Source organism: Caldicellulosiruptoraceae bacterium PP1, assembly GCA_041320695.1.
Lineage (GTDB): Bacteria > Bacillota > Thermoanaerobacteria > Caldicellulosiruptorales > Caldicellulosiruptoraceae > JBGGOQ01.
Map to the genome: position 1 here is coordinate 1 of JBGGOQ010000006.1, position 115343 is coordinate 115343.

100 protein-coding genes, 2 tRNA genes and 2 pseudogenes (1 of these 104 running past the window's edge) are annotated in these 115343 nt (G+C 29.6%); 92 read left to right on the forward strand and 12 right to left on the reverse strand.

The window, feature by feature from the left end:
* Positions 1–4 precede the first annotated feature (4 nt).
* From ispG to ACAG39_08745, 12 genes are all read left to right on the forward strand, one after another.
* The gene (gene ispG, locus ACAG39_08690) at positions 5–1057 is read left to right on the forward strand and encodes a flavodoxin-dependent (E)-4-hydroxy-3-methylbut-2-enyl-diphosphate synthase (protein MEZ0537312.1); all 1053 of its coding nucleotides are present in this window, start codon (positions 5–7) and stop codon (positions 1055–1057) included.
* Positions 1058–1705, forward strand: coding sequence for a glycosyltransferase family 2 protein (locus ACAG39_08695; GenBank protein MEZ0537313.1), 648 nt, complete (start codon positions 1058–1060; stop codon positions 1703–1705).
* 8 nt (positions 1706–1713) lie between these two features.
* Complete coding sequence (locus ACAG39_08700) at positions 1714–5937, forward strand: PolC-type DNA polymerase III (protein MEZ0537314.1); 4224 nt, start codon at positions 1714–1716, stop codon at positions 5935–5937.
* A gap of 15 nt (positions 5938–5952) precedes the next feature.
* Entirely contained in the window at positions 5953–6588 is a 636-nt protein-coding gene (locus ACAG39_08705) for a thiamine diphosphokinase (GenBank protein ID MEZ0537315.1), read from the forward strand.
* A 60-nt stretch (positions 6589–6648) separates the two neighbouring features.
* A complete protein-coding gene (locus ACAG39_08710) occupies positions 6649–6918 on the forward strand; it encodes a GlsB/YeaQ/YmgE family stress response membrane protein (GenBank protein MEZ0537316.1) in 270 nt (89 codons plus the stop codon).
* Between the two features lie 202 nt (positions 6919–7120).
* On the forward strand, positions 7121–8233 hold the full coding sequence (locus ACAG39_08715) for an ABC transporter ATP-binding protein (GenBank protein MEZ0537317.1): 1113 nt from the start codon (positions 7121–7123) through the stop codon (positions 8231–8233).
* A gap of 152 nt (positions 8234–8385) precedes the next feature.
* Positions 8386–9480 (forward strand): PucR family transcriptional regulator, encoded by a 1095-nt coding sequence (locus tag ACAG39_08720; GenBank protein MEZ0537318.1) that lies wholly within the window; start codon positions 8386–8388, stop codon positions 9478–9480.
* Positions 9481–9497: 17 nt separating this feature from the next.
* A complete protein-coding gene (gene ftsE / locus ACAG39_08725) occupies positions 9498–10217 on the forward strand; it encodes a cell division ATP-binding protein FtsE (GenBank protein MEZ0537319.1) in 720 nt (239 codons plus the stop codon).
* Entirely contained in the window at positions 10174–11058 is an 885-nt protein-coding gene (gene ftsX, locus ACAG39_08730) for a permease-like cell division protein FtsX (protein MEZ0537320.1), read from the forward strand. Before ftsE ends, ftsX begins: the two co-directional genes overlap by 44 nt.
* A 12-nt stretch (positions 11059–11070) precedes the next feature.
* Positions 11071–12195 carry a murein hydrolase activator EnvC gene (locus ACAG39_08735; protein MEZ0537321.1) on the forward strand — a complete coding sequence of 375 codons (1125 nt, stop codon included), beginning with the start codon at positions 11071–11073 and terminating at the stop codon, positions 12193–12195.
* Between the two features lie 25 nt (positions 12196–12220).
* Complete coding sequence (locus tag ACAG39_08740) at positions 12221–13408, forward strand: S41 family peptidase (GenBank protein ID MEZ0537322.1); 1188 nt, start codon at positions 12221–12223, stop codon at positions 13406–13408.
* A 21-nt stretch (positions 13409–13429) separates the two neighbouring features.
* Positions 13430–14680 carry a PDZ domain-containing protein gene (locus ACAG39_08745; protein MEZ0537323.1) on the forward strand — a complete coding sequence of 417 codons (1251 nt, stop codon included), beginning with the start codon at positions 13430–13432 and terminating at the stop codon, positions 14678–14680.
* Between the two features lie 32 nt (positions 14681–14712).
* Here the strand turns inward: ACAG39_08745 and ACAG39_08750 are convergent, their stop codons facing one another.
* The gene (locus ACAG39_08750) at positions 14713–14961 is read right to left on the reverse strand and encodes a hypothetical protein (protein ID MEZ0537324.1); all 249 of its coding nucleotides are present in this window, start codon (positions 14959–14961) and stop codon (positions 14713–14715) included.
* Between the two features lie 151 nt (positions 14962–15112).
* On the opposite strand from ACAG39_08750, the gene ACAG39_08755 reads away from it, so the two are divergent.
* Entirely contained in the window at positions 15113–16024 is a 912-nt protein-coding gene (locus ACAG39_08755) for a peptidoglycan DD-metalloendopeptidase family protein (GenBank protein MEZ0537325.1), read from the forward strand.
* Between the two features lie 103 nt (positions 16025–16127).
* Here ACAG39_08755 and ACAG39_08760 read toward each other — a convergent pair whose 3' ends face one another.
* Positions 16128–17219, reverse strand: a complete 1092-nt coding sequence (locus ACAG39_08760) for a glycosyltransferase (protein ID MEZ0537326.1) — start codon at positions 17217–17219, stop codon at positions 16128–16130.
* A 97-nt stretch (positions 17220–17316) separates the two neighbouring features.
* Between ACAG39_08760 and ACAG39_08765 the strand changes: the two genes are divergently transcribed.
* The 34 genes from ACAG39_08765 to ACAG39_08930 all read left to right on the forward strand — a co-directional run bounded on the left by ACAG39_08765 (position 17317) and on the right by ACAG39_08930 (position 64742).
* Positions 17317–17874, forward strand: a complete 558-nt coding sequence (locus ACAG39_08765; GenBank protein MEZ0537327.1) for a cell wall hydrolase — start codon at positions 17317–17319, stop codon at positions 17872–17874.
* Between the two features lie 9 nt (positions 17875–17883).
* Entirely contained in the window at positions 17884–19293 is a 1410-nt protein-coding gene (gene ypeB, locus ACAG39_08770) for a germination protein YpeB (GenBank protein MEZ0537328.1), read from the forward strand.
* Positions 19294–19367: 74 nt separating this feature from the next.
* A complete protein-coding gene (locus ACAG39_08775) occupies positions 19368–19544 on the forward strand; it encodes a small, acid-soluble spore protein, alpha/beta type (protein ID MEZ0537329.1) in 177 nt (58 codons plus the stop codon).
* Between the two features lie 91 nt (positions 19545–19635).
* Complete coding sequence (gene gpr / locus ACAG39_08780) at positions 19636–20616, forward strand: GPR endopeptidase (protein ID MEZ0537330.1); 981 nt, start codon at positions 19636–19638, stop codon at positions 20614–20616.
* A gap of 61 nt (positions 20617–20677) precedes the next feature.
* Positions 20678–21820, forward strand: a complete 1143-nt coding sequence (spoIIP, locus tag ACAG39_08785; GenBank protein MEZ0537331.1) for a stage II sporulation protein P — start codon at positions 20678–20680, stop codon at positions 21818–21820.
* A gap of 1 nt (position 21821) precedes the next feature.
* Positions 21822–22127: a hypothetical protein gene (locus ACAG39_08790; GenBank protein ID MEZ0537332.1), complete on the forward strand. Its 306-nt coding sequence runs from the start codon at positions 21822–21824 to the stop codon at positions 22125–22127.
* 54 nt (positions 22128–22181) lie between these two features.
* Entirely contained in the window at positions 22182–22742 is a 561-nt protein-coding gene (locus ACAG39_08795) for a hypothetical protein (protein ID MEZ0537333.1), read from the forward strand.
* Positions 22743–22781: 39 nt separating this feature from the next.
* Positions 22782–23660, forward strand: a complete 879-nt coding sequence (xerD, locus tag ACAG39_08800; protein ID MEZ0537334.1) for a site-specific tyrosine recombinase XerD — start codon at positions 22782–22784, stop codon at positions 23658–23660.
* A gap of 94 nt (positions 23661–23754) precedes the next feature.
* Positions 23755–25098, forward strand: coding sequence for a MurT ligase domain-containing protein (locus tag ACAG39_08805; protein ID MEZ0537335.1), 1344 nt, complete (start codon positions 23755–23757; stop codon positions 25096–25098).
* Positions 25099–25111: 13 nt separating this feature from the next.
* Positions 25112–25864 carry a type 1 glutamine amidotransferase gene (locus ACAG39_08810; protein MEZ0537336.1) on the forward strand — a complete coding sequence of 251 codons (753 nt, stop codon included), beginning with the start codon at positions 25112–25114 and terminating at the stop codon, positions 25862–25864.
* 210 nt (positions 25865–26074) lie between these two features.
* Positions 26075–27139, forward strand: coding sequence for a BMP family protein (locus ACAG39_08815; GenBank protein ID MEZ0537337.1), 1065 nt, complete (start codon positions 26075–26077; stop codon positions 27137–27139).
* Positions 27140–27201: 62 nt separating this feature from the next.
* Positions 27202–27936, forward strand: coding sequence for an S-methyl-5'-thioadenosine phosphorylase (gene mtnP, locus ACAG39_08820; protein ID MEZ0537338.1), 735 nt, complete (start codon positions 27202–27204; stop codon positions 27934–27936).
* 17 nt (positions 27937–27953) lie between these two features.
* Complete coding sequence (locus tag ACAG39_08825; GenBank protein MEZ0537339.1) at positions 27954–29471, forward strand: ABC transporter ATP-binding protein; 1518 nt, start codon at positions 27954–27956, stop codon at positions 29469–29471.
* Between the two features lie 15 nt (positions 29472–29486).
* Positions 29487–30539, forward strand: coding sequence for an ABC transporter permease (locus ACAG39_08830; GenBank protein MEZ0537340.1), 1053 nt, complete (start codon positions 29487–29489; stop codon positions 30537–30539).
* A 13-nt stretch (positions 30540–30552) separates the two neighbouring features.
* On the forward strand, positions 30553–31482 hold the full coding sequence (locus ACAG39_08835) for an ABC transporter permease (GenBank protein ID MEZ0537341.1): 930 nt from the start codon (positions 30553–30555) through the stop codon (positions 31480–31482).
* An 11-nt stretch (positions 31483–31493) separates the two neighbouring features.
* Positions 31494–32228, forward strand: a complete 735-nt coding sequence (locus ACAG39_08840) for a GntR family transcriptional regulator (protein MEZ0537342.1) — start codon at positions 31494–31496, stop codon at positions 32226–32228.
* Position 32229: 1 nt separating this feature from the next.
* Entirely contained in the window at positions 32230–32637 is a 408-nt protein-coding gene (locus ACAG39_08845; protein MEZ0537343.1) for a cytidine deaminase, read from the forward strand.
* Positions 32638–32663: 26 nt separating this feature from the next.
* On the forward strand, positions 32664–32831 hold the full coding sequence (locus tag ACAG39_08850) for a XapX domain-containing protein (GenBank protein ID MEZ0537344.1): 168 nt from the start codon (positions 32664–32666) through the stop codon (positions 32829–32831).
* 17 nt (positions 32832–32848) lie between these two features.
* Entirely contained in the window at positions 32849–34174 is a 1326-nt protein-coding gene (locus ACAG39_08855; GenBank protein MEZ0537345.1) for a pyrimidine-nucleoside phosphorylase, read from the forward strand.
* A 16-nt stretch (positions 34175–34190) separates the two neighbouring features.
* Positions 34191–34862: a deoxyribose-phosphate aldolase gene (gene deoC, locus ACAG39_08860; GenBank protein MEZ0537346.1), complete on the forward strand. Its 672-nt coding sequence runs from the start codon at positions 34191–34193 to the stop codon at positions 34860–34862.
* The gene (locus tag ACAG39_08865) at positions 34862–36031 is read left to right on the forward strand and encodes a phosphopentomutase (protein ID MEZ0537347.1); all 1170 of its coding nucleotides are present in this window, start codon (positions 34862–34864) and stop codon (positions 36029–36031) included. The genes deoC and ACAG39_08865 overlap by 1 nt, the downstream gene beginning before the upstream one ends.
* 18 nt (positions 36032–36049) lie before the next feature.
* Positions 36050–36865 carry a purine-nucleoside phosphorylase gene (locus tag ACAG39_08870; protein MEZ0537348.1) on the forward strand — a complete coding sequence of 272 codons (816 nt, stop codon included), beginning with the start codon at positions 36050–36052 and terminating at the stop codon, positions 36863–36865.
* A gap of 266 nt (positions 36866–37131) precedes the next feature.
* Entirely contained in the window at positions 37132–38202 is a 1071-nt protein-coding gene (gene tnpB, locus ACAG39_08875; GenBank protein MEZ0537349.1) for an IS200/IS605 family element RNA-guided endonuclease TnpB, read from the forward strand.
* 84 nt (positions 38203–38286) lie between these two features.
* Positions 38287–39039 carry an AAA family ATPase gene (locus ACAG39_08880; protein MEZ0537350.1) on the forward strand — a complete coding sequence of 251 codons (753 nt, stop codon included), beginning with the start codon at positions 38287–38289 and terminating at the stop codon, positions 39037–39039.
* 764 nt (positions 39040–39803) lie between these two features.
* Positions 39804–40814, forward strand: a complete 1011-nt coding sequence (locus tag ACAG39_08885) for a LacI family DNA-binding transcriptional regulator (protein MEZ0537351.1) — start codon at positions 39804–39806, stop codon at positions 40812–40814.
* 119 nt (positions 40815–40933) lie between these two features.
* Complete coding sequence (locus tag ACAG39_08890) at positions 40934–43750, forward strand: beta-galactosidase (protein ID MEZ0537352.1); 2817 nt, start codon at positions 40934–40936, stop codon at positions 43748–43750.
* 51 nt (positions 43751–43801) lie between these two features.
* The gene (locus ACAG39_08895; GenBank protein ID MEZ0537353.1) at positions 43802–44776 is read left to right on the forward strand and encodes an ABC transporter permease; all 975 of its coding nucleotides are present in this window, start codon (positions 43802–43804) and stop codon (positions 44774–44776) included.
* A 15-nt stretch (positions 44777–44791) separates the two neighbouring features.
* Positions 44792–45700 carry a carbohydrate ABC transporter permease gene (locus ACAG39_08900; protein MEZ0537354.1) on the forward strand — a complete coding sequence of 303 codons (909 nt, stop codon included), beginning with the start codon at positions 44792–44794 and terminating at the stop codon, positions 45698–45700.
* An 85-nt stretch (positions 45701–45785) separates the two neighbouring features.
* The gene (locus ACAG39_08905; protein ID MEZ0537355.1) at positions 45786–47339 is read left to right on the forward strand and encodes an ABC transporter substrate-binding protein; all 1554 of its coding nucleotides are present in this window, start codon (positions 45786–45788) and stop codon (positions 47337–47339) included.
* A 226-nt stretch (positions 47340–47565) separates the two neighbouring features.
* Entirely contained in the window at positions 47566–48861 is a 1296-nt protein-coding gene (locus tag ACAG39_08910; protein MEZ0537356.1) for an ABC transporter substrate-binding protein, read from the forward strand.
* Positions 48862–48943: 82 nt separating this feature from the next.
* Positions 48944–49846, forward strand: a complete 903-nt coding sequence (locus tag ACAG39_08915) for a carbohydrate ABC transporter permease (protein ID MEZ0537357.1) — start codon at positions 48944–48946, stop codon at positions 49844–49846.
* Entirely contained in the window at positions 49843–50661 is an 819-nt protein-coding gene (locus ACAG39_08920) for a carbohydrate ABC transporter permease (GenBank protein ID MEZ0537358.1), read from the forward strand. The genes ACAG39_08915 and ACAG39_08920 overlap by 4 nt, the downstream gene beginning before the upstream one ends.
* Positions 50662–51007: 346 nt before the next feature.
* Positions 51008–57178: a family 43 glycosylhydrolase gene (locus tag ACAG39_08925; protein ID MEZ0537359.1), complete on the forward strand. Its 6171-nt coding sequence runs from the start codon at positions 51008–51010 to the stop codon at positions 57176–57178.
* Positions 57179–58172: 994 nt separating this feature from the next.
* On the forward strand, positions 58173–64742 hold the full coding sequence (locus ACAG39_08930; protein ID MEZ0537360.1) for a LamG-like jellyroll fold domain-containing protein: 6570 nt from the start codon (positions 58173–58175) through the stop codon (positions 64740–64742).
* Between the two features lie 1845 nt (positions 64743–66587).
* On the opposite strand, the gene ACAG39_08935 is transcribed toward ACAG39_08930, so the two are convergent.
* The gene (locus tag ACAG39_08935) at positions 66588–67100 is read right to left on the reverse strand and encodes a transposase (protein ID MEZ0537361.1); all 513 of its coding nucleotides are present in this window, start codon (positions 67098–67100) and stop codon (positions 66588–66590) included.
* A gap of 110 nt (positions 67101–67210) precedes the next feature.
* Between ACAG39_08935 and ACAG39_08940 the strand changes: the two genes are divergently transcribed.
* The 3 genes from ACAG39_08940 (at position 67211) to ACAG39_08950 (ending at position 71109) form a co-directional block, all read left to right on the forward strand.
* Positions 67211–68155 (forward strand): ABC transporter permease, encoded by a 945-nt coding sequence (locus ACAG39_08940; protein MEZ0537362.1) that lies wholly within the window; start codon positions 67211–67213, stop codon positions 68153–68155.
* 24 nt (positions 68156–68179) lie between these two features.
* Positions 68180–69070, forward strand: coding sequence for a carbohydrate ABC transporter permease (locus ACAG39_08945; GenBank protein ID MEZ0537363.1), 891 nt, complete (start codon positions 68180–68182; stop codon positions 69068–69070).
* A 380-nt stretch (positions 69071–69450) separates the two neighbouring features.
* Positions 69451–71109: an extracellular solute-binding protein gene (locus tag ACAG39_08950; GenBank protein ID MEZ0537364.1), complete on the forward strand. Its 1659-nt coding sequence runs from the start codon at positions 69451–69453 to the stop codon at positions 71107–71109.
* A gap of 104 nt (positions 71110–71213) precedes the next feature.
* Here ACAG39_08950 and ACAG39_08955 read toward each other — a convergent pair.
* Positions 71214–71450, reverse strand: a pseudogene (locus tag ACAG39_08955) (ISL3 family transposase).
* Positions 71451–71707: 257 nt separating this feature from the next.
* On the opposite strand from ACAG39_08955, the gene ACAG39_08960 reads away from it, so the two are divergent.
* The 3 genes from ACAG39_08960 to ACAG39_08970 are packed head-to-tail and all read left to right on the forward strand — an operon-like array spanning position 71708 to position 74916.
* Positions 71708–72097 carry a GntR family transcriptional regulator gene (locus ACAG39_08960; GenBank protein ID MEZ0537365.1) on the forward strand — a complete coding sequence of 130 codons (390 nt, stop codon included), beginning with the start codon at positions 71708–71710 and terminating at the stop codon, positions 72095–72097.
* On the forward strand, positions 72090–72989 hold the full coding sequence (locus ACAG39_08965; protein ID MEZ0537366.1) for an ABC transporter ATP-binding protein: 900 nt from the start codon (positions 72090–72092) through the stop codon (positions 72987–72989). The genes ACAG39_08960 and ACAG39_08965 overlap by 8 nt, the downstream gene beginning before the upstream one ends.
* Complete coding sequence (locus tag ACAG39_08970; protein ID MEZ0537367.1) at positions 72964–74916, forward strand: DUF6449 domain-containing protein; 1953 nt, start codon at positions 72964–72966, stop codon at positions 74914–74916. Before ACAG39_08965 ends, ACAG39_08970 begins: the two co-directional genes overlap by 26 nt.
* A gap of 58 nt (positions 74917–74974) precedes the next feature.
* Here the strand turns inward: ACAG39_08970 and ACAG39_08975 are convergent, their stop codons facing one another.
* The gene (locus ACAG39_08975) at positions 74975–75724 is read right to left on the reverse strand and encodes a fumarylacetoacetate hydrolase family protein (GenBank protein ID MEZ0537368.1); all 750 of its coding nucleotides are present in this window, start codon (positions 75722–75724) and stop codon (positions 74975–74977) included.
* Positions 75725–75867: 143 nt separating this feature from the next.
* Between ACAG39_08975 and ACAG39_08980 the strand changes: the two genes are divergently transcribed.
* The 7 genes and pseudogenes from ACAG39_08980 (at position 75868) to ACAG39_09010 (ending at position 81926) form a co-directional block, all read left to right on the forward strand.
* Positions 75868–77616: a hypothetical protein gene (locus ACAG39_08980; protein ID MEZ0537369.1), complete on the forward strand. Its 1749-nt coding sequence runs from the start codon at positions 75868–75870 to the stop codon at positions 77614–77616.
* Positions 77617–77792: 176 nt separating this feature from the next.
* Positions 77793–77954, forward strand: a pseudogene (locus ACAG39_08985) (ATP-binding protein).
* 6 nt (positions 77955–77960) lie between these two features.
* Positions 77961–78236 (forward strand): helix-turn-helix domain-containing protein, encoded by a 276-nt coding sequence (locus ACAG39_08990; protein MEZ0537370.1) that lies wholly within the window; start codon positions 77961–77963, stop codon positions 78234–78236.
* Positions 78237–78436: 200 nt separating this feature from the next.
* Positions 78437–78754 carry an HIRAN domain-containing protein gene (locus ACAG39_08995; protein MEZ0537371.1) on the forward strand — a complete coding sequence of 106 codons (318 nt, stop codon included), beginning with the start codon at positions 78437–78439 and terminating at the stop codon, positions 78752–78754.
* Positions 78755–79222: 468 nt separating this feature from the next.
* Positions 79223–79435 carry a ferrous iron transport protein A gene (locus ACAG39_09000; GenBank protein ID MEZ0537372.1) on the forward strand — a complete coding sequence of 71 codons (213 nt, stop codon included), beginning with the start codon at positions 79223–79225 and terminating at the stop codon, positions 79433–79435.
* A 20-nt stretch (positions 79436–79455) separates the two neighbouring features.
* Positions 79456–81264, forward strand: a complete 1809-nt coding sequence (gene feoB / locus ACAG39_09005; GenBank protein ID MEZ0537373.1) for a ferrous iron transport protein B — start codon at positions 79456–79458, stop codon at positions 81262–81264.
* Positions 81265–81476: 212 nt separating this feature from the next.
* Positions 81477–81926: a Fur family transcriptional regulator gene (locus ACAG39_09010; GenBank protein ID MEZ0537374.1), complete on the forward strand. Its 450-nt coding sequence runs from the start codon at positions 81477–81479 to the stop codon at positions 81924–81926.
* Between the two features lie 6 nt (positions 81927–81932).
* Here ACAG39_09010 and ACAG39_09015 read toward each other — a convergent pair whose 3' ends face one another.
* Positions 81933–82235, reverse strand: a complete 303-nt coding sequence (locus tag ACAG39_09015; GenBank protein ID MEZ0537375.1) for a hypothetical protein — start codon at positions 82233–82235, stop codon at positions 81933–81935.
* A gap of 10 nt (positions 82236–82245) precedes the next feature.
* Positions 82246–82878, reverse strand: coding sequence for a spore cortex-lytic enzyme (gene sleB, locus ACAG39_09020; protein ID MEZ0537376.1), 633 nt, complete (start codon positions 82876–82878; stop codon positions 82246–82248).
* 181 nt (positions 82879–83059) lie between these two features.
* Between sleB and ACAG39_09025 the strand changes: the two genes are divergently transcribed.
* Complete coding sequence (locus ACAG39_09025) at positions 83060–84196, forward strand: D-alanyl-D-alanine carboxypeptidase family protein (GenBank protein MEZ0537377.1); 1137 nt, start codon at positions 83060–83062, stop codon at positions 84194–84196.
* A gap of 3 nt (positions 84197–84199) precedes the next feature.
* On the opposite strand, the gene ACAG39_09030 is transcribed toward ACAG39_09025, so the two are convergent.
* A tRNA-Pro gene (locus ACAG39_09030) sits at positions 84200–84278 on the reverse strand.
* Positions 84279–84320: 42 nt separating this feature from the next.
* Entirely contained in the window at positions 84321–85445 is a 1125-nt protein-coding gene (locus ACAG39_09035) for a glycosyltransferase family 4 protein (GenBank protein ID MEZ0537378.1), read from the reverse strand.
* Positions 85446–85525: 80 nt separating this feature from the next.
* Here ACAG39_09035 and ACAG39_09040 point away from each other — a divergent pair, with 80 nt between their 5' ends.
* The 15 genes from ACAG39_09040 to ACAG39_09110 all read left to right on the forward strand — a co-directional run bounded on the left by ACAG39_09040 (position 85526) and on the right by ACAG39_09110 (position 101824).
* Positions 85526–86461, forward strand: coding sequence for an RluA family pseudouridine synthase (locus ACAG39_09040; protein MEZ0537379.1), 936 nt, complete (start codon positions 85526–85528; stop codon positions 86459–86461).
* Between the two features lies 1 nt (position 86462).
* Positions 86463–87704 (forward strand): CapA family protein, encoded by a 1242-nt coding sequence (locus tag ACAG39_09045; protein ID MEZ0537380.1) that lies wholly within the window; start codon positions 86463–86465, stop codon positions 87702–87704.
* A gap of 29 nt (positions 87705–87733) precedes the next feature.
* Positions 87734–89539, forward strand: a complete 1806-nt coding sequence (gene lepA / locus ACAG39_09050) for a translation elongation factor 4 (GenBank protein MEZ0537381.1) — start codon at positions 87734–87736, stop codon at positions 89537–89539.
* Positions 89540–89554: 15 nt separating this feature from the next.
* Positions 89555–90682 carry a radical SAM family heme chaperone HemW gene (hemW, locus tag ACAG39_09055; protein MEZ0537382.1) on the forward strand — a complete coding sequence of 376 codons (1128 nt, stop codon included), beginning with the start codon at positions 89555–89557 and terminating at the stop codon, positions 90680–90682.
* A gap of 99 nt (positions 90683–90781) precedes the next feature.
* Positions 90782–91813, forward strand: a complete 1032-nt coding sequence (hrcA, locus tag ACAG39_09060; GenBank protein MEZ0537383.1) for a heat-inducible transcriptional repressor HrcA — start codon at positions 90782–90784, stop codon at positions 91811–91813.
* 17 nt (positions 91814–91830) lie between these two features.
* Positions 91831–92451, forward strand: coding sequence for a nucleotide exchange factor GrpE (gene grpE, locus ACAG39_09065; protein MEZ0537384.1), 621 nt, complete (start codon positions 91831–91833; stop codon positions 92449–92451).
* Between the two features lie 21 nt (positions 92452–92472).
* Complete coding sequence (gene dnaK / locus ACAG39_09070; protein ID MEZ0537385.1) at positions 92473–94293, forward strand: molecular chaperone DnaK; 1821 nt, start codon at positions 92473–92475, stop codon at positions 94291–94293.
* A 93-nt stretch (positions 94294–94386) separates the two neighbouring features.
* Entirely contained in the window at positions 94387–95544 is a 1158-nt protein-coding gene (gene dnaJ / locus ACAG39_09075) for a molecular chaperone DnaJ (GenBank protein MEZ0537386.1), read from the forward strand.
* 24 nt (positions 95545–95568) lie between these two features.
* On the forward strand, positions 95569–96483 hold the full coding sequence (gene prmA, locus ACAG39_09080) for a 50S ribosomal protein L11 methyltransferase (GenBank protein ID MEZ0537387.1): 915 nt from the start codon (positions 95569–95571) through the stop codon (positions 96481–96483).
* Positions 96480–97232: a 16S rRNA (uracil(1498)-N(3))-methyltransferase gene (locus tag ACAG39_09085; protein MEZ0537388.1), complete on the forward strand. Its 753-nt coding sequence runs from the start codon at positions 96480–96482 to the stop codon at positions 97230–97232. Before prmA ends, ACAG39_09085 begins: the two co-directional genes overlap by 4 nt.
* 16 nt (positions 97233–97248) lie before the next feature.
* Positions 97249–98397, forward strand: coding sequence for a cysteine desulfurase family protein (locus tag ACAG39_09090; protein MEZ0537389.1), 1149 nt, complete (start codon positions 97249–97251; stop codon positions 98395–98397).
* A gap of 13 nt (positions 98398–98410) precedes the next feature.
* Positions 98411–99580, forward strand: coding sequence for a tRNA uracil 4-sulfurtransferase ThiI (thiI, locus tag ACAG39_09095; protein MEZ0537390.1), 1170 nt, complete (start codon positions 98411–98413; stop codon positions 99578–99580).
* A 9-nt stretch (positions 99581–99589) separates the two neighbouring features.
* The gene (locus tag ACAG39_09100) at positions 99590–100306 is read left to right on the forward strand and encodes a pseudouridine synthase (GenBank protein ID MEZ0537391.1); all 717 of its coding nucleotides are present in this window, start codon (positions 99590–99592) and stop codon (positions 100304–100306) included.
* A gap of 16 nt (positions 100307–100322) precedes the next feature.
* Positions 100323–101438 carry an aminopeptidase gene (locus ACAG39_09105; protein MEZ0537392.1) on the forward strand — a complete coding sequence of 372 codons (1116 nt, stop codon included), beginning with the start codon at positions 100323–100325 and terminating at the stop codon, positions 101436–101438.
* Between the two features lie 65 nt (positions 101439–101503).
* The gene (locus ACAG39_09110) at positions 101504–101824 is read left to right on the forward strand and encodes a hypothetical protein (GenBank protein MEZ0537393.1); all 321 of its coding nucleotides are present in this window, start codon (positions 101504–101506) and stop codon (positions 101822–101824) included.
* Between the two features lie 45 nt (positions 101825–101869).
* Here the strand turns inward: ACAG39_09110 and ACAG39_09115 are convergent, their stop codons facing one another.
* Positions 101870–102061 (reverse strand): hypothetical protein, encoded by a 192-nt coding sequence (locus ACAG39_09115; GenBank protein ID MEZ0537394.1) that lies wholly within the window; start codon positions 102059–102061, stop codon positions 101870–101872.
* Between the two features lie 142 nt (positions 102062–102203).
* On the opposite strand from ACAG39_09115, the gene ACAG39_09120 reads away from it, so the two are divergent.
* Genes ACAG39_09120 through truA form a run of 4 tightly spaced genes read left to right on the forward strand, consistent with a single transcriptional unit; the run spans position 102204 to position 105428 of the window.
* Complete coding sequence (locus ACAG39_09120; GenBank protein ID MEZ0537395.1) at positions 102204–103049, forward strand: energy-coupling factor transporter ATPase; 846 nt, start codon at positions 102204–102206, stop codon at positions 103047–103049.
* Positions 103025–103882: an energy-coupling factor transporter ATPase gene (locus ACAG39_09125; GenBank protein MEZ0537396.1), complete on the forward strand. Its 858-nt coding sequence runs from the start codon at positions 103025–103027 to the stop codon at positions 103880–103882. The genes ACAG39_09120 and ACAG39_09125 overlap by 25 nt, the downstream gene beginning before the upstream one ends.
* A 17-nt stretch (positions 103883–103899) precedes the next feature.
* A complete protein-coding gene (locus ACAG39_09130) occupies positions 103900–104688 on the forward strand; it encodes an energy-coupling factor transporter transmembrane protein EcfT (protein MEZ0537397.1) in 789 nt (262 codons plus the stop codon).
* 5 nt (positions 104689–104693) lie between these two features.
* Positions 104694–105428, forward strand: a complete 735-nt coding sequence (gene truA / locus ACAG39_09135; protein MEZ0537398.1) for a tRNA pseudouridine(38-40) synthase TruA — start codon at positions 104694–104696, stop codon at positions 105426–105428.
* A 5-nt stretch (positions 105429–105433) separates the two neighbouring features.
* Here truA and ACAG39_09140 read toward each other — a convergent pair.
* Together ACAG39_09140 and ACAG39_09145 are read right to left on the reverse strand one after the other, a co-directional pair.
* A tRNA-Val gene (locus ACAG39_09140) sits at positions 105434–105510 on the reverse strand.
* Positions 105511–105579: 69 nt separating this feature from the next.
* Complete coding sequence (locus tag ACAG39_09145; protein ID MEZ0537399.1) at positions 105580–105894, reverse strand: hypothetical protein; 315 nt, start codon at positions 105892–105894, stop codon at positions 105580–105582.
* 219 nt (positions 105895–106113) lie between these two features.
* Between ACAG39_09145 and lysA the strand changes: the two genes are divergently transcribed.
* From lysA to ACAG39_09205, 12 genes are all read left to right on the forward strand, one after another.
* Positions 106114–107412 carry a diaminopimelate decarboxylase gene (gene lysA, locus ACAG39_09150; GenBank protein MEZ0537400.1) on the forward strand — a complete coding sequence of 433 codons (1299 nt, stop codon included), beginning with the start codon at positions 106114–106116 and terminating at the stop codon, positions 107410–107412.
* Positions 107413–107426: 14 nt separating this feature from the next.
* Positions 107427–108062, forward strand: coding sequence for a site-2 protease family protein (locus ACAG39_09155; GenBank protein ID MEZ0537401.1), 636 nt, complete (start codon positions 107427–107429; stop codon positions 108060–108062).
* Between the two features lie 13 nt (positions 108063–108075).
* Entirely contained in the window at positions 108076–109056 is a 981-nt protein-coding gene (gene trpS, locus ACAG39_09160) for a tryptophan--tRNA ligase (protein ID MEZ0537402.1), read from the forward strand.
* Positions 109053–109751 (forward strand): ScpA family protein, encoded by a 699-nt coding sequence (locus ACAG39_09165; GenBank protein ID MEZ0537403.1) that lies wholly within the window; start codon positions 109053–109055, stop codon positions 109749–109751. Before trpS ends, ACAG39_09165 begins: the two co-directional genes overlap by 4 nt.
* A gap of 4 nt (positions 109752–109755) precedes the next feature.
* Positions 109756–110283, forward strand: coding sequence for an SMC-Scp complex subunit ScpB (gene scpB / locus ACAG39_09170; GenBank protein MEZ0537404.1), 528 nt, complete (start codon positions 109756–109758; stop codon positions 110281–110283).
* A 61-nt stretch (positions 110284–110344) separates the two neighbouring features.
* Positions 110345–110929 (forward strand): hypothetical protein, encoded by a 585-nt coding sequence (locus ACAG39_09175; GenBank protein ID MEZ0537405.1) that lies wholly within the window; start codon positions 110345–110347, stop codon positions 110927–110929.
* The gene (gene ytfJ / locus ACAG39_09180; protein MEZ0537406.1) at positions 110868–111254 is read left to right on the forward strand and encodes a GerW family sporulation protein; all 387 of its coding nucleotides are present in this window, start codon (positions 110868–110870) and stop codon (positions 111252–111254) included. Before ACAG39_09175 ends, ytfJ begins: the two co-directional genes overlap by 62 nt.
* Positions 111255–111315: 61 nt before the next feature.
* Complete coding sequence (locus ACAG39_09185; protein ID MEZ0537407.1) at positions 111316–111894, forward strand: hypothetical protein; 579 nt, start codon at positions 111316–111318, stop codon at positions 111892–111894.
* An 81-nt stretch (positions 111895–111975) separates the two neighbouring features.
* Positions 111976–113661, forward strand: a complete 1686-nt coding sequence (locus tag ACAG39_09190) for an HD domain-containing phosphohydrolase (protein MEZ0537408.1) — start codon at positions 111976–111978, stop codon at positions 113659–113661.
* On the forward strand, positions 113643–114488 hold the full coding sequence (locus tag ACAG39_09195) for a helix-turn-helix domain-containing protein (GenBank protein MEZ0537409.1): 846 nt from the start codon (positions 113643–113645) through the stop codon (positions 114486–114488). The genes ACAG39_09190 and ACAG39_09195 overlap by 19 nt, the downstream gene beginning before the upstream one ends.
* Positions 114489–114620: 132 nt before the next feature.
* On the forward strand, positions 114621–114770 hold the full coding sequence (locus ACAG39_09200) for a hypothetical protein (GenBank protein ID MEZ0537410.1): 150 nt from the start codon (positions 114621–114623) through the stop codon (positions 114768–114770).
* Between the two features lie 9 nt (positions 114771–114779).
* On the forward strand, positions 114780–115343 hold the start of the coding sequence (locus ACAG39_09205) for a tetratricopeptide repeat protein (GenBank protein ID MEZ0537411.1). The gene runs 822 nt beyond the window's last position; the window shows 564 of its 1386 coding nt (coding positions 1–564); the start codon lies at positions 114780–114782; the stop codon falls past the right edge of the window.

Here is a 115343-nt window from a genome sequence, read left to right on the forward strand (position 1 = left end):
AAGATTGACTAAGGAGATTAAAATAGGCAATAGGTATATTGGAGGAAACAATAAAATACTAATTCAATCTATGACAAATACAAAAACTATCGATATAGATAAAACAGTTGAACAAATAAAAATATTAGAAGAAAATGGCTGTGATATAATTAGAGTTGCAGTACCTGATAATAATAGTGCAAAAGCCATTGAGAAAATTAAGGAAAGCATAACTATACCTATAGTTGCCGATATTCATTTTGATTATAAATTAGCAATAGAATCTATCAGATACGGAGCAGATAAGATAAGGATTAATCCTGGGAACATTGGTGGAGAAGAAAAGGTTGCCGAAATTGTAAAAGAGGCAAAACGATATAATATTCCTATTAGAGTTGGAGCAAACTCTGGATCACTTCCTAAGTGGATTCTTCAAAAATATGGCTCACCAACACCTGAAGCCATAGTTGAAGCTGCTTTAGAACAGGTTGCTTTGTTAGAAAAATATGATTTTGATAATATAGTTATATCAGTAAAATCATCTGACATTAAAAAAACAATTGAAAGCTATAGAATTCTATCTACTAAAACTAAGTATCCATTACATTTGGGATTAACTGAAGCAGGAACATTTTTGACAGGAACTATAAAATCATCTATTGCTATTGGAAGTCTACTTTTAGATGGAATAGGTGATACTATAAGGGTATCTTTAACAGATGATCCTTTAAAAGAAGTAATAGTAGCTAAGGAAATATTAAAATCTATTAATCTTCGAAAAGGAGTTAATATAATATCATGTCCAACATGTGCAAGATGTAGAGTAAATTTAACACAAATTGCTTCTGAGGTTGAAAAGAGACTATCTAACATTGATGAAAATTTAAATGTAGCAATAATGGGATGTGCTGTAAATGGTCCTGGAGAAGCTAAAGAGGCAGATATTGGAATTGCATGTGGTGATAAAGAAGGATTGCTTTTTATAAAAGGTGAAATAAAAGAAAAAATTCCTGAAAACAAAATTGTAGATAAACTTATTGAAGGGATTAATAGTCTTTTATACATGAGGAGGGATTAAATGCGAAAGGTATCAGTAATAATACCTGCACACAATGAAGAAGAAAGAATAGGGAATGTATTAGATGTGGTTAAAAAAAGTCTATTGATTAATAGTATATATGTAGTTGATGATGGATCTACTGATAATACAAGTCAAGTAGCAGAAAGTTATAATGTAAATGTATTGCGGTTACCAGAGAATAAAGGCAAAGGTTTTGCTGTTTTATATGGTGTTAAGAATACTGAAAGTGATGTTATTTTAATGCTTGATGCTGACTTAATTAATCTTAAAGAAGAACACATAGAAAATTTATTAAATCCGGTCTTACAAGATAATGCTGATATGACCATAGGTATTTTTTCTAATGGAAGATTTTCAACTGATTTAGCTCAAATGATATCTCCATTTTTATCAGGTCAAAGAGCAATAAAAAGATGGATATTTGACGAGATTGATATAGAACAAGTAAATCAGGCTGGTTATGCTATTGAGATAATTCTTACAAATATAGCAAAAAAATTGGAGCTTAGGGTAATGGAAGTTGATTTACCAAATGTATCACATGTTATGAAAGAGGAAAAAATGGGCTTCATAAAAGGTTCACAAGCAAGAATGAAAATGTATAAGGATATTTTCAAAGGTTTAATAATTTCAAAACAAAAGTAGGGATATTTATGCTGACTGAAGGTATTTTAAATATTAAGCCTATTAAAATTGAATATAACACTAACAAAAATAACTTAATTCTTTATCTTGACAGATTAAATGATATTGATGAAAGAATTTTTGAAAATATGGAATTACACATAACAGAGAATTTAAAGGTTTGCAATGATGTTGAATTTAGACTTGTTCCTAAAAATAGATATGTTTTAATAGAAGTAATTGAGAATTACAAGTGGTATTTGTTTTATAAAATATATAAAAAATGTAGAGGTCTTAAAACAATTCTTAAAGATTTTGATTTTGAAGTTCAAAATAATAATAGCCTTATAATAAATGTTCCAGTAGGAATAAAGGATATTTTGCTGGATAGGAAGGTTGATCTATTATTAAATCAAGTTTTGAAAAATGAATTTAGCATAGAAACTCAAATTTTAATAAAAACAAAAGAAATGAATTTTGAGATTGAAAATGAGTTAAATATTATTGATTTTGAAAAACATAAAGATATAACAGAGCACAAAGAAGAAACACATAAAGTGGATAAAAAAACCGAAGTGAATGATGATGAAAAAAAAGTAGTATTTGGAAAAAAGATTAATATTGATCCTACTCCCATCAGTCAAATAAAAACTGGTGAAAAGGTATGTATTGAAGGAGAAGTTATAAATATCGAGTCAAAAGAAAGCAAGAACGGCACGCATTTAATATATAAGTTTTATATTACTGATTATAAAAACTCAACATTTGCAAAATGTATTATAAAAAAGGACAAGGATACTCTTTCTATAATAAAAAAGGGATCATATATAAAGATTTTTGGAAATGTAGAGTTTGATGATTATGAAAAAACTATATCAATAGTTGCTAAAGATATAAATTTTTCAAAAAAAATTGAGAGACTGGATAACAGCACTCAAAAAAGAGTGGAACTGCACTGCCATACTAAAATGTCTTCAATGGACGCAGTTTCTTCTGTAGAAGATATCATAAAAACTGCTGCTACGTGGGGACATAAGGCAATTGCAATTACCGATCATGGAGTTGTTCAAGCATATCCTGAAGCTCAAAATACACAAAAGGCATTTAAGGACAAACCAATAAAGATAATCTATGGAATGGAATGCTATTTAGTAGATGATGGTATCCCAATTGTTTACTTTGCAGATGAAAACCAAACATTAGATGATACATTTGTTGTTTTTGACGTTGAAACAACTGGCTTTGATGCTCATAAAGATAAAATTATTGAAATTGGTGCTGTTAAAGTAAAGAACAATCAAATTGTTGATAAATTTTCTACATTTATTAATCCAAATATGAAACTACCTAAGAAAATAATTGAGCTTACTTCAATAGATGACAATATGTTAGTTGATGCTCCACAAATAGAAGAGGTAATAGTAAATTTCTTTGAATTTTGCAAAGATTCAATATTAGTTGCTCATAATGCACAGTTTGATATTGGATTTATTAAACAAGCTTTTATACAGAATAATTTAAAATTTGATTTTACATTTATTGATACATTAGAACTTTCAAGAAGATTATTAAAAGAACTAAATTCACATAAACTAAATAAAGTAGCACAACATTTAAATATTGAACTTATTTCTCACCATAGAGCTGTTGATGATGCACAAGCAACAGCAAATATTTTTATTGAATTTGTAAATAGATTAAAAAGTAAAGGGTATAATAGGCTATCTGAAATAAATAACTTAGAAAAATCTAATAAAGATATTTCAAAATTAAATTCATACCATGCAACAATTTTAGTTAAGAATTATCAAGGATTATATAATCTTTATAAGTTAACTTCAATTTCACATCTTGAGTTTTTTTATAAAAGACCAAGAATACCAAAGAGTCTGCTTACTCAATACAAAGAGGGTTTAATTGTTGGTAGTGCTTGTGAAGCTGGAGAGCTATTTAGAGCATTTATTGAAGGAAAATCAGAATATGAGATAGAAAAGATATCAAGATTTTATGACTATTTTGAAATAATGCCTGTTATAAATAACTCTTTTTTAGTCAGAGAAGGGTATATAGAAAACTTTGATGCTTTAAGAGAAATAAATAAAAAGATTTATGCATTAGGTAAAAAAACTGGGAAATTGGTTGTTGCTACATCAGATGCTCATTATATCAATAAAGAGGAAAAGATATTTAGGCAAATACTAAAACATTCACAAGGATATAATGATGTTGATAATGATCCTGATCTTTATCTCAGAACAACAGATGAGATGATAGAAGAATTCTCTTATTTAGGTGAAAAAGAGTGTTTTGAAGTGGTTGTAGAAAATACTAATAAAATTGCAGATATGATTGAAAATATAAAGCCAATACCTGATGAAACTTTCCCACCTAAAATTGAGGGTGCTGAAGATACAATTATGCAGATGACAATGTCTAAAGCACATGAAATATATGGTGAAAATCTGCCTAAGGTTGTTTCTGAAAGGTTAGAAAAAGAGCTTAATTCAATTATTAAAAATGGATTTTCTGTAATGTATTTAATTGCTCAAAAACTTGTATCAAAATCATTATCAGATGGTTATTTGGTGGGTTCTAGAGGTTCTGTTGGATCATCTTTAGTTGCTACAATGTGTGGTATAACAGAGGTAAATCCATTACCTCCACATTATGTTTGTCCAAATTGTAAGTATTCTGAATTTATTCTTGATGGAAGTATTGGGTCAGGGTTTGACTTACCAGATAAAGGATGCCCAAACTGTAAAACTAAACTTAAAAAAGATGGCCATGATATACCTTTTGAAACATTTTTAGGATTTGATGGTGATAAAGAACCTGATATAGATTTAAACTTTTCAGGTGAATATCAGCCAATTGCTCATAAATATACAGAAGAATTGTTTGGCCAAGGCCATGTATTCAGAGCTGGAACAATTTCTACTGTTGCAGAAAAAACTGCAATTGGTTATGTTTTAAAATATGCAGAAGAAAAAGGAAAGAATTTTCATCCTGCTGAGATATTTAGACTGTCAAATGGTTGTTCAGGTGTAAAAAGAACAACAGGACAACATCCTGGTGGACTTATGATTGTTCCAAAGGACAAAGAAATATATGAATTTACACCTATACAAAGACCAGCTGATGCAGAAGATGCATCAGTTATTACAACACATTTTGACTATCATGCAATATCTGGAAGGTTATTAAAACTTGATATTCTTGGTCATGATGATCCTACTGTTATTAGGATGCTTCAAGATTTAACAGGAGTAAACCCAAAAGAAATTCCGCTTGATGATAAAAAAACAATGAGTTTGTTTACCTCAACAGAGGCATTAGGTATATCTCCAGAAGATATTGACTGCGAAATAGGTACATTTGGTATACCAGAATTTGGGACAAGGTTTGTTAGACAAATGTTAATTGAAACAAAACCAAAAACATTTTCAGAGCTTATAAGAATTAGTGGTTTATCACATGGTGAAGATGTTTGGCTTAATAATGCTCAAGAACTTGTAAAAAACAACATAACAACATTAAAGGATGTTATTTCTACACGTGATGACATTATGGTATATTTGATTTATAAGAATGTGCCACCTAAAGATAGTTTTAGAATAATGGAGCAGGTTAGAAAAGGTAAAGGTCTAAGTAAAGATGACGAAAACCTTCTTAAACAATATAATGTTCCAGATTGGTATATAGAAAGTTGCAAAAAAATAAAATATATGTTCCCAAAAGCCCATGCTGCTGCCTATGTAATGATGGCATTTAGAATTGCTTATTTCAAGGTTTATTATAAAGAGGCGTTTTATGCAACTTATTTTACTGTGAGAGCTGATGAATTTGATTATTCAACAATAATGCAAGGAAGGGAACTAATTAGAGAAAAAATAAGAGATCTTGAAAATAGAATTGGAAATCTGTCACAAAAAGAAAAGGGTTTATTAACAATATTAGAAATTGCAAACGAAATGCTAGCAAGAGGACTCAAATTTTATCCTGTTGATATTGATGAATCTGATGCTACAATGTTTAAAATAAAAGATGATGGACTTTTAGTTCCCTTAAATGCTTTGCCAAATGTTGGTTCAGCTGCTGCCAAAAACATACAAGAAGCAAGAAAAGAAGGAAAGTTTTTATCTATTGAAGATTTACAAAGAAGAACCAAAGTAAATAAGCAGGTTCTTGAAATATTTAAACAATATAAGATTTTAAAAGATATACCAGAAACAAGTCAATTAAGTTTTATTTAAAATGGGGTTTATGATATGAAAGGTGTTATTATTTCGAATGGCAAAAAGGAAGGAAAAGATTTTTATTTAAGCGAAATTAAAGATTCTAACTTTTTAATATGCTGTGATGGTGGACTTAATATAGCATATATGTATGAGTTAATTCCAAATCTTATTATTGGTGATTTTGATTCTGTTGATTCAATTGCTTTGGAATATTATAAGAAGAAAAATGTACCAATAATGCAATTTGATAAAGAAAAAGATAAAACTGATACTCAAATAGCTGTTGAATATCTTCTTGCTGAAAAATTTGATAATGTTGTTATGTTATCTTGTACAGGGAGCAGAATTGATCACACAATGGCTAACATTTCTTTGCTTTATAAAATAATAGATAATAACGCTTTTGGTTGCATAAAAGATAGCAATAATATAATTTATTTAGTTAAAAAAGAGATAGCCTTAAGAAATTTAAAAGGAAGGATTATTTCATTACTTCCTTTTACTCAATATGTTGAAGGAATTAATTCAAAGGGTTTATATTATCCATTAAATAATTCAGCTATGGAGTTTGGTAATCCTTATGGTATTTCAAACATTATAATGGAAAATGAAGCAAAAATAGAACTTAAGAAAGGACTATTATTGGCTATTATATCTAATGACTAAATTAATTTTTTTTAAACATAATAAATATTGAACTCCTATAAAAAAAAGGGGGTCAATAGGATGATTGGATTTATAATGACATTGATTGTTGCAGCAATAGCAGGCTATATAGGAGATGCATTGACAAAGTATAAGATGCCTGGTGGATTTATTGGTGCAATGATTGCTGGTTTGGTAGGATCTTGGATAGGGGCGTATATCCCATTTTTTAGGAGACTAGGACCGGTTGTAGCAGGAATACCCATAATACCAACAATTTTAGGTGCAGCTATTTTTATCTTTGTACTAGGTATGTTTCGAAAAACAGCAGAAGAAGCTACTACAAAATAAACCCATAATGACCAATAAAAGTCTGGCAAGGCTGAAAACCTTGCCAGTTTTAAGTTATATGATATTTTTGATTATACATGTTATCTAAAATAAATTAAAAAAGTTTGTTGAAAAATTCAGTAGTTTTTATTTGAAAATAATTGTATAGTCTATATTAGATAACATTTTGTGTTTATTACATTATTCAGGAGGTTAAATTTACATGGCAAGTCTTAAATTAAAAGGTGTTTACAAAAGATATGCTGGCGGAGTAACAGCAGTATCTGACTTTAATTTGGATATCGAAGATAAAGAGTTTATAGTTCTTGTTGGACCATCCGGTTGTGGTAAAACTACAACTCTTAGAATGATTGCAGGTTTGGAAGAAATTACTGAGGGCGAAATTTACATAGGTGACAAGCTTGTAAATGATGTTCCACCAAAAGATAGAGATATAGCAATGGTATTCCAAAACTACGCATTATATCCACATATGACTGTATTTGAAAATATGGCTTTTGGTTTAAAACTTAGAAAAGTTCCAAAGGATGAAATCAAAAGACGTGTTTCAGAAGCTGCTAAGATATTAGGTATTGAACATTTACTTGACAGAAAGCCAAAGGCATTATCAGGTGGACAAAGACAGAGGGTTGCTTTAGGACGTGCTATTGTTAGAGAACCTAAGGTATTCTTGATGGACGAACCTTTATCAAACCTTGATGCTAAGTTAAGGGTTCAAATGAGAACTGAAATATCAAAGCTTCATAATAGACTTGGAACAACATTCATTTATGTTACACATGACCAAACAGAAGCTATGACAATGGGTACAAGAATTGTTGTTATGAAGGATGGCTTCATTCAACAAGTTGATTCACCACAAGCTTTATACGAACAACCAGCTAACCTATTTGTTGCAGGATTTATCGGATCACCACAAATGAACTTTGTAGATGCTAAGATTGAACAAAAAGACAAAAATGTATACGTTGTATTTGGCAGAAATTCAATTAAATTAACAGAAGCTAAAGCTAAAAAGGTTGAAGAATTAGGCTACATTGGTAAAGAAGTTATTCTTGGTATAAGACCAGAAGATTTACATGATGAAGAAATATTCTTACAAACAGCTCAAGAATCAACAGTTGATGCAAATGTTGACGTTGTTGAAATGTTAGGTTCTGAAACATTATTATATGTTGTTGTTGATGGTGTTAACATGATAGCAAGAGTTGATCCAAGATCAAAAGCTAAAGAAGGTGACACAATTAAGCTTGCTCTTGATGTTAACAGAATTCACTTGTTTGACAAAGAAACTGAAAAAGCAATTGTTCACTAATATTCAAGAATAAAAAATAAAAGGTTGGCAATTTTAATTGTCAACCTTTTAAATTTTTTATTATGTATCAAAAATTTGCTTAAAAAGTCTTTTACTTTTGCATGCAAAAAAAGTATAATAAATTTATAAAAAACATAGAGGGTGAGGATTTAGTGATTACACAAAAAATAATTGATGTTCTTGAACAAGCAAAGGATATAATTAGTGATGAATTTGGATATATTGAAGCTGATGGGAGAGTTGTATTTAGCTCAAATCCGCTTTCAAATAATAGATTAAATACTGTTGCTATTGATATGATTAGAACAGATACAGATTTAGAGGTTTTTGAAGGAAGGACATATAAAGTATTTAGAACTCAAACAGATATCTATGTTCTTTATATAAATAACAATACAGAACATGCTGAAAGATATCTTGATTTACTCAATTTTGTAGTTTCAAAAGCTAAGGAACCTGCATCTCAATATGATAAAAAATTATTTATAAAAAATCTATTATATGATAATGTTCTTCCTGGAGAGATATATACAAAAGCAAGAGAACTTCATATTGCAACCTCAGCTTCAAGAGTGGTTTTTGCTATTTATATTCCAAATGTTAAAGAAGCAAAAGAAATTAATGTTGGTGATATTTTAACAAGTATTTTCCCAAAAAGTACACGAGACTTTATTATTCAGCTTGATAATCAAATATTAGTATTTATTAAGGAGCTAAAGCAAGGTGCTAATAATGATGAGGCATATAAAGTAGCAAGAATTATACTTGACACTTTAAATTCGGAGTTATTACTTAAAGCTTATATTGGTATTGGTTCAGTTGTAGAAGATATTAAAGAAATTTCTATGTCATATAAAGAAGCTGAAGCGGCACTCAAAATAGGATATATCTTTGAAAAAGATAAATATGTAGTTAGCTATCATAAGCTAGGAATTGGAAGGCTTATATATCAGATGCCAACCAAGCTGTGTGAAATGTTCTTAGATGAAGTATTTAAAGATGTAAAAATGTCTGATTTTGATCCTGAATTAATTCAAACTGTTCAAATGTTCTTTGAATGCAACCTAAATGTATCTGAAACAGCAAGACAGCTATATATTCATAGAAATACTTTGGTTTACAGATTAGACAAGATAGAAAAGATGATAGGGTTAGATCTTAGAAGATTTGATCATGCTATTATATTCAAAATAGCAATGCTTGTTCACCAATATTTGGAACATACAAAAGGGATAACAAAACTATAGAATTTGAAGGTGAAACAATGCTTCAATTTAAAAATGTATCAAAGATATATTCTAATGGAGTTGCAGCACTAAAAGATGTTAACTTAACTATAAACAAAGGGGAGTTTGCTTTTATTGTTGGTTCGAGCGGTGCTGGTAAATCCACACTTATTAAGCTTCTATTAAAAGAGATTGATCCAACTGATGGTGAAATTTTTGTTGGAGAATACAATTTAAACAATTTGAAACAAAAAGAAATACCTTACTATAGAAGAAAAATAGGGATAGTATTTCAGGATTTTAGATTGCTACCCAATAAAACTGTATACGAAAATGTTGCATTTGCTATGCAAATAACAGAATCACCACATAAATTAATTAGAAGACAAGTTCCATATATATTATCTCTTGTTGGGCTTTTATCAAAATCAAAATGTTATCCACATCAGCTTTCAGGTGGAGAACAGCAAAGGGTTGCGTTAGCTCGAGCTATTATTAATAGGCCAAATATATTAATTGCAGATGAGCCAACCGGAAATCTTGATCCTGATACTTCTTGGGAGATTATGAACCTATTAGAAGATATAAATAAAAGAGGGACTACTGTAATTGTAGCAACACATGCTAAAGAGATAGTTAATCAAATGAAAAAAAGGGTTATTGCAATTGATAAAGGAATTATTGTAAAAGACCAAGAAAGAGGAGTATATGAATATGAAAGTCCAGACCTTCAAGTACTTTCTTCACGATGGATTTAAAAATATATTTTTGAATAAAACTATGGCTGCTGCTTCAATTTCTATTGTAGTAGCAGCCTTAACTATAGTCGGAATTTTTTTTATGTTTGCTTTGAATTTAGACTTTATTTCAAAACAGATGGAACAAAAGATTGATATAAAAATATACATAGATAAACAAAAAGAAGACAAAATAGGGATAATAGAGGAAAAGATTAAAAATAACGCTTATGTAAAAAGCTATAAGTTTATTAGTCCAGAAATGGCTTTGGAGAATTTTAAGAAAAGCTTAGGTAATAAGGGAAATTTATTGGAAGGATTTGATAAAGATAACCCATTAAGAGCATCATTTGAAATAAAACCTACTGATATTAAGTATGCCGAAAAGCTTACAAAAATACTTGAAAATATTGATGGAATTTCAGAAATTTATTGTCCGACTCAATCAATAAATAAACTAAAGAATATAACAAATATAATAAGGATTTTTTGTTTGGTTATTGTTGCAATACTTTTTATTGTATCTATATTTATAATTTCAAATACAATAAAGATTACAATGTTCGCAAGAAGAAGAGAAATTTCAATTATGAAATATATTGGTGCAACAAACTGGTTTATTAGATGGCCTTTTGTAATTGAAGGATTTATAATTGGCATTATAGGCTCAATAATATCATATTTTATTGTTTTTATAATTAGTCATTATTCAATAGACTATATTTCAAAAATAATCACATTTATTAAGTTCATAGAAATAAAACAATACAGTAAGCTGTTTATTATAACATTTTTAATTACTGGTGGTTTAGTTGGAACATTAGGAAGTATTGTTTCGATAAGAAAATATCTAAAAGTATGAGGAGGGCTGAAATTGAAACAAAAGATAGCAGCAATTTTATTGTTTGTTTTTATTATCAATTCAGCCTTTGCAACAACTCTTAAAGAATATCAAGAAAAGCTTAATAAATATGAGCAAAATAAGAACAAAACAAAAAAGAAAATAGAAGAGATCAAAACACAAAAAGTTGAAATATCAAATCAGATTAATCAAATTGATAAAAATATCTATACACTGTCACAGAATATAAATAAAACTCAGAATGACATTTATATTTATGAAAATAAAATAAATGAAGTGAATATAAAACTTAATAAAAGTATAAATCTCAAAAATGAACACTATCAAAAGCTTAAGAATAGAATTCAGGCTATATATGAAGCAAGTAATGTTACATACCTTGAGGTATTGTTAGAATCAAACGATATAGGTGATTTTTTTTCAAGACTTGCATATATAAAAGATATAATGGAATATGATAGAAGAATACTAACAGATTATTTGAATACTATAAAAGATATAGAACAAAATAAGAAAGCACTTATATCATTAAAAAGTAACCTAGAAACTAAAAAAAATGAATTTATAAGCCAAAAACAAGTTTTAGAACAAAAGCAAAACTCAAAGAAAGAACTTTTAGATAAACTTGAAAAACAACAGGATGAACTTGAAAAGGTTTTAGATGAGCTTGAAAGAATATCAAATGAAATATCTAAAAAGATAAAAGAGATAATTTCTCAACAAAAAAAGAAAAGGAAATATATTGGCGGGAAGCTTTTATGGCCACTACTTAACGAATATCCAATAACATCTTATTTTGGTAATAGATTTCATCCTATATTAAAAAAATACAAAATGCATACCGGAATTGATATTGGTGCTCCTTATGGGGCAAATGTGTTAGCAGCATCAGATGGAGAAATAATATATGCAGGCTGGATAAGTGGATACGGTCAAGCAATTATTATTGATCATGGTAGTAATATCACTACATTGTATGCACATTTATCAAATATATCAGTAAGGGTTGGGCAGATAGTAAAAAAAGGTGAAAAGATTGGTAATGTTGGTTCAACAGGTTATTCAACTGGGCCACATCTTCATTTTGAAGTTCGTATTAATGGAGATGTTACTGACCCTTTACAATATCTTAGATGAAAATTGAGCAAAGGAGCGTTAATGTATGAAGAAAAGACTGCAATTGGTTGTCGTAATTATAATTACTGCATTAATAACATATTTATTTACAACATTCTACTATTTTGGACTACCTGTAACAGGAAACGTGACAGGAGATATTCCCAAAAACCAAAAGTTCCTGAAGATTCTTGCACTAATAAAAAGCTACTATTATCAACCAAACCAAGTTACAGATCAAAAACTTTTAGAAGGTGCTATAAGAGGACTTACACTTGCTACAGAAGATCCATATACAGAATATTATAACAAAAAAGAATTTCAAGATTTTCTAATTCAGAGCAAAGGAACATATTATGGTATTGGTGTAACAATTGAACCAGGTGAACATTTCATTGAGGTAATAACACCATTTGAAGGATCTCCAGCTGACAAAGCAGGAATAAAACCTGGAGATAAAATTATTAAAATAAATGGAAAAACTATGACATCAAAGGATATAGACAGAGCTGTTAGCATAATGAGAGGACAAAAAGGGACACCAGTTACTGTTACAATATTAAGAGATGGTGTTGATAATCCATTTGATTTAAAAATAATAAGAGATGAAATTAAAATAAAAACTGTAAGTTATAAAATAGTTGATAAAAATATAGGATATATTAGAATATCTAATTTTGATGAAAATACTCCACAAGATTTTCAATCGGCTTTGACTAATCTTAAAGGTGAAGGGATTAAGGGGCTTATAGTTGATTTAAGATTTAATCCTGGTGGATTGCTAGATTCTGTTGTTGCTGTTTCAAGTAACTTTTTGAAAAATAATCAATTAATTGTTTATTTAAAAGATAGATTCGGTAATAGACAGGATTATAAATCTAATTTTGCTGGAGATACAAATTTACCTCTTGTTGTTCTAACTAATGGTTATTCGGCATCTGCTTCTGAGATTTTCGCTGGTTGTATGAAAGATTTGAAAAGGGCTACCTTAATTGGCGAAAAAACTTTTGGCAAAGGTATTGTTCAAGAAGTATTTGATTTAAAAGATGGTTCAGCATTAAAAATGACTGTAAGCCAGTATTTTACACCAAATGGAAATTATATTCATAAAAAGGGTATACAACCAGATATAGTTGTCAAACCTTTAAATGAATACAAAGAAAAAATAAATGTTCCACTTGATAAGGATATTCAACTACAAAAAGCAATAGAGGTATTAAAAGAAAAGTTCTAATTATTTTTGAGGTGTTATTATATGAATACTTTTTATTGGCAAATGACAAAGCTTGCAGCCTTAAATATTGTTCAATCTTTGTTTTCGTTCTATTTTTGGGTTGTAATCATAATTGTAGTATTTTTATATAAAAGGGAACAGACATTTGAAAATCATGTATTAGGATATAACAGAAGAACATTATCTTATAAAGTTGTTGAATCTACTTTAGCTGGTATAGTAGGGGGCTTTATTGCTTCTCTTGTAATTTTATACACTGGAATAGTAATTGATATTGATAGTTTTATGTATCTTTGGTATATTGCTTTAATACTTGCGTTGATAAACCCAAGATATTTATGTTTTTCTTATGCAGGTGGTATTATTTCTGTTGTATACCTTATAACTGGTTATCCTAAAACTGATGTATCTGGACTTATGATTATTGTAGCTATTCTTCATCTTATTGAAAGTATTTTAATAGCAATTGATGGTTATAAAGGGAGCATTCCTGTAATAATTAACCATAAGAATGGGGTATCAGGAGCATACTTAATTGAACGATTTTGGCCTATTCCAATGATGATGATTGCATTAGCAACTGTTTTAAATGGTTCTATTACCTCAGTTGATATTTCTCAACCTAATTGGTGGCCACTTTTCAAGCAAGCTAATATTGATAGAAATGCTATGCTTCTTCTTACGCCTGTTGTGGCTGCGTTAGGTTATGGAGACATTGCTGTAAATAATACACCTGAGATTGTATCAAAAAAAACTTCAATAGAACTAGCATTATTTAGTATAACATTATTTGCATTATCAGCGTTGTCATATAAATATTATATATTTAAATGGATTGCTGCTTTATTTGCACCTATTGCACATGAAACTATTATAATAATTCAACAAAAACTTCAGAGAAACGGAAAGTCGATATTTCTACCATCTCATCAAGGGGTTAAAGTGCTTTATGTTGTAGAAAACGAGATTGGAGAGAAGTTAGGAATAAAACCTGGTGATACAATATTATCTATAAATGGAGCTACCATTTACAATGAAAATGTTCTTAAGGATTTTTTTAATGAAAAAAGAAGCTACATTTGGCTTACAATCATTGATAAGAATGGTAATAAAAAAGAATTAAACTATCAAGACTATAAAGGAATTGAAAAATTAGGAATATTAATTGTTACAAATGACTCAAATGTTAATTATATACTTGAGAGTGAAGGTTATTTTGTTTTTTTAAAAAACATAATGTTGAGTCTTAAAAGTCTATTTTCAAAAAGATAAATTTTTAGCGGGTATTATTAAATTCACCCGCTTTATTTTTTTTCAAAATAATCAAAAAGTATTGCTGCACCAAGTCCTTCTAAGAATATTACAAATGAATTTTGAATTAAACCTTGTGATAGAATATTCAAATCAATAACACTTGAAACATAATTCTTTGACAAAAGATACACCTTAATTCCAAATAAAAGCATAGCTATACTTATAATACTAAAATAAAAAAGAATTTTTTTTGCCCTTTTTGAAATGTTGGGCCATTTATTATTTTTGCTTTTTTCCATTATGGCACCCACTTTATAATTATGTAATTTTATATGTTTATGATAACAAAAATCACTCATTCAATCAAAGAAAAGAATTGGTATTCAATAAGTAATAATAAGTATATCAAATAAAAATGTGGAAACAATATTTGATAGGAGGTGCCTAATAATGGATTTTAAAAAAAAGAAGTTTTCAGAAAGGTTGATTAATTTTTTTGATAGTAAAGGATTTTATATTATTATAGTTGTATGTCTAATAATTATCGGTGCTTCAATATATACTATAGTTTCAAATGATTACAGCAGATATAACGTTGAGGAAAAAAGCACTGAAAAAATTCAATTAAATACAAAAGAAAATAATAAGCAGAGCCAAAGTATAACACAACTTCCAAAAAGCACAGAAGAAACAAGTGTTGATAAAACAAAAATTGGAGAATCTATTAAACAAACCAATAGTAACAAAAGTCAACAGGAGACTACAAATATAACTTCATCAAAGAACACCGTAGAAAATAATGCCACAACTCAAGTAACAAAAACAACATCAAAGGTAACTCAAAAAATTATCTCTGATAAAACTAACATTATAGAACAGGCTCCAAGTTCGACACAAATAGTTACAGAAAATAAGGCTGATGATACTTTAGAGGTAATAAATCCAGTTAATTTTAAGCCTATATATCCTCTATTAGGGAAGGTATCATTAGAATATTCAGATGAAACATTAACCTATTCTAAAACTTTAGATGAATGGACTGTTCACAATGGTATAGATATCCAAGCATCAAAAGGTAGTGATGTTAAAGCATGTTTTGATGGTACCGTAATAGATATTGGAAATGATCCACTGTATGGTTATTATATAATGATTGATCATGGTGATGGATATGTTTCTAAGTATTGCAATTTAGAATCAATAAAAAATATTCAATTAGGACAACTGGTAAAACAAGGACAAAAAATAGGGCAAGTAGGGCAAACTGCTGAGATAGAAAGTTTAGATCCACCTCATCTACACTTTGAAATTCTTTTTAATAATAAAAATGAAAACCCATTGAAGTATCTTCCTCCAAGATAAATATAAGTAACAAAGAGGGTGTTTATTAAAATGAGCACCCTCTCTTTGCTTAAGAAAATATGTTAATTCACAAAATACTAAAAAATTAAATTTTTACAACTATTCATACAATTTTAGCTAAAAAATCTGCAATATCATAAGCTGAATTTGGTTTTGATAAGAATTTACATGAATTTTTCATTTGAGCAAGTCTTTCATTATTATTAATAATCTGATTAAATGTAATATCAAACTGTTCTAAACTTTCAGAATAAACAGCTGCACCATTATTAACAAGATAAAAGGTATTTCTTTCTTCTTGGCCTGGAATAGGAGAAAACAAAAACATTGGAAGATTTTTGCTTAATGCTTCTGCACACGTAAGACCACCTGGTTTAGTAATTAATAGACTACTTATACTCATCAACTGATAAATGTAATCAACGAAACCTAACACAATTATTTTATCAGTATACTTTTCATATCTTTGTGAAATCATATCTTTGAGAATTTTGTTATTTCCAGTAACAACTATTATATTATATTGTGTATTATTTTTTAAAATTATGTCTACAATTTTGTCTATTTTACCAAGGCCTAAACTTCCACCCATGACAAGTATATTTTTATTATTTAAATTCTCGGTATCATTATTTTCAACAAATAGAGGAGAAATAGGTATGCCAAAAGTTAATATTTTATCCTTTTCAGCACCTCTTAATATTGCTTCATAAACGAGATTTTCATGATGAACAACATAGTAATCTACTAAAGGGTTTATCCAAAAGGGATGTATAGTAAAATCTGTTACAACACTAATTACCGGTGTTCCAATCTTTCCTCTTTTTTTTAGTTCACATACCATATCTACTGGTGACGGATGTGTTCCAATTATTATATCAGGTTCAAAATCATTTATTATATTTAATAACTTATAAAAAACAAAATAGAACTTTTCATAAATTACATTATTTAATTTCTTTGGTGGGCCTTTTTCAGTAGAATCGTACATAAGGCCGTAAATAAAAGGAACTGTTTTTATAGCTTTCAAGTAAGTTCCAATTGCTAACTTGTCTAATATAGGATTAATAAGCTTTAAAGCATCTACTATTAAAACTTTATTTTCGAAATTTCTATTTTGAATTGCTTTTTTTATTGCATTAGCAGCAGAGAGATGTCCACCACCTGCATTTATTGTCAATATAAGAGATTTCATTTTTTATTCACCTCAAAATATATTCTAACACTCTTTTGAATAAATAAAAAATCAAAACAAAAAATATATATGAAATATTTTTTTGGGGGGAATTTGTATGACAAAAACAATTAAAAAAAATTTGCTATTAATATTATTGCTATTAATTGGCTTTTGCTTAAGCATATTTACAGCAAAGTTTCTTTATGAGATGAAAAAAAATCAAGATATTTTAATTGAAAAAAAATTAGAAAAGCTTCTATTAGACGCTGACAAAGAAGTAATGAATGATAGTATCCAAACTCAAGGTTCAACATCATATCAAAATAAAGACCTCTATCTACTTGCAAGAGCAATTAATGGGGAGGCAAGAGGTGAACCATATATAGGACAAGTAGCAGTAGGTGCAGTTATCATAAATAGAACTAAACATCCAGGATTTCCAAAAACTATTAGTGGAGTTATTTATCAGCCAGGTGCATTTACTGCTGTTACCGATGGTCAGATAAATACCAATATTGAAGCATCAGCTTATAAAGCTGCAAAAGATGCTTTAAATGGCTGGGACCCCACTAATGGCTGCATATATTACTATAATCCAGCAAAGACCACAAACAAATGGATTTGGAGTAGAAAGGTAATGTTAGTTATAGGTAAACACAGATTTGCAAAATAAATTTAAGAGGTGAGTGTTTTGAGTATTCTTGGTAAATACAAAGAACTGAGAGACAGATTAAAAGATGTAAGGCTATGGAGCATAATGGCAGTTTCAGTTGCTATTATGATAATTATAGCTCTTTGGGGTGTAAATCAATATAAAGGAAAAGCTAATTTTCATAATTATCTTACAAATATGTGGCATAGATCTTTTTTTGATACTGTTTCATATGTTCAGAATATTCAGTCAATATTATCAAAGGCTGAACTGTCATCTGATAGAACCGAAAAAGCTATTCTTTTTTCAGAGGTGTGGAGAAACTCTTTTGCAGCACAAGAAAATCTTAATCAGCTTCCAATTGAAAGTAATGTAGCTCTTGAAAGAACATCAAAATATTTAACCCAACTTGGTGATCTTAGTTTTTCATTATCAAAACAACTGATGAACGGAAAAGATCTTACAGCAAGTCAACTTAAGATAATAAAAAAATTAAAACAATATGCTGATAAACTAAGCGATAATCTAAATGATTTATCAATTGAAATAAGTCAAGGTAAGTTAAAATGGGGGGAAGTTAGAAAGGTTGGCACATCAAGATTTAGAAAAATATCTCAAAATGTAACAAGTGCAAGAATGTTAGCAGCAGAAAGTGGTTTTAAGGATTACCCTACTCTTATATATGATGGACCATTTTCTGACCATGTAGCAAGGCAGAAACCAAAAGGACTTGGAACAAAAACAATTTCAAGAGATAATGCAAAAAAGATAGCATTAGATTTTGTTAATTTGAAAAAAGTAGATACTATAAATTATATGGGTGTATCAGGTGACAAAATAAAAACATATAATTTCGAAATAATTCCAAATAAAAATATTAAGACAAGAACAATCGATATAGCAGTTACTGTAATTGGTGGAAAAGTTTTATGGATGATTGATAATAGAGATGTAGCTGCAGCTAAACTTGGTATTGTTAACGCTAAAAAGTCTGGATATAACTTCTTGAAAGAAAAAGGGTTTACAAATATGCAGGACACATATTATTTGAAACAAGATAACACTGCACTTATAAACTATATTTACACTCAAAATGGAGTAAAGATCTATCCTGATATGGTAAAGGTAAGAGTTGCTCTTGATAATGGACAAATTGTAAGTTTTGATGCAACGCCATATTATATGTCGCATACAAAAAGAACAATTCCAAAACCAGCGATAAGTGAATCAAAAGCAAGATCAATGATATCACGAAACTTTGATATTCAAAGCACAAGCCTAAGTATAATTCCACTTCCTTCAGGAAGAGAAGTATTCACGTATGAATTTATGGGAAAATTTGATGGAAAGTATTTTATAGATTATATTAATGCACTTACTGGAAAAGAGGAAAATATAATTCAAATAATAAAAGATCCAAATGGAATTTTATCAATGTAAACATTATATTTTTATAATATTTGCAAACAATATATAATGCGGGATATAAAATTACCGCAAAGGGGGTTATTGATTTGTCTAGAAAAAGTATCATGTCAGAGGAACTAAAAATGGAGATAGCTAAAGAATTGGGTGTATATGATACAGTAGCCAAATATGGTTGGGGAGAAGTAAAAGCTAAAGACTGCGGGAATATTGTTAGAAAAGCTATCGAGATTGCCGAAAGGTCTCTGCATGATAAACAACAATAACCCCGTATAAACTACCCCTTCTACAACTTTGTAGAAGGGGTTTAAAATACCAATTGAGTTTATAGAAAAAAAGAAAAGAAAGGTGATTTAAGTGTTTAAAATACGAACTGATCTTGCATTAGAAACAAGAGAAATGGTTCAAAAAGGGATTGGTAGAGAAATAGAAGGGGTCATAGTAGAGGAAAGAAAAGATTTTGATGAAAAAATAAAAATTACTAAAGTGTTGATTCAATCGGTAAAAGGTGAGGCTGTACTCCAAAAACCCATGGGAAGTTATATTACAATTGAATCTGAAGGACTTAGAGAAGAAGATTTTGAAATTCATGAGCAGACATCAAAGTTACTGGCAAATGAGCTTGAAAACCTTATGCATCTTTCTGAAAAAAGTTCAATATTAGTAGTTGGACTAGGTAATTGGAATATAACACCAGATTCATTGGGGCCAAAAGTAGTTTCAAAAGTCTTAGTTACAAGACACTTATTTGAATATGTTCCTGATAAGGTTTCAAGAGGTATTAGATCTGTATGTGCAATTTCACCTGGTGTGCTTGGTACAACAGGTATTGAGACAAGTGAAATAATAAAAGGAATAGTTGAAAAAGTAAAACCTGATATTATAATTGCAATTGATGCATTAGCTTCAAGAAGGTTAGAAAGAATATCAACTGCAATACAAATTGCAGATACAGGAATAAATCCCGGTTCAGGTATTGGTAACGAAAGGAAGGCAATTAATAAGGAAACAATAGGAGTTCCTGTTGTAGCAATTGGTGTTCCAATGGTTGTTGATGCAGCTATAATTGCAAATGATGCTATTGATTTGTTAATAGAAAATATGAAAAAAGAAGCTGATAAAAATTCGCCACTTTATTCTATGTTAGAAAACCTACCTGATCAGGATAGATACAATCTAATAAAAGAGGTTATAGCTCCATACTATGGGAACCTTTTTGTAACTCCAAAAGATATTGATAGGATTATTGACAATATATCTACAGTTATAGCTGACGGAATAAATATGGCAATCCATCCAGAAGTTAAGGAAAACGATCAATATAGATATGTAAATTAAAGAATAAAACCCTCTGCTAAAGAATAAAAATTTAAAGAAAACAAAAGCAGGGGGTTTTACAATGATAAAAACAGTAACATTAAGATACCTCTTCAAAAAATTATTACTTTTTTTATTAATATTAATAATTGGAATTAGTTTGTTATTTCAAGTAAAATATTTTGGTAAAGTTGAAATTTCAAAAAATGAAAATAATATGATTGAATGGTTAATATCACTTACTACACCTATTTTTAAAGGTGATAAAAATATAAAAACAATATTAAATATGAGAAACTTAATTGCAATAAATTATCCTTTACTAGTAGTGAAAGGTGAAACTAATATTAATTTTGATCTTAGCAAAGATGATGATACAATTGTAATATTAAGTTACGACGAAACAAAAAATACTGTGTATAAAGAAATTTATGAGGATCAGAACATGCCTATTGAAATAGATTCAAAGAAAAAAAATACTGGTAATTTTGATTATAAGAAAATAGAATTTATGAATCAGACAAAAAAGAAGATAGATATAGAAAGCCTAATAAAGAATGCTAATAAACTAGATTTTACTACTAAACCATCAATTTTAATATATCATACTCATACAACAGAAAGTTATAGACCGTCAAAGACTTACAATTATACCTCAATAGATAAATATGGCCACACATTAGATAATAATTTTAATGTTGTTAGGGTAGGTGAACAACTTTCAAAACTTCTCTCAAATAAATATGGATATAAAGTGTACCATAGCAAAGATGTAAATGACTATCCAGAATATAAAGGTTCATATACAAGATCATTAGAAGTATTAGAAAAATATAAAAAAAACCATCCTGATATTAAGGTATTTTTGGATATACATAGAGATGGCTATACAACAATTGATAAGACTAATTTTCAATTTATTAAGACAATAAATGAAAAAAAGGCTGCAAAAGTGATGTTAGTTGTTGGAACAGATGAACTAGGATTATATCATCCTAGTTGGCGACAAAATCTTTTTTTTGCAATAAACCTTCAAAGGAATTTACATACAGTTTGTCCTGGTATTGAAAGGCCAATAAATATTGCTGTTGCAAGATATAATCAACATATTTCACCTGCCTCATTAATTATAGAAATAGGTAGTAATGGGAATACTTTAGATGAGGCTTTATTTTCGTGTAATTTTATAGCTGAAGCTCTTGATAAAACAATAAGGGGTAGATAGCTTGTCAAGAATGGAAAGATTATTAAAAAGAAAAAAGCAAATGAGAATAATTATTGCAATAATTTTATTACTATTATTTTTATGCTTTGTAGCATTTATAATAATTGAGCAGTACAAGATTTCAAGACTTCCTAAAGATAATTTTTTATTAAAAATAATTGAGACTAATGATAAATATTTAATTAAGCTTTTAAATGGGAAGTTTATTTTGAGTATTAATAAATCTATTTATAACTTTGTATATTCTAAGATTTCGTATATATACTTCAAAATTAAAGGAATATATATTAAATATGCATATGAATAATATTCAAATTATAAACATATTATATCTTATGAAAACATTAATAAAGTGATTGTTATGAAATATAGAATAAAATACTACTTTTTATTTTTAATTTTCTGTTATTTTGTTGGTATAATACTTTCAATAAATATATTTCTTTCTCTTTCACAAAATAGTAAGGAAACAATATTAAATAGCATTAAAAACTCATTTGATATTATAAAAAATGGAAATAATAATATAAATGATATTGTTATTTTTTCAATTTTTTCTACGATACTTTTGATTACGCCAGTTTTATTAAGCTACATGAATAAATATTTGCAAATTGCTAATATTATTGTAATAATATACAAAGGTTATATCTTCGGTTTTACAACCTTTTGTATATTTTACCTTTATAAATTAAAAGCTTTAATGTTTTTTATAACATATATTTTACTAAAAGAATTGATTATTTTAATAATTTTAGTTATACTTATTTTAAATTCATTTTCCATTTATTTTATAAAAGAAAAAATGTATAAAAAATCAGATTTTCAGAATAAACTAATTTTTTCATTATTTGTTTCTCTTATTTTTATTATAACTATTATATTTGATAAATATATTGGTTTTTATTCAAGTAATTTTTAATGTTTGGCAATGATTTGTGTAAAGGAGATTTAGTATAAAATGCAAGATGTATTAACCCAATTTGTTGATTATCTTGAGAATAAGCAAAAATTTACCCAAAATACTATTTTATCATACCAAAGAGATATAAAAAAATACATAGAGTTTCTTAACAAGCTAAATTTAAAGCTTGAAGAAACTAATCAAGCTACACTTTTGGCTTATATGTTTCATATGCAAAAAAATGGGAAAGCTAATAGCACTATAGCACGAACCATTGTATCGCTAAAGGTTTTTTATGATTTCTTAAAACTCTCAAACATTATTGATATAGGAAAAATCAATATTGAAGCACCTAAATTAGAGCGAAATCTACCACAAACATTAACAAAAGAAGAGGTTGAGCTTCTATTATCACTTCCTAAAGATGATGACTTAAAAGGTATAAGAGATAAAGCAATGTTAGAGCTATTATATGCTTCAGGCATCCGCGTAAGTGAACTTATAAGTATAAACATAGATGACGTGAGCTTAAACCATGGATATGTTATTTGTAGAACCAAGAAAAGAGACAGAATTGTCCCTATTGGTAGTTACGCAGTAAATGCCATATCAAAATACCTAACAGATTCTCGTCCATATATACTCAAAGATCTAAATGAGAAAGCTTTATTTCTGAATTTCAATGGTAAAAGAATGACAAGACAAGGTTTTTGGAAAATAATCAAGCTTTATGCAAATCAGGCTGGCATAGAAAAAGATATTACGCCACATATGCTTAGACATTCATTTGCAACACATTTAATAGAAAATGGTGCTGATGTAAGAGCAGTTCAAGAAATGTTGGGTCATGCAGATATTTCAACAACACAAGTATACTTGCAGGTTGCAAAGCTAAGAATAAAAGAGGTCTATAAAAAGACTCATCCAAGAGCATAATTAGGGAGATTTATTCTCCCTTTTCTTTTGACTTTTATTAAATTTATTTGTATTATTTTTATGTTAATCTTTTTTTAAGGAGTGCTTTTTTATTATGAGACTTAAGATGTATTTTGCAATTTTTGTAGGGAAAGTTATTAGCTTTATTTTAAGAAGGATTTTGAAGAAAAGTGCATCAAGTATTCCAGGAATGATAGCATATAGAATTTGTCCTGAACTTCTTGAGGAGCTTAATAATAGATGTAAAATAAAAATAATTATTAGTGGAACAAATGGTAAAACCACTACAAATAATCTAATAAATAATATATTAAGGGAAAAATACGATGTTATTTCTAATTTAAAAGGCTCAAATATGGCTGGTGGACTTATAAGCAGTTTCCTAAATTACACAAAAAAGAGCTATGATGTTGGTTGCTTTGAGGTTGATGAAGGATCATTACCAAGAATAAGAAAATATATTAAGCCAGATTTCTTTATTACAACAAATATTTTTAGAGACCAATTAGATAGATATGGAGAATTAGACAAAGTAAAAGATCTTATTTTAAGTTCAATTCCAAAAGATTGTAAAGCAATAATTAATGCAGATGACCCTAATTTAGCTTGTTTTAGCCAAGCGAAATATATATATTTTTATACTGTTTCTGAAAATAATCTAAGTAAAACTACAAATTTATCTTTAGATTCACGTTTCTGTCCTATTTGCAATACCCAGTTAATATATTATTTTTACAATATTGGTCACTTGGGAAAATATAGATGCTCAAATTGCGGTTTTGAAAACCCTAAACAGAGTTTTGAAATAACAAACATTAAATATCAAGATAATAGATTTGTATTTGATTTTGAAGATAAAATTAATAGAACTACTATTCAGGATTTAAGCTTTAATATGAACGGTTTATATAATCTTTATAATGTAGCAGCAGCAATTAGTGTTACAAAGCTACTTGGTATAGATGATGATATAATAAAAAATAAAATAGAATCATTTAATAATCGCCTGGGTAGAATGGAAGAGCTAAACTACAAAGGTAAAAAGGTTATTATTTCACTTGTTAAAAATCCTATAGGAATTACAGAGACATTAAAAATAATTACTTATGATAATTCATTAAAAAACATACTATTTATATTAAACGATAATGGAGCAGATGGTAAAGATGTTTCATGGATTTGGGATGCAGATTTTGATATACTTTCTGAAGCAAAGAATATAAAAAAGCTATTCTTTAGTGGAAAAAGGAAAGAAGATATGCAACTTAGAGTTTATTATAGTGATACAAAATGTAAAAACTTTAATTTAATAGATTATAGAGAACAAATTGAAAATGTATTAGAAGATGATGTTGAAACAGTTTATATTCTTCCAACTTATACTGCATTATTTGATTTGAAAAATGTTGTTGATTCATATATAAAGAAAAATTCATAAGTAGGTGTTTAATATGAATGAAAATTACAAATTGAAAATAATAAATATGTATCCTGAGGTTCTAAATCTTTATGGTGATAAAGGAAATATAATTGCTCTTAAAAGAAGATGCGAAAAATTAGGCATTAATTATGAATTAGTTGATTTTAATATGGACTCTGATGTTAAAATACTTGAGGAAGGAGATATCATTTTACTTGGTGGAGCATCTGATAGAGAGCAAAACATACTCTATGAAAAGATGCTAAGTCTTAAGGATTTGTTAAAAGATCTTATAGAAAGCGGAGTTGGCCTTTTAGCTGTATGTGGTGGATATCAATTGCTTGGAAAGGCATATATTGATGCAAAAGGCAATCAAATTAAAGGCCTTGAAATATTTGATTTTTATACAAGAGCTGAAAAAGGTAGACTAATAGGTAATGTTATAATAAAAAATACTTTAGGATTAATACCAGAAACTGTTGTTGGTTATGAAAACCATGGTGGTAGGACATATCATGATATGACTCCATTAGGAGAAGTAATAGTAGGATTTGGTAATAACGGAAAGGATAAAAAAGAAGGCCTTGTTTATAAAAATTTAATTGGAACATATTTACATGGTCCAATACTTCCTAAAAACCCTCATATTGCTGACTTTTTAATAAAAAATTCATTAAAAAGAAAATATCCTAATTATAATGATAAAATTTTATCTAGTATTGATGATTCTATAGAATTATTAGCACATAAAAAGGTTATTGAACTATATAGCTCTTCAAAATGATATTCATTAATAAAAATAAAAAAAATTAAATGAGGCAACAAATGTAATTTTGTTAGCCTCATTTTTTGTGTATAATTTTATGAGATATTTATATATTACAAAAGTATAAATATTCCTATTGAAATTTTTATATAAAAGTTATAAAATTATATTGTTTGATGTCAGAGGTTAGACATCTGACAAAAAATATTGTAGTAGGAGGCATTTTGTATGAAGAAAAGTTTACTAAAGATTATTGGTATCATTTTAATTTTTGCAACGTTATTTTCACTTGCAGCTTGCAAGAAAAAAACAACAAATCAAGAGGAAGGAAGTAAGGTTCCAAAAACCACTGAAAAACAAACTGCTCCAGAATTCAAAGTTGGTTTAGTTACTGACGTAGGCGGTGTAAATGATAAAGGTTTTAACCAACTTGCTTATGAAGGAATGAAAAGGGCAGAGAAAGAACTTGGTGTTAAAACTACATTAATTCAATCAAAACAAATGACAGACTATGTTCCAAACTTATCAAAACTTGCTGAGCAAAAATATGACCTTGTAATTGCTGTTGGGTTTTTGATGCATGATGCAGTTGTAGAAGTTGCGGGGAAATATCCTAATACAAAATTCTTAATTATTGACTCTGATATTACTGATAAATCAAATGTTACTTCAGCTATGTTTAAAACAGAACAATGTGGTTACCTTGCAGGAATTGCTTCAGCAGAACTTGAAAAAGCTAAATTTGGTAAAACAACTGGAAAGAATGTTTTTGGCGTTGTTGGAGGAATGAAAATACCACCTGTTGACACATTTATAGCTGGCTACAAAGCCGCTGTATTATCAGAAATTCCAAATGCAAAAGTAATTATTAAATATACAGGTAAATTTGATGATCCTGCAACAGGTAAACAAGTTGCATTATCTGAAATATCTGATGGTGCTGATTTTGTTTTCCAAGTTGCTGGACAAACTGGTCTTGGTGTTATTAAAGCAGCTGAAGAAAAAGGTGTTTATGCAATAGGTGTAGATGCTGATCAAAACTATGTATCACCAAAGACTGTTATAACTTCTGCGGTAAAGAAGGTTGATGTTGCAACATATACAGTTATAAAAGACACAAAGGAAGGGAACTTTAAGAGCGGTATAGTTTACTTTGATCTTTCAAATGATGGTGTTGGACTTGCACCGTTTATGGAAGGTGTTCCAAAAGAAGTAGTTGATAAAGTAAATAGTGTTGCAGAAGATATTAAAGCAGGAAAAATCACAATTCCAACAGAAGTTAAAGAGAAGTAAAAAGACAGGGCCTGCTGATAAAACAGCAGGCTTCTTTAAGATTTTGAAAGGAAGTGTTATTGTTGATAGGGATAATTGGAGGTTCTGGCTTTTATTCTTTTTTAAATGAATATAAAGAAATTGAAATTGAAACACCTTACGGGAAACCAAGTGATAAAATTGCATTATCTGAAATAGATGATGTGGAAGTAGCCTTTATTCCAAGACATGGGAAGAATCATACTTTTCCACCACATTTAGTTCCATACAAAGCAAATTTATATGCTTTTAAGATGCTAAATATTGATACTGTTTTAACAACTACTGCATGTGGAAGTCTAAGAAAAGATTATCAACCGGGTGATTTTGTTGTTGTTGACCAATTTGTTGATAGAACATGGGGACGAGATGATACATTTTTCGGGATAGGTAATGTAAAACATACTTCAATGGCAAACCCATATGATGAGCACTTGAGAGAGATAGCAATTGATGTTTTAAAATACTTGGGTTATAGATTCCATGAAAAAGGAACATGTGTAGTAATACAAGGTCCAAGATTTTCAACAAAAGCAGAGAGCAAATGGTTTTCAGAATCAGGATTTGATGTTATTGGAATGACACAATATCCTGAAGTAGCTTTAGCAAATGAATTAGGCTTAAGATACCTAAATATAACACTTGTTACTGATTATGATGCAGGGCTTGAAGATGATCCTAATATTCTTCCAGTTTCACATGAAGAGGTATTAAAGGTTTTTTCTGATAATGTTGAGAAGTTAAAGAAGGTTATTAAAGAAATAATAAAAAGACTATAAAGGAATGGGTGAGAGAAATGGCTAACATTCTTGAAGTTAAAGGTATTACTAAAAGGTTTGGAAGTGTTGTTGCTAATAACAATGTAAACCTTGAAGTAAAACAAGGTGAGGTTCATGCAATATTAGGTGAAAATGGTGCTGGTAAATCTACACTGATGAATATTATCTACGGACTTTATGCTCCAGACAGTGGAGAGGTTTATTTTGATGGTCAACCACTTAAGGTAAAAGGACCGCATGAAGCAATAGAAAAAGGAATAGGAATGGTTCATCAGCACTTTATGTTAATTCCTGTATTTACAGTTACAGAAAATATTGTATTAGGTGCTGAGCCAAAAGGTGTTAAATTTAAAGCAGAGGAAGCTGAAAAAAAGATAATTGAGATATCAAAGAAATATAATCTCGAAATTGATCCAAAGGTAAAAGTTGGAGATCTAAGTGTTGGTATGCAACAAAGGGTTGAGATACTAAAGGCATTTTATAGAGATGCAAAGTTCTTAATTCTTGATGAACCAACTGCTATGCTTACTCCACAAGAAACAAGAGAACTTTTTAAGATTATAAATAATCTAAAAGAACAAGGACTTTCAGTGTTATTTATAAGTCATAAGCTTGATGAGGTAATGGAAATTTCAGATAGGGTTACAGTAATGAGAAGAGGACAAACTGTCCAAACTCTAAATACTAAGGATACAAATGAACAAGAACTTGCTAACCTGATGGTTGGAAGAGAGGTTAAATTGGTTGTTGACAAAAAAGATGCTAAGGTTGGGGATGTTATATTAAATGTATCTAAAATAAATGTAAAACTAAAAAATGGTATAGAAAAAGTAAAAGATGTATCTTTTGAAGTAAGACGTGGAGAGATACTAGGCATTGCAGGTGTTGATGGGAATGGGCAATCAGAACTTATTGAAGCCATAATGGGTCTTATCCCATCAGAAGGCAATATTAAATTTAAAGGTGAGGATATATCAAAGCTTTCAACAAAACAAAGATATGAAAGAGGGATTGGTTATATTCCACCAGATAGGCAGTTGGATGGACTTGTATTAAGCTTTACATTATCTGAAAATATTGTTCTAAAAACATATTACAAAAAACCTTACTCAAACAATGGATTTTTAAACTACAAAAAGATAAATTCAGATTCTGATGAACTAATAAAACAATTTGATGTTCGCCCACCAGATTATAAACTTTTTGCTAAGAATTTATCGGGTGGAAATCAACAGAAGGTTATATTAGCAAGAGAGATATCTCAAAATCCTGATTTACTTATAGCAGTTCAACCAACAAGAGGTATGGATGTTGGAGCTATTGAATTTATTCATAAAAAACTAATTGAACTTCGTGATCAAGGAAAAGCTGTAATATTAGTTTCACTTGAACTAGAGGAGATAATGGCATTATCAGATAGAATTGCTGTTATGTATTCAGGAAAAATAATGGATACATTAGATGCTAAAAAAGCAACACGTGAAGATATTGGTCTTTTAATGACTGGAACTTCACTAAAATCTAAAGCAATGTAAATCGGAGGGGAAAATATGAAAAAGTTATTAGAAGGTGCTATAAGACCTATTTTAGCTATAATTATTGCAGTTTTAGTAGGTGGAATTGTAATTGTTGCAACAACAGGTCAGAATCCATTTTATGCATATTATTCACTTTTAGTTGGTGCATTTGGAAGTTCAATGAATATTGCAACAACGCTTACAAATGCTATACCATTGATAATTACAGGGCTTGGCATTGCGATAGCCTTCTCAGCAGGTTTATTCAACATAGGTGCTGAAGGGCAATACTGGATAGGTGCTATTGTAGCAACTTATATCGGTTATAGTGTAAAAGGGCTTCCTGGATACCTACATATTCCACTTATCATTGTTTTAGCAATGCTTGCAGGTGCACTTTGGGGTGGACTTGTTCCAGGTCTTGCAAAGGTCTACACAGGTGCTCATGAAGTTATTACAACAATGATGATGAGCTATGTAGCTATTTACTTAAGCCATTTTCTTTTAGAAGATGGTCCAATGATGGACAAAGGTGTGATTCCGCAGTCACCAATAATAAATGAAAGTGCAAAATTATCAAGACTTATTGAAAACTCTCAGCTTTCATCAGGTTTATTTATTGCAATAATTGCCGTCATAATTGTTTACATTCTTATGTATAAGACAACGCTTGGATTTGAAATGAGATCAGTCGGTTTTAATCAAAGAGCATCAAAATATGCAGGAATGAATGTAGCAACAAAACTTGTTACATCACTTGGTTTATCAGGTGCATTTGCTGCACTAGCAGGTGCTGTTCAAATAATGGGCGTTCAACATAGATTATATGATAGTTTTACATCAGGATATGGATATACAGCTATTGTTGTAGCATTACTTGCTAATAATAACCCAATAGGTGTTGTAATTGCTTCAATATTCTTAGCTGGACTATCAACAGGTGCACAAGAAATGCAAATGAGGACAAACATTTCTGGCCAGCTAACAGATGTTGTTGTAGGTCTTATTATATTCTTTATAGCAATAGAAGAACTTTATAAGATTGTTATAGATAGAATACAAAAAAAGAAACAGAAAATGGCTTAGGGGGTAATAAATTATGGATTTTTTAAGTATTTTTGCAAACCCATATCTCTGGGCTTCAACAATAGCAATGGCAACACCTTTGGCATTACCTGCAATTGGTGGTACTTTTTCAGAACGTTCAGGTGTTGTTAATATATCAATGGAAGGAATTATGCTCATTTCAGCATTTTCATCAGCTGCTTTTGCAGGATACTTCCATAACGCATGGTTAGGGCTTTTGATGGGTGTTTTAAGTGGAATGCTTATTTCGGCTATATTTGCATGGGCAGCAGCAAGAATGTATGCAAACCAAGTTGTTTTAGGAATGGCTTTCAATATTTTTGCATCTGGTATTACTGCATATTTGTTTAATGCAATATATGGACCTACTGGAACACCTTCAGATACTCCCAAAATTCCAGATATAAATATACCTATTATAGATTCAATACCATTTATAGGTAAAATACTAAGTGGCCAAAACGCAATAGTATATATAATGTTCATTCTAATAATCTTAGCACAATGGTTTTTATTTAAAACAACATTAGGTTTAAGAATAAGAGCTGTTGGTGAAAATCCTGAAGCTGCTGAAACAGCAGGAATAAATGTTGTAAGAATGAAATATATAGGCGTTATCTTGGGTGGTGCTTTTTCAGCGTTAGGCGGAGCATACCTTGCGATAGGTGTTTTAAACAGTTTTTCGCCAGAGATGTCATCAGGTAGAGGTTATATTGCATTAGCTGCTATGATTTTTGGTAAGTGGACTCCAGTAGGTTCATTTTTAGCAGCAATACTTTTTGGTTTTGCAACAGCATTGAGTTACAGCTTACAAAACTTTGCAATATCAAAAAATCTAATTATGATGTTACCTTATATTGTAACAATATTAGCCTTAGTGGGTATTGGTGGTAAAAGCGTTGCACCAGCGGCAGATGGAGTTCCTTATAGACCCAAAAAGTAAAGGGGGCATAAATTTTGAATTTTCCTCATTCAACATACCCTCCAAGGTATGAGATTGTATTAGAAAAGATAAAGAAATTTATTGAGAACGATATATATAAAGAGGGGGATAAGCTCCCCTCTGAAATTGAACTATCAAGACAGTTAGGTGTAAGTAGAGCAACACTAAGAGAAGCACTGAGAATTTTAGAGGATGAAGGATATATAATAAGAAGGCATGGAATAGGCACATTTATAGCTCCAAAGCCTATATTAAAAACTGGTATGGAGGAGCTAATAAGTATTACCACCATAATTGAAAAACAAGGCCTTAAAGCTGGTACAAAAGATATTGTTATTTCGAAGGGACTACCGAATGAAAAAGAAGCCTTTATGTTAAAACTTAAACCCAATGAAGAAATAATAAAAGTTGAAAGAGTTAGACTTGCTGATAATCAACCAATTGTCTACTGTCTTGATAGACTACCAGCTAAATTATTTACAAAAGGGTTTAACTTTAATATAGAATCATTATTCAAGTACTTAAATGATGTTTTAGGTATTTATATTTCATATGCTGTATCAGATATTGTTCCTATGAAGGCAGAAACTAATAACATTTATAGAAAACTTAATATAGATAAAAATGATGTACTACTTTTGTTAGACCAGTTACACTTTGATACAAACGATAATCCTATACTGTATTCTTCTAATTATTTTTCACCTAAGAAATTCAGATTTTTTATTGTAAGGAAGAGGATTTAAGATGGAGATAATAAATAGAGTAGATGAAAATCTTCAAAAATTAATTGATAAAGCTTTTGAATCAAAAAATAAAGCTTATGCTAAATATTCAAAATTTCATGTTGGTGCAAGCGTAGAAACTGATGATGGAGTTATCTTTGGTGGATGCAATATAGAAAATGCATCATATGGGCTTACAATTTGTGCAGAAAGAGTAGCACTTTTTAAGGCTTATTCAGAAGGCAAAACAAATATAAAGACATTTGTTGTAGTAGGTGATACTGAAGAACCCATATCACCTTGTGGAGCGTGTAGGCAAGTAATATCAGAACTTGCACCAAATTCTACAATATATCTTGTAAATAAAGATAAAACAAAGATTATTAAAACAAATTCAAAAGAATTGTTACCATATAATTTTGAATTATAAATTTAAAGAAAGGGGTATTTTAAGAAGTGAAGATGGTATTACTTTCATTAATAGCTGGTTTAGTAGTTGGAGCAATTTTTAAGATTTTTAAATTACCTGTCCCAGCTCCAAATGCTTTATCAGGTGTTGCTGGTATTTTAGGGATATACTTAGGAGCAACATTAATTGAACAAGTAGTTAAACTTATTAAATAAATTTTGAGGTGTTTTAAATGTTAGTTACTGAAATAATACGTAAAAAACGCGATGGTGAAACACTTACAGAAAAAGAGCTAAGTTTTTTAATAAATGGATATATTAATAATAGTATACCTGATTATCAGATATCAGCTTTTTTGATGGCAGTATTCTTTAAGGGTATGACAAAAGAAGAAACAGCAAATCTTACAATGCTTATGGCAAAATCAGGCAAGATGATAGACTTAAGTGCAATTGAAGGTATAAAAGTAGATAAACACTCATCAGGTGGAATAGCAGATACTACAAGTTTAGTTCTTATACCTTTAGCTGCCTCAGTTGGTGTTAAGGTTGCCAAAATGTCCGGAAGGGGATTAGGACATACTGGTGGAACAATTGATAAACTTGAGTCAATACCAGGCTTTAAAACAGAGCTTACTATAGAAGAATTTATACAAAATGTTAATGAGATTGGTGCAGCAATTACTGGGCAATCAAGTGAGCTTGTACCTGCTGACAAAAAGATTTATGCACTAAGAGATGTAACAGCTACAGTAGATTCTATACCATTGATTGCAAGTAGTATTATGAGCAAAAAAATTGCAGCAGGGTCTGATAAGATTATCTTGGATGTAAAATTTGGGAAAGGTGCATTTATGAAAGAATATGAAAAGGCATTAGAACTTGCAAAACTAATGGTGGAAATTGGCGAATTAGCAGGTAGAGAAACAGTAGCTTATGTTACTGATATGAACCAACCACTTGGGCTTGCTATAGGTAACTCACTTGAAATAATAGAAGCTATTGAAACACTAAAAGGAAGAGGAAGTCAAGACTTAGTTGATATATGTCTTGAGTTTGGCTCTGAAATGATGATTTTATCAAATGTTGAAACTGATAAAGAAAAAGCAAAAGAAAAGTTACAAGAAAGTATAAATAGTGGAAAAGCCCAATATATGTTTAGAAAGATTATTGAAAACCAACATGGCGATCCAAGGGTTGTTGAAGATTATTCTTTATTACCACAAGCAAAACTAAAGTATGAGTTTATTGCTCAAGATAACGTTTATATAAAGGATATAGATGCACTAAGATTAGGGATAACTTCTCTTAAGCTTGGTGCAGGAAGACAAACAAAAGAAGATATAATTGATTTATCAGTTGGTATCATGCTAAAAGGAAAAATTGGTAGCCACTTTAAAAAAGGTGAGGTTATTGCTGAAATTTTTGCAAATGATGAAAATAAATTACATGAGGCTATTAATGAAACCAAAGAATCGATAATTTTGACAAATGAATTTGTTGAAAAGAAAAAGGTAATATATGCTAAGGTAACCAAAAATGAAGTTAAAGAATTTTAAAATGGAGTGATTATAAATGACAAGGGATGAAATAGCAAGATATATTGATCATACAATTTTAAAATCAAGTGCTACAATCAAAGATATTAAAAAGCTTTGTGATGAGGCAAAGAAATATAATTTTGCAGCTGTTTGTGTTAATCCATGCTATGTAAGCTACTGTAAAGAGCAGCTAAAGAACACCCAAGTAAAGGTTGCAACAGTGGTTGGGTTTCCTTTGGGTGCAAATAAAACTGAAATAAAGGTTTTTGAAACAAGACAAGCTTTACTTGATGGTGCTGATGAAATTGATATGGTTATAAATATAGGTGCTATGATTGAAGGAAGCTACGAATATGTAGAAAAGGAAATTGAAGAGATAGTAAAGGTTACACGTGAATATGGCGAGGACAAAATAGTTAAGGTTATCATAGAAACATCTGAGCTAACCGATGAGCAGAAAAAAATTGCATGCGAGATATCAAAAAAGTCTGGTGCTCATTTTGTAAAAACATCAACAGGTTTTTCAAAATGGGGTGCTAAGGCAGAGGATGTAAATTTTATGAAAGAAACTGTTGGTGAGAAGGTTAAGGTTAAGGCATCTGGTGGAATCAAAACATATGAAGATGCTATAAAAATGATTGAAGCAGGAGCTGATAGAATAGGGACAAGCAATGGTGTGGCTATTGTTGAAGGGGCTGAAGGTTAATGAGAACTATATTAATTGTTCTCGATAGTGTGGGTGTTGGTGAATTAGAAGATGCATATCTTTATGGTGACGAAGGCAGCAACACTTTAGCTAACACTGCGAAAGCTGTTGGTGGACTTGAACTTAAAAATCTATATAAATTGGGTATTGGAAATATAACAGAGATTTTAGGTACACCCAAAAATCCAAATGCAATTGGTGTATTTGGAAAGAGTAAAGAAAAATCAAAAGGAAAAGATACAACAACAGGGCATTGGGAAATAAGTGGGATTATACTTGAAGAACCTTTTAAAACATATCCTAATGGATTTCCTCAGGACTTAATTTCTGAGTATGAAAAGAGAATTGGTAGAAAAGTTCTTGGTAACAAAGTTGCATCTGGGACTGAAATAATAAAAGAGCTTGGAGAAGAGCATTTAAAAACAGGATATCCAATAGTTTATACATCAGCTGACTCGGTTTTTCAGATAGCTGCACACGAAAAGGTAATACCACTTGATGAGCTTTATAAATTTTGTGAGATTGCACGAGAGATATTGGTAGGTAAATGGGCTGTAGCAAGGGTTATAGCAAGACCATTTGTTGGCAATAACAAAGAGGATTTTAAAAGGACATATAACCGAAAAGACTTCTCTATGGCTCCTTTTGGTATAACAATGCTTGATTTAATTTCTAAAAAAGGGTTTGATGTAGTAGGTGTAGGGAAGATATATGATATCTTTGCTGGTAAAGGAATTACAAAAAGTTTTCATACAGAAGGAAATATGGACGGTGTTGATAAAACACTAATTGCAATGGACGAAGTTGAAAATGGGCTTATTTTTACAAACCTTGTTGATTATGATATGTTATATGGACATAGAAATGACCCACAAGGCTATGCAAAAGCACTTTTGGATTTTGATAATAGACTTCCTGAGATTATTGATAAATTTAAAGATGATGATATCTTAATAATTACTGCTGACCATGGATGCGACCCCACAACCGAAAGCACAGATCATTCAAGAGAGCATATACCAATTTTAGTGTATGGTAATAAAATAAAAAAAGGATATAATTTAGGTGTTAGAGAAACATTTTCTGATATAGGTGCAACAATTTGCGAATATCTAAATTGTGGTCAATTAAAAAATGGAGCAAGCTTTTTAAAAGAAATTCTATTATAAGTTTTGAGGTGTTTTAGTATGAGTATTGAGAAGGTTAAAGAATCGGTTGAGTATTTAAAAGATAAAATTCCTTTTGTTCCTGATGTAGCTATTGTTCTAGGAAGTGGACTTGGAGATTTTGTTTCAGCTGTTTCTGACAAGGTTGTAATACCATATAAAGATATCCCCAACTTTCCTGTATCTACTGTGAAAGGTCATCAAGGTAATTTAGTTTTTGGGACAATAAAAGATAAAAAGGTTGTTTTGTTCCAAGGGCGTGTTCATCTATATGAAGGATACAGTATTTATGATGTTGTTTTTGGAATAAGAACAATAGGCCTTTTAGGTGTTAAAAATTTAATTGTTACAAATGCCGCAGGTGGAATAAACACAGGATTTGTTCCTGGCGATTTAATGGTAATCAAAGACCATCTTAATTTATCTGGTGAAAATCCTGCAATTGGTGAAGAATTTAGTGAGTTTGGCAATAGGTTTTTTGACATGACATATGCTTATGATAGGGAATTGATTGATATTATAAAAGATGTTTATAAAAAGAATGGCATTGATTATAGAGAAGGCGTTTATGCCTTTTTAAAAGGGCCATCGTATGAAACACCATCCGAAATTAAGATGCTTAGAATTATGGGTGCTGATGCAGTTGGTATGTCAACAGTTCCTGAGGTTATTGCAGCAAGACAAATGGGTATTAGAGTATGCGGTATATCTTGTATAACAAATATGGCAGCAGGTATTTTAGATAGAAAGCTAACTCATCAAGAGGTAATTGAAGTATCTAATATGGTGAAAGAAAAGTTTACTAAACTTGTAAGTGATATAATTGAATTGATGTAAATTAAATTTGAGGCTATCCAAAAAGACCATGGATAGCCTTTTTTAATAATGCAAGATAATTTGAGTAACACATTTATAGACAAACAAAATTACAAAGAATATAATTTTATTAAAAGTATTTAAAAATTTGGTGATTACACATGAAGAAAATTCCAATTGGTATAAGTGATTTTAACCTAAAATACGATAGAAGTCGCCCACTTCTATAAGTGGGTGATGAATGTCGCTTTATTTGATATAATAAATATATGGAAGGAGGTGTAAACTTGCTAAAAGCATATAAATACAGGATATATCCAACAAAAGAACAGCAGGAATATTTATCAAAAGTATTTGGTTGTGTGAGGTTTATATATAATAAAATGTTACATGATAAGAAAGAACATTACAAACAAACAGGAGAAATGCTAAACAATACACCTGCTAAATATAAAAAAGGTTATCCTTTTCTAAAAGAAGTAGATAGTCTTGCACTTGCCAATGCACAGCTAAATTTAGAAAAAGCATATAACAACTTTTTTAGGGACAAGAATATAGGTTTTCCGAAGTACAAAAAGAAAAAAGGTTATCAATCCTACACAACAAATAATCAAAATGGAACAGTATCTCTTGAAAATGGTTATCTTAAAGTTCCAAAGCTAAAAACAACAATAAAGGTAAAAGAGCATAGAACATTTGAAGGAAAAATAAAATCAGCAACAATAACAAAAACACCAACAGGTAAATACTATGCATCAATACTTGTAGAAACAGAAGTTGAAAAACTTCCTAATACAGATAAGAAAATAGGTATAGACTTAGGATTAAAGGATTTTTTAGCATTATCAGATGGAACAAAGATAGAAAATCCAAAATGGCTTAGAAAAACAGAAAAAAGAATAAAGAAGGTACAAAGGGATTTATCAAGAAAGCAAAAGGGTAGCAAAAACTATGAAAAAACAAGGCTAAAACTTGCAAAACTACACGAAAAAATATTAAATCAAAGAAAAGACTTTCTTCATAAAGTATCCTCTAGAGTTATAAACGAAAAACAAGTTATAGTTTTAGAGGACTTGAAGGTGAAGAATATGAGGCAAAACAAACATTTAGCAAAAGCAATAAGTGAAGTATCATGGGCAGAGTTTAGAAGAATGTTAGAGTATAAAGCAAATTTGTATGGAAGGAATATAATAATAGCACCACAAAAATATGCATCAAGTCAAAAATGTAGTGAATGTGGATATAAAAATGTAGATGTAAAGAATTTAGCATTAAGGGAATGGAAATGCCCAAATTGTGGTGCTATACATGATAGAGATGTAAATGCAGCAAAGAACTTACTAAAATTAGCCATGTAGATGGTAAAACTGGGGAAGGAACAGCCCTTAGAGCGTGGGTAATCTGGTAAGGTAGCTTACCTTGACCACGAAGCCACCACCTCTATAGGTGGGGGTAGTTCACTTGATGAGTATGATGTTCCAATTCAGCAAGGATATTTATCTAGTTACTATGATAAAGTCATTGAATTTATGAGAAATTTTTTTAGCTCAAGCCTTAAAGATAATCAATATCTTGAAAAGGCTGTAATAACAGGAATATTAAGAATTGCAAAAGAAAGTATATTTTCAGGCCTTAACAATTTGAAAGTATGTTCTATACTAAATAATCAATACAGCTCTTATTTTGGATTCTTAGAAAATGAAATAATTCAATTATTAGAATATTACAATATAGAACATAAAGCTGATGATATAAAAAAGTGGTATAATGGGTATTCTTTTGGTGATAAAGTTATTTATAATCCATGGTCAATCTTAAATTTTATTGATAATAATGATTTAGGATTTTGTCCTTACTGGGTAAATACAGCTGAAGAAACAATTATTAAAAATATTTTAGCCAGAAGTGATAAAGAGCTTAAAAATGATTTAGAAAGTTTATTAACTGGGCAAGAATTGAAAAAACCCATTAATGAAAATATAGTAATGGGTGATATTGAAAAAAATACAATTAATATTTGGAGTTTTTTATTGTTTAGTGGTTATCTTAAATTTGAAAATAAAGATATAGTAAATGGGAGAATTTTTTGTAGCTTAAAAATTCCTAATGAAGAGGTAAAAATATTATACCAAGATGTTATTCTATCATGGTTTACTGATAATATTAATTTTGAAAGATTTAATCTGCAAAAGTAGAGTTGAATTAATAATTATTTTGAAAATTACTATTTTGATGAAGAAATTATTGAGGATAAAATAATGTATAATTATAAACAAAAAAAGTTGTAGCAAACAGAAGTACAGTATTTCATTTAATAAAATTATTGAATTATATTGACGAGATTATTTCAGAGTTAAATTTAAAATATAATAATTAGAAAAATATCATAAATTAAATATTTGATGAATCAAATATATGACAGTTACATCTATTAATGATTCGTCTGTTTTACTGTCCCTTGTTTTAGCTATTTCAAAATGATACTTGTAATTCTACCTAATATCCTTGTAATTATTTTTTACATCTTTATATTATATTGACTTATCAATAATTCTATCTTCGTTTATTCATACACACATAGATACTTAAATCTTTTCCTAATTATGTTATTATAATACACCATAACCTTAAAACTCTAGTAAGTTTTTTCATTTCAATAAATATAATACATAAGATTGTAACTATAGTTTTGGCTATTTTTTCATATTTTTTTTGCTTTGTTACATTTAATTATATAATAAAATAATAAAATTGTTCATATCACTTAAAAAAAATATAGTTGACAAATAAAAATTGTGTAGTATAATAAAATTGAAATGGGTTGCAAAGATAAATCTTTGTTAGAAATACGCAATAGTAATTTAAACAAGCCTTAATAATTTCTTAAAAGCATATTTTGAATGTTAAAAATAATGAATATGATAAAATAATCCAAGAAAATGAGGATGTGGCTATAACAATGAAAAGAGTAACCATATATGATATAGCAAAAGAAGCAAAAGTCTCTCCAAGTATGGTATCAAGAGTAATAAATAACAGTGGGTCAGTTAAAAAAGAAAAAGCAGAAAAAATATTGCAAATAGCTCAAAAATACAATTACGTTCCTAATATTCTTGCTCGAAGTTTAACAAAGAAAAAAAGCAAAACTATCGGTATTATACTACCAGATATAAGCAACCCGTTCTTTCTACAGATATACAGAGAAGCCGAGAAAAGAGCTTTAGAGAAAGGTTACAATATAATATTGGGTAATTCGTTTAGCAAGTATGAAATAGAATCTGTCTATTTGAGATCCTTAGTAGAAAAACAAGTAGATGGGATAATATTCTTGGGTGGCAGGATCAATGATTGCAAATTGAAAGATAAATATATAGAAGAGATGATAGCTATTAAAAATAAGGTGCCTATAGCAACAGTAAATAGTATTTATGAAGAAATAACAACTACAAATATCATAACAGATGAGGAAAAGGGTTTTCGACAACTTATGGAGTTTATCTGTAAAAGAGGATTTAAGAAAGTAGGAATTATATTAGGAGACCAAGGTGTTAGCTCAACAGAATCTAAGAAAGAATATTTTTTGAAATACGTGGATGAATATCATCTTGATACTGATGAGAAATGGATAATTTATAGTGGGTTCTCGATAAAGGCAGGGGAAGAAGGAGTAAAGAAGCTATTGAAAGCAGATAACCTGCCAGAAGTTTTGATGTGTATAAATGATATAGTTGCAATAGGAGCAATAAGGGAATTATATTTGCATGGTTTAAAGGTTCCAGAAAATATAAAAGTCACTGGCTTTGATGATATAGAATTGGCACAAACTTTTATTCCTTCTTTAACCACTGTTAATCAAAATTATTCAGTTATTGGAAAACTACTTATAGATGTTTTGACAATAAAAGAAGAGAACAAAGACAAAAAAGTAGTGGTTAAGACTGAAGTTAAAGTAAGAGAATCTTGTAGTTAAAAAAAACAAAAAAAAAAACATAAAAACAAAATATTTTTAAAATAAAAATAAAGCACAAATATACCCTTTTATTATTCTAAGCTAAAACAAAAAAATTGTCAAATCCTAAGAGAGAGGTGATGATAAAAAAACATTATCCATTTTCAATGGCAGCAATGCTTTATAATAACTATGACAGGGGGAGAAATATGAAAGCAGAAAAGATTATGCTAACAAAAGATGGAATAAAAATAGGAGATAATTACAAAATCCTACTTTGTTCATCGCTATTTTATTTTAGAATTCCTGAAGAAGAATGGGAAGATAGAATAAAAAAGATTAAATTAGCAGGATATAATTGTTTGGATGTTTATTTTCCATGGAATTACCATGAAGTAGAAGAGGGAAAATGGATCTTTGATGGCAACAGGGACGTAGTAAAGTTTCTAAATATTGTTAAAGAGAATGAAATGTATGTTGTAGCAAGACCAGGGCCATATATATGTTCAGAATGGGATTTAGGTGGATTACCAGCTTATTTGTTGTCTAAAAGAGATATTAGTCTGAGAGAGGTAAATGATGTTTTTTTGAGATATGTGGGAAAATGGTATGAAAAGATAATACCAATAATAAGTAAATATCAAATAACAGAAGGTGGGCCAATAATTGCAATTCAAGTAGAAAATGAATTGGACTTTTACAATTGTTCTGATAAAAAGAATTATCTAAGTAAATTGGTTGATTTTATCAAAAAATATGATATAGATGTTCCTTTAATTGCATGTGTAGGACAAGGTGATGTTGAGGGAGCAACAGGGTTATTAGATAGTTTGGTGTCTACATTCAATTTCTATCCTGATATTAAAGACTCTACAATTGAGAATAAGCTATATTACTATTTAGATTTAATGCAGAGAAAAAATCTCCCATTTTTAATTACTGAAACGGGGAGAGAGCACTTTTTACTAAAGCGTCTTTTGGCCAGTGGTGCAAAATTAATAGGTGCTTATAACCAAGTGGGCGGAACTAATTTTGAGTTTTACAATGCAATAAATAATTGGGGGAATCCTCTCTCTTTAATAGCATGTGATTATGATTTTAATTCTCTTGTATCAGCATTTGGAGAAATCAATGAGAAAGAATTTCTTGAAGCAAGACTACTTAGTAAATTGATAAATTCCTTAAATGATTTAATAACCACCTCTACAATAGAAGATAACAATGATATTTTTGTAGAAAGTGTAAATGGAAGTATTTGTCCAGTTTCAAAAATAATGAATTTAAGTGATTATGGTAAAATGGTCTCCTTAGTCAATATTGCTCAAGATGAAGCAAATATAAAAATCAATATTGATAAAGATGTCTTTCCAAGAAGCACCAATCTTAAAGTGAAGTCTTTACAGTGTAAATATGTGTTTATCAATTTGGATTTAAAAAAATGGGATATAAATGGTGAAATTTTATTTTCGTCGGCTGAACCATGTTTTATTGGCAATAAAAGTGAGGAATTTTTAATGGTTTTTCACACCGATGATGAGGCAGAAATAATATTTAAATTAGACAGTGTAAGTAGAGTGGAAGGTGATATTGATAGCCTGGATGAAATAATATTTAAGTTTACCAAGGATGATGTTGAAAAATCAGCAACTATATTTTTAAAAAATGGGAAAAAACTAAAGATAATTGGTCTAAATAGCAATGTAGCTGCTAAAATTGAAAAAATTGATAAGGATCTTATGTATTTAAATAATTTTGGTAATAATTATATAAAACAAAAGAGCCGTGCAGTCAGCTGCAGATCAAATATAATTGATAGACTAGAAGAAATAGAATATGGCGTAGAAAAATTCAAAGGTCAAAGGGCAATGTTTTTAGAAAATGTAGGAATATATAAAGGTTGTGCTTGGTATAAGCTAAGGTATGAAATGAAGAACAAAAAGAAGATAAAAGGGCTTGCCATGAGCAATGCAAGTGATATTTTATCAATTTATATAAATGAGGATTATATTGGAACATTTTTGAACGATGGTGAATGTATTTTTTTAGATAAAGTCTTAAATATTGAAGAAAAAGAAATTGAGGTTTTAGTAAAAGCAGAGATATGGGGACATTGTAATTTTGATGATAATAGGAAAAATTCACTTAAAATTTGCTCTCTAAAAGGGCTTAATAATGCTTCATTAATATTTGATATTAGTGATATTACAGATAACTGGTATTTGTTTAAAGAAGGGAATCACAAAACTCCACCTATATTTACTAATTTTGGGATAAGACAAACAACTAAAAAGCAATTTGAAGATCATTATTATAAGAAGATCTTTATAAGTAAAGAAGCAGAAAATTGCTATCTTTGGTTTAAAGGATTTGAATGTAATGGCGAATTGTTTATTAACCAAAAACCTATCTGTAAAGTTGACAAGTATCACCAAATGTTTGATGTGAGTGAATACATAGAAAGAGGAAGTTTCAATGAGGTAAAAGTAGTTGTTACAAAGGATTATTTTGATGACAAAAGTGGAAAAGTTTATCTATTAGAAGGTATTTCAAGTAAGGAATGTGCCATTTTATATTCAGAACCAACAAAACTATATGAACTTGCAAAGAAAAGCAAAGATACAGCTGACAAGATCACCTTGCCCATTATTATGAAAAGCAAACATTCTTTAATTCTTCGTCTTGAAATGGATACTAACATTGACTACACAAAAGTCAAAGCATTATTCAAAGGCAAGAACCTTAAAATAACAGCAATAAGTAAAGAACAAGTTATAGGAAGAATATGGCTTGAAGAGAAAAAAAACATATCAATTTTTAGAGGTGGTAATCCTGATATTTTATATTTGCCTAAAAATTTACTTCAAGCTGCTAATAATGAATTAATATTATACTTAGAACCAACAAAAATAGATGATAATTCTATTTTAGAAGAGATTGAGATGATTTATATGGAATAATATGTAATGGTATTTATCGTAAACTCAATAATATGAGGGGATATGATTATAATGAAAATGGTTTCTAATTTATCTGTTTCTAATTCATCAATGGTAAATTATAAAAAACCAAAAAATAAGTTCTCTACTTTGAAAAATAATAAAACTTTATTACTTATGTGTTTACCTGCTATAATTTTCTTTTTTGTTTTTTCATATATTCCTATGCCAGGTTTGTATATTGCCTTTGTGGATTATCGTTATGATCTGGGAATATTTAAAAGTCCTTTTGTTGGTTTAAGTAATTTTAAATTCTTAATAATGTCAGGAGATTTACTTAGGCTAACAAGAAACACAATACTTTATAATTTGGTTTTTATAATATTTGGCAGTTTATTTCAGATTTTAGTAGCTATACTACTTAATGAAATTAATGCTAAACGCTTCAGAAAGGTTACCCAAACAATAATGATATTTCCAAACTTTATATCCTATGTTCTTGTTGGATTATTAGCATATAACTTTTTAAATTTTGATTATGGTGTTATAAATAATATCCTTAAGTCATTAAAAATTACACCTATAAATTTTTATTCTACTCCAAGTTTATGGCCATTTATTATTGTTATAACTAATATATGGAAAGGTGCTGGATATGGTTCAGTTATTTACTTTGCTACTATAACCAATATAGATACCGAAATTATTGAAGCAGCATTAATAGATGGTGCAAATACTTTGCAGAAAATCAGGTATGTCATTTTACCACTTTTGAAACCAACTTTCGTAATATTACTTTTATTTTCATTGGGTGGCATATTAAGAGGAGATTTTGGTTTGTTTTATAATCTGGTTGGGTCTAATAATTCTTTGCTATTTGAAAATACTGATATAATCGAAACATTTGTATTTAGGTCTCTTATGAACAATTTTAATTTTTCTCTTGGCAGTGCAGTGAGTTTTTATCAATCAATTTTGGGTTTCTTTATTGTTACATTTGCCAATTGGCTTGTAAAGAGAATTGAACCAGAATATGCATTATTTTAAAAGGAGGAGTGTTATATGGAATATACTGAGAAAAACAAAACTCCTCAAGATTTGCCAGGTACTATAATTAAAATTGTGGCATATATTTTTATAACTTTATTTGCTCTTGCTTGTCTTATTCCATTTATAATTGTTATATCAACTTCTTTTACATCAGAGAGTTCAATTATGAAGTATGGCTATCAAATTTGGCCTAAACAGTTTACGGTATTTGCTTATAAATTGATTTCAGCAGATCCACAATATTTGATTGGTTCTTATATGGTAACAATTTTAAATACGGTAGTGGGAACTATATTAGGATTATTTTTGATTGCAATGACTGGATATGTGCTTCAAAGACCTGATTTTCCTTATAGGAATAAAATATCATTTTATATATATTTTACCACTTTATTTTCTGGTGGTCTTGTTCCATACTATCTTTTGGTTACACAAATTCTTCATTTAAAGGATAATTACTTAGCTATATTATTGCCATTATTAATGAGTCCATGGCTTATCATACTTATGAAAAACTTTATGAAATCTATTCCTCATTCAATAACAGAATCAGCTAAAATAGATGGTGCGGGTGACTTTACTATATTTATAAGGTTAATATTACCAATGGCAAAACCTGCACTTGCCACAGTAGGGTTATTTCTTGCATTGGGTTATTGGAATGAATGGTATAATGCTATGTTGTTTTTATCAAGTTCGGTAAAATATATTCCTCTTCAATTATTTCTCTATAATGTTATTACAAAAGCAGATTTTATAAGAAATTCAGCCGCATCTGCTAATGTTCCATTACAAGATATTCCGCTTGAATCAATGAAGATGGCAACAGCAGTAGTAGCAACAGGTCCTATAATCTTGGTTTATCCATTTGTGCAAAAATATTTTATAAAAGGTATTACAGTGGGAGCTGTAAAAGGTTAACTCGGAATAAAGTTGTTACTCCAAATATGGAGTAATAACTTTATAATAAAAAAATAAAAAATCTTATCAAAAGGAGGTTTTTATTATGAAACGTGCGGCGAGGGTTGTTGCGGTTGTATGTATTATTGCTTTAATAGCTGGGATTGTAATGTCAACATCTCCTAGCAAGGCAGCTTCTAATGTTCCTAAGAATTTTGTAAAAGTAACTTATCTTATGTTGGGAGATCCACCAACCAATGGTCAACTTGAAAAAGTATCTGCAGAATGGAATAAAATTTTAAAGAAAAAAGTTAATGCAAATTTAGAGCTTAAGTTTACTGGTTGGGCTGATTGGTATACCAAATACAACATGATGTTGGCATCCGGCGAAGCCTTAGATTTGATAACAAGTGCTGACGACTGGCTTGATTTGTGGCCAAATGCTGCAAGAGGTGCTTTTTTACCATTAGATAATTTATTACCCAAGTATGCACCTATAACATGGAAGAGTGTTCCACAATCTCATTGGAAACTTTCTAAGTATAATGGCAAGATTATAACTATACCTGAAGATCAATATACACAATATGTAAATCATGGGTTCTTTTATAGAGGAGATTGGGCAAAAGAGTTTGGAATTAAATTGCCAATAAAAGATTTTGAAACATTTGAAAAATATCTTGATGGAATAAAGAAAAATAAGCCCGGTGTAATCCCATGGGATGCAGCAGTTTCTATAGGTCAAGAAATATGGGGTGGTTGGGTTGAGTCATATACTGATGCAGTAGGGCTTCCTTTTGCAACAGGATACCATGCAATATTTTGGGGTAAATCATGGAAAGATAGATATACTATTTATTCCCCAATTTTTGACAAAACTTTTGTTGAATATGCAAAAACAATGAAGAGATGGTCTGATAAGGGTTATTTTAGGTCAGACGTATTAACATATAAAGGAGATACAAGAGCTGAATTACAGGAAGGTAAAACAGGAGCCGATGAGCATCATACAGCGACTTATCTTGGGCTTAGACCATCAATGGATAAAAAGCAGCCAGGATCAGATCTTCAATTCTTTGCTTGGTGTGATACAAGAGGAAATCTCTTAAAAACCTCAATATTACATGGTGCAACTTCAGTGGGAAGAAACAGCAAGAATCCGGAAAGAGCACTTATGGTATACGATTTGATTAGAAATGATCAACAAATATATAGGTTAGTGAACTACGGTATTGAGGGAGTTCAGTATGTGCTTAAAAAGAAAAATGGTGTTCTTGTAAGAGCAACTCCTCCTAAATATGATGACAATAAAGATGGATTTTGGTCAAACTTCTGGGGTGGAAGAAATGATAAATTAGAAATTCCAGGGGAAAATACTCCACTTGATATCAAGAATGAAATATACAACAGATACGCTAAGATTGCAAAAGATTATCCTTATACAGGTTTTACATTTGACCCGAAACCTATTCAAGCAGAATTAGCAGCACTTTCTAATGTTACTAATACTTATGGACCTGCAATTAGTTTTGGAAAAGTGAAAGACCCTGTAAAAGCTGTAGAAGATTATAGGAAGAAATTAAAAGCAGCAGGTTATGATAAAGCTTTAAAAGAAATTAAAAGACAGCTTTTACAATTTAAAAAACAAATGGGTGATTAATAATTTTATTGTAAAAGATCAAATAAATAATTGCGTATTATTAGAGTAGAGGAAAGGTTTTCTTAAGAAAAAAGTCATTAGATAAGCTCCTTGATGAAAAAATCAGCATTTAATTAACTAAAGATAATAATGCCAAAGTAAGTGTGAAACTATAAGTATGTTTAACAAGTCTATAAAAGATAAATTATCACAAAATAAAAAATAAATAAAAAGGAGGAGTTACAAGATGAAAAAAGCAGTTCGGACTATAATTATTGGATTGGTTATTTTGTCGCTTGTGTTAGTAGGTGAAATATATAATGCAACTAGTGTAAAAGCAGCTACAAAAGAAGGAAAAATAACTATCTGGGCATGGGATCCAAATTTTAATATTGCAATTATGAATGAAGCAAGTAGCCGATATAAAAAGATGAATCCAAAGGTAAAAATTGATGTAGTTAGTATGGCAAAAGCAGATGTTGAACAAAAGCTCAACACTGTTCTTGCTTCGGGAATGAAAACAGGACTACCAGAAATTGTTTTGATTGAAGATTATAATGCACAAAAATATCTTGCTTCTTATCCAGGTTCATTTGCAGTTTTGAATAACCACTTTAATTATAAGGATTTTGCACAATATAAAGTTAATTTAATGACTCTTAATGGTAAAATATATGGAATTCCATTTGATTCAGGAGTTGCTGGTTGGTTTTATAGAACTGATTACTTCCAGAAAGCTGGTTATAAGGCAAATAATTTGATAAATATTACATGGGATAAATTTATTGAAATAGGTAAAACAATAAAACAAAAAACTGGCAAGTATATGATTGGTTTTGATCCATATGATGGTGGTTTGATAAGAATAATGCTACAATCTGCTGGAAAATGGTATTTTGATAAAAATGGTAAAGTTGACATTGCAAATAACCCAGTTTTGAAAGATGCTTTAAATGTCTATAAAAAATTGGTGGATTCAGGAATTGCAAAAAAGGTCAACGGATGGAACCAATGGGTAGCATCCTTTAATAATGGAGATGCTGCATCGGTTGTATCCGGTGTATGGATTATGGGTTCAATTAAAGCAGAAAAAAAACAAAGTGGTAAATGGTCAGTTGCACCTATTCCAAGACTAAATATAAAAGGTTCAGTTAATGCATCAAATTTAGGTGGTTCAAGCTGGTACGTATTGCAAAATTCAAAATATAAGGATTTAGCTATAGATTTTATGAAACAAATATATGCAAAAGATATAGATTTTTATCAGAAGATTTTAATTGAAAGAGGAGCTGTAGGGACATATGTGCCAGCTCAGAAAGGTAAAGCATATACAGCAAGTGATCCATTCTTTGGTGGACAAAAGATTTTTGTACATTTTTCTAATTGGATGAAAAATATACCAACTGTTAATTATGGCTTATATACTTATGAAGCTGATAGTGCAATAATGGCAGTAATGCCAGATGTTTATTCTGGTAAATTAACGGTTGATGCAGCAGTGAAAAAAATAGAACAACAATTTAAGAACAAAGTTGGACAGTAATTGCAAAATTGAGGGAGGGGTAATGCCTGTAAATCAGGCAATACTTCTCCTAACCTTTAAAGAATGGGGGCTTAACATAAATATGAAAAAGATATCATATGAGAGATATCTGAATTTGTGGGGTTGGTTTTTTATATTATTTGCAGTTGTAGGATTTAGTTTATTTCTTTTTTATCCTATAGCATATTCATTGTATCTTTCTACATTTGGTACTAAAGGTGTTATTCAGGAATTTGTAGGTATAGGTAATTACATAAGATTAATAAAAGATAATACATTTATTCTTTCGTTAAAAAATATACTAGTTATTTTGGTTATACAAGTTCCAATAATGTTAATTTTAGCTTTGATTTTAGCAGTTATACTTAATGATAAAAGAATAAAATTTAGGGGTATTTTCAGAACTGCAATTTTTCTACCAGCCGTTACTTCATTGGTAGCTTATACAGTGTTATTTAAGATGATGTTTAGTCCAGATGGTTTAATAAATCAAGCATTATTATCATTACATTTGATAAAAGAGCCCATACCATGGCTTATGGATCCATTTTGGGCGAAGGTGACGCTTATAATTGCTTTGACATGGAGATGGATGGGTTATAATATGATGTTTTATTTATCAGGCTTACAAAATATTTCTTATGAAATATATGAAGCAGCAGACATTGATGGAGCAAATAAAGTTGTACAATTTTTTAAAATAACTATTCCGTTGCTTAAACCTATTATAGTTTTCACATCTATAATGTCTACGATTGGGACACTTCAATTATTTGATGAGCCTATAAACTTAGCGGCAGGTGTTGTTACTGGTTCAAGTGTAGGACCTGGAGATTCATTGTTAACACCTTCTGTTTATATATATAACATTTGTTTCAAATACATGCCAAACTTTGGATATGCTGCAGCAGCTTCTTATGTTATAGTGATAATAGTAGCAATATTGTCATTTATTCAGCTAAAATTGGCAGGTGATAAAGAATGAAGAAGATCAGAATAATAAAATACTCTGTTGGTTACATTTTTCTTATCATAATGTCTGTTGTTTCAATATTTCCATTTTTCTGGATGATAGTTGATATGACTAACAAATCGGTTGATATAAACAAAGGTAAACTTATCTTTGGTAATGCATTGACTGAAAATTTGAATAATCTTTTTAACAATTATGAAGTTGGTAGAATTATATTTAATTCATTTAAAATTTCATTAATTGTAGTAATAGGATCTCTAATAATATCATCCATGGCAGCTTATGGGTTTGAGTTCTATCCTTCAAAAAATCGAGAAAAAGTATATTCAGTTTTATTGGCAACTATGATGATACCATTTGCTGCTTTGATAGTTCCACTTTTTAGGTTAATGGTAACATTCAATCTTTTGGATTCACATTGGGGTGTTATATTACCAATGTTGTCTTCAGTGTTTTTAATCTTTTTCTTTAGACAAAGTTTTAAGTTATATCCAAAAGAGATTATTATGGCAGGCAGAGTTGACGGAGCAAGTGAACTAAGAATTTTTACTTCGATAGTTTTTCCTTCGATGAAGTCAACCTATGCAGCAGCTGCTATATATTCTTTTATGACGAGTTGGAATTCATATTTATGGCCTCTAATTGTATTACAGAGTGATGAAAAAAAGATTATGACATTGCTAGTTTCAACTCTTGCATCGGGGTATAATCCGGACTTAGGGGTCATTATGACTACCGTTGTTATTGCAACATTACCTATGATAATAGTGTTCTTTAGTTTACAGAAATATTTTGTACAAAGCATACTTGGCTCTGTAAAACAGTAAGATAAAAGAATTTAAAAATAGTATTTTTGACTAATTATATAATAAAAATGTGTTTTAATCAAAAAGAAGATGATGTAAAGATGAAAGTAATAACATAGGCAAGAAAATGGATAGAAATTTTTTAATTTACAGTATTACAGTATAATATTAATCAATTCTGATGTATGAAATATCTACTTAAAATGGAATTAGAATTTTTAATTAATAAGAAAAATTTTATTGGTTATAACAAAATGTTTAAATTCAAAAAATTTTAAGTTAACTGCAAATTTGATAATTGAATAATTTCAAAAAAATAAAATTTAAATGTGCATTGTAAGTATTAAAAAGCCTTTTGAAAATATTAATGAAAAAAGCTACCAAAAGCGATATTGAAATTAGTAGAGAAAGGGGCATTGAAGAAAAAATGAAAAAAATGAAGAAATTTTTATCATGGTTATTATTGTTGACATGTTTAATATCTTTTAACTTTACTTCGGTGATATCTGTTTCAGCAAATACGACATTTTCCAATAGCACAGATGAGGCGGTTAAAAATACAAATGACACTTTAAGTGTTTATAACAGTATTTATAGCGATGTTTATAACAATGTCTATAATCTCCAAGACATTGATGAGCAACTTGCTTCACACGATTATGTATTTTACTATGTTGACTGCGGTGATCAAACACCATCCACGCCTGACCCAGGTGATAAAATGGGTCTATATCAAAGTGTAACAGATAAAGCATATGGTATAGATACAACAGGATATAGTTGGGGATATGGTCCAGATACAGAAGCTGATGGTTCTACAACAGATAAATATTCTTCAGTTAGGTTTTATTGGGGGAGTAACCATGATGCAAATACTTCTGTCAGCTATAGATTTCAACTACCGATAGCAGGATATTATTTTGTTACTGTAGCAACAAAAAATCCATGGGGTACAAGAGATACAAATATATACCTTGAAGGAGATAATATGTCGGGTGATTATTCAATTCCACAAAATACTAAGGTAGAGGTTACTTATAGAGTATATGTAGATGACGGTGAGTTGAATGTGGATATAAAAGGACCATCTACAGGTCCTTGGCATCAGTGGAATGATCCTATGGTTGGATTCATTTTGATAGAAGGTGTAATCCCAATGTCATATTTGCAATCACAGATATCAGCTTTGAGCACAGAAATAAACAGAAAAAAGGAAGACGGTTCTAATTATTATACAGTTCTCAGTATAAATAAGGCAAATGAAGCTATATCAGAAGCTCAAGAGTTTGTTAATAGTTTTAATCCACAAATTGATAACATAGCTTCAGAAAATATCCAATTGGGAATTAGAGAAAAACTGAATAAACTAAAAGCTGCAACTGCTAATCTTGTTCCAGATATACTCAATACAGTTTTTAGACCTGGCCAGATAATGAGAGATACAAATGGTGCTGTTATTGATGCACATGGCGGTTATATTATGTATGATAAAATTACAAATAAGTATTATTGGTATGGTGAATATCATGTTGGAAAGTGGCCTTCTTCTGGAGTAAGATGCTACTCATCTACAGATTTATTAAACTGGAAAGATGAAGGCATGGCATTGACTATGATTGAATCAATGGATCAGTTTGAAAATGATCCTCTTATTTCCGAACTTTATAAAGGCAGGACGGATAAGGATAACATTTTTGATGATATCAGAGTTGGTAGAATTATCGAAAGACCGAGAGTAATATATAATGATACAACTAAGAAATATGTTATGTGGATGCATGTTGAAGGCAGTACAAATCCAGATGGCACGCTTAATCAATCATATGCAAAAGCTGAGGCAGGTTGTGCTGTGAGTGATTCACCAATTGGTCCTTTTGAATATCTGCATAGTTTTAGAATGGATCAATGTCCACCGGATCAGACTGATTATCATCCCGAAAGTAAAGGTTATGCACGTGATTTGACTTTATTCAAAGATGATGATGGTTCTGCCTACCTAATTTATTCCAGTGAAGAAAACTATACCTTATATATTTCAAAACTTACTCCTGATTATACAGATATTACGGGCTGGCATAAAGATGGCAGAGTGGATGAGAATGGTAAACCTATTCGTGATTCATCTTATAAAGCTGTTTATGGTGTGGATTATGTAAGGATATTCCCAGGTGAACACCGTGAAGCTCCTGCAATGTTCAAATATGACGGGAAATACTATTTATTAACCTCAGGTGCAACAGGTTGGGCTCCAAATGAAAACAAATATTCTGTTGCAGATAATATCTTTGGGCCGTGGTCTACAATGGTTAATCCTTTTGTCAAAACAAGAGATACCGATCCTGATCCAATGAAATCATTTAATACGCAAACAACTTGTGTTATTCCTGTAGATCCTGCAAAAGGAAAATTTATATATGTTGGCGATATGTGGAATGGTGGGGATTTCTCAAATGACGGGGCAAAATATGTCTTTTTGCCTATTGAGTTTGGTCAGGGTTCAGATATGATCATAAGATGGTATGATAGTTGGGAGCCGAGCATATTGGATTCAATGGCCAAGGTAAATATTGTAACTAAGTTTCCAGAGGCTGTTGCTCTTGGAACTTTACCGAATTTACCTGAAACCATAAAAGTTTTAGATAAAGAAGGTAATATTAAATCAACTTCTGCAATATGGACAATAAACTCACATGCACCTTCAGTTGATGATTTTTCAATCCCAGGACAAGTTACTTTGGAATTAAAACTTCCGGAGTATAATAACAAAGTTGTTTATATCAAAATGTATGTAATACCTGATAAAACAATATATTTTATAAATTGCGGTGGGTATGTGACAAGCGATTATAATCTTCTTACATCGTATATGCAGAATACTCTCATAAATAAAGGCGTGGCTGATCAAGCATACAATCCGGAAGATCAATCTCCTTGGGGATATATACAAGATATTGCTCTTCCTGCAGGCTCAGAAAGTGGGGATATTTGGACAACAGTCAGATATCTCAACGCTGGGAATGTTTCTAATTCTCCTAAAGGTACGGACCTTTCTTATCAGTTTACCTTGGAGAATGGTTCGTATGATGTATATATAGGATTTAACGATCCATGGACAAATCTCTCCAGAAAAGCAAACTTATTTATAAATGAAGAACTAAAGGGTCCGATTACATTTACACCGCGCAATGTTCAAGTATGTAAAGGTGTTACAATAACCAACAATACCCTTAATATTACTGTAAGAAATACTGCAGCACAGGACCCATTGATTAGCTGGATTATGATAGTTGATAATAATCTGGTTCCATCTTCTGAATCTAAAATGGGACTTACTGGTAGTTCACCATCACCAACCATGGTAAATTTGAGCTGGTATAAGATTCTCGGTGCAACTGGATATACACTTTATAGATCAGACACTGAAAATGGAATGTATGAACCTATTTACAGCGGCAATGCAGGAATATTTACTGATACTAATTTACAACCAAATAGGACATATTATTACAAGGTTAGCTATACCAGCGATGCAGGAGTGGAATCACTCTTATCAGCAGCAATAAGCGTAACAACCAAAAGTGATGTTCCAACATCATTGATGGCATATCCTGTAAAGACAGCACAGGAAAATGAAGTCACATGTGCAATTATCAAATGGGACCCAATTGTTGGAGCTTCTCAATATATTTTGTATAGATCAACCAGTTCAGATGGGACTTATTCAGAGATATACAGAGGTTATGCTATTAATTACATGGATACAGGATTGAGACCAGGAGTAACATATTATTATAAAGTAAAAGCTGTAACCAGTGCAGGTGAGTCGGGATATTCCACAGCAGTAAGTGTGAAAATTCCTGTAATCGGCAATGATGCTGTTATTGTTATAAATGGAGAAGCAGGGGCTAATGATGTAACTAAATTAAAATTAACAACAATTAAAGTCGGAGATAAATACTATCGCTACGATTATAATAGTGTAGATGGTAAGTTTGTGTCTTTGATATGTAGTTCATCAACAGACTTGATAAATTGGACAAAAGAAAAGGATGTTCTCACAGCATCATCACATAATGATCTGCAAAGTTGTAAGCTTGAGTCAATTAATATCTTATACAATGAAAAAACAAAAAGATATGTAATGTGGGCACATTATGAAAATGCTGAGGATTATAGCCTGGGGAGAGTGTTAGTAGCGGTTTCTCAGTCTGATTCTCCTTCTTCAGAGTTTACAGTGGTCGGTCAAGGAAGTTTCAGACCTCTTGAAAATGACTCAAGAGATATTTCTATATTTAAAGATGATGATGGTTCGGCGTATTTAATATCAGCTACAAATACAAACGCAGACTTGGCAATTTATAAACTTACAGATGATTATTTAGGTATAGAAAAACTGGTTAGTAAGCCTTATAAGGGGCTATATAGGGAAGCACCTGGAATGGTGAAAAAAGATGGAGTTTATTACTTATTTACTTCTGCCGCTGCGGGTTGGTATCCGAGCCAGGCAATGTATTCCACTGCGACTTCTTTGGAAGGTCCATGGTCTGAGCCAAAACCTATAGGAAACTCTTCAACTTTCTCAGGACAGAGTAATGCCATTATTAAATTTACTGGGACTGAAGCAACATCATATTTTGCTGTTATATACAGATGGCTGAGGGGAGATTCGTTATGGCTTCCAGTAATCTTTGATGGAACAAATGCTTATTATGACTATTGTGATTCATTTTTGCTTGATGAAAACACCGGACAGTCAGTGCCAATTACAAATGGTGTATTATTATCTGAAGGCAAGCCGGCAAGAGCATCAAAATCTGCTGCCGGATATGGTCCCGAAAAAGCAAACGACGGAGATTATTTAACAGCTTGGCAGTCAGAGAGAAACTATGACTGGCCGCAGTGGTGGGAAGTTGACTTGGGGGCAGTTTATGATCTTACCAACGTTCAGATTTCTTGGTGGATATTGAAAGGTTCTGAAGGCTATTATAAATATACTATTCAGACCAAAAAGGATGTGAATGACACTTATACTACTGTCCTTGATCGAACATACAATCAGTTCTATGGATTTACATGTGATAATATAAATTGCCAAGCAAGATATGTTAGAATAAATCTGATAGACGCGGTTATTCAAAATAACCCAAACAATAATTGGTATACTCCCCAGTTGATGGAAGTCAAGATATTTGGCTATCCTATAGAAACAGAAAATGTTACGGCTAAAGATGTAGCTGATAAGATAACAGCTATATCAGCACCTGCAAAAGGTTCACTAAGATTAACCTTGCCCACAGTGCCAGAAGGATTCAGTATAGCAATAAAATCATCGGATAATCCTACTGTAATAGGAACTGATGGAGTTATAAATCCTCCAAGTACAGATACGATTGTACATCTTATACTTGAAGTAACAAGAATATCAGACGGCTCGAAAGCAACTACGGCAAACATCGCTGTATTAGTTCCTGGAAAGACAACAGGAACAACATATACTGGAGGAAGTGGTTCAAGCAGCACCCCAATAACAAATAATAATGAAAACAAAAATGAAAATAGAGATGATAAAAAACAGCAACAGGAAACACAACAAACTCAGCAACCAAAAAGTGAACAAAAAGGCTTTGTTACTGCAGAAATTAATCCTTATACAAAAAATACCATTGAAGTAGATAAGAACATTAAAATTGAGGTTCCAGTGGGCTCCATCCAAGGGTTTGCACCACAATTGAATGTAGAAAAAGTAGAAAAATTTGATCAAGATGTTGGTGTTGGAACTCTTGTGACACAACCTATAAAAGTGTCAGTTTCTAAAGGAAGCATAGTTGGGAATGTTCAATTAAATGTAAAAGTTGAGCCTCAAACTATAAAAGAGGGGCAGATTGCGATTAGCTTTATTTATGATCAACAAAGAGGAAAGTGGTTACCTGTTGCAACAAAGCAAGGGACTGATAATGTTGTTATTACAATAAACAAAGTTGGTAGTGTTGTTATTGTTGCAGCAAACCTTGAAGATGTATTCAAGGATGTAAAGAAAGAAAATTGGTCATATGATACATTTAAAAAAGCTCTTTCAAATGGTCTTGTTACAGGCTATGAAGATATGACACTAAGACCGGATAAGAAAGTTTCACTTGCTGAGGCAGCAGTAATTGCTCAAAGAGCATTTGAAATTACATCGAAACAACAAAGAACACTCACAAATGTTCCAAACTGGGCAAATGAAGCTATTAAAGCTTTATTAGACAATAATGTTATAGAAAAAATTGACAATGTTAATGCACCGCTTACAAGACTTGAAGCATGCGAAATGATAATAAAATTACTTGAACAAAAAGGGATAAATATAGAATCTACTAAAGCTCCATTTAATGATATAACCAATTTATCTTCTGATGAAGCAAATTATATTACTAAGGCATATGGTCTTGGAATTGTTAAGGGTTATACAGATAATACGTTTAGACCAGAAAAAGTTGTTACACGAGCAGAACTTATTGCATTATTTATGAGGGCAATTGAAACATTGCAAAAATAAAACTGAATAAGCCAAAAAACTCTGTTACATTTGACTTAGGCTCTATAATAAAAATTGGCGTAGTCAGAGAGGGCCTGAAAATATTAAGAGCACTTATTCTGAATACCTGCAATAATATAAACTGTTTAACACATAAGAAAACAAAAGAAAGGTGGCATCCAGAATAAGTGCTCAATTTTAAACTTTTTGAAATAGTATTGATATTTGGATTTGATGAAGTTCTGCATTAAATACTTTGATTAAATGGAAAATAGAAAGTTATTAATAACTAATAAAAATTATATAGAGATTTTGTATGATTTGTAATATTGACACAAAACTTTATGAGCAGTATATTAAAATTGAAATGGGTTGCAATAATAAATTTTATTATAAATCTTATAAAATCAGCAAAAAAGATGTAACAATTTATGAAATGTTATTTAAACGTTGAGAAAAATTCATGGCTAAATTTAACAGAGAAAAATAGATAAATAGGATGGTGAATTAAATTGTGAAGTAAAATATAAATTTATCATTTGACAAAAATTGAAGCAAATAAAGGGCAGGAATTACCAATAAAAAAAGCACTTATTCTGAGTGCATTATATTATAATATTAAATCCTAAGATCGTAAAAAGTGATAGCATTCAGAACAAGTGCAGAATAGAAAAATAAATTAATAAAAGGACAATAAATGTTTATTATCCATAAAAATTACCCCACTTTATCTTATTATAAAAAAGTAGTTTTGTCAAATTCCAATAGTCTTCTTATAGGCAGCAAAATGTTGTTACAAAGCTTTGGTTAAAGGTGTTAAATTAAAGGTTTTAACAATGATTAACCTTTAATTTTAACGTATTTAAAAAATATTAAAGAGAAAGGGGATGATGTGAAAATGAAAGTAATGACATAGGTAAAAAAGTGAAGAGCAGTTTGGATGTACAGTATTTTAGGATAATTTTGCTCAATTCTAATGTAAGAAATAACTACTTTAAAAGAGAGGGGATTTGTAGTGTATAAGAAAAGATTTTTATCGTTTTTGACCTTGGTGATATTTTTTATATCTCAAATAGCTCCAATATTTGGCGAAAGGATAATAGTTCAAGCAGGAGCAACATCCATTCCAAACAGCAATCTTTTGATGAAGTACGATTTCAATGAAACCAGTGGACAAATTGCACGTGACTCTTCTGGTCATGGTTTTGACGGCATTCTTAACTCGGGTGCAACTTGGAGTGTGGGTAAAAATTTTGGTGGAGTTGCACTAAATGGAACAAGCAGCTATATCACAATTCCAAATGGTGTTTTAAAAGATGTGCATGACATTACCATCTCTTTAAATGTCAAAATAATTCCCGGGCATTATTGGTTAATTACACTGGGGAAGAATACAAGCAATCTTGTTGGAATTGAATCACAAAGTAGCGGATTAAATGCAATGTATATATATAATGGGACTCAATATAAAATTCCTGTCACTGCAGATTTGAGCCAGTGGACAAATTTAACATGGGTGGTATCCACAACTACAAGGACGGCAAATATATATGTAAATGGTGTACTGAAAGGTACCCTAACTATAACCGGCGATATCAGTGCATTATATGATTCCGCAATGACATATGGTGGGTATATAGGCAGATCCTATTGGAGTGATCCATATGTAAACGGCACAATTGATGATGTCAGAATTTATAACTGTGCACTTACTGATGAGCAAATACAAGCAATTGCGAACATGACTACTACAGGTGGAGTAATAGACGTTAATATAAACACAGGCATTGGAACTGCTCCTATAATGCCTAAGTATGTGTATGTGCCCTGCTCAGATGGCAGCACTCAGGAACTTGGAGTTACATGGGAACCAATTGATCCGTCAAAATATAACCAAGCTGGAACATTTGAGGTAAATGGAACAACAACCTATGGTAATTTGCCTGCAAAAGCATATGTTAAGGTATTGCCCCAAATATTGAATGTTGTTTCAAAAACAGAAAATTCAATTACATTGCAATGGGACCAACAGCAAGATGCAGTTGAATACCACGTATATCGTTCAGCTACATTGGGAAGAGATTATACTTTAGTTTACAGTGGTCCTGATACAACATTTACTGATACCGGATTGCAGACTTATACTACCTACTATTACTACATGAACTATACAACCAATGAAGGGATTTCTCCTGATTATCCCAATCTTGCAGTGAAAACCAAAGGCCCCATAGTTGGACCACCGGCCAAGATATATCAACAAAAAAATTTGTTCGATGGTGGTAATATTAAGCTTACTTGGGATATGGTGCAATATGCAGACAGTTATAAGATTTATCGAGCAAACAGTGAAGATGGAGAATATAAATTGATAGGCACAACTACCGAAACTTCCTATACAGACAGTAAAATAAGTCAGGGATCAACTTATTATTATAAAATATCCTGTGTAAATGATGAAGGTGAAGGGCCTCTGTCATCAGCGTTCAGGGCCGATACGCCAACCGCATTATTGAAATATGATTTCAATGAAACTGATGGGAACATTGTGTATGATTCATCAGGCCATGGCTTTGATGGCATCCAAAATGGTGGTGGACGTTGGACAGAGGGTAAAAACTTTGGCGGAATGGATCTTGGAGCTACAGGCTATATAACAATTCCCAATGGTGTTTTAAAAGATGTGCACAATATTACAATCTCATTTAATGTTAATATAACTGATAATTCAGACCATGCTTGGTTAATTGGACTTGGCTCCGGAACCGGTAGTTTTGTTGGTGTTGAGGCAAATACTGGTTCACTTGGTGCTATGTATAGTTACGGTGGAACCGACTACAGAGTGTGGACTAGTGCTCTGCCGGAAGGCAAATGGACGAATATAACATTTGTAGTATCTACAACTGAAGGCTGGGCAAAGCTTTATGTAGACGGTGCCTTAGTAGGTACCAATAATAGTATAAAAGGTGATATCAGTAAATTTTACAATCCTTCAAACACATTTGGCGGGTATATAGGACTATCCTTCTGGAGCGGCGACCCATATGTAAACGGCTTAATTGATGATGTAAAAGTTTATGATTGGGCACTTGCTGATAATGAAGTCAGTGCAATTATAAATCCAACTGTTACAGTTGGAGTAACAGACGTTATTGTAAAAACACCTCCTGGAGTTGCTCCAGTGATGCCTAAGTATGTATATGTCCCATGTTCAGACGGCAGCACACAAGCACTTGAAGTTACCTGGGATCAAATCGAACCTTCAAAATACAGCCAGACTGGGTTATTTGATGTAAATGGAACAACCACCTATGGCAACCTGCCGGCGAAAGCACACGTTTATGTATTGCCATTGCCAACATTGAAGCTTGTTTCCAAGACTGAGAATTCTATTACTTTGCAGTGGGATGCACAACCGGGTGCTTCCGAATATCATGTGTATCGCTCGACTACATCAGACAAAGGTTATTCGGAGGTTTACAGTGGTAGTGGTACAAGCTTTACTGATAGCGGATTGCAGACATATAAGACTTATTATTACTATTTGAACTATACAACCACTGATGGAATTTCTCCTAATTCTCCAGAGCTTTTAGTTAAAACTGCTGTTAATAAAGTTGGACCACCTACAAATATTGCTCAAAGCAAATATCTACAACCATATTGCGTAGAGCTTACGTGGGATATGGTGCAATATGCTGACAGTTACAATATTTATCGTGCTGATAGTGAAAATGGAGAGTATAAATTGATAGCAAACACAACATCAGCCTTATATAAAGATAAAAGCGTAAATCAAGGCTCAACATACTATTATAAAATATCCTGTGTTAATGATGCGGGCGAAGGTCCTCTGTCGTCAGCACTAATAGCACAAACATCAGTCGATAATGTACCACCTACAGTGCTTTCGGCTACCTATGTTACAGATTCGTCAGTATCATTAAATTGGCAACCAAAGCAAGGTGCCAAGGTCTATAACCTTTACAGAAGCATGACCTCAGGAAGCGGATATTCTTTGGTATATAGCGGAACTGATACAGGCTATACAGATAAGAATCTTATTACCGGTAAAACATACTATTATGTAGTGACCTATACAACTGATCTTGGAACATCTATATATTCAAATGAGGTACAGGTAACCACAAATGTTACAGTTGTTCCGCCTCCATCAGCATTAAAGGTTGTGGCAAGCTATGTTCAGGCAGTAAAAATCAGTTGGAATATGGTACCAGGAGCAGACAGCTATATAATTTATCGTTCAGATTCTATTGATGGCAATTATACAAAGATTGCAACCACAAATAGCAATGTATATAAAGATATTGGATTAGACCCCGCAAAGTCCTATTATTATAAAATATCATCTGTCAACAGTGCCGGAGAAAGTTCGCTATCAAAGGCTCTTGCAGCAGCGACAGCTTCACCAGCCAGCTTGATTCGCAGTAATGAAACTGTTCAATATGATACGTACGGAGAACCCATTCCAATGGGTGGCGAAGGCTATCTGAAAGTGGGCGACACATATTATATGTATACAGGAGTTTCAAGTGAATATGCCTCATCGGGCAGCCTCGGGGCTTACTCGTCGAAGGATTTAATTAACTGGAAGTTTGAGCATGTTGTATTTTCTACAAATACAGTTGACGAGAATGGCAAGCATCCACCCGAGCTTTTAGCTGGCTACAAGGCAGAAAGGGTAAAAGTGTGCTATGATGATAAAATAAAGAAGTATGTCATGGTCTTTCATTATGAAAATGCAGTAGATTATACCTTGGGTAAGATTGGCGTAGCAATGTGCGACACACCAACTGGTGATTTTACATTCATTGCATGCTACAGACCCGCTGGTCTTGATTCAAGGGATATGACATTATTCAAAGATGTTGATGGTACCATCTATCTTATTTCATCAACATTAACTAATTCAAAACTGACTTTGTTTAAATTTTCATCCGATTATAAACAAGCTATTCAGGTTTATAATATTTATGGCGGTCCAAACGAAGATGACAGATATATAGGAAGAGAAGCACCGGCTATTGTTAAAAAAGATGGTATTTATTATCTCATTACTTCAGAATGTCAAGGCTGGTTCCCAAGCCAGGCAATGTATTCCTTCGCAAAAGCTGAAACTCTTGCAGAAACAACAGAAAAGTCGTGGCAGGGTGAAAGAAAGCTTGCATCATGGGATGATGGTGGCGGAGGACTTGGTTATTTACTTGGTAATAAAGTATTCTTCAATTCGCAACCGACTTACATTATAACAGTAACAGGGACACATGGCAGCTCATACATTTTAGCAGGTGCTCGTTTAAAGAGTCCGGATTATATGGGTGGTTCAATCTGGTTCCCTCTGCATCTTGATGATGGGAAAGCATGGATTGATTATTCGTCAGAGGTTTATGTTAATGTTAAAACAGGCGAAGTTGACAATGTTTACCCAGGCCAACTGCTTTCACAAGGTAAACCAGCATGGGCATCATCTGTTGGTACTACTGATGGTGATGGAAATGTCAATCCAAATGGCTGGACAGCAAACTATGCAAATGATGGCGATTACGCAACATCGTGGACATCTACCGGAGCCAATTATCCGGCTTGGTGGGCAGTTGATTTAGGCCAGCAATGCTATATCAATCAAGTCCAGTTAAGCTGGTGGATAATTGGTGGTTCTGAGGCAGCCGAGGAATATAAAATCTGGGTGAGCGACGACGGAATCGATTATAAACTTGCACTCGATAGAACTTCCCCACCGTGGTGGTTTTTTGGCTTCAATGTGGACCATTTATCAAATGTGACCGGGCGTTTTGTCAAGATAGAAATAATCAGATCTCACCCACAAAACAGATGGGACAACAACTGGTATACTCCTCAATTTAGAGAAGTAAAGATTTATGGTAATCCTATACCAGCATCTGCTACAGTTTCAACGCCTGATAGCAATGGCAGTTACTCATATCAGATTCCTGATTATGTAGTTAATTTGAATGTACCGGTTAATGGCTATTATGAACTAATGTTAGGTGATATTACTATATACATGCCAATGTTAACCATACTAAATAATATAAGCAATGGTGCTCTTAAAGTTTCAAGGGATGTAACAGCTGCTACCACGCTGTCGCAAATAAATTCCGTCATTGGATCCGATACTCAGGTTATAGGTGCGTTCGACTTGAATCTGAGGAATGTAAATGGAACAAATATACATGAATTGGGAGCAGATGCCGCTATAACGGTGCATCTTACACAAGATCAGATATCAAAGCTCTCAAAGCAGGGAACACCAAAATTATACCGTTATGATTCTGATAGAAAAGCGTTGGTGGATACAAATGCAGAAATTAATCTTGCAAATGGCACTGTAACATTTAAAACAACACATTTTAGTACATTTGTAATTGCTATGACTTCAATAACAACTGGAACAGGTTCAAGTGGCGGTTCTGGTTCAAGTGGTGGTTCTGGTTCAAGTGGCGGTTCTGGTTCAAGTAGCGGTTCTAGTTCAAGTGGTGGTTCTGGCACAAGCACTGTTTCCGGCAGTGGTTCAGGCCAAAGTGGTCAAAATCAAAGTACACAGACAACAGAAACAACCCAGACAACACCAACAACACCTTCAAAACCATCAATGCCAGAAGGTGCAAAAACAATTTCAACAGACAAAGATACCAATGTGGTATCAACTAATATTGAAGTTAACATTCCGAAGAATGCAGTTATGGGTGATAATCCATATTTGGTCGTAAAACCAGCTGAGGTAGATAATAAGATAATTGGTAAGAATAAAAATGTTGTCGATGCATATGAGATCAGTATAAATGGAACACTAAAGGGAAGCATTGGCCTAAAGATTAGCGTGGATAACAAGAAGGTAGAAGAAGATGAGATTGTAGAGATATACTTAGTTGATAATAACAACAATGTAAAGAAAGTTAATGCAAAAGTTGACCTTAATAAAGATATAGTCCAAACAAACATTCAAGACGGATATGCAAAGGTAGTATTGGCAACAACAAAGGTAAGTGAAGTATTCAAAGATATTGGAAACAGCTGGGCACAAAAGGAAATAGCAAAGACTGTTAATATGGGAATAGTAACGGGCTATCAAGATGGGACATTTAGGCCAAAGAACAGTATAACAAGGGCAGAAACAGTAGTGATGATCGCACGAGCACTTGAGCTAAAGGCGTCAGGGCAAGATATGAAGTTTGCAGATGAAAAGAATATACCCAGTTGGGCAAAAGAAGCAGTTGCAGCATGTAATGAGAATGGAATAATAAATGGATCAACCAAAGATGGAGAAGTAGTATTTAATCCAGAAAAAGCAATAACAAGGCTTGAATTAGCATTGATTGCAGCAAGGGTTATAAAACAGAAATTAGCTAATGTTGATACAAGTGAGATAAATTTTGCTGATAAAAATACAATACCCACATGGGCACAAGAGGAACTTGGCGTAGCATTGCAATATGGTATTATAAAAGGTTACACCGACAATACCTTTAGGGCAAATAATTCAATTACAAGAGAAGAGGCTGTAACAATATTGTCACGGCTAATACAAGTAATAAATAGATAAATAATTTTAATAAAATTGTACCATAAATTGTGCAATAAAGAGGCTGTTTAAAATAATAAAAATTAAATAATATAGAATAAATAACACTTTTATTTGGTAGTATATTGTGTAGCAGCACATGTTAAAAAAGGATATTATTATGGGTGATGGTAAGAACACTGCATCGCTCAAAAAGACAACGAGAGTTGAAATTGCTGCAATACTCAATAGTGTTTATAAGAAATGATTTAGTATTAATATTTATGGGATTGCTCTTTTGGTCAGTTCGGAAACTGTGAGAAGGAGTGTGTAAACACAAAACCTTCTCACAGTTTTTTATTTCCACAATATTTCACAAACCCGAACAAGTTGGAAATAAAAAAGGTTAAAAAAACACTTCAGGTGCAATCAAATTAAACAATGGTACTTATGCAAAATAAATAAGCCATAAAAAATCAATATATAAAGAACATAATTGTCCTAAATAGTTGATATTGCTTTATTTATGATATCATTTACCTGGCAAAAACACTTAAATCTTTGTCTGGTTGTGTTATTATCATTTACTATAACTTAAAAACTTATGTAAGGAATTTTCTTTTCAGCAAATATCATACATAGATTAAAACTATAGTTATGACTAATTTTTCATCTCTTTTTTAATTTGTTTAATTTAATTATATTTGTTCACATTACTCAAAAAAAAAATAGTTGACAAATAAAAATTGTATAGTATAATAAAATTGAAATGGGTTGCAAAAAATAAATATTTGTTAAAAATATGCAATAGTAATTTAAACAAGCCTAAATAATTTCTTAAAAGCATATTTTGAATGTTTGAAATACAGTAAATAGTACTTATGAAGAAATAACAACTACATATAGCATAACAGACTTTTATTACTTCTTAGCAACTGTTAATCAAAATTATTCAGTTATTGGAAAAAACTTATATATGATTTGATACTAAAATAAGAGAGCAAATACAAAAAAGTTGTGATTAAGACTGAAATTAGTGTAAGAGATTCTTGTAGTTAAAAAAACAAAATATTTTTAATGTAAAAATAAAACACAAGTATACCCTTGATTGCATTGGTTGAAATCATAAGCAAGAAATGTATTAAACAGATACTTCTATTACTGGTCCATGGTCAGCTTTACAATCTAATGGTAATGCTTCAATTTACAATTCTCAATTTGCTTTTATAAATACCACAAAATGTGACAGATAGACAACATATATACTTTGGCGGGATGAGTGGATTCTTTCAAAGCTGGTTGACTATAAATATATATGATTTCGGTTAGAACTAAATATGGGTAGTGCAAAAATAGAATATTAAGAATATTTAGTATTAATCCCAAAATAGGTGAGGTTATTTCTACTACTGATAGACTTCTATCTTAAGTGAAAACTGCTTGGGCTTCTGATGTAGTTATAGCTTCTCAAGCATCATATGCTTTTGATGTGATTATACTACAGTATGGAGAACAAATGATGACAAATCATCTCATATTTTGTGACAAGATGCGTAAAAATTAAAATAGAAACAGCTGTCTTTCATAGTAATTCCAATATATTATACTCTACGTTTATAGAGGATTAAAGTTTATGTAACCATATCTTCTAAACTTTAAAAAAGAAATGATTTTATAATCGGTTTAAAGCTAAATCATAGGCAAAATTGACTATAGAATTAAAAGACGAGAAAGGTGAGGATTTCTTAACTCCTGAAGATGTATTAATTTATTTAATTAGCATATGAACTTTTTATAAAACAGCTATAAAAAATTTAAAACATTTAATTTCGAGTGTTTTAAATTAAAGTTACAATATTAACTAAAAAATTATATCGTTAACTTAATTTATTCATAGTCGATTGCAAAATAGGTGGTGAGCAAAGGGAAAAAATAGGAATATAAAAAAAACAGAGAGAGAATTATAGTAGAAAGAGTTAAAAAAGAAAAAACAAAAAAATTAAAAAAAGAAGTAAATAAAAAAAGACAAAAAAATATTATCCTTATAAAAAAGATAATTTTTAAAGGGACAAAAGTAAGTAATATAAGAACGAATGCAGAAAATAAAGAAAAAATCAAGCAATCAATTTTATTAAATTTTTTAGAATCAAAGTTCTTATATTTATTTTTAAGGGCATTTGAAAGAATAAATAAAAGCAAATAAGAGATAGAAGAAAATAACAAATCCGAAAATAAAGAAATATGATCATAAGAAGTAAGATTATCAAAGCCCATAGAAGATTTAAAATAAGAAATAGTTTGTTCAATTGTAACTCTTTTTTTGTAGAGATTAGCAAATTTATTAGAATTTCTATTTTTACCTGGATAAGAACGTAGATTATCGATATAAGTATAAAACATTCTACCTGATTTTGAAGGAATGCAAGGAGCAAAGCAAGAACAGTTCCATTTACCATTTTTAAAAAAGAAGATTTAATGCAAGTCCACTTAATACGAGGGGGTATGGCCTGATGAAAAAAGAATTTTCTATAAACAAGAAATATAAAAAAAGAAGAAAAGGTTTTATAGATCAAATTCAATTACAAACAATGATTTTGATAGGCCTTTTGTGCCTTATAGTATTTAGCTACTTTCCAATGTATGGTATAATAATCGCATTCAAAGATTATCGAGTGGGTATTACTGGTATTTTGGATGCTCCATGGGTGGGATTTGAGAACTTTAAAGAATTTTTAGAAGATGAAATGTTTTGGCATGCATTAAAGAATACTTTGGGAATAAACTTATTAGGTTTACTCATTGGTTTCCCGGCTCCAATATTATTTGCCTTATTGTTAAATGAATTATCAAATGACATGTTTAAGAGAGTTGTTCAAACTATATCTTATTTACCTCATTTTATTTCATGGGTTGTGTATGGGGGATTAGTAATAACAATACTATCTCCTGAAACAGGAATTGTAAATTTCATATTACTCAAATTAGGAATAATTAAAGAAGCTATTATGTTTATGGGTGAACATAGATATTTTTGGTGGATAGCAGTTTTTTCAGGATTGTTAAAAGAGTTGGGATGGTCTGCAATAATATACTTAGCTGCAATTGCAGGAATTGATCCCGAATTATATGAGGCAGCAACTATTGATGGGGCAAATAGATTTCAAAAAATGAGATATATTACTGTTCCATGTATATCAGGAACAATAGTATTATTGCTTGTATTGGCTGTAAGTGGAATGTTAGGCTCAGGGTTTGATCAAATATGGATGCTTCAAAATCCGTTAAATGTTGAGTCAAGTGAAGTACTTGATACATACATGTATAAAATTGGTATTGGACAAATGAGGTTTTCTTATGCGACAGCTTTTGGTTTAACAAGATCAGTTTTAGCAATTATTCTTCTTTTAATTGCTAATGGAATAGCCAAAAAAATAACAGGTAAGGCCTTTATCTAACAATTAAGAAAGGAGAATGAAAGAATGAAGTATAAAACGAAGGGGGATAAAATATTTGATATCTTTAACGGTATTATTATGATAATTATATTAATTTTAACATTCTATCCATTTTGGTATTGTTTGATTGGTTCGCTTAATACGGGTAGTGATTATATGAGAGGAGGGGTTTATTTTTTACCAAGGGTATTTACTCTTGCTAATTATAAAGCAGTATTTGCAAATGAAGGGCTGGTACAAGCTTTTATAGTGAGTATAGGCAGAACTGTGATAGGTACATTTTTTCACTTAGTAGTGACAGGAATGTTTGCTTATGCATTTTCGAGAAATTACTTAAAAGGGAAAAATCTATATGCTACCTTAGGTATAATAACAATGTATTTTGGAGGTGGTTTAATACCTACATATCTGAATATGAAAATGTTAGGTTTAATTGATAACTTTTTAGTGTATATACTACCAAATTTGTTCTCTTTTTGGGATGTTTTGATTTTGCAAACCTCGTTTAAGGAAATTCCTGATTCTATAATTGAATCAGCTAAAATTGATGGTGCTGGAGAATATACAATTTTTTTCAAACTCATAGTTCCTCTTTCACTACCTGTGTTTGCTGTTATAGCATTATTTCATGCTGTATTTCAATGGAATTCATTTTTTGATGCTATGTTATATACAAACTCAGATTATCTTCAACCTATACAATACTTACTGATGAAAATAATAAGAAATAGAGAAGCTGCAGTTAACGTAGTTTCACAATTTGAATCTTTATATCGCAGTCGCCAAGAAGAAGTAAATTCTACCACTCTTCAATTAGCAACAATGATTGTTGCTACAATCCCAATTTTATGTGTTTATCCATTTATTCAAAAGTATTTTGTAAAAGGTGTAATGGTAGGGTCTATAAAAGGATAAATAGAGAATTAATTATATAATTTGAATTTATCAGGATTTACAAATATAAATTTATAATAAATAAATACCAATTATGAATGTTAATTATATTTATAACAAATTGAATATTATTTAGAATAAGATAAGGTTAAAAAATTAGACTTTTTAATAAAAAAAAGAAAATCTTCAGCAAAATAACAAGATATAAATATAATTGATAAAAAGAATATAAGAAGCAATAAAAAAATAAATCTTGAGAATATGAAAACTTTTAAAGCTCAATAAAGTTAAGAAGATCATATACGTAAATGTTTATGAGTTTTTAAGATGTTTGTAAATGCTCATTATGAGCATTTTATAAAAAGCTATAATGATATTATAAATAGGAGGTTGGTTTTTAAATGAAAAAATATTTTAAACAACTTGCAGGAATTTTAAATCTTGTTTTTGTGTTAGTTTTTATAATTAGTCCTGCAAATGCAAAAGTGAATATTAAACCGTATTGGGAATGGGGGAATAGTCCTAAAAAACTTGATTGGTTTGTAAATTATGGTTGGTATAATGTAAAATGGGATTCAGAACATACTATGATGCACAACTTAATTAAACAAAAGACTGGGATTGACCTGAAGATAATGACTCCAGCAACTGATTCAAATGATAAAATTAATGCTATGATTGCAGCAGATGATTTGCCTGATATGATAAGTGGTGCTGCAGGTTCTGCACCTTTGGAAAATTTAAAGAGCAGTAATAAAGTATGGGATCTTACAGAATTGATACGTAAATATTGTCCGAAAGCATTTAGTGAAAGTGTAATTCCTCCATCAATGCCAAGAAATATGGCTGATAGAAAAGATGGAAAGTGGTATGAATATCCAACAGGTTATGAAGCTCCAGAGAATCTTAAAAAAAATGGTGTGAAACCATGGTCAAATGCAATTATAGTTGCACGACAGGATTTTATGAAAAAGTTAAATATCAATCCACAGACAGATTTTAAAACTCAAGATAAAATGATAGCAACATTAAAGAAATTTAAAAATGCTAATATAACATATAAAGGTGTAAAAGTTACTCCATTATTGGTTGGACCAGAAGGTGGAGCATGGGAAGCTTTTGGTTGGATGGCAGATACTTTCTTTGCGATACCAAGTGAAGATAATAAGGGTAATTTAATTGATACAAGGACTCATCCTAAAAAACTTGAGGCAATTTTATTTGGAAGGAAACTGTATGCTGAAGGTTTAATTCCAAAAGAAAACTTTACATTTCAGAGAAAACAAATAGAAGAAAAACTTGCATCAGGAACTGTATTTGCATTTATGGGAAATAAGTCAGACTACCAAGGAGCAATGTGGACAGCTTATCAACAAGACAAGAATGCTAAATATATTGCAGCAGAACCAGTGAGGTCAAAAGATGGGAAAGATCCAGCCTATACTTATGGTATTGGTCATGGCTGGGCAGTTACATTAATATCTAAAAAATCAAAGGATCCAGCGACAGCAATTAGATTCATAACTTGGATGTATAGTGATGAAGGAGCCATATTGCAGGAATTTGGTGTAGAAAATAAAACATTTACAGTTGGGAAAGATGGTAAAATATATCTGAAAAAAGAGCTATTAGAATTACGAGAAAAGAACTACACGGAATATCAAAAAAAGTATGGCTTCGGTGATTTTTGGTGGTTTCCCAATGATAGGAATGCAGGACGATATCCTCCACCCCAGAATGAAAGTGATGTTTATTATGAAAGTCTTACAAGTTTAATGAGAAAATATGGGCACTTTAATGAATTATTTGAAAGATTAGATTTACCTGCAGGTTCAACTTTAGCAACAAATGCTCAGCAAATTGACACATATTGGAATAATCAAGTACCAAAGATGTTGCTTGCTAAATCTGATGCAGAAGCTAGAAAAATATATACTGAAACCATAGCAAAAATGAAAAAGATGGGTTTAGATGAAATAGTAAAATATAGAAATCAATTATTCCAAGCTAATAAGAAAAAAGCAGGGTACAAATTTGCATGGCCTGAACCACATAATTAAAGTGATGTTTTATCAAGATTGTGAGGGCAGGTATTTCTGAATACTTGCCCTTCAACTTTTTAAGCACATATGAAATAAAATGAGAATAGTATATTTATACAACTTATTGCATTCTTGATTGTTCTTTTTATATATTCTTTACAATAATCAGTTAAATTTTTTAATAAGTGAAATTTATTGCTTATTTGAATTGGAGTAGCATGAGAATCTTTTATAACTTTAGTATAAGTAATGGAACCATCTCTATAGAATATCTCTAAATTCAATTATCCTTCTAACCATTCTTTTACATTGTCATAATCTCTAAAATTTATAATATCAATAACTTTTCCAGATGTAATTATATAATGGTTTACTGATAATAATTAATAAAGAATAGTCTGACTAAAAGTCAGGCTTTTTTCATTTTCATTAAAAGATATTTTATATTTTGAATTCTTCTTAAAAGTAATAATTATGCATTTTAACAATATTGTATAAAAAGTTCTGTAGTCAAGTTGGGTAAATATTCAAAACCATCTTTACAATAAAAACAAATTAAATTATAATATAATTGTATTAACACTTATAATACAGTTAACACAAGGGGGGTGATTAAGTGTTTGAATTAGATTTAAGAAGTAGAGTTCCAATATATGAACAGCTTGTTCAAAAGATAAAAGAAATGATTATAAAAGAGGTTTTAAAAGAAAATGAACAGCTACCATCAGTAAGGACCCTATCTAAAGAGCTATCTATCAATCCTAACACAATACAAAAGGCTTATCGAGAGTTAGAAATTCAAGGCTATATTTATTCTATACCAGGCAAAGGGAATTATGTTTTTCCAATAAAAAAGGATAAAAATGTTGAAAAAATAAACAAACTTAAATTAGAAATAAAAAAATTAATTTCTGAGGCTATGTATCTTGGTATGGCTAAAGATGAGCTAGTAAGCATTATTGATGAAATTGAGAATTCTTTGAAAGGAGGAAAATTTTATGATTAAGGTTGAAAACCTAACTAAGAGATTTGATGATATTGAAGCATTAGACAACGTGAGTATTCATATACAAAAAGCCTCAATCTTTGGCATTGTCGGAACAAACGGAGCTGGAAAAACTACATTATTAAAATCTATTGTAGGTGTTTATAAAACTGATAGAGGAAAGATTACAATAGATGGGGAAGATGTTTTTGAAAATGTCAAGGTAAAATCAAGAATATTTTATATTCCTGATAATCCTTTCTTTTTTTCACAGTTTAATATCAAGCAAATGTCAGAATTTTATAAAGGCGTATTTAGTAGCTGGAATCAAGAGAGGTTTGATAATTTAAATAAGATATTCAATCTTGATATTAAAAAGAAAATAAGTAAATTTTCAAAGGGTATGCAAAAACAAGCAGCAATATACTTAGGGCTATCAACAATGCCAGATATTTTAATTATGGATGAGCCATTCGATGGGCTTGACCCTGTAATTAGAAAAAGATTTAAATCATTAATAATAAATGATGTTGCAGAAAGAGATATGACAGTTGTAATTTCATCACATAATCTTAGAGAACTTGAGGATTTTTGTGACCATATATCTATACTTCATAAAGGCGAGGTTATACTTGAAAAAGATATTGATGATCTGAAACATGATATAAATAAAATACAAGTTGTATTTAAAGAGGATTTTGATATTAATTGCTTAAATGAGTTTAGTATTCTTTCTTTTGAAAGTAGAGGTAGTATAAAAGATATTGTTATAAAAGGCAATAAAGAAAAAATAGTTGAAATATTAAATAGATATCAACCTGTTATATTAGATATTTTACCATTAACACTAGAAGAGATATTTATATATGAAATGGGGGAAGTAGGTTATGAAGTTCAAAATATCGTTAATTGATAAAAGTATTCTTATAAATAACTTAAAAAGATTTGGGTGGATAGGTGTAATTTATTTTATAGGATTATTATATATACCTCTATATATTATTCTTCAAAAAACACGTGTAGAAAATAATTATATAAAAGCTATACCCAATATTTTTAATACTGTGTGGAATATGCAGGGATTATTTATGTTAATTATTTCAATTTTTCTTGGCTCATTATTATTTAAATACATTCAAACAAAAGAAGCTTGTGATTCAATTCATAGTTTGCCTATTACAAGAGCTGTTTTATTCAGAACACATATTTTATCAGGATTTATAATTCTTTTTATTCCTATGTTAATTAGTATGTTAATAATAATTATTATAAAAGCTTTTATTGGTGTTCCAGTACTATTCAGTGTTGCTGATATAATAAAATGGAGCCTTATAAGTATTTTGTTTTCAATAGTATTTTTTATTATTACAGTTTTTTCAGGGATGCTAACAGGTAATTCTCTTTTGCAGGCTTTAGTAGCAACTATATTACTTTTATTACCTGCATTTTTATTTGTAACAATAACTTATAATTTTGAATTTCTAATTTTTGGGTATATAAGTAATCTATCTGATATAAATTGGACAATATTGTCTCCTATTATTAGAGTATTAGGTTTAGAAACAAATAAATTATCAACAATTGAGATTATTATTTATGTTTTATTGATAATAATTCTAACTATCTTTTCTGAATTATTATATAAAATTAGAAAACTTGAAATGGCAGGGCAATCAATAGCATTTCCAAAGTTAAACTATTTATTTAAGTATACTGCAGCATTTTGTGGAATGTTACTGTTTGGTTCATATTTTAAGGCTTCTTTAAATACTGATTTTAGTGTATATATAGGTTATGCTATTGGTTCATTTTTGTGCTATTTTATAGCTGAAATGATAATAAATAAAACTTTTTGGGTTTTTAGGAACTATAAAGGATATTTAATATTTTGCTTAGTTTTTGCATTTATTATTACTGGAATAAAAACTGATATTACTGGCTTTGAAAGATATGTTCCTAAGGTAGAAAACATAAAAGGTGTATATTTTAGTGGTTACGGCTTGTATAATTATAGTATTTACAAAAATAAATTGATACTTAATAACAAAGATTACATTGATAATGTTCTTGAACTTCATAAAGCTATAATAAAGAGTAAGGATAAAGTACTAAATAAACAGAATAACAAGAATAATCAAGCACGTCTCGATGCTACAATTGTATATGTTTTAAAAAATAATAAAGAGATTGCACGAAGATATAATATTGTTAGAAATGATTTTTTTGACTATCTAAAACCAATTTATGAAAACAAAGAATATAAAGAGAGAAAAGAAAATATTTTTAGGGTTAAATATTCTAATATTAAATCAATATGGATAGAAAGAAATAACTCTAAAATGGGAACCTTTATCAAAAATCAGGACATAAAAGAATTAATAGATTTAATAAAAAAAGAAATATATAATGAAAAATTTGAAGACATGATAGATGATAAAGCTGCTTGGGGGAATATTATTATAAAGCTTAATAAGCCTATAAAAGATTACGAAATCAAAACTGATGAGATATTTATTTTATTCAAAAAAAATTATTTAAGTTTAGAGAACTGGTTTAAAAATAAAGGATATATAAAAAATATAAGAATTTTGCCAGATGAAATAAAGTATGTTGCTATAGGGAAAATAGATAATTATACTTCTGAGTATATAAGAAATGGTTCAAATGAACAGTTACTCAAAAATTCATTTGCCAAAATTTATGATAAAAAATTAATTGAGTATTATTTAAGAGAGTATAAAAGTATATGGAATTATTTAGACAAAAAAGGTTATTATCTTTTATTTATAGATAAAATGAATTCAAGTTATGATATTGGTTATATAGATAAAATTAGGTAACTGGATGAATATTTTTAAATAATTGTATATAAAATAGCCTGCCTTGATATTTGGCAGGCTATTTTACTGAGTTTTTAAGCCTTCCAATTCCTTCAATTTCAACCTCAACAATATCACCTTTTTGCATAGGTCCAATTCCAGAAGGTGTTCCAGTTATTATTACATCAAATCTTTCGAGAGTTATTATTTGGCTTATAAAAGATACCAATTCATATACATTAAAAATAAGATTTTTTGTATTTGATGATTGAACTAACTTACCATTCAAATATGTATTAATATCAAGATTAAACGGGTCAACTTCATCAGTAATAAAAGGTCCTAAAGGTAAAAAGGTATCAAAGGATTTTGCAATAGTCCATTGTCCGTTTTTAGGCTGTAAATCTCTTGCCGTTACGTCATTACTGCATGTATAACCTAAGATATATTTTTTTGCTTCATCAGTTGAAACCCTGTGGCATTTATTTGAAATAACTATTGCAAGCTCACCTTCATAATCAACCTGTGAACTTAACCAGTGAGGATATATTATGTTATCATTTGGTCCTATAACAGTTGTATTTGGCTTTATAAATAGTGTAGGAGTTGATGGTATCTCTAAATTAAGTTCCTTAGCATGGTCTTTGTAGTTTAGCCCAACACATATAATCTTACTTGGAATAACAGGGGATAACACTTTTAAATCTTCAATAGTATATTTTTCTGAAGTTATAGATATTTTATTAATATCTTTTATTTTCCACACATCATTGCCTTCAATGATACCAAAAAAGGTTTTATTGTTAAATAAAAATCTACCTAATCGCAATTTTATCTCTCCTCGTCTAAAATGCTTTATTATATTTATTATATAATCAGGTGTTGTAAAAAACAAATAAGTGAAATAAAATAATAATTATAAGTATAAAAGTAAAGTTTTATTATTTTTCATATAAATTGGAGGCAATTAAAGTGCCAAATAATCATAAATTTTTTTTCAATTACCAAGATATATTAACAATAATATTTTTTATTAACATATTTATATTTTTAACTAATAAAAATACTTATACTTTAATAGTTTTAATAGTATCATTTATGCTTTTTATAATTTCAATTATATATAACCTTAGACAAAACAAAAGAATTAATTTTGAAGATATTAATTTGGAATGGGGTAAACCTAGTAGCAAAAAGATAAAAGATATTAGTAAGATAAAATCTTTCTTTGATATCTTCTTAAAAGACACAAATGATTTTGTAGTTGATGATTTGACTTGGATGAGTCTTGATATGGATAAAATTTTTGAAAAAATTAATAAAACCCAATCATTTTATGGTTCGCAGCTTTTGTACTATTTATTAAGAACACCAAAATTAGAAGAAAAGGAAATATATAAAAGGAACAATATAATTGAAAAATTAAGAAACGACAAAAATTTAACAATTATGATTCAATATTATATAAAGCTATACAATTCTCAAGGAAATAGCATTTTATTTGATTTTTTATGGAAAAATTCATATTTTTATAAACAAAAAAACTATTATGTATATGTTTTTTTATCAACATCTGTAATAGTTTTTACAATACTTACATTAATTAATACTCAAAAATGGATTATTTTCTTGGTAATTAATATTATTATTAATGGTTTTTTATATACCAAAAGTAAGCAACTTATTGAAAGTTATATAAATATTATAAGCCAAATAAATAACCTTATTTTTTGTGCAAAAAAGTTATCTAATTTAAATGTAAATAGTATTTTTAATGAATATTTTGATTTAAATAATACAATAGAAAGTCTTAATGGCTTTGAAAAATACACAAAAAAACTTTTGGTTAACAATAATATTTATAGAATATCAATGATTAATGATGCATTAGTTATATTTGAAATTATTAAATTAATTTTATTAAGAGAAATTATATTATTTCATAGATGTTGGACCAAAATTATAACATTCATCGAGCAAATTAAAAAATTATATATCGAAATTGCTATAATAGACTCTTTTTGTGCTATTGCATCATTTAAAGATAGTTTGAATTATTTTTGTACCCCAAAATTTTTATTTGAAAACAATATATATATTAATTGTAGCCAACTATATCATCCATTACTTAAAAATCCTGTTCCTTATAGTTTTGAATTAAACAAAAAAGGTTTTTTGATAACTGGTTCTAATGCCTCTGGAAAATCCACATTTATTAAAGCAGTTGGGATTAATGCTCTTTTTTCTCAGGTATTTGGTTTTTCTTTAGCAAAAGAATACAGTGCTAATATCTTTAAGATTTTTTCTGTAATTAACTTAAGTGATGATATTATGAATAATGAAAGTTTCTTTTTTAGAGAGTCGAAAGCTATAAAAAATATTATAAATAATCTAGATAATAATAAAAAGGTATTATGTTTACTTGATGAAGTCTTTAAAGGAACAAATTCACATGATAGAATTAATACAGCTAAATCGTTATTAAAATATCTTTTCACAAAAAATGTATGTTGTATAGTATCTACACATGATTATGAATTAACTATTTTACTTAATAATTATTTTGAAAATTACTATTTTGATGAAGAAATTATTGATGATAAAATAAAGTATAATTACAAACTAAAAAAGGGTGTAGCAAGTAGAAGTACAGTATTTCATATATTAAAATTATTGGATTATCCTGAAGAGATTATTTCAGAGTTAGATATTAATTCATAATAAAGCAAGATGCTATTTCCTTTTTCAAATCCTTTTTTAAGCAATAAAAGGAGCTTTAGTTAGTGCAATTATTAGCTGAGGTTATACCAATATGGTAATAGATATAAAAATTGGAATTTACGAGGATATTAAATATTTTATCACCAGGATGATTTCCGTGCACCTTAACCGAAAAAGACATACAAGAAGGTAGATCTAAAATTAGAAATAAAGTCATTGCAAGAGTGTTCAGAAAATTAAATTATATTGAACAATGGGGTAGTGATATAAAGAGAATAAAATCATTTTGTTTAAGCTATGGATTAAAAGAGCCAATTATAAAAGAAACTGGGGATTTTGTGAGTGTGGAAATATATAGAGAAGACTCACACAGTACCGGTAATGTGCTGGAAAGCACCACCGAAATGCCGGAAAAGTTTAATACATTGTCAAACCAAGAACTGATAGTATTAAAAGCAATAATAAATAGAGGACGAATTACAACAAAAGAAGTTGAACAAATTTTAGAAATTAAAGAGAAAAAAGCAAGAGAAATATTAAAAAAGATGACAGATGAAGGATTGATGGTTAGAAAGAGCAAAGGAAAAAATACTTATTATGAGATACCTTATATTAAGTAGCCAAGATTAAATAATAAATATAATATAGATAAATTGTAGTATCGGTATAGGGTTATATATGTGGCAATATAAGAAACAGAAAATGATGGAGTAGACTTTGATGAAAAGATGGAGAACCTAACTAGTGAATTTGCAGAATTGTTTACAAAATCAAGGCATCTTGAGGATTAGAAAAAATAATTATTAGGGGAGGGGAAATTATGAACAAGCCGCGTTATGCAGCAATTGTTGGCTGCAATCACTATTACGGTTTTAGAATTTTTAAACCGGGTATGAAAGTGATTCTTACAAAAGAGCCTGATAATGAATATGACGATGAAGCAATTATGGTTTCAATTAAGGATAAAGGCAAAATAGGATATATTGCAAATAGCACAAATACTGTTCCAAGAGGTTGCTACAGTGCAGGTCGAATCTATGATACATTTGAAAAGTCAACAACAGCAATTGTGAAGTTTGTTACTAATAGTTGTGTAATTGTTATGTTAAAAAATAAAAAAAGATTTGATAGAAAATAAAAATTAATGCTAATAGTTACATCAATGAAAGTCATAAAAATAACTATGTAGAAGCCATTTCAAAAAAGTGAATGGCTTCTTATCTATATCAATATATATCCTTATTAATCAACTCTGTTTCTTATTAAAACAACTCTAATATGGCAATCTATGCTGAATAAAATATATCGCACATAATAATTATTTACTAAATTTTATTTAGAGGTCATCTAAGAATATAATTTTAGAATTTTTATTTTACAATTTATAGGTAAAATTCAATTAGAAAAAACTATATATTGCCTAAAAGGAGCTATCTCTCTATCTAACTAGGTAGGACATTTTATAAAAAACTTTCCCCAAAATGCATAAAACAAAAAATTGACATCATTTTTCCTTTTTGCTATAATCTAATTGAGAATAATTATCAATTAATATTAATTATCATTCTTATTTGATAATTAATATTAATAAATAGGAGGTATTCAAATGACATTAGATAGTATTAATAAAGGTCAAGAGGTTACAATCCATAAAATTTCTAAGTTAGATGCAAAACTTTTTGCTTATAGATTAGGAATTAATGAGGGCTCTAAGGTTAAATGCATTGGTAAAATTTCAAATGGGCCAATAATTGTAAGAAAAAACAACCAGGAACTTGCAATAGGAAGAAATATTGCAAAGAACATTGAAGTAAAATAGATTTAGAAAGGAAGAATTTGATGAGTTGTCACTGCAGCACTGAAATAACTAATATTCCAAAAGACAAAGAATGGATTGCTTTAGTTGGAAATCCAAACGTAGGTAAATCAGTGGTTTTTAATAGGCTTACTGGAAAGTATGTTGAGGTTTCAAATTTTCCTGGAACAACAGTTGATATAAACTTCGGTTATTTGGATAACTATATCTTGATTGATACACCTGGTGTGTATGGTATTTCTTCTTTTAATGATGAAGAGATAGTTACAAGAAATATTGTTTTAAATGTTAATAAAGTCTTAAATGTTGTAGATGCAATGCATTTAGATAGAGACCTTTTTTTGACACAGCAATTAATTGACCTTGGGAAAGAAGTTATTGTTATTTTAAATATGATGGATGAGGTAGAAAAAAATAAGGTTTCAATTGATATAGATAAATTAAAATCACAGCTTGGAGTAGAGGTAATACCTGTATCAGCAAATAAAAATAGAGGGATGGATTTAATTAAAAAATCACTAAGTAAATTTAGAAAAGGCATTAGAAACCAAAGTTTAAATAAATACATGTTACAAGAAGACAAACTAATTGAATTTCTGATTGACAATGAAGTTTTTTGTGAAAATTTTTCGAGCATTCAAGAAGAATTATACAGTTACAGAAGGCAGTATATTGATAACATAATTTCTAATATTGTTAGGTATGATGAGAAAAATGAAAAATTAAAGAGGAAATTAAGTGAAATACTATTAAATCCAATAACAGGTTATCCCATTCTTTTAATATCAATTTATATTCTTTATTACCTTATGGGTGTTGTAGTAGCACAAAAAGTTGTTGATTTTACAATGAATAGAATTATGAATGATCAATACGGTACCTTCATTCATAACTTGTTGAATGGATTTATATCTAATAAACAAATAAATAAATTATTAATTGGGAATTTTGGACTTCTTACAATGTTTCCTATTATATTCTTTGGTTTATTATTACCACTTGTTACAGCTTTTCATTTGTTTTTAGGTTTACTTGAAGATAGTGGTTATTTGCCACGTATAGCTGCATTAATAGATAAATTCTTAAATAAAATTGGCTTAAATGGAAGAGCAATTATTCCAATAATATTGGGTTTTGGTTGTGTTACTATGGCTACAGTTACAACAAGGATTCTTGGTTCAAAAAGAGAAAGATTTATTGCAGTATTTTTATTGGGATTAACAATACCATGTTCAGCACAATTAGGTATAATTACTGGACTGATTGCAAAAATGGGATTTTGGTATTTTATTGCTTTTGTTGCAATAATTTTATTGATTTTTGGGATTGCAGGAAAGATATTAAATAAAGTAACTCCTGGTTCTTCAACTGATCTTTTTATAGATTTACCACCAATGAGGATACCTGTTGCAAAAAATGTTTTGAAAAAGACCTATTTTAAAACAAAAGGCTTCTTATATGAAGCATTTCCTATATTTGTTATTGGAACACTGTTTTTAGGTGTTTTAGATGCCTTTAATCTATTAAAAACAATTGAAAATTTTGCTAAGCCTTTAATATCTGGTTTTTTAAAACTTCCACCACAAATGGCAGAAGTATTTATATTAGGCATTATAAGAAGAGACTATGGGGCTGCAGGACTTGTTACAATTCCTACAACTAAGCCACAGATGTTTGTAGCATTAGTTACTACAACGTTATTTGTTCCATGTATAAGCTCATTTGTTATGATGATTAAAGAAAATGGGTTTAAGAATGCTTTATCTGTATGGGTTTCAAGTGCTGTCATTGCTATTTTAGTTGGTGGATTTATTGCAAATGTTATATTTTAGAGGGTGAAAAAATGATTATATGTAAGGTTTGTGGATTTAAATATGATTTGAATAAAAATTCTAGGTGCCCAAGGTGTAATACTCCCATTTCTGAAAGCTTAAAATGTGATATGAATTGTAAAAAATGCAAATCAAACTGTACTATTGACAAAAATATTAATAAAAGCATACAATGATTATCATATGATATCTTAGTGAGGGTATGAAGCTTGATGGATGAAAAACAAATAGATGAAATAAAAGAACAATTAAAGCAAAAGGGTTATAAGCTAACTACACAAAGAAGAATTATATTAGATTCATTGATAGATAATCAGGAGAAACATTTAAGTATCGAAGAAATATATGACATTGTCAAGAAAAGGATGCCAGAAATAGGTCTTGCAACTGTATATAGGACATTGATGCTGTTAAATGATTTGAATGTTGTCAATAAAATAGATTTAGATGATGGTTGTTCAAGATTTGAATTAAATGAAGAAGATAGGTTCCATAAACATCATCATCTTATCTGTATTAACTGCGGAAAGATTGAAGAAGCAGAAGAGGATTTGTTAGAGATATTGGAAGCTGAGATTGAGAAGAAAAATGGATTTAAGGTTGTTGACCATATAGTTAAATTTTATGGACTTTGTAGTGAATGCCAAAAAAGGAGTGAATAAAATCAATCACTCCTTTTTTTGCGTATATATCTTATAAAACGAGTTATTATTATCATCTTTATTATTAAAGCTATCTTCAAAAGCAATAAAAACAGTATTAAGACCAATGACTGGAATAACCATTATATATGCATTATCCTTCTTTACCATTTTAGCTTTATAAACCTTTTCAATATCTTCTTTTCCATATCCAAATATTAAATAAATATCCTTCTGTAAGTTGTCTAAAAGAATTCCATTATTATATTTAATTATTATTTTATCGCCTGCATATGCTTTTTCTGGATATATTTCAAATGGTAATACCATATTTTCACTCCTACTTTGCAAATATATGATCACCAATTACAGTAAGAATAGGTCTACTCCAAATCCACTTATTAGTTGTTTTTGCTGGGTTATAGTAATAAAGTGCACCACCTGTTGGATCCCAACCATTTAACGCATCTCTTGCAGCATTAATTGCACTTTGGTTTGGTGGAAGATTAATCTGCCCATCAGAAACAGCTGTAAATGCACCTGGCTGATATATTACTCCAGCTATTGAATTTGGGAAAAGGGGACTTTCTACTCTATTTAATACAACAGCTCCTATTGCAACTTGTCCAATATATGGTTCTCCTCTTGCTTCACCATAAATTAGATGAGCAAGAAGATTTAAATCAGAACTATACGAAGTTTTAGAATATGGTATCACAATTCCCATTGCTTTTAATGTTTCACTTCCAGCAACTCCATCTACCTTAAGACCATTCTTAGCTTGAAAAGATCTTACTGCCATATATGTTTTATAACCATAGACTCCATCAATAGCACCATTGTAATATCCCCATTGCTTTAGTCTTTTCTGAATTTCAATAACTTCAGCACCTGTAGAACCATAGTATGAGATAACAATAGGGTTAATGAAATATTTAAATGCAATTTGGTTTTGGAAAGTAGCAAGAGTCAATGAAAAAATTAATATTACTAATAATACTATTATCTTAATATTTGTTTTCAACTTAACCATCACCTCAAAAAATAATTTCAATTATTAGTATTTCAAATTCAATTTTTTATATGTAAATGAATAAGTATTTATTAAAATACAAAAATTATAATAAGGAATAAAGTTAGATTGGGGGATTAATATGAAAAAAATTATATGTATCATCATCATATTATTATTAACATTTTCATTAACAAATAGTTTTGCAGAAAACAACCAAACTCAACAGATTGACATTAAGTCAAAATCAGCTATTTTAATTGACTTCGAAACAGGAAAAATTATATATGAAAAAAATGCTCACGAAAGATTACCTCTTGCATCTATTACTAAAGTAATGACACTTTTATTAATATGTGAAGCAATTGAAAACGGGAAAATAAAGCTTGATGATACTGTTACAACAAGTGAACATGCATCAAGCATGGGAGGCTCACAAGTTTACCTTAAAGAAGGAGAACAAATGAAGGTAGAAGAACTTTTAAAATGTGTTGCAGTGGCTTCTGCAAATGATGCTGCTGTTGCACTTGCTGAACACATAGCAGGAAGTGAGCAATCATTTGTTTATATGATGAATAAAAAAGCAAAGGAACTTGGTATGAATGATACTAATTTTGTTAATGCATGTGGATTAGATGCAGATAATCATTATTCAAGTGCTTATGATATTGCAATAATGTCACGAGAGCTTTTAAAACACCAATGGATACAAAAATATCTTACAATATGGATGGACACAATAAGAAATGGTAGTTTTGGTCTTACTAATACAAATAGATTAGTAAGGCATTACAAAGGGACAACAGGTGTTAAAACTGGTTCAACAGGAAAAGCACTTTTCTGTGTTTCAGCATCAGCAAAAAGAAATGGTCTTCATTTAATATGCGTAATTATGGGAGCTAATGATAGTAAAACAAGATTTTCAGAAGCAACAAAATTACTTGACTATGGATTTGCTTATTACACTTTATATTATCCTTACACAAAAAATACAAAGATTGGAACAGTTAAAGTAAAAAACGGTTTAGAAGATTATGTTGATGCTGTTATAAAAAATGATGTGAAATTACTTCTTAATAGAGGAGAGGAAAGCAGAATTACAAAGGAAATAAAGATTGAAAAAGAAGTAAATTCCCCTGTTAAAAAAGACCAATTACTTGGAAAAGTTGAATTTTATATAGATGGTAAACTAATTGCAAAGACTGATGTTATTGCTTCAAAAGAAATAAAGAGGAAAACACTATTTGATATATATAAATTATTAATCTCTCTAAAATAAAATTGGTCGGGGCGACTGGACTTGAACCAGCGAACCTCTAGCACCCCAAGCTAGCACTCTAGCCAAACTGAGCTACGCCCCGACTTTTTTATTCTTTTGTATTCAATATTATAATCTACAAGTTTCAATTTTTCAAGGCAAATATTTTATTATAAATATCAATTGTTTCAGAAACAGTTTTTTGCCAAGTAAAGTTTTTAGAATATTCATAACCTTTTTCAGAGTAACTAGATCTTATAGTATTATCAGAAAGCACTTTATCCAATTTGTCAATCAAATCTTCTAATGAATATGGATTTATATATATAGCTGCATCTTTCAATATTTCAGGCATACTTGTTACATTACTTGTAATAACAGGACATTTGCAAGCCATAGCCTCTAAAGGAGGAAGACCAAACCCTTCATATAGAGAAGGGTAAACAAAAACTTCTGAACCACTATATAGATAAGGAAGATAATCTACTTCAACATAAGAAAGAAAATGAACATAGTCTTGAATTCCATATGAATTTATTAAATTAAATAATTCTTCATAGTTTCTAGTAAGCTTGCCGGGAATAACTAAATGCAAATCTTTATATTTTTTTCTTATAAAATTAAATGCTTGGATAAGAAGTTTAATATTTTTACGAGGAGAAAAGCCACCAAGGTATAATATATAAGGAAAATCAATATTAAATTTATTTTTTAATAAAACTCTACATTTATCAATATCGATATGTTTATATACTTCTTCTGGTGCTAAATAAGTCACAAAAACCTTATTTTCATCATAATCAAAAAACTCACAGATATCTTTTTTTGAAAACTCTGACACTGTTATAACTGCATCAACTATTTTCATAATTTTGGGAACATAGTCTCTAAATATCTGAAGATATCCTGGCCCCACAGTTTCGGGCATTCTAAAAGGTATAATATCATGAAGTGTAATTATATACGTGCATTTTTTTGAAAGCGGTATTCCAATACCATTTTGTGGTACATGATAAATATCTATATCATTTTGAATAATTATCTCTTTTATCATAATTTGTTCCCAGAATTTATCAAGTTGTTGAGACATATAGTTAAAATTAATGTTCTTTGCTAAAATTGTTTCATTACTCGACTCTTCAGGCCATATAATCAAGTATTCATGTTCATTTGAAAGATGTGCAAGATTATTTATTAGTTGATATGTGTAAGTTCCTATACCAGATCCTCTATACCATTTTGCAGCTCTTCCATCTATTCCTATTTTCATAGTTATCATTTCATTTTTATTTTTGTCTTTTTTATTATATGATATTAATATAATTGATGTTAATGAAAGAGGTTGATAAGTTGAAAATTAGTTTTTATGTTGATAATAAAGAACAGGATAAAAAAATTGAAAAAGTAATAAAAAATGAATATAAAACAATTCCTATGAGTATTATTTTTAAACTACTAAGAAAAGGAAATATATTGGTAAATAGTCAAAAAGCTAAATTAGGTCAGGTTGTTGTTTTGGGTGATTTGATAGAATTTGATATTGAAGAAAAATTTTTGGAACATTCAAAAAAGGTAATTGAAATTATTTTCGAAGATGATAATTTATTAATAATAGATAAACCTTTTGGCATACCCTCTCATCCAGATAATAATGATGAATATTCAGTTGTAGATTGGATAAATGATAGGTATAGATCAAAAAGTGATTTCATACCGGCATTGTGCCATAGATTAGATAGGAATACTGGTGGACTTTTGATTATTGCAAAGAATAGACAATCATTAAGTGAAATGTTAAAATATTTTAGTGATAAAAAAATTCAAAAAAAATATTTAGCACTTACAAAAAGCTCAGATATAAAAAAACAAGATAAATTAGTATCATATCTTTATAAAGATCAAAAAAACAATAAAGTATTTATCTCTGATAAGCAACAGAAAGGGTTTAGCAAAATAATTACAAAATATAAAATTATTAATAAAATTGAGGATCTGTTTTTAGTTGAAGCTGAAATTATAACTGGAAAAACCCACCAAATTCGTGCTCACTTAGCACATATAGGAATACCAATAATTGGTGATGATAAATATGGAGACTGGAAACTAAATAAAAAATACAAAGCTGAATATCAGTGCTTATACGCATATTATATTCACTTTAATTTTGAAAAAAGAGGTTTGCTTCAATATTTATCAAATGCTAAATTTGTAAGGAATATAGTTACATTTCCTATTGAAGATGAAAAATTCAAATGTTTTAATATTTCAGAATTGAGAGGTATCTAAAATGAAAAAGTTTTTATACTTCTTATTAAGTTTAGTAATAGTGGGTCTTATAGCTGTAAATGCTTTTTTTTATTATGAAAACACATTTATGAAAAGCTATATGCCAACTAATAATGAGATAAAAAATACAAAAAAGCCTGTTGAATTTAAAAATACTACACCCAAAAAGAATAATAGTGCAAGTAATGAAGCAAAAAATATAAAACCTGAGGAAAAGAAAGCAAACCTTTTATTTACAGGGGATGTATTTTTAAACGGTTATATATTAAATTCATATTATAATCAAGATACACAAAGTTATTCATTTGATGAACAAATTTTTAAATCGGTTTATGAGATTTCATATTCTGATGCTGCATTTTTTAAATTTGATAGTGTTCTTGCTGGTGATGAATTTGGTGTTTCAAGCTATGAAAAATATAATGCACCAAGCGAATTTGCAAAGTTTATGAAAAACATAGGTTTTAAAAATGTAATTCTTTCATCACAACATATATTTGACAAAAAGAAAGATGGATTAATTACAACTATAGAAAACTTTAAAAAGAATAATATTAACATTTTTGGTACAAACACAAATAAAGATGAAGCAAAGTCAAAAGTATTAGAGATTAATGGATTAAGAATAGGTATTGCAACTTTTTCACGTGAATTTAAGACTGTATATTTAGATGCTTATTCTGATTATAAAGATTATATTAGCACACTTGACAAAACAGTTATAAAAAATGAGATTGAATATCTTAAAAGTTTGAATTGTGATGTTATTATTGCATATGTTAATTGGGGAGTAGAGCATACAACAAAACCTAATTATCAACAGTTGGAATATGCCAAAGAATTAATTAAAAATGGTGTTAATATTATTATTGGATCCCACCCACATGCAATTCATCCTGTTGAAAAATTAAAGGTTGAAGATGACAATCATGTTGTACATGAAGGTGTTGTTTTTTATTCTTTAGGTAACTTTTTCTGCGACCAATTAGTAATACTGCCATATAACAGATTTGGGCTTGTTGCTAACATAAATATAAAAAAAGTTGAAGATAATGTTACAATTAAATATAATATAATTCCTACATTTATTTATAGAACAAAAAGGACAAATTCTTCATATTATGATTACTATATATTAAATGCAAATGAAATTATTAATCGAAATGATATTAGAAAGTCATATATTAATTATGCAAAAAAACTAATTGAACAAATAAAAGCTTGGGAACAACAGATAAATTAAACTTTACAATATCTTTAGGGGGAAAAGGCGTGGATAGATTACAGGAAAGAATTCGAAACTTTTGCATTATAGCTCATATTGACCATGGGAAATCAACATTGGCTGACAGGATTATAGAACTTACTGGTGCTTTAACAGAAAGAGAGATGCAAGACCAGGTTTTAGATACAATGGATATTGAACGTGAAAGAGGTATAACAATAAAGGCTCAAGCAGTAAGACTTAATTATAAAGCTAAAGATGGAAATGATTATATATTTCATTTAATAGATACACCGGGACATGTAGACTTTACCTACGAAGTTTCAAGAAGTTTAGCGGCATGTGATGGTGCAATTCTTGTTGTTGATGCAACACAAGGAATTGAGGCACAAACATTGGCAAATGTTTATCTTGCATTAGAGCATAATCTTGAGATTATTCCAGTTATAAACAAAATTGACCTTCCTAGTGCAAGACCTGAGGAGGTAAAGAAAGAAATTGAAGATATAATTGGACTTGATGCTTCTGATGCTCCACTTATTTCAGCAAAGCAAGGATTAAATATTGAAGAAGTTCTTGAAAAGATTGTTGAAAGAATTCCACCACCAAATGGTGATGAAAAAAAGCCTTTAAAGGCATTAATATTTGATTCTTTTTATGATAACTACAAAGGCGTTTTAGCTTATGTTAGGGTTGTAGATGGGTTTGTCAAACCCAATATGAAGATTAAGATGATGTCAACAGGTGCTGAATTTACTGTTACTGAAGTTGGATATTTTAAACCTGGTATGTTAATTTCTTGTGAAGAATTAAAAGCTGGTGATGTTGGTTATATTGCTGCTTCAATAAAAACAGTTAGAGATACACGAGTTGGTGATACTATAACAACAGTTGAAAATCCAGCAAAAGAGATGTTACCTGGTTTTAAAAAGCTAAATCCTATGGTTTTTTGTGGTATTTATCCTACAGGTGATACAAAATATGAAGAATTAAAAGAAGCTCTTGAAAAGCTACAATTAAACGATGCTGCATTATTCTTTGAACCAGAAACTTCTGCTGCTTTAGGATTTGGCTTTAGATGTGGTTTTTTAGGACTTCTTCATATGGAGATTATACAAGAAAGATTGGAAAGAGAGTATAATCTTGGAATAATAACAACAGCACCATCTGTTGTATTTAGAATTACAAAAACAGATGGAACTGTTATAACAATAGATAACCCTACCAATCTTCCACCTCAAAATGAAATAGAAATGATGGAAGAGCCAATGGTAAAGGCAACAATAATGGTTCCTAACGAATTCGTTGGAGCTATTATGGAACTGTGCCAAGAAAGGCGTGGTATTTTTAAAGATATGTCTTATATTGAAACCACAAGAGTTATACTTACCTATGAAATGCCTCTTATGGAGATTATATATGACTTTTTTGATGTTCTAAAATCACGTTCAAAAGGCTATGCTTCATTTGATTATGAGTTTATTGGGTATAGCGAATCAAACCTTGTCAAGCTTGATATTATGGTAAATGGAGAGATAGTTGATGCACTATCTTTTATTGTTCATAAAGATAAAGCATACCAAAGAGCAAGAAGAATTGCTGAAAAATTAAAAGAGGAAATTCCAAGACATCTATTTGAAATACCAATTCAAGCTTGTATTGGTGGTAAGATTATTGCAAGAGAAACAATAAAAGCTATGAGAAAAGATGTTTTGGCAAAGTGCTATGGTGGGGATATTACACGTAAGAAAAAGCTTCTTGAAAAGCAAAAAGAAGGTAAAAAGCGTATGAAACAGATAGGTGACGTTGAGATACCACAAGAAGCGTTTATGGCAGTTTTAAAACTTGATTAACACGAGGGAAAATAAATGAAAAAAAACATTTCATTATATATTCATATACCATTTTGTATTAAGAAATGTAACTACTGCGATTTTTATTCAATAAGTGACGCAAATAAAGAATTACAAAAAGAATACTTTAGCTCTCTAAAAAGAGAGCTTCTTTTGTATAAAAAATATGATTTATTAATAAATACAATTTATATTGGAGGAGGAACACCTACATTACTTGAACCAAAATATATAACAGATCTTATTAATTTTATAGAAGAAAACTTTAAATTGAGTGAGAATATAGAAATCACTATTGAAGCAAACCCAGAGACTATAAATGAAGAAAAGATTTCTGTATATAAAGATTGTGGAATTAACAGAATAAGTATAGGAGTTCAAACACTTAATGATGATGAACTAAAAGTGTTAGGTAGAGTTCATTCTGCAGATAAAGCAATTTCATCTATTAAATTAGCATTAAAGTATTTTGATAATATAAGCATTGATTTAATGATTGGCATACCAAAACAAACAATAAATTCGTTTTTAATAACAGTAAATAAACTTTTAGAGTTTGATATAAAACATTTGTCAATTTATTCTCTCAAAATAGAACCACACACAAATTTTTACTTTAACATTGATTCAATAAGTCAGTATATTCCTAATGAAGATGAGGAAAGGGAAATATACTGGTTGGCAAATAATACTTTAAAGCAATATGGCTTTTATCAATATGAAATCTCAAATTATGCTAAAAAAGGTTTTGAGTCAAAACATAATTTAGTTTACTGGGAATTAGGGGATTATATAGGTATTGGTGCTGCTGCACATAGCTATTTTTTAGGTTATAGGTATCAAAATTTAAATGATATGAGTAGTTATCTTAATAATATAAAAAAAGGCGAAATTATGCTAAATAAAGAATATATCAATAAAGATGAATCAATGAAAGAGTATATTATTTTGGGTCTACGAAAAATTAAGGGTATTGATATTAATGACTTTAATACAAGATATAATGCAGATTTTTTAAATATTTATAATGAAAAGATAAAAAAGCTTCAGAGATATAATCTTATTACTTTAAATGGTTCAAATTTAAGATTGACAGAAAAAGGCATTGATCTTGCTAATGTTGTTTGGGAAGAATTCATTTAAATATCCCTCCAAATCACTTGACAATTTTTTATAATAGAGTTATATTATATTTTAGAATTAGCACTCACCAAGTATGAGTGCTAATAAAAGGTGAGGAAAATGTTGGATGAAAGAAAAAGAAAGATATTACAAGCAATAATTGATGACTATATTAATACTGGTGAGCCTGTTGGTTCACGAACAATTGCAAAAAAATATATTTTTGGTTTATCGTCTGCTACAATCAGAAACGAAATGTCTGACCTTGAAGAGTTAGGCTTTTTGGAACAACCTCATACTTCAGCAGGCAGGATACCTTCTGATAAAGGATATAGATACTATGTTGATGAGCTTATGCAAGTTCAGGATTTACAAAATCAAGAAATAGAGTATATCAAAAATATTTTGGATACAAGTATAAACGAAATTGATGAATATATGGGAAAAATAGCAAGACTCATATCAGAGCTTACAAACTACACTGCTGTTATTTCAACACCTACTGTAAAGAAAAGCTTTTTAAAACATATACAACTAATTCCTGTTGACGACAAAAGGTTTATACTAATATTAGTTACAAACACTGGAATTGTTAAAGATACAATATTAACAAAACCAAAAAGTGTAAAATCAAAAGACTTTACAATAATTACAAATATTCTTAATCAAAAGCTCAGCGGATTAATGTTAGAGCAAATTGATGAAAATATAATTGGAGATGTTGAAAAGGAATTAGGTGAAAATTCTGAAATATTGTTTCCGATAATCGATATTATTATAAAAACAATTAGTGCTGCTGATGATACTGAGGTTTTATTAAGTGGTGCTAAAAATATATTTGACTTTCCAGAGTTTAATGACGTATTTAAAGCAAAGGTATTTCTTCATATTTTTGAACAAAAAGACCTTTTAAGACAAATTCTAAGAACCTATGACTTAAATGATGTAACAATCCGAATTGGTAAAGAAAACTCAGTTGATGATATGAAGGAATGCAGCATAATATTATCATCATATAAAATTGGTGACAGTATTGCAGGAACATTAGGTATTATTGGACCAAAGAGGCTTAAATATTCACAAACCATTTCGCTTGTTGATTTTATTTGTGATGAAATTTCGTCTATTCTTACAAGATTATTCATTGAATAAAGAGGTGAAATAACTTAATGGATGACAATGTAAAAACTAATCAAAATGAGATTAATGAAGAAATTAATGAAAACATTCAAAATGAAAATGTTACCGAAAGTATTAATAATGACGAAAAAATTGAGGTTGAAAATAAGGAAAATATTGAACAAAATGAAGAAAATCAAGAATTAAATGAAATTATAAAAAAGCTTGAACAAAAAGAAAAAGAGATAGAAGAATATAAAAACCTTTGTCAAAGAGTTGCTGCTGATTTTGATAACTACAAAAAAAGAATGGCAAAAGATAGAGAAAATATGTATTTTGAGGTTGTAGCTGATGTTGTTTCAAAGATATTGCCCATTGTTGATAACTTTGAAAGGGCTATAAACTCAGCTAAAGAAACTGATAATAAAGATGAAATGCTAAAAGGACTCGAGATGATCAAAAAGCAAATTGATGATGTTTTATCAAAGCTTGGTATAGAGCCTATAGAGGCTTTAAATAAAGAATTTGACCCTTATCTTCACAACGCAATAATGCATGTTGAAGATGAGAATTATGGTAAAAATATAGTTATTGAAGAGCTTCAAAAGGGATATAAGCTAAAAGACAGAGTTATAAGATATAGTTTAGTAAAAGTTGCAAACGCAAATTAATTTTTAAGGAGGATGATATAAATGGCACATGTTTTAGGTATTGACCTTGGAACAACCAACTCATGTATGGCAATAATCGAAGGTGGACAACCAGAAGTAATTCCAAATTCAGAAGGCTTTAGAACAACACCATCAGTTGTTGCATTTACAAAAAATAACGAAAGGCTTGTTGGTCAAGCTGCAAAAAGACAGGCAATAACAAATCCTGATAGAACAATAATATCAATAAAAAGAGATATGGGTTCAAATAGAAGGGTTAAGATTGATGACAAAGAATACTCTCCAGAAGAAATCTCAGCAATGATTCTTATGAAGCTTAAAGCTGATGCTGAGGCTTATCTTGGTGAAAAGATTACACAAGCAGTTATCACAGTTCCTGCATACTTTACAGATGCTCAAAGACAAGCTACAAAAAATGCAGGAAGAATTGCAGGACTCGAAGTATTAAGAATCATAAACGAGCCTACAGCTGCAGCATTAGCTTATGGACTTGACAAAGAAGGTCATCAAAAGATTATGGTATATGACCTTGGTGGTGGAACTTTTGACGTATCAATCTTAGAGATAGGTGATGGTGTTATTGAAGTTTTAGCAACTTCAGGTAATAATAGACTTGGTGGAGATGACTTTGACCAAAGAATAATTGATTATATAGCTGATGAGTTTAAGAAAGATTCAGGCATAGATTTAAGACAAGATAAGGTTGCTATGCAAAGACTAAAAGATGCTGCAGAAAGAGCAAAAATTGAGCTTTCATCTGCAATGCAAACAAATATTAATCTTCCATTTATAACAGCTGATGCTACTGGACCAAAACATATTGATATGATTCTTACAAGAGCTAAATTTGAAGAACTTATAAAAGACCTTGTTGAAAAAACAAAAGAACCTGTTGAAACAGCTTTAAATGATGCAAAATTAAGCCCATCGCAAATAGATAAAGTTCTTTTAGTTGGTGGTTCTACAAGAGTTCCAATGGTTCAAGAATTTGTAAAGAAATTAACTGGAAAAGAACCATTTAAAGGCATAAATCCTGATGAATGTGTTGCTATTGGTGCTGCTATTCAAGCAGGCGTTCTTTCTGGCCAAGTAAAAGATATTCTTCTTTTGGATGTTACACCACTTTCACTTGGTGTTGAAACATATGGTGGAGTGTTTACAAAAATAATTGAAAGAAATACAACAATACCAACAAAAAAGAGCCAAATATTCACAACTGCTGCAGATGGGCAAACATCTGTTGAAATCCATGTTCTTCAAGGTGAAAGACCATTTGCAAAAGATAATAAGACTTTGGGCAGATTCATTCTTGATGGTATTCCACCAGCACCAAGAGGAGTTCCACAAATTGAGGTAACATTTGATATTGATGCTAATGGTATTGTTAATGTATCAGCTAAGGATTTAGGAACTGGTAAAGAGCAAAGAATTACAATAACATCACAAACACATCTTAGTGAAGATGAAATACAAAAAGCTGTTAAAGAGGCTGAAATGTATGCTGAAGAAGACAAGAAGAGAAAAGAGCTTGTTGAAACAAGAAATAGAGCTGACCAGATAATCTATCAAACAGAGAAACTACTAAAAGACTTAGGAGATAAAGTAAGTAGCTCAGAAAAAGAACAAATTGAAGCAAAATTAAAATCTCTTAAGGATATTATGAATGGCGAAGATAAAGATGCAATTGAAAAAGAGATTGATGAACTTACAAAGGCATTCTATGATATTTCATCAAGACTTTATCAACAAGGTGGAGCTAATCCTACTGATACAGGCTCTAACCCAGGAGCTAATGATGGTAATAACGATGGTGGAGTTAACACAGACTACAAAGTATATTAATAAATAAAAATCTTCTAAGCCAAAGTCATATCCAATATGGCTTTGGCTTTTTGTGTGATATAATATTTTTGGTGAATAAGGTAGGTGAAAATTATGGCACAGAAAAGAGATTATTATGAAGTCTTAGGTGTTAGCAAAAATGCAACAGAAGATGAGATAAAAAGAGCATTTAGAAAGTTAGCAAAACAATATCATCCTGATGCTAATCCAGGGAATAAAGAGGCTGAGGAGAAATTTAAAGAAATAAATGAAGCTTATGAAGTATTAAGTGATCCAGATAAAAGAAGAAAATATGATCAATTTGGCCACGCAGCATTTGATCCATCCTATGGGGCAGGTGGTGCAGGTGGAACAAACTTTGGCGGTTTTGGTTTTGACTTTACTAATATTGGCGATATTTTTGAGGACATTTTTGATGGTTTTGATATTTTTGGTGGTTCTTCAAGAAGAAGATCTCAAGGACCTCAAAGAGGAAGCGATATATATGTAGAAATTGAACTTGATTTAAAAGAGGCTGCAACTGGTATAGAAAAAGAGATACCAGTATATAGAACTGAAAAGTGCCCAACATGTAATGGAAGCGGTGCAAAACCTGGTTCATCACCACAAACCTGTAGAAAATGTGGAGGAACAGGTCAAGTTAGGCAAAGACAATCAACACTATTTGGTGAGGTGTCAACAATAAGAACTTGCGATGCCTGCGGTGGTGTTGGGACAATTATTACTGATCCATGTAAAGATTGTAGTGGAACAGGTAAAGTTAAAAAGCAAAGAAAAGTTAAAATCAATATTCCTGCCGGAATTGATAATGGGCAGGTAATAACACTTCGTGGTGAAGGTGAAGTTGGAGTAAGAGGTGGTCCTAATGGTGATCTTAAAATTGGTGTTAGAGTAAGACCACATCCAATATTTAAAAGAGATGGAGTTGACCTTTATATTGATGTTCCAATAACATTTGTATTGGCTGCACTAGGTGGAGAGATTGAAATTCCAACTCTTGAAGGTAAAACAAGAATTAAGGTTGAAGCTGGGACACAAAATGGTGATGAAATTAGATTAAAGGGTAAGGGTTTAAGCTATTTAAGAGGTAGAGGAAAAGGGGATTTAATAGTAAGATTTATAATTGAGATACCAAAGAAGCTTAGTGATAAACAGAAAGAACTTTTGAAAAAATTTGATGAAATTAGTAATGAAGATGGGTATGAAAAGAGAAAGAGATTTTTTGAAAGACTTAGGGATGCTTTTTTATAATCTATAAAGTGGGTGTGAATTGTAATGAAATGGTTTGAAGTTAGAATAAAAACAAAAGAGGAAGCTGAGGATGCTATATCAAGCTTCCTCTATGACTTAGGTGTTAATGGGGTTGTTGTTGAAGATGATGTAATTGATAACAGTGAAAATGTAAGCTGGGATTATATTGATGAATCACTTCTTATTAAAAAAGACTATGCATTAATTAGGGCATATTTTCCAGAGAATATCAATATCTCAGAGGTTGTTTATCAAATTAAAGAAGGATTAAATTATATAGGGAGATTTTTAGATGTAGGTGCAAAAGAGGTTGAGATTTCTCAAATTGATGAAGAAGACTGGGCTAATGAATGGAAAAAATACTATAAGCCTATTGAAATTGATAATATAGCTATTGTTCCTTCTTGGGAGGAATATAAAAATGAAAAGAATAGAATAATAATTAGATTAGACCCTGGTATGGCTTTTGGAACAGGTACACATGAAACAACTGCTATGTGTATAAAACTTCTTCAAAAGTATATAAAATCGGGTCAAGAGATTATAGATGTTGGTTGCGGTACAGGGATTTTAAGTATAGCTGCAAAGCTTCTTGGGGCTAAAAATGTTTTGGCAGTTGATATAGATGATGTAGCAGTAAAATCTTGCTCTGAAAATGTAAAGCTAAATAATGTTGATATTGAGATAAAAAAGAATAATCTAATTGAAGGAATTGATAAAAAATTTGATGTTGTTATCGCAAATATAGTAGCAGATATTATAATAAAGCTTTCAAATAAGGTCAAAGATGTATTAAAAGAAAATTCTATTTTCTTAACCTCTGGAATAATCAAAGATAGATTATCTGATGTTGAGAAAGCATTGATTGAAAATGGGTTTGAGATTATTGAAGTTCTAAATATGAATGACTGGTATGCATTGGTTAGTAAGGTAAGGTGAATATTTTGCCAAAGTTTTTCATTAATCTTGAAAATTTTGAACTAAAACAAAATAATGCATATATAGATAATACTGAAGATATTCAGCATATTGTTAAGGTATTAAGAAAAAATATAGGAGATATAATAGAATTATGCGATGGTTACTGGGATTACAGTGCTAGAATAACTGAGATATCAAAAAATATTATTAGACTTGAAATATTAAATAAAGATAAGAATAATAGAGAGTCAAATATAAATATTATCTTATTTCAATGCCTAATTAAAAGTGCTAAAATGGATTTTGTAATACAAAAAGCCACCGAATTAGGTGTAAAAAAGATTGTGCCTGTGGATTCACAGAGGGTTGTTATTGATTTATCTGAAAAAGAAAATAAAAAAATCGAAAGATGGACAAAAATAGCTAAAGAGGCACAAAAACAATGTCAAAGGCCGGTAAACCCTGAAATAATAAAGAGTATAGAATTATCAAAAATTGAAAGCTTTTTGGATGAATTAGATATATTAATAGTCCCATATGAAAAAAGCAATAATATTAGATTGAAGGATATATTAGCTAATAAACAATATAAAAATATTGGTATTTTGATAGGCCCAGAGGGTGGTTTTGAACAGCAAGAGATAGATAGATTATCAATATATAATGATAAGGTTAAAATAGTTTCATTAGGTAATAGAATACTTAGAGCTGAAACTGCTGCTATTTCTACAATATCAATTATACAAGCTCTTTTAGGTGATATGTAACAAAGGATGTGAAATAATGGAAATCTACTTTGATAATGCTGCCACAACAAAACCATTTGATGAATTAATTGATGAGATTCCTAAGTTTTTATCCGAAAATTATGGTAACCCATCATCACTTCATAGGTTAGGAATACAATCAGAAAGAGTAATAAAATCTGCTCGCGAAGTTATTTCAAAGGAGATAAATGCAAGACCAGATGAAGTTTTTTTTACATCGGGTGGGACAGAAGGTAATAATTTAGCTATCCAAGGGTTAGCAAGAGTAAACAAAAAAAGAGGACAAAAAATAGTAACAACAGAGGTTGAACATCCTTCTGTTATAAATACATTTGAAAAGCTAAAAGAAGAAGGGTTTTTAGTAGAGTATATAAAGGTTGATAAAAATGGGCAGATAGATATTGATAATCTTTCTTCTATGATTGATAAAAATACAATATTAGTAAGCATTATGCATGTAAATAATGAAACGGGACACAAATTTGATATTCAAAAACTTGGGAAAGTAATAAAATCAATAAATTCTGATACTTTATTTCATGTTGATGCTGTTCAGTCCTTTTTAAAAGAGCAAATAGATGTAAAACAAATAAACTGTGATGCTTTAACAATTAGTGGGCATAAAATTCATGCTTTAAAAGGTATTGGAGCTTTATATCTAAAAAATAGTACTAATATTGCACCTTTATTTTTTGGTGGCAATCAAGAAAAAAAAGTGCGTCCAGGAACTGAAAATACGCTAGGTATATTTTCATTAATGAAGGCAATTGAATTTTACAAAAAAAGAAAAGAATTAGAACCAAATAAAATATATGAGATAAAAAAATACTTTATTGAAAGGCTTTCTGAAATAGATAATATTTCAATTAATTCTCCATTAGATGTTACTTGTGATAGTATATTAAATGTTTCATTTTTAGGAATAAAATCAGAAGTTATGCTGCATACGCTTGAGGCATACAAAATATATGCTTCATCAGGATCTGCTTGCTCTTCTAAAGGAAGAACATATAATAAGGTTTTATATGCACTTGGGTATCCTATGGATATTGCAGCAAGTAGTATAAGATTTAGTTTTTCGTTATTTAATAATATATCTGAAGTAGATATTGTTATTGATACAATAAAGAAAAATATACCGTTACTTAGAAGAATATATAAGTAAAAGGATGATATAAATGAAAACAATTCTTATTAAGTTTGGCGAGATTGCCTTAAAAGGTCAAAATAGACCTATTTTTGAGGATAAATTAGTTGCGAATATTAAACAAAGGCTTAGAGAATTTAATATTTCTGTTGAGAAGGAACAGGGAAGGATTTATATAAAAAATATTTCTGACAATGAATATAATAAAATAGTTGAGAGATTAAAGAAGGTATTTGGAATTGTTGGCTTTACGCTTTGCGAAGTAGCAGATAAAGATATTGAAAGTATCAAAAAAGCAGCAGAAGTAGTTCTTCAAAGCCAATATGAAAAAGATAAAAAAACATTTAAGGTTGAGTCAAGAAGAGGAGATAAATCATTTCCATATACTTCACCTGAGATATCAAAATTAGTTGGTGCACATCTTATTAAAAATTATAAAGACAGGTTAAATATAAGTGTTGATGTGCATAATCCTGATTTTGTTTTGGAAATTGAGGTAAGAGACAAAGTTTATCTTTATGCTGAACAATATAAAGGTATAGGTGGAATGCCACTTGGAACAAATGGGAAGGCACATTTGCTATTATCAGGTGGAATTGATAGCCCAGTTGCTGGGTTTTTAGTTGCAAAAAGGGGTGTTGAATTAGAAGCAATTCATTTCTTTAGCTTTCCGTATACAGGTGAAAAGGCCAAAGAGAAGGTTATTGATTTGTGTAAGGTATTAGCTTCTTATACTACACAAATTAAACTTCATTTAGTTCCTTTCACTGAGATCCAAACACAGATTTACGAAAAATGTAACGAAAGATATTTAACTATTATTATGAGAAGATTTATGATGAAGATTTCAGAAATAATTGCAAAATCAAATGGAGGACAAGCTATTATTACAGGAGAAAGTATTGGCCAGGTTGCAAGTCAAACAATGGAGAGTATTGTTTGTACTGATAATGCAGCTCAAATACCAGTTTTCAGACCCTTAATTGGTTTTGACAAAGAAGAGATTGTTACAATTTCAAAAAATATTGGAACATATGATATTTCAATACTTCCTTATGAAGATTGTTGTACTGTTTTTGTTCCTAAACATCCCAAAACTAAACCAAGTCTTTTAGATGTTATTGAAGAAGAGAAAAAGCTTGATGTTGAAGGATTAATAAATGAGGCTTACGAAAAAACAGAAGTATTATTAATAAGATAAGGTGATATAATGAGTATTAGACTTCAAAAATTGATGGCAGATTCAGGAGTTGCATCTCGTAGAAAATGTGAAGAGATGATTTTGGAAGGAAGAGTAAAGGTTAATGGTCAAATAGTTGATAAATTAGGAACAAAGGTTGATTTAGAAAAGGATATAGTTGAGGTTGATGGTAAAAAGATTACAATAAAAAATAAAAATATATATATTATGCTAAATAAACCCTTTGGGGTTATTACATCAGCTAAAGATGAAAAAGGACGTAAAACAGTTATTGATATAATCAAAGATAGAATAAATGAAAGGATTTTTCCAGTAGGCAGACTTGATTTTGATACTTCGGGCTTATTGATTTTAACAAATGATGGTGAGTTTGCATATAAAGTAACACATCCTAAACACAATATTGAAAAGACATATATTGCAACTGTAAAAGGAATTCCATCTGAAGATAGTTTAGATAAACTTAGAAATGGTGTTGAAATTGATGGACGATTAACTCAACCAGCAATTGTAAATTCAAAAAAAATAATAAATGGTAATATGATTATTGAAATAAAAATACATGAGGGACGAAACAGGCAAATAAGAAAAATGTTTAGTGCTATAGGACATGATGTTATAAGACTTAAAAGAGTTGCAATAGGAAAACTTCAATTAGGAAGGCTAAAAGAAGGTGAATTTAGATTCTTAAGTACCGAAGAACTTGAATTAATTTATAAAGAATAAAAAAGGAGAGATTTTTATGACTGATGAAAGAATAAAAATACTTGCAAAAAATCTTCTTGACTTTTCTGTTGAGCTAAAAAAGGGAGAAAAGATACTTATTGAATCTATTGGTTGCGAGGTTCCATTAACAAAAGAGCTTATTAAATATGCATATCAAAAAGGAGCATATCCATTTGTTTGGTTAAAAGATGTTACACTGCAAAGAGAGTTACTCTTAGATGCTAAAAAGGAACAAATTGAAATTATAGCTGAAAATGAAAGAAAACTTATGGAACAAATGGATGCATATATAGGTATAAGAGCAACTCCAAATCCTTATGAACAATCTGATGTTTCACCGGAAAATATGAATTTATACCAAACTATTTGGTTCCACAAAGTTCATTCTGAAGTAAGAGTTCCAAAAACAAAGTGGTGTATTCTTCGCTATCCAAACTATTCAATGGCTCAACAATCCAAAATGAGCCTTGAAAAATTTGAGGATTACTATTTTAAGGTGTGTAATTTAGATTACAGCAAAATGTCAAAGGCAATGGATAATTTGGTTAGTCTTATGGAAAAGACAGATAAGGTTAGAATAGTTGGGAATGGAACAGATATAGAGTTTTCTATAAAAGGGATGAAGGCTATTAAATGTGATGGTCATATGAATATACCTGATGGAGAGGTTTACACAGCACCTATTAAAGAATCAGTAAATGGAGTAATAAGCTATAATACCCCATCTCATTACAGTGGATTTAGATTTGAGAATATCAAATTCGAGTTTAAAGATGGAAAGATTATTAATGCTACTGCAAATAATACAGAAAGAATTAATAAAATACTAGATACAGATGAAGGAGCAAGGTATATAGGGGAGTTTTCCATAGGTGTAAATCCATTTATTACATTCCCAATGGAAGATACTTTATTTGATGAAAAGATTTCAGGAAGTATTCATTTTACACCAGGAAATGCATATGATGATGCAGATAATGGAAATAGGTCTTCAGTTCATTGGGATTTAGTTTTGATACAAACCCCAGAATTTGGTGGTGGAGAGATTTATTTTGATAATGTTATAATTAGAAAAGATGGTCGTTTTGTTGTAAAAGAACTTGAATTATTAAATCCTGAGAATCTTATATAAAAGTTTGAATACTAAAACTCTTACACTAATATTATTAATATAGAGCATTATTATAGGTTAGTTTTATGGATAATTTCCTTACTAGTGAACTTTTAGGAACATATATGGGTTTATCAGTTGCAACAAGTTTAATTGTACAATTTACCAAAAGCTTATTTAAAAAAAGATACGAAGATTATGTAGTACGAATTTATACTTTTATAATTTCTGTAATATTAAGCATAATTTTTATACCACACAAAAACACAACAAAAGAGTTTGCATTACTTGTTTTAAACTCAATAATAATTACTATGATGTCTATAGGTGGATATGAAGTTATAAAAGATCCAAAAGCACAAAAGAAGTTAATTATTAACAACACTGAAAACAACAACCAACAATAAAAGGGAGGATTTTACCTCCCTTTTATTGTTGAAAAATGTATAAGATTAATTTACTTCATCAATTTTCTCAATAATCTCCTTTATTTCATCTGCAGCATGCGATTTAATTTTATTTGTCATCTCTTCTGTATTTATATATTCTTCCATTTCAATATTTTCATTATCTATTGGTTGTTGAAATTGTCTTAAATTAATAAGGTTTACATCAAAAAACATATCACATCTTGGTGTTATCATTTTAAATCCCTCCCTAATATTATTATACCCCATTAAAATTAAAATGACTCAATGTATACATTTATACTTTAAAAATACCTGTATTTATTAATACAAAACTTTGTTATAATAATATGTAGTTTTTCAAAAGGGGAATTTGAACATGAAAGAATTCATATTAGTAAATAATCTTTATTTTTCTTATAAGAATATAGACCAAAAACATAAATATGTTTTAAAAGATATAAATCTTTCTATAAAAAAAGGCGATTTTGTAGTTTTTATGGGTTTAAATGGTTCAGGAAAATCTACATTAGCGAAAATGTTTAATGGACTTTTATTACCCGACAGTGGAGAGGTTATTATAGATGGAATGAATACAAGAGACATCAATCATATATGGGATATAAGAAAACTTTGCGGTTATGTATTTCAAAATCCAGATAATCAGCTAGTTGCATCAGTTGTTGAAGAAGATGTTGCTTTTGGTCCAGAAAATCTTGGATTTTCGAGAGAAAAAATAATAAAAAAGATAAATGAGTCTTTAGAAATTGTTGAAATGAGCGAACATAAAGATGCTTTAACATATAAGCTTTCTGGTGGACAAAAGCAAAGGGTTGCTATTGCAAGTATACTTGCTATGGAGCCTGAATGTATTGTTTTTGATGAACCTACATCAATGCTTGATCCAAAAGGCAGAAAAGAAGTAATGAGAGCTATACTGAAACTCAATAAAGAAAAAGGGAAGACTATAATTCTAATTACACACAATATAGAAGAGATAATGTATGCTGATAGGGTTTTTTTACTTGATAAAGGTATGATTATATTAGAAGATAAGCCACTTAATATAATAAATAATGAAACATTTTTAAAGATGGGCTTTGAGATGCCAGCAATTTTTAAATTAGCATTACTTTTAAAACAACATGGACTAAATATAAGTGATAATATATGGACAGTAGATGAAATGGAGAGAGAGTTATGCTTATTGAAATCAAAGATGTAGATTTTTATTATGGATATAAAACACCTTTAGAAAAAAAGGCATTAAGTAATATAAATATCAAAATAGATAGTGGAGAATTTATTGGAATAATTGGGAAGACAGGCTCAGGAAAATCAACATTGGTTCAGCTTATGAATGGGCTTTTGATTCCTCAAAAAGGTGATGTTTTAGTTGAAGGATTAAGTACCAAGGATAAGAATAAACTAAAAGAGATTAGAAGAAAGGTCGGACTTGTTTTCCAATATCCTGAATATCAATTGTTTGAAGAAACGGTATATAAAGATATTGCATTTGGTCCTAATAATCTTGGGATGCCACGTGAGGAGATAGAAAGAATAATTAAAGAGTTAATTAATTTATTAGAAATACCTGAAGAGCTACTTGAGCGTTCACCTTTTGAACTATCAGGAGGACAGAAAAGAAGGGTTGCTTTGGCTGGTATTCTTTCGATGGATCCATCTGTTATTATTTTAGATGAGCCAACAGCTGGACTGGATGTCAGAGGTAAAAAAAGGATATTTGATTTAATTCAAAAACTACATGTAGAAAAAAAGAAAACAGTTATAATGATTTCTCATTCAATAGAAGATATTGCAATGCTTTGCGATAGGGTTATTATACTTAGCAAAGGTCAAATTAAATTTGATGGTAGCAAAAAAGAATGTTTTAATAATTTTAAAATATTAGAAGAAGCAGGCTTATCTGCACCAGATATTTTAGTTCTTCAAGAAAGGCTAAAAGAAAAAGGATTTGACATTGGAGAATTTGAATACAGAGTAGAAGATGTAGCAGAAAAGATATTAGAACAATTTGATATTTTACCTAACAAATAAAGGAGTGCAAGTTTTTTATGATGGACTTTGTAATTGGTCAATATATAAAAAAAGATTCATTTATTCATAATCTTGATCCAAGGACCAAGATAATTTTATCAGCAATAATATGTATTTCAATATTCCTAATACAGACATTTGTTGGTTATTTTATTATGTTTTTTTTGATATTTATTTCTATAATAGCTTCAAAAACAAATATTAAGCTACTATTTAAAGGTTCAAAGCCAATTTTCATTTTAATAATCATTACTGTGATTTTTAATATTTTTTTTACATCAGGAAAGCCAGTATTTAAAGTTTATGGAGTTTCGATTACTGATAAAGGTTTATTTCTTTCTGCTGTATTAGTTGTTAGGCTTATTTTACTTTTGTTTACAACAACAATACTTACTTTAACAACCTCTCCAATAGAACTTACTGATGGTTTTGAAAATATTTTTAAACCACTAAATAAAATTAAATTTCCTGTTCATGAAATTGCACTCATGATGTCAATTGCACTAAGATTTATACCTACATTAGCCGAAGAAACTGATAAAATTATGAAGGCACAAATGTCACGTGGTGCAGATTTTGAAACAGGTGGATTTATAAAAAGGGCAAAGGCACTGGTTCCAATTCTTATTCCGTTATTTGTCTCTGCTTTTAAAAGAGCTGATGAGTTAGCAACCGCTATGGAAGCAAGATGTTATAAAGGTGCAATTGGTAGGACAAAATTAAAAAAACTTGAATACACAAAAAAAGATATTATAACATATCTTGTAAGCTTATTATTAATTATTACTGCAGTATATTTGGGGTGAAGATTTTGAAAAACATATTATTGACAATAGAATATGAAGGAACTAATTATCATGGATGGCAAAAACAAAACAACAAAATAACCATACAAGGAACAATTGAAAATGCTATATATAAAATGACAAAAGAGAAAGTTAACTTGGTTGGATCAGGCAGAACTGATGCTGGTGTTCATGCATTAAATCAAAAAGCAAACTTTCTAACTGAAACAAAAGTCCCAATTGAAAAGATTCCAGTTGCTTTAAATTCTTTACTTCCTTCTGATATTTCAATTAAAGATGCAAAAGAAGTAGATTTAAACTTTAATGCAAGATATAGTGCTAAACAAAAGACATATAAATATTTGATATATAATGGTAAGACACGCTCTGCTATAATGAGAAATCTTTCATATTTTTATAGAGGACAACTTGATATTTTAAAAATGGAACAAGCACTAGAGTATTTTATAGGAAGATATGATTTTACCGCATTTTGCTCATCAGGTTCAGAGGTAAAAAGTAAAATAAGAGAGATAAAAAATGCCTATTTAAGTGTAGAAAATGATTATATTTCAATATATGTTACTGCAAATGGTTTTTTATATAATATGATGAGAATTATCGCAGGTACAATACTTGATGTGGGTTGTGGTAAAATAAAGCCAACTGATATACCATTGATTATTGAAAGTAAGGATAGAAACAAGGCAGGCAAAACTCTACCTCCATGGGGACTATATCTTGTAGATGTGGTATATTAAAAAAATGGTGGGGATAGTAGGACTCGAACCTATGACCCCTTGCATGTCAAGCAAGTGCTCTAACCAACTGAGCTATATCCCCACAACTTTATATTGTATTTAAAATGCATATTAAATTATAATATACCAAGAATAAAAAGTCAAATATAGATTAAAATATCTCATCACATTCCTTTCTTGCTTCTTCTTCTGAAAATCCAGCAATTTTTGTAAGAAAATAATAATGCATATCTTTTTCTAAATCATCGAAAATAGGCTGTGCCTTAGCCATTTGTTCACAATACTTTTCATCATCATATTCATCTTTGATATTGTAGATTGTTGCATTAACATATTCATTTGAAAGGTCGTCCGTATAATTTATAAAAATCTTATTGTTATATCTTATTTCTTCATATATTTCTTGAAGATAATTTAATATATCAGCTTTATCATAAGCAGCTATATTAATTTCAAGCTTATACATACCTATCATTCCTTTCTTTTTTTAATCAATTGAAAAGAAATGTTTAATAAAAAATAACATATTTTACCTTGTTATTATAATTATAAAATTTGGTATTAATAAATTCAATAAAAATTCTGTTAACAATTGGTTACAATTATATTACAATATATACTTATAAACCTTGATAATATTGATAAAACATGTTACAATATTCAAAAATTTAAGGAGTGAAACAAGATGTTAAGGAATAGATTAGAAGTAAGCAAAAATGGCAATCTTATGTGGGAAAATATAGATTTACTTGAATTGATTGAAGCCTATGGAACACCTTTATATGTTATGAATGAAAATATTATAAGAGAGAATATTAGAGCATATAAAGATTCATTAAATAAACATCTTGGACAAAACTGCAATATCCTTTATGCATCAAAGGCTTTTTGTACAAGGGCTATGTGTCAAATTGCAAAAGAAGAAGGAATAGGCTTGGATGTTGTTTCAGGTGGTGAGTTATATACTGCATTAAGTGTTGGTTTTCCAAGAGATAAGATATTCTTTCATGGGAACAATAAAACATATGATGAATTAGATTTAGCAGTTAATAATGATGTAAATATAGTTGTTGACAACAAAGATGAAATTGATTTACTAACTTTGTTATGCGAAAAATACAACAAAGAGGTTAATATATTAATTCGTATTAAGCCAGGTATTGATGCCCATACACATGACTTTATTAGAACAGGTCAGATAGATTCAAAATTTGGTGTTGCACTCGAAAATGGTGAAGCATTTGAGTTTATAAAAAGTATTAAAGATAAAAAGCATATTAAATTAATAGGCTTACATTGTCATATCGGCTCTCAAATATTTGAAACAGCTCCATTTAAGTTAGCAACAAGAATAATGTTAGAATTTTCTCTTAAAATTAAGAAAGAACTTGGTATTGACATTAAAATGCTTGATTTAGGGGGAGGCTTTGGCATAAAGTATACACCTCAAGATGACCCACCAAGCATTGATAAATTCATAGAAGCAATTTCAGATGAACTAAATACATTCTGTGAACAAAAAGGAATTGAAAAGCCATTTATAATTTTAGAACCAGGAAGATCAATTGTTGGCGAAGCAGGGATTACACTTTATACAATAGGAAGTGTAAAAGAAATTCCCTATGTAAGAACATATGCTTCAGTCGATGGGGGTATGACAGACAACCCACGTTATGCTTTATACCAAGCAAAATACGATGCTATTGTTGTTGAAAAGCCACTTGAAAAGAAAGAAAAGACTTATACAATAGCAGGACATTGCTGCGAATCTGGGGATATTTTAATAAAAGATATTAAGCTGCCAGAATTAAAAGCAGGTATGCATTTAGCAGTATTAGCAACTGGTGCATATAATTATTCAATGTCAAGTAATTACAATAGATTTCCAAAACCCGCAGTTGTTTTTGTAAAAGATGGTAATGTAAAATTAGCTGTAAAAAGGGAAACATATGATGATATAATAAGAAATGATTTAGAAATTTAACTTGGAGGATTTATATGAATATTCCAAATATAACATTAATGCTTTTAAGAATACCAGGGCTTTTGTTTGCAATGGCTATTCATGAAGCTTCCCATGGATATGTTTCATATTTACAAGGTGATGATACACCCAAAAAACAAGGAAGACTTACATTAAATCCAATAGTTCATATAGATATTATTGGTATGATATCTCTTATGCTTTTAGGATTTGGTTGGGCAAAGCCTGTTATGACAGACCCAAGAAACTATAAAAACCCAAAACTTGGAATGGGACTAACAGCTTTAGCAGGTCCTTTAGCAAATATTTTTGGAGCCTTATTATTGGCTATATTATTGAAAGTAAATTATAAATATAATTTTATTCAAAACCAATATTTAAATCTAATAATAGAGCAGGCATTACAATTAAATATCTTTTTTGCAATATTTAATATGCTTCCCATACCGCCTTTAGACGGATCAAAGGTATTATTTATATTTCTCCCAGCAAGTTATATGAACTTTGTTTATAGGTACGAAATGATAGGCCAAATTTTATTAATTGCATGTTTATTTTTAGCTCCATACTTACTTTCATACATTTTAACACCTGGATATCTAATTGTCAGTCATATTATTAATAGTATATTAGGCATATTACCTTTTTGAAAGGATGATTAAATTGAACAGAGTATTATCAGGCACAAGACCAACAGGAATATTACATTTAGGAAACTATTTTGGTGCAATTGAGAATTGGGTAAAACTTCAAGAACAATATGAATGTTTCTTTTTTATAGCTGATTGGCATGCTTTAACAACAGGTTATGAAACATCAAAAGAAAATTTAAGTAGATTTTCAAAAGAAGCTTTAATTGATATAATTGCTTGTGGTTTAGATCCAAATAAATCAACAATTTTTATTCAATCAAAGGTTTCAGAACATGCTGAGTTGCATTTATTGTTTTCTATGCTAACTCCATTATCTTGGCTTTATAGATGTCCAACTTATAAGGACCAAATGCAGCAACTTAAAGAAAAAAACATTGCAACTTATGGATTTTTAGGTTATCCATGCTTGCAAGCGGCTGATATTTTAATTTATAAAGCACAATATGTTCCTGTTGGAGAAGACCAGTTACCACATTTAGAGCTTACACGAGAGATAGCAAGAAGGTTTAACTTTTTATATGGTGAAACATTCCCAGAACCACAACCAATATTAAGTGAAGTTAAAATACTTACAGGAACAGATGGTAGAAAAATGAGTAAAAGCTATGGGAATACTATTGCTTTAAGCGAAGACTTAAATAGCATTAGACAAAAAGTTATGATGATGATAACAGATCCAGCAAGAATAAAGAAGAATGACCCTGGACATCCAGAAGTTTGTACAGTATTTTCATATCATAAAGTTTTTAGTAAAGAGATAGTAAATGAAACTGAAGAATTATGTCAAAAAGGACAAATTGGGTGTGTTGAATGTAAAAAGAGATTATTTGAAAATTTAGCAAAATTCTTAGAACCAATACAAGCAAAGAGAAGACAAATAGAAAGCGATCCAAATTTCTTAGCTGGTGTAATTGAAGAAGGAACAAAAAAAGCTAAAATTGTTGCAAATGAAACATTACAAGAAGCTAAGAACAAGGTAGGATTGATATGAATTTTAATGTTAAACTTCCTAACTTTGAAGGGCCTCTTGATTTATTAATATATCTCATTAAAAAAGAAAAAATAAATATCTATGATATACCAATATCTACTATTACCGACCAGTATATTGAATATATTAACCAAATGGAAAACATCAATATAGATTCAATTTCAGAATTTTTAATTATGGCTTCAACACTTTTAGAAATAAAATCAAAAATGCTTCTTCCAAAAAAAGAAGAACTTGAAGAAGACCCACGAGAAGACCTTGTTGAAAGAATACTTGAATATCAGAAACTTAAAAGTTTTATTAATAAATTTAAGAAAAATTATACTTATAATGATATATATTTTCGTAATTTTACTTTGCAACTTGAAAAGAATAATGATATTAAACTTGATATTAATAAACTATTTCAAGTGTATAGAAATATAAAAAGAGATGCAATAGTGGATAGTCAAGATAATCAAGAAAGTTTAAAAACTATTATTAAAAAAGAAAAAAGATCTGTTTCACAAGTTATTAAGTGGATTTGGGAAAAGATACTTATTAAAGGTTTTATGGATTTCAAAAATATAATTGTAGAATTTACTAAAGAAGAAATTGTTTTAAAATTTTTAGCAATATTAGAATTAAATAGACAGGGCAAGATTTTGATAAGACAGGAAAAACTTTTTGACAATATTAAGATAATCAAGAGGTAATGGAATGGATAATAATAACCTAAATCAAGTTATTGAAAGCATATTATTTATTTCAAACAAGCCTATTAAAACTAATGAATTAGCTGATTTTCTAAAGGTAGATATCGATGAAGTTAGAAAGATTATTGATAATTTAAAAAATGAGTATATTATGAATAATCATGGTTTTAGGATAATTGAGATTGATGAAGGAGTTAGGCTATCAACAGCTCCAGAAATGAGTCAGTACATTAAAGATTTTTTTAAATTAGAAACAAAGCAAAATCCAATTACTCAGGCAGCTTACGAGGTTCTTTCAATAATTGCATTAAATGGACCGATAACAAGACAAGAAATTGAAAAAATTCGTGGAGTAAGTAGTGAGAATATAATTCGTAGCCTATTAGAAAGGAATCTTATAAAGGAATCTGGTAGATTAGATACAATAGGTAAACCACTATTATATGATGTAACAGAACTATTTTACCAATCCTTTGGTATCAGTAATAAAGATGAACTGTTAAAGTTATTTGAAGAGGATGCACACAAATAGAATGTGTATCCTTTTTTATTTTGGAAAGAATATAAAAAAATAAATAATATAATATAAAAAAATGAAAATAATATTTTATATAATAGCTATTTTAATTTTTTTAATAATTGTACTTAAACCCAAAAAAATAATAATTGATATAAGAATACAAGATATTTTTGAAATAAAAGTATATTATTTATTATTCAAGACTAAGATACCTATATACAAGTATAAGCCAAAAAAGACAAATTCAAAAAATATAGAAAATAGTTCAAGAAGCAAAAAAAGCTTTAATTTAAAAAAAATAATAAATATATTAGATACTATTATTACCTTTAAATATTCAATTGGAATTGATATAACCAAAATTGTTATTAAAATTGCATCAAGTGATGTAGCTTTTTTAGCTTTGCTTTCAGGATTATATAATATTTTTTACGGTGTTTTGAAATCACTAAATAAAAGGATTGATTTTATCTATGAAGGCTATTTAATAGGGCTTAATAAAATCTTTATTCAATGCAAAATAACTGTATATCCAGTTTTGATTTTGTTGAAAATGGATAAACTAATAAAAAATATATTTGGTGGTGATGAAAAAAATGGCACATCCCTTAGAAAATCTTATGCAAACTACTATGGAAAATCTCAAAGATATGATTGATGTCAACACTATTGTAGGAGATGCTGTTGAAAGTAAGGATGGAGCTGTTATAATACCAATCTCCAAGGTTTCATTTGGATTTGCTGCAGGTGGAGGTGATATTGCAAACAAGGAAGGGAATAAAAACCAAGATACAACACCTTTATTTGCTGGCGGAACAGGTGCAGGCATTAGTGTTACACCGGTTGCTTTCTTGGTTGTTACTAATAATCAAATAAGGCTCATGACAGTATATCAAAATAACACGGTTGAGAGAATAATTGATATAATTCCAACAATATTAGAAGATATTAAGTGTATATTCAAGAAAGATGACAGTATTTAGCTGTCATCTTTTTAATTTATATTGAATAAACATAATATAAAAACATATTGGAGTGTTGATAATGGAAAGAAGAACATTACCAAAAAGATATATGAAATTAAACAGAAGAAAAATATCAATTACTGGAATATTCAAGGTTACTATTTTACTTTGCATTATCTTATTATCAATATACATAAAATTTTTTGATGGTATTCAAACACAAGGTTATAAGATTTTTAAAACAATTTTCCTAAATGATCAAGTAAATTTAACTGGTTTATATAAAACAATTGATGGCTTATTGAATAAGGAAGAAAAAAAAATTAACAAAAAAGAAGTAAAAAATGAAGAGCATGCAATATTTCCTGCTGAAGGTATCTTAAATAAGAATAGTGATGGTAGCTATTTCATAATAATTAATAAGGAAGCAAATGTAATTTCACCATGTAGTGGAACAATTTTAAGTATTGAAAAGATTGGTGAAGGCTACGATATATTAATAGATGACAATAAAAATATATATTCAATAAAAAATATTTCTATACTATACCAATTAAAGATTGGTGAAAGCATAAGTAAAGGAAAACTTTTAGGTAAAATAAAGCCAAATGCATCAAATCAACAAGGTTTCCTGTATTATAAAGTTATAAATAAATAAAAGTTTGTTGAACTAAAAATTTTTATAATGTAAAATAAAAATATACAAGTATTATTTATTTTATATTACAGGAAGGTAAATATGGGACTAAAAATCAAGATACTTTTATTAGCTTTTATTATCTCAATTTTACCATCACTTACTATAGGAATATATGTAAACAATAGACTAATACCACAATTTGAGAACAACTTCAAAACATATCATATATTAGAACAGCAAGAAATTATTAATAATATTATAAAAAAGACTATTGATGATATTAAACAAGTAAATTCTGATTATGCAATATGGAACGAGATCTATTATTCAATTTATCATGGTGATCTAAAAAGCATAAAGTTTTACTGGTCAAATTGGCTTCCGTATGATCCGTTTGATTATTCTATTGTTCTAGGCATAAATAGGTATGGTGAAGTAATTGATTATTACGGGAAGGATATAAGTTTATCAACTATACTTAATAATCCAACATTTAAAACAGTTTTAAATAAAATACTGGGATATCAAAACAATAGAAATACTATTAAAGATATATTTAATTATGATATTATAAGTGGATTTATTTTTCTTAATAATAAAGTATATGCTTACTCTATCTCTCCTATTTTAGATGATATGAATCTTAGAAAGCCTTCAATAGGTGCTTTTTTTATTGCAAAAGAAATTAATAATAACTTCTTAAAATTAATAAAACCATATATGACTGTACCTATATATTTCATTGCCAAAAATCGAACAATTAATAAAAAAGATAAGGTTGATTATTATTTTATAAAACTTTATGATTATAACAATAATTATATTGGTTCTTTAGTCACTGAATACAAAGAGGAATTTTTGGAAAAAATAAATAAAAATTTTTCAACTCTTTTTGTTTTAATTATTATACTTACTATGATAGCAACCCTTACCTTTTCTGTTTGGCTTGCTTTATACTTATCAAAAGAGTTATACTCGCTTGAAAATTATGCAATTAATCTTTTTTCTTATGTTAATGGTAACGACCAGAATGTAAATAATATTCTTTATGCAAAAAATGTAAATATGTTTAAGAGAGTCAAATTAGTATTAAAAGCGTTATCAAATAATATAGAATTTAACATAAAAAAGATAATTCAAAAAGAAGAAGAATTATCAATACTATATCAAAAAGAAAAAGAGAATTTCAATGGTGCAATTAAGCTATTTATTTCACTTATCGAAATAAAAGACCCATATACAAAAGGACATGCTGAGAGAGTAAGAAATTTAAGTGAGCTTATAGGTCAAAAATTATTACAAAAAGGGTTTAAATTTAATATGTCTGATTTAATAATTGCTGCATATTTACATGATATTGGTAAAATTGCAGTTTCAGAAAGTATTTTAAATAAACAAGGAAGACTTTCGGATTATGAGTTTGAACAGGTAAAAAAACATAGCAGTATAGGATACCAATTACTTGCTAACATTAACTATTTTAATGACATAAAAAGAATAGTTCTCTATCACCATGAAAATATTGATGGTTCAGGTTATCCAGAAGCTATCAAAGGTGATCAAATTCCGTTTGAATCGAAAATAATTGCTGTTGCAGATGTTTTTGATGCATTGACAACGGATAGACCTTACAGAAAAGCTTTTACTATTCAAGAGGCTATTAATATTATGCAAAAAGATATTGGTAAAAAATTTGATAAGAATATATTTGATACATTTATAGAAATTATTAATGATAAAAAATATTTTAATAGAGTTGAAGAAAAATGGAAATTATTAAATTAAAATCACTACTTGCTAATGATGAAGGCCCTAAATTAGATTTTAAGGAGAAAATACAACTCGATACCGAAGGAGAAAAGAAAGAGTTTGTAAAAGATGTTCTTGCAATAGCAAATTCAAAAGGTGGAAGAGGTTATATAATATTTGGTGTTGAAGATAAAACAAAAAAGCTAATTGGAATATCTAAAAATGATATTACCGAAGAAACTATTCAGCAAATTATTTCAAGTAGATGTGAACCACCAGTTTCAATAAAGTTTGAACAATTAACAGTTGACAATAAGCTTATTGGTGTTTTAACAATCTATAAAAGTAATTTAAGGCCACATCAAATGATACAAAATGGTGTTTTTTACATTAGAAGAGGCTCAACTACTGATGTTGCAAGGCGTGATGAGATTGCTACTATGTTACAAGAAAGTGGAATTGTTAATTTTGAACTTTCTATTATCAGAAAGGCAAAGCTAAATGACCTTTGCCCTTCATTAATTATGAAATTTTTCGATAAAAATGGTATAAAAGCAAATTGGGACAACATAATGCTATTAGATAGTTTTGGAATTGTGCAAAAAGATAATGATACTAATTTATACTGTCCGACTTTAGGTGGTTTATTAGTTTTTGGAGAAAGACCAGATATTTTTATTCCTTCAGCATATATTACCGTTAATATTTTTGATAAAATAGAGATAGTTAATGGGAATATATCAACTATGATTAAAAAGATTGATAATTTATTTAAAAATATTTTTAAAGAATCTGAATTAAACTCACTAATTGAGCTAGTAGCAAATGCACTTGTTCATAGAGATTATTATGATATTTCATGAAATATTTCAATTGTAATAGATAATAAATGCTTTGAAATTACAAATCCAGGGAGTTTACTAGACAATTATTATATTTACAAAATTGGTAAAGATAATATTACTAGAAGACGAAATCCATGGATATATCAAAAGATGATTGTTTTAGACGAATTTAAAGTGTTTTTAAATAGTGGGAAAGGTATAAATATTCTAAAAAGAAAATATCCCAATATGAAGGTTCTAAATCTATATAATCAAAATATATTTAAGGTTATTGTTCCAATTAAAAATATACTTAAATGAGGAGTTAATATGAATAAGGGAAAGGTTGTAAATTTATCTCCGTCTCCAAAAAGGTATTTCAAACTAGGTCTAAAGTTATACGAAAAAGGAGATATTGAGCAAGCAATAGAAAAGCTTAAGAAGGCCTATGACTTAGATAAAGATGATGTAGAAATAAAGTTCAATTTGGCAGGCTTATTAGCACAAAAAGGTGAATTTAATGAATCAAATAAAATATTATTTGAACTTATTGATAAAGTTCCTAATTTTTCTGAATCACTATTTGGACTGGGCTGCAACTTTTTCGAAATGGGAAAGCATAATAAGGCTAAAATGTTTTTAAGAAGATTTTTGGTGGAAAACAGTGAAAGTGAATTTATTTATGCAGCTGAAGAATTGATTGACTATATTGAGTCTCAAGAGGAATTTTTAAGAGAGCAAAAAAGAATTGATAAAATTTCTAAATTATTAGAAAAGGGTAATAAAGCCTTAGAAAACTCAAATTTCGAAGAAGCTGTAAAGTATTTCAAATTAATATTGAGTATTGATGATACAATAATGCCTGCAAAAAATAATCTGTCTTTAGCCTATTTT

Excerpts from the sequence above, each read along its gene's own strand:
- ACAG39_08830 (MEZ0537340.1), top strand. The coding sequence starts at position 29,487 with ATGAAAAAGTTATTAGAAGGTGCTATAAGACCTATTTTAGCTATAATT.
- feoB (MEZ0537373.1), top strand. The coding sequence starts at position 79,456 with ATGAGTTGTCACTGCAGCACTGAAATAACTAATATTCCAAAAGACAAA.
- ACAG39_08805 (MEZ0537335.1), top strand. The coding sequence starts at position 23,755 with ATGAGACTTAAGATGTATTTTGCAATTTTTGTAGGGAAAGTTATTAGC.
- ACAG39_08765 (MEZ0537327.1), top strand. The coding sequence starts at position 17,317 with ATGACAAAAACAATTAAAAAAAATTTGCTATTAATATTATTGCTATTA.
- prmA (MEZ0537387.1), top strand. The coding sequence starts at position 95,569 with ATGAAATGGTTTGAAGTTAGAATAAAAACAAAAGAGGAAGCTGAGGAT.
- hrcA (MEZ0537383.1), top strand. The coding sequence starts at position 90,782 with ATGTTGGATGAAAGAAAAAGAAAGATATTACAAGCAATAATTGATGAC.
- ACAG39_08885 (MEZ0537351.1), top strand. The coding sequence starts at position 39,804 with ATGAAAAGAGTAACCATATATGATATAGCAAAAGAAGCAAAAGTCTCT.
- ACAG39_08710 (MEZ0537316.1), top strand. The coding sequence starts at position 6,649 with ATGATTGGATTTATAATGACATTGATTGTTGCAGCAATAGCAGGCTAT.
- ACAG39_09110 (MEZ0537393.1), top strand. The coding sequence starts at position 101,504 with ATGGATAATTTCCTTACTAGTGAACTTTTAGGAACATATATGGGTTTA.
- ACAG39_08700 (MEZ0537314.1), top strand. The coding sequence starts at position 1,714 with ATGCTGACTGAAGGTATTTTAAATATTAAGCCTATTAAAATTGAATAT.
- ACAG39_09200 (MEZ0537410.1), top strand. The coding sequence starts at position 114,621 with ATGATTGTTTTAGACGAATTTAAAGTGTTTTTAAATAGTGGGAAAGGT.
- ACAG39_09190 (MEZ0537408.1), top strand. The coding sequence starts at position 111,976 with ATGGGACTAAAAATCAAGATACTTTTATTAGCTTTTATTATCTCAATT.
- ACAG39_08810 (MEZ0537336.1), top strand. The coding sequence starts at position 25,112 with ATGAATGAAAATTACAAATTGAAAATAATAAATATGTATCCTGAGGTT.
- ACAG39_09195 (MEZ0537409.1), top strand. The coding sequence starts at position 113,643 with ATGGAAATTATTAAATTAAAATCACTACTTGCTAATGATGAAGGCCCT.
- ftsX (MEZ0537320.1), top strand. The coding sequence starts at position 10,174 with ATGAAAGTCCAGACCTTCAAGTACTTTCTTCACGATGGATTTAAAAAT.
- ACAG39_09015 (MEZ0537375.1), bottom strand. The coding sequence starts at position 82,235 with ATGGTATTACCATTTGAAATATATCCAGAAAAAGCATATGCAGGCGAT.
- ACAG39_09125 (MEZ0537396.1), top strand. The coding sequence starts at position 103,025 with ATGCTTATTGAAATCAAAGATGTAGATTTTTATTATGGATATAAAACA.
- ACAG39_08760 (MEZ0537326.1), bottom strand. The coding sequence starts at position 17,219 with ATGAAATCTCTTATATTGACAATAAATGCAGGTGGTGGACATCTCTCT.
- ACAG39_08950 (MEZ0537364.1), top strand. The coding sequence starts at position 69,451 with ATGAAAAAATATTTTAAACAACTTGCAGGAATTTTAAATCTTGTTTTT.
- ACAG39_09100 (MEZ0537391.1), top strand. The coding sequence starts at position 99,590 with ATGAGTATTAGACTTCAAAAATTGATGGCAGATTCAGGAGTTGCATCT.
- ACAG39_08910 (MEZ0537356.1), top strand. The coding sequence starts at position 47,566 with ATGAAAAAAGCAGTTCGGACTATAATTATTGGATTGGTTATTTTGTCG.
- ACAG39_08855 (MEZ0537345.1), top strand. The coding sequence starts at position 32,849 with ATGTTAGTTACTGAAATAATACGTAAAAAACGCGATGGTGAAACACTT.
- lysA (MEZ0537400.1), top strand. The coding sequence starts at position 106,114 with ATGTTAAGGAATAGATTAGAAGTAAGCAAAAATGGCAATCTTATGTGG.
- dnaJ (MEZ0537386.1), top strand. The coding sequence starts at position 94,387 with ATGGCACAGAAAAGAGATTATTATGAAGTCTTAGGTGTTAGCAAAAAT.
- grpE (MEZ0537384.1), top strand. The coding sequence starts at position 91,831 with ATGGATGACAATGTAAAAACTAATCAAAATGAGATTAATGAAGAAATT.
- ACAG39_08970 (MEZ0537367.1), top strand. The coding sequence starts at position 72,964 with ATGAAGTTCAAAATATCGTTAATTGATAAAAGTATTCTTATAAATAAC.
- ACAG39_08895 (MEZ0537353.1), top strand. The coding sequence starts at position 43,802 with ATGAAAATGGTTTCTAATTTATCTGTTTCTAATTCATCAATGGTAAAT.
- ACAG39_08825 (MEZ0537339.1), top strand. The coding sequence starts at position 27,954 with ATGGCTAACATTCTTGAAGTTAAAGGTATTACTAAAAGGTTTGGAAGT.
- thiI (MEZ0537390.1), top strand. The coding sequence starts at position 98,411 with ATGAAAACAATTCTTATTAAGTTTGGCGAGATTGCCTTAAAAGGTCAA.
- ACAG39_08740 (MEZ0537322.1), top strand. The coding sequence starts at position 12,221 with ATGAAGAAAAGACTGCAATTGGTTGTCGTAATTATAATTACTGCATTA.
- ACAG39_08750 (MEZ0537324.1), bottom strand. The coding sequence starts at position 14,961 with ATGGAAAAAAGCAAAAATAATAAATGGCCCAACATTTCAAAAAGGGCA.
- ACAG39_08995 (MEZ0537371.1), top strand. The coding sequence starts at position 78,437 with ATGAACAAGCCGCGTTATGCAGCAATTGTTGGCTGCAATCACTATTAC.
- ACAG39_08945 (MEZ0537363.1), top strand. The coding sequence starts at position 68,180 with ATGAAGTATAAAACGAAGGGGGATAAAATATTTGATATCTTTAACGGT.
- ACAG39_09130 (MEZ0537397.1), top strand. The coding sequence starts at position 103,900 with ATGATGGACTTTGTAATTGGTCAATATATAAAAAAAGATTCATTTATT.
- ACAG39_08755 (MEZ0537325.1), top strand. The coding sequence starts at position 15,113 with ATGGATTTTAAAAAAAAGAAGTTTTCAGAAAGGTTGATTAATTTTTTT.
- ACAG39_09010 (MEZ0537374.1), top strand. The coding sequence starts at position 81,477 with ATGGATGAAAAACAAATAGATGAAATAAAAGAACAATTAAAGCAAAAG.
- ACAG39_09025 (MEZ0537377.1), top strand. The coding sequence starts at position 83,060 with ATGAAAAAAATTATATGTATCATCATCATATTATTATTAACATTTTCA.
- ACAG39_08815 (MEZ0537337.1), top strand. The coding sequence starts at position 26,075 with ATGAAGAAAAGTTTACTAAAGATTATTGGTATCATTTTAATTTTTGCA.
- ACAG39_08935 (MEZ0537361.1), bottom strand. The coding sequence starts at position 67,100 with ATGTTTTATACTTATATCGATAATCTACGTTCTTATCCAGGTAAAAAT.
- ACAG39_09035 (MEZ0537378.1), bottom strand. The coding sequence starts at position 85,445 with ATGAAAATAGGAATAGATGGAAGAGCTGCAAAATGGTATAGAGGATCT.
- spoIIP (MEZ0537331.1), top strand. The coding sequence starts at position 20,678 with ATGATAAAAACAGTAACATTAAGATACCTCTTCAAAAAATTATTACTT.
- ACAG39_09165 (MEZ0537403.1), top strand. The coding sequence starts at position 109,053 with ATGAATTTTAATGTTAAACTTCCTAACTTTGAAGGGCCTCTTGATTTA.
- ACAG39_08745 (MEZ0537323.1), top strand. The coding sequence starts at position 13,430 with ATGAATACTTTTTATTGGCAAATGACAAAGCTTGCAGCCTTAAATATT.
- ACAG39_09105 (MEZ0537392.1), top strand. The coding sequence starts at position 100,323 with ATGACTGATGAAAGAATAAAAATACTTGCAAAAAATCTTCTTGACTTT.
- ACAG39_09115 (MEZ0537394.1), bottom strand. The coding sequence starts at position 102,061 with ATGATAACACCAAGATGTGATATGTTTTTTGATGTAAACCTTATTAAT.
- ACAG39_09145 (MEZ0537399.1), bottom strand. The coding sequence starts at position 105,894 with ATGTATAAGCTTGAAATTAATATAGCTGCTTATGATAAAGCTGATATA.
- ACAG39_09155 (MEZ0537401.1), top strand. The coding sequence starts at position 107,427 with ATGAATATTCCAAATATAACATTAATGCTTTTAAGAATACCAGGGCTT.
- xerD (MEZ0537334.1), top strand. The coding sequence starts at position 22,782 with ATGCAAGATGTATTAACCCAATTTGTTGATTATCTTGAGAATAAGCAA.
- ACAG39_08905 (MEZ0537355.1), top strand. The coding sequence starts at position 45,786 with ATGAAACGTGCGGCGAGGGTTGTTGCGGTTGTATGTATTATTGCTTTA.
- ACAG39_08925 (MEZ0537359.1), top strand. The coding sequence starts at position 51,008 with ATGAAAAAAGCTACCAAAAGCGATATTGAAATTAGTAGAGAAAGGGGC.
- ACAG39_08870 (MEZ0537348.1), top strand. The coding sequence starts at position 36,050 with ATGAGTATTGAGAAGGTTAAAGAATCGGTTGAGTATTTAAAAGATAAA.
- dnaK (MEZ0537385.1), top strand. The coding sequence starts at position 92,473 with ATGGCACATGTTTTAGGTATTGACCTTGGAACAACCAACTCATGTATG.
- ACAG39_08795 (MEZ0537333.1), top strand. The coding sequence starts at position 22,182 with ATGAAATATAGAATAAAATACTACTTTTTATTTTTAATTTTCTGTTAT.
- ACAG39_08695 (MEZ0537313.1), top strand. The coding sequence starts at position 1,058 with ATGCGAAAGGTATCAGTAATAATACCTGCACACAATGAAGAAGAAAGA.
- ACAG39_09120 (MEZ0537395.1), top strand. The coding sequence starts at position 102,204 with ATGAAAGAATTCATATTAGTAAATAATCTTTATTTTTCTTATAAGAAT.
- ACAG39_08965 (MEZ0537366.1), top strand. The coding sequence starts at position 72,090 with ATGATTAAGGTTGAAAACCTAACTAAGAGATTTGATGATATTGAAGCA.
- ACAG39_08705 (MEZ0537315.1), top strand. The coding sequence starts at position 5,953 with ATGAAAGGTGTTATTATTTCGAATGGCAAAAAGGAAGGAAAAGATTTT.
- ACAG39_08715 (MEZ0537317.1), top strand. The coding sequence starts at position 7,121 with ATGGCAAGTCTTAAATTAAAAGGTGTTTACAAAAGATATGCTGGCGGA.
- ACAG39_09045 (MEZ0537380.1), top strand. The coding sequence starts at position 86,463 with ATGAAAAAGTTTTTATACTTCTTATTAAGTTTAGTAATAGTGGGTCTT.
- ACAG39_08865 (MEZ0537347.1), top strand. The coding sequence starts at position 34,862 with ATGAGAACTATATTAATTGTTCTCGATAGTGTGGGTGTTGGTGAATTA.
- ACAG39_08835 (MEZ0537341.1), top strand. The coding sequence starts at position 30,553 with ATGGATTTTTTAAGTATTTTTGCAAACCCATATCTCTGGGCTTCAACA.
- scpB (MEZ0537404.1), top strand. The coding sequence starts at position 109,756 with ATGGATAATAATAACCTAAATCAAGTTATTGAAAGCATATTATTTATT.
- ACAG39_08845 (MEZ0537343.1), top strand. The coding sequence starts at position 32,230 with ATGGAGATAATAAATAGAGTAGATGAAAATCTTCAAAAATTAATTGAT.
- ACAG39_08890 (MEZ0537352.1), top strand. The coding sequence starts at position 40,934 with ATGATAAAAAAACATTATCCATTTTCAATGGCAGCAATGCTTTATAAT.
- deoC (MEZ0537346.1), top strand. The coding sequence starts at position 34,191 with ATGACAAGGGATGAAATAGCAAGATATATTGATCATACAATTTTAAAA.
- ACAG39_09175 (MEZ0537405.1), top strand. The coding sequence starts at position 110,345 with ATGAAAATAATATTTTATATAATAGCTATTTTAATTTTTTTAATAATT.
- ytfJ (MEZ0537406.1), top strand. The coding sequence starts at position 110,868 with ATGGCACATCCCTTAGAAAATCTTATGCAAACTACTATGGAAAATCTC.
- ACAG39_08920 (MEZ0537358.1), top strand. The coding sequence starts at position 49,843 with ATGAAGAAGATCAGAATAATAAAATACTCTGTTGGTTACATTTTTCTT.
- hemW (MEZ0537382.1), top strand. The coding sequence starts at position 89,555 with ATGAAAAAAAACATTTCATTATATATTCATATACCATTTTGTATTAAG.
- ACAG39_09000 (MEZ0537372.1), top strand. The coding sequence starts at position 79,223 with ATGACATTAGATAGTATTAATAAAGGTCAAGAGGTTACAATCCATAAA.
- ACAG39_09185 (MEZ0537407.1), top strand. The coding sequence starts at position 111,316 with ATGGAAAGAAGAACATTACCAAAAAGATATATGAAATTAAACAGAAGA.
- ACAG39_08900 (MEZ0537354.1), top strand. The coding sequence starts at position 44,792 with ATGGAATATACTGAGAAAAACAAAACTCCTCAAGATTTGCCAGGTACT.
- ftsE (MEZ0537319.1), top strand. The coding sequence starts at position 9,498 with ATGCTTCAATTTAAAAATGTATCAAAGATATATTCTAATGGAGTTGCA.
- ACAG39_08940 (MEZ0537362.1), top strand. The coding sequence starts at position 67,211 with ATGAAAAAAGAATTTTCTATAAACAAGAAATATAAAAAAAGAAGAAAA.
- ACAG39_09090 (MEZ0537389.1), top strand. The coding sequence starts at position 97,249 with ATGGAAATCTACTTTGATAATGCTGCCACAACAAAACCATTTGATGAA.
- ACAG39_08915 (MEZ0537357.1), top strand. The coding sequence starts at position 48,944 with ATGAAAAAGATATCATATGAGAGATATCTGAATTTGTGGGGTTGGTTT.